The following is a 113,225-nucleotide window of genomic DNA, read 5'->3' as shown; positions in this document are numbered from 1 at the left end:
CTGGTGGCCGGTTCGCTGCTGCTCGCCCTGGCGGCTCGGTCGCGGCCCGGCCCGCCGCGGGGCCGGCTCTCCGGGGCGGATGGCCGGCACCGGCGGCGGTACCCAGTTGATCACGGCCGAGGCCCCGGACAAGGGCTCCACCAACGGCAGGGCAGCTCCGGCCCGCTCAGCGCTCGTTCTGGGCCAGCCGCAGGAGATGGTCGGCGAGTGCCTGACCGCCCGCCGGGTCGCGGCTGATCAGCATCAGCGTGTCGTCGCCCGCGATCGTGCCGAGGATGTCGTGCAGTTCGGCCTGGTCGATGGCCGAGGCGAGGAACTGGGCCGCGCCGGGAGGCGTACGCAGCACCACGAGGTTGGCCGAGGCCTCCGCCGAGATGAGCAGTTCGGCGGAGAGGCGCCGCATCCGCTCCTCCTTCGCGGACTCGCCCAGCGGTGCCTGCGGGGTACGGAAACCGCCCTCGCTCGGCACCGCGTAGATCAGCTCGCCGCCGGTGTTGCGGATCTTCACCGCGCCCAGCTCGTCCAGATCGCGGGAGAGCGTCGCCTGGGTGACGCTCAGCCCGTCGTCGGCGAGGAGCTTGGCCAGCTGGCTCTGCGAGCGCACCGGCTGCCGGTTCAGGATGTCCACGATCCGGCGGTGGCGTGCGGTGCGGGTCTGCGGCACGGACGGCCCGCCGTGCTCGGTTTCCTGCGCCTCGGTCATCGTCGTCGCCTCATTCTCCGGATCGTCCGTCCCCTTTTGCCGCGTCGAGAGCGCCGGGCAGCGCCTGGAGGAACGCGTCGACCTCCGCGTCCCCGATGATCAGCGGTGGCATGAGCCGCAGAACATCGGGGGCGGGTACGTTCACCAGGATTCCGGCTCCCTGAGCCGCCTGTTGCACCTGCTGTGCGCGGGGCTCGGTGAGCACGATACCCAGGAGCAGCCCGGAGCCGCGGACATGGGAGACCAGAGGGTGCCCCAGCCCCTCCACGCCGTCCCGGATCTTCTCACCGAGCCGCTTCACCTGGTCCAGGGCACCATCGGCCGCCAGGGTGTCCAGGACGGCGAGACCGGCGGCGCAGGCGATCGGGTTGCCGCCGAACGTCGTGCCGTGCTGGCCCGGCTTCAGCAGATCGGCCGCCGGGCCGAACGCGACGGTCGCACCGATCGGCAGTCCGCCGCCGAGGCCCTTGGCGAGGGTGACGATGTCGGGCTCGACGCCCTGGTGGGCCTGGTGCTCGAACCAGTGGCCGCAGCGGCCGATACCGGTCTGTACCTCGTCCAGGACGAGCAGGGTGCCGGTGGCCCGGGTGATCTCCCGGGCGGCCTCCAGGTAGCCCTTGGGCGGCACGACCACACCGTTCTCGCCCTGGATGGGCTCGATGATCACCAGTGCGGTGTCGGTGGTCACGGCGGCCCGCAGCGCCTCGGCGTCGCCGTACGGGACATGTGTGACATCGCCGGGCAGCGGCTCGAAGGGCTCGCGTTTCCCGGGCTGGCCGGTCAGCGCGAGTGCGCCCATGGTCCGGCCGTGGAAGCCGCCGTCGGTGGCGACCATGTGGGTCCGCCCGGTCAGCCGGCCGATCTTGAAGGCGGCCTCGTTGGCCTCGGCGCCCGAGTTGGCGAAGTAGACCCTGCCGCCCTGGCCGAAGAGCTGCAGCAGCCGTTCGGCGAGGGCGACGGGCGGCGGGGCGATGAAGAGATTGGAGACGTGGCCGAGGCAGGCGATCTGAGTGGAGACCGCCTCGACGACGGCGGGATGGGCATGGCCCAGTGCGTTCACGGCGATACCGCCGACGAAGTCGAGGTACTCGGTGCCGTCGGCGTCCCACACATGGGCGCCCTGGCCGCGGACGAGGGACAGCTGGGGGGTGCCGTAGTTGTCCATCAGCGCGTGCTGCCAGCGCTGCGAGAGTTCCTGATTGGTCATGACTCCCCCTGCGCGCCGGGCTGTGCGTCGGGCACGACCATCGTGCCTATTCCTTCGTCGGTGAAGATCTCCAGCAGGATCGAGTGCTGGACCCGGCCGTCGATGACACGGGCGGTCTCGACGCCGTTGCGTACGGCGTGCAGGCAGCCCTGCATTTTCGGCACCATGCCGCTGGACAGCTCGGGAAGCAGCCTTTCCAGCTCGGTGGCGGTGAGGCGGCTGATCACGTCGTCACTGTTGGGCCAGTCCTCGTAAAGGCCCTCGACATCGGTGAGGACCATCAGCGTCTCGGCGTTCAGCGCGGCGGCGAGTGCGGCAGCCGCGGTGTCGGCGTTGACGTTGTAGACGTGGTTGTCGTCGGCGGAGCGTGCGATGGAGGAGACGACGGGGATCCGGCCGTCGTCCAGCAGTGCCTGGATCGCCCCGGTGTCGATGGCGGTGATCTCGCCGACCCGGCCGATGTCGACGGGTTCGCCGTCGATGACGGGCCTGTGCTGGCTGGCGGTGATCGTGTGGGCGTCCTCGCCGGTCAGGCCGACGGCGAGCGGGCCGTGCTGGTTGAGCAGGCCGACGAGCTCGCGCTGGACCTGTCCGGCCAGCACCATCCGTACGACCTCCATCGCCTCGGGCGTGGTGACGCGCAGACCGGCCTTGAACTCGCTGACCAGGCCCTGCTTGTCGAGCTGGGCGCTGATCTGCGGGCCGCCGCCGTGCACGACGACGGGCTTGAGGCCGGCCTGGCGCAGAAACACGACATCCTGGGCGAAGGCCGCCTTCAGTGCCTCGTCGATCATGGCGTTGCCGCCGAACTTGATGACGACGGTCTTGCCGTTGTGCTGGGTCAGCCAGGGCAGCGCCTCGATGAGGATCTGCGCCTTCGGGAGTGCGGTGTGCTTCCGCGCCGTGGTCATGAGCTGTACGCGCTGTTCTCGTGGACGTAGTCGGCGGTGAGGTCGTTGGCCCAGATGACGGCCGACTCGGGGCCGGTGGCCAGGTCGGCGGTGATCTTCACTTCCCGGTAGCGCATGTCGACCAGGTCGCGGTCCTCGCCGACGCCGCCGTTCCGACAGACCCAGACGCCGTTGATGGCGACATTCAGCTGGTCCGGATCGAAGGCGGCCTTCGTCGTGCCGATGGCGGAGAGGACCCGGCCCCAGTTGGGGTCCTCACCGTGGATGGCGCACTTGAGGAGGTTGTTACGGGCGATGGACCGGCCCACCTCGACGGCGTCGTCCTCGGTCGCGGCGTTGATGACCTCGATCCGGATGTCCTTGGAGGCGCCCTCGGCGTCACCGATGAGCTGCCGGGCGAGGTCGGCGCAGACGGTCCGCACGGCCTCGGCGAACTCGTCCTGCTCCGGGGTGATCCCGCTCGCTCCGGAGGCCAGCAGCAGCACGGTGTCGTTGGTCGACATGCAGCCGTCGGAGTCGACCCGGTCGAAGGTGGTGCGGGTGGCGGCGCGCAGCGCGGTGTCGAGCGCCGGGGCCTCCACATCGGCGTCGGTGGTGAGGACGACCAGCATGGTGGCGAGCCCTGGGGCGAGCATGCCCGCGCCCTTGGCCATACCGCCGACTGTCCACCCCTCGCCGCCCGCGACGGCGGTCTTGTGGACGGTGTCGGTGGTCTTGATCGCGATGGCGGCCTTCTCGCCGCCGTGCTCGCTGAGGGCGGCGGCTGCCTTCTCGATGCCGGGCAGCAGCTTGTCCATCGGGAGCAGCATGCCGATCAGCCCGGTCGACGCCACCGCGATCTCACCTGCGCTGTGACCGGTGAGAACCTCGGCGGCCTTCTCGGCGGTGGCGTGGGTGTCCTGGAACCCCTTCGGGCCCGTACAGGCGTTGGCACCACCGGAGTTGAGAACGACGGCACTGACCTCGCCGCCCTTGAGTACCTGCTCCGACCAGAGGACGGGAGCGGCCTTGACGCGGTTGGAGGTGAAGACGCCCGCGGCGGCGCGACGCGGACCGTGGTTGACCACGAGGGCCAGGTCGGGGTTACCGCTCTCCTTGATTCCCGCGGCGATGCCCGCCGCCGAGAAACCCTGTGCTGCCGTGACACTCACGGTGCGACTCCGATCGTGGAAAGACCAGTGTCCTCGGGAAGTCCGAGGGCGATGTTCATGCTCTGCAGGGCGCCGCCGGCGGTGCCCTTGGCAAGGTTGTCGATGGCGCTGATGGCGACGATCCGGCCCGCCGCCTCGTCGTACGCGACCTGGATCTGTACGGCGTTGGAACCGTGGACAGAGGCCGTGGCGGGCCACTGCCCCTCGGGGAGCAGGTCGACGAACGGCTCGTCGGCGAACGCCTTCTCGTACACGTCACGGACGGACTCGGCACTCACGCCCGGCTTCGCCTTCGCGCTGCAGGTGGCGAGGATGCCGCGGGGCATCGGCGCCAGGGTCGGCGTGAAGGACACCGTGACCGGCTCACCGGCCGCGGCGCTGAGGTTCTGGATCATCTCGGGGGTGTGCCGGTGGACCCCGCCGACGCCGTACGGGGACATGTTGCCCATTACCTCGGAACCGAGCAGATGCGACTTGGCCGCCTTGCCCGCCCCGGAGGTACCGGACGCGGCGACGACCACGGCCTCGGACTCGGCCAGGTGGGCGGCGTACGCCGGGAAGAGCGCGAGGGAGACGGCGGTCGGGTAGCAGCCGGGCACCGCGATGCGCTTGGCCCCTGCCAACGCCGGGCGCCCGCCGGGCAGTTCGGGCAGACCGTAGGGCCAGGTCCCGGCGTGCGGCGAGCCGTAGAACTTCTCCCAGTCCGCTGCGTCCCTGAGCCGGAAGTCGGCGCCCATGTCGACGACGAGTACCTCGTCACCGAGCCGCTCGGCGACGGCGGCGGACTGCCCGTGCGGAAGGGCGAGGAAGACGACATCGTGTCCGGCGAGAACCTCGGGCACCGTCGGCTGAAGCACACGGTCGGCAAGCGGCCGCAGATGCGGCTGCAGCACACCGAGCTTCTGCCCCGCGTTGGAGTTGGCGGTGAGGGCCCCGATCTCGACCTCGGGGTGGACCAGCAGGAGACGGAGCAGTTCCCCGCCGGCATATCCGCTCGCCCCTGCCACTGCTGCACGTACCACCATCGAAATCCTCCTCGTCGATGGCATGACTATACGCAGCAATGCACTTTTATGCAAAGCTAGCCGAGTGCGCGGTCGAGATCGAAGGCCGCGCTGATCAGCGCCAGGTGTGTGAATGCCTGAGGGAAATTCCCGCTCTGCTCCCCGGTGTGGCCTATCTCCTCGGCGTACAGACCGAGGTGGTTGGCATACGTGAGCATCTTCTCGAACGCGAGCCGGGCCTCGTCCAGGCGGCCGGCGCGGGCCAGCGCCTCGACGTACCAGAACGAGCAGATCGAGAACGTACCCTCATCGCCGCGCAATCCGTCCGGGCTGGCCTGCGGGTCGTAGCGGTAGACCAGCGAGTCGGACACCAGGTCCTCCCCCAGCGCGTCCAGCGTGGCGAGCCATTTCGGGTCGGTGGGGGAGACGAACTTCGCCAGCGGCATCATCAGCAGGGACGCGTCGAGGACGTGGCCGTCCTCGTACTGGACGAAGGCGTGCCGCTCGTCGGACCAGCCATGGCGCATGATCCGGCGGTAGATCGCATCCCGGGCCCGCCCCCACCGAACGATGTCGACGGGCAGGCCGCGATGCTGGGCCAGCCGCATGGCGCGCTCGATGGCCACCCAGCACATCAACCGCGAGTAGAGGAAGTTCTTGCGCCCGCTGCGGGTCTCCCAGATCCCCTGGTCGGGCTGGTCCCAGTGGTCGCACAACCAGTCCACCAGCTCGCTGATGCTGTCCCAGTGCGCGCTGGAGATGGGCTGCCCCCACTTGTCGTAGAGGTAGAGGCCGTCGATGAGCGCCCCGTAGATGTCCAGTTGCAACTGGTTGACGGCGCCGTTGCCTACGCGCACGGGCGCCGAGCCCCGGTAGCCCTCGAGATGGGTCAGCTCGCGTTCAGGCAGCTCACGGCGCCCGTCGATGCCGTACATGATCTGCAGCGGGCCGATGGAGCCCGTCCCCCCGGCTGCTTCGAGAGGGACACGTTCGGAAAGGAAGCGCATGAAGGCCTCGGCCTCCTCGGTGAAACCGAGCCTCAGCAGCGCATACACACAGAACGCCGCGTCACGGATCCATACATAGCGGTAGTCCCAGTTGCGCTCGCCGCCGATGCGTTCGGGCAGACTGGTGGTCGGCGCGGCGATGATGGCACCGGTCGGGGCGTAGGTGAGCAGCTTCAGAGTGAGGGCGGAGCGGTGCACCATCTCCCGCCAGCGACCGCGGTACCTCGACCGGGACAGCCACCGCCGCCAGTACTTGACGGTGGCGTTGAACTGCTGCTCCGCCTCGGACAGCGGGCAGAAGCGGGGCGCCACGTCGCCGCCGACCCGGTCGAGGGCGAAGACGGCGGACTCGCCCTCGTGCAGCTTGAACAACGACCAGACGTCCTGGCCGGCGACCTCGATCGGCACACTCGACGTCAGCGCGAGAGTGAGTGACGGCGATTCGAAGACCGCCTGGCGGTGCTGAGCGTGCACGGTGTGCGGCTGCGTCCCGTACTCGAAACGAGGGGCCACCCGGGCGCGGAACGGCAGCGATCCGCGCACGCACACCACGCGGCGGATCAGCCGGTGCCGGTCGGCCTCGCGCGAGTCGTCGAGTATCGGCATGAAGTCCTGGACCTCGCCGACGCCGTCGTCCGCGAAGAAGCGGGTGATCAGCACGTTGGTGTCGGGGAAGTAGAACTGCTTGGTGCGCGTCGGGGCATCCGCGGCGAGTTCGAAGGACCCGCCCCGGTCCGCGTCGAGGATCGAGGCGAAGACGCTGGGCGCGTCGAAGCGCGGGCAGCAGTACCAGTCGATGGTGCCGTTGGTGTCCACCAGCGCCGCGCTGCGCAGATCGCCGATCAGGCCGTGCTCGGCAATGGGCGGATAGCGGGTCGAGCCGACGCCCGGGGATGTGTCGAAAGCACTGAACGCCCCGGCGCCCGCATTGGCCTCAGTCACATCGGACCTCCTTGACCTCCGCACCCCCTCTACAGGCTAAGGCCGACCGGCACATCGGGCCCGTGCAGTGTCAACCTATGAGGAGGCGTGAGCGACGCCGCCTGTCCGGGACATGCGCGGCGGGAGCCGGTGCCGGTCATCCGGTGCCGGCCTTCGCGTGCCGACCCGGTCACAGTGCCTCGTACACCGCCTCGACGAGCCCGAGAGCCTGCCGGGTGACCTCTGATCGCGGCCACCCGGCGGACGGGGCGCGCCCGGCGTTCGGGGTGAGGGCCCACAACCGTTCGCCGGGCGAAGTCATCTTTCGGTCATAGACTTGTCGACATGGACCGCCACCCGTGAGGAGGTCACGCCCAATGGAGGCACACGCGGGCGACCGGCTGCTGATGCACGGCAGGACCGTGGGACAGCACGACCGTGTCGCAGAGATCGTCGAAGTGCTCGGGGCCGGGGGCACTCCCCCGTTCCGCGTCCGCTTCGAGGACGGACACGAACACCTGATTTCGCCCGGTCCCGACAGCGTCGTACAGCACACCGCCGACCGGAAGCAGGCACCGGAGCACCCGTAGCGGCCTCCGGTGGACGGCACGGCTCTTCGCCCCCGGGCCCTGGGCGGGCCGACGGGTTCCCGGCGGCCCGCCCACAACTCCCGGTGCGCCGGCTCCGCTTCTTCTGTCAGCGGGGCGGGCGCACCCTGTTGCGGTAGTGGTCTGCCACCACCCGGGCCATGGCTCCGGTCCGGTCCGTGACCACATCCTTGCCGGAGAAGTAGACGTGGCCGCGCACCTGGTCGTAGGCGGCGGCGAAGTCGAGGTGGCGGGAGAGTTCGGCGGGGTCCTGCCAGGCGGCGGGCTGCGCCGGGTCACCGGCCTTGTAGAGCGCCTCGCCCACGAACAGATCGACGCCCGTGCCCCGTACGACCGCGTTCCACCAGGGCAGCAGCTTGGCGTAGTCGGCGGCGGCGAAGCCGATGTTCCAGTAGATCTGCGGGCAGATGTAGTCGATCCAGCCCTTCTGGACCCAGCCGCGGGTGTCGGCGTACAGATCGTCGTAGGTCTGCACACCCGCCTTCGTGTCCGAGCCGAGCGGATCGGTCGCGGCATTGCGCCACACACCGAACGGGCTGATCCCGAACTGGACGTTCTTCTTGATCTTCTTGATCCGCTGGGCCGTCTCGCGCACCAGCTTGTCGGTGTTGGCGCGCCGCCAGGCGGCCTTGTCCGGGAAGCCCGCGCCGTACTTCGCGTACGTGGCGTCGTCGTCGAACACCTGCCCGGCCACCGGGTACGGGTAGAAGTAGTCGTCCCAGTGCACGGCGTCGATGTCGTAGCGGCGGACCGCGTCCAGCATCGCGTCCTGGACAAAGCGGCGGACCTCGGGGATTCCGGGGTTGTAGTAGAGCTTCCCGCCGTACGGCAGGATCCATTCGGGGTGCAGCCTGGCGGGGTGGGTGGCGACCAGCCGGGACGGATCGGTGTGGTTGGCGACCCGGTACGGGTTGAACCAGGCGTGCAGTTCCAGGCCGCGGCGGTGCGCCTCCTGGACTGCGGTGCCCAGCGGATCCCAGCCGGGGTCCTTGCCCTGGACCCCGGTGAGGTACTGGGCCCACGGTTCGTAGGGCGAGGGCCACAGCGCGTCGGCCGTCGGCCGGACCTGGAGGATCACGGCGTTCAGCCGCCGGTCGACGGCCTTGTCGAGGTACGCGATCAGCTCGGCCTTCTGCGCCGCGGCTGTCAGACCGGGCGCCGAGGGCCAGTCGATGTTGGCGACGGTGGCGACCCACATGCCGCGCAGCGCGCGCCGCGCCACATGGTGACCACCCTTGTGCGACGCCCCGCCCGTCCGGCCTGAGCCGGCCTGCCGGGACGGGACCGCGACGGCATCACCGGCCGTGGTGATGGTGCTCACCACCCCTGCGACCACCCCGGCCGCACCCGCCACAAAGCCTCTTCTGGCCATTTGCCGCATTTCGTTGCACCTGCCGTCTCTCTGTCCTCGTCCGTCGCCCCCGACATCCGGGCGTAACGCAGAGCATGCCCGCCCCGGCCCGCAATGACCCTCAGGTCGCGGAGTAACGTCGGGGGGTCGAGGCGGGCACCGGAATCAGACGGGATCCTGCGACACGGAGAACAGCGAAAGGCACGAGGTGACGGACTCTATGGCCGACATTGCACGCGTCGGAGTGGTGGGCTGTGGCCAGATGGGCGCGGGTATCGCGGAGGTGTGCGCCCGCAGCGGTCTTGAGGTCAAGGTGGCCGAGACCACCGGCGAGGCGCTGGAGATCGGCCGCACCCGGCTGCACAACTCCCTCTCGAAAGCCGCCGACCGCGGCAAGATCACTCCGGAGGAGCGCGACGAGACACTGGCTCGTCTGAGCTTCACCACCGACCTCGGAGAGTTCGCCGACCGCGATCTCGTCATCGAGGCCGTCGTGGAGAACGAACAGGTCAAAACCGAGATCTTCCAGGTGCTCGACCAGGTGGTGACCCGGCAGGACGCGATCCTCGCCTCGAACACCTCCTCCATTCCGCTGGTGAAGCTGGCCGTGGCGACCTCTCGCCCGGACCAGGTCATCGGCATCCACTTCTTCAACCCGGCCCCGGTGCAGAAGCTCGTCGAGCTGATCCCCGCGCTGACGACGTCCGACGAAACGGTGAAGCGCTCCGAGGCCCTCGTGCAGGACGTCCTCGGCAAGCACCCGATCCGCGCCCAGGACCGCTCCGGCTTCGTCGTCAACGCGCTGTTGATTCCGTATCTGCTCTCCGCGATCCGGATGTTCGAGTCGGGGATCGCCAGCCGCGAGGACATCGACAATGGCATGGAGCTCGGCTGCGCCCACCCGATGGGCCCGCTCAAGCTCTCCGACCTGATCGGGCTCGACACCGTGGCCTCGGTCGCCGACTCGATGTACGCGGAGTTCAAGGAGCCGCTGTACGCCGCTCCCCCGCTGCTCCAGCGGATGGTGGACGCGGGCCGCCTCGGCCGCAAGACGGGCTCGGGCTTCTACCCGTACTCCTGATCCGTCGCTCGTGTCCCCACGGGGCCGTCCGGGAATCCCCCGGTCGGCCAGTCGTGGGCGAGGTCGTTGTCCCAGCGCGCGCACAGGAGGGGCGTATCCGGTCAGCGGATACGCCCCTCCTTCATGGCGTGCGGCGCGTGAGGCGTTACGCGCCCCGCAGCACCGCGCCCGTACGCTCGGCGGCCAGGGCCACCGCCGCGTCACGGGCGGCCGTGGCCTCGTCGACGGTCAGCGTGCGGTCCGCTGCGCGGAAGCGCAGCGCGTAGGCAAGGGACTTGCGGCCCGCGCCGATCTGGTCGCCGGTGAAGACGTCGAACAGCCGCAGCGATTCGAGGAGTTCACCCGCGCCCGTTCGCAGTGCCTGCTCCACCTCGGCGGCGGGGACGCTCTCGGCGACGATCAGCGCGACATCCTGGGTCGCCACCGGGAAGGTGGAGATCCGAGGCGCCTGGAGCACGCCGTCGACGGCCTGCTCCAGAACGTCGAGCTCGACCTCCATGGCGCAGGTGCGCTCCGGCAGGTGGAGCTCCTTGATGACGCGCGGGTGCAGCTCACCGGCGTGCCCGAAGAGGGTCTCCTCGCCGTCCACCGTGACGTACAGCGCGGCGCAGCGGCCGGGGTGCCACGGCGCGTGCTGGTCGTTCCGGACGGTCACCTCGACACCCGCCTCACGGGCGATCGTACGAGCGGCCTCGATGGAGTCCGCCCAGTCGGCCGGGCGGCCCTTGCCCCACCAGCCGGCCTGCTCGCGGGCGCCCGCGAGGACGACGGCGGCGTGGCGCGGCTGACGCGGCAGCGTGGCGTTGAGCCCGGCGATCTCCTCGCCGGTGGGACGGCGGTCGACGGGCAGCCGTACGGCCTTGGTCTCGCTGCCGGTCGGCGTGAAGACCAGGCCGGTCTCGAAGAGCGCGAGGTCGTGGCTGCCGCGGCCGTCGTTGCGCCGCAGTGCGCCGAGCAGGCCCGGCAGCAGCGTGGTGCGCAGAGCCGGCTCCTCGTCGGAGAGCGGGTTGACGAGCTCGACCGTGCGGCGGCGGGCGTCGTCGGCGTCGAGCCCGAGCTGGTCGAGCACGGCGCCGCCGATGAACGGGTAGTTCAGCGCCTCGACGTAGCCGGCTCCGGCGAGCGCCCTGCCGACCCTGCGGTGCAGCCGCTGGCGGTCGGTGAGCCCGCGGCCGGACGGCGGCGTCGGGAGGGTGGACGGAAGGTTCTCGTAACCCTCCAGCCGGATGACCTCCTCGGCGAGGTCGTTCGGCTCGCTCAGGTCGGGCCGCCAGGACGGCACGGTGACGATGAGCTCGTCCTGCCCGTAGACGTCGCAGCCGACCTGCTGGAGGCGGCGTACGACGGTTTCGCGGCCGTAGGCGACACCGGCCACCTGGTCGGGGTGATCCGCGGGCATCGCGATGGTGCGGGGCGCGGACGGGGCGCTGACCTCGGTGACCCCGGCCTCGGCGGTGCCGCCGGCGAGCAGTACCAGCAGGTCGACGGTGCGCTGCGCGGCGGCGGCCGCGGCCTGCGGGTCGGCGCCGCGCTCGAAGCGCTTGGACGCCTCGGACGACAGCTTGTGGCGGCGCGCGGTCCGGGCGATCGAGATCGCGTCGAAGTGCGCGGCCTCGATGACGACCTCGGTGGTGCTGTGCGCACCTTCCTGGACGTCAGCGATCTCGGTGTTGGCTCCGCCCATGACGCCCGCGAGGCCGATCGGCCCGCGGTTGTCGGTGATGACCAGGTCCTCGGCGTCCAGGACGCGGACCGTGCCGTCGAGGGTGGTGAGCTTCTCGCCCTGCTCGGCCCGGCGCACCCCGATCGGCCCGTCGATGCGGGTGCGGTCATAGGCGTGCAGCGGCTGGCCGAGCTCCAGCATCACGTAGTTGGTGATGTCCACGGCGAGCGAGATCGGGCGCATCCCGGCCTTCTGCAGCCTGCGCTGCAGCCAGATCGGGGAGCGTGCCTCGGGCTGCAGGCCGACGACGGTGCGCGCGGTGAACCTGTCGCAGCCGATCGGGTCGGCGATCTTGACCGGGTAGCCGAACGCGTTCGGCGCGGGCACGTCGAGGAGGGCAGGGTCGCGCAGCGGCAGCCCGTACGCGATGGCGGTCTCGCGGGCGACGCCGCGCATGGACAGGCAGTAGCCGCGGTCCGGCGTGACGGCGATGTCGAGGACCTCGTCGACGAGCTGGAGCAGCTCGATCGCATCGGTGCCGGCCTCGTGCTCCGGCGGCAGCACGATGATGCCGTGCGTGCCGTCGTCGCCCATGCCGAGCTCGTCGGTGGAGCAGATCATGCCGTGCGAGGTCTTGCCGTACGTCTTTCGTGCGGCGATCGCGAAGTCGCCGGGCAGGACGGCGCCCGGGAGGACCACGACGACCTTGTCGCCGACGGAGAAGTTGCGGGCTCCGCAGACGATCTCCTGCGGCTCGCCGGTGCCGTTGGCGTTGCCGACGTCGACCGTGCAGAAGCGGATGGGCTTCTTGAAGCCCTCCAGTTCCTCGATGGTCAGTACCTGTCCGACAACCAGCGGGCCCTTGAGGCCGGCGCCGATCTGCTCGACGGTCTCGACCTCCAGACCCACGGCGACGAGCTTGGCCTGTACGTCTCGGCCGGTCTCCGTCGCCGGCAGGTCGACGTACTCCCGCAGCCAGGAAAGCGGGACGCGCATCAGATCTCCATCCCGAACGGCCGGGTGAACCGGACGTCACCCTCGACCATGTCTCGCATGTCTTCGACGTTGTGGCGGAACATCAGCATTCGTTCGATGCCGAACCCGAAGGCGAATCCGCTGTACTTCTTGGGGTCGACACCGCAGGCGATGAGCACCTTGGGGTTGACCATGCCGCAGCCGCCGAGCTCGATCCAGCCCTCGCTGCCGCAGGTGCGGCAGGGGCGGTCCGGGTTGCCGACGGAGACGCCGCGGCAGACGTAGCAGACCATGTCCATCTCGGCGGACGGCTCGGTGAACGGGAAGAAGTTCGGCCGCAGCCGGGTCTTCATGTCCGGGCCGAAGAGCGCCTGGACCATGTGGTCGAGGGTGCCCTTGAGGTCGGCCATGGTGAGGCCCTCGTCGACGGCGAGCAGCTCGATCTGGTGGAAGACCGGGGTGTGCGTCGCGTCGAGCTCGTCGGTGCGGTAGACGCGGCCGGGGCAGACGACGTAGACGGGGGGCTCGCGGTCGAGCAGGGTGCGGGCCTGGACCGGCGAGGTGTGCGTACGCAGCACGACACCGGACTCGTCGTTCTTGGCACCGTCGGCGCCCTGGACGAAGAAGGTGTCCTGCATCTGCCGGGCCGGGTGGTCGGGCACGAAGTTCAGGGCGTCGAAGTTGAACCACTCCGCCTCGACCTCGGGGCCCTCCGCGACCTCGTAGCCCATGGCCACGAAGACGTCCGCGACACGCTCCATGATGGTCGTCAGGGGGTGGCGGGCGCCGGCCGGGGTGCGGTCGTAGGGCAGCGTGACGTCCACCGCCTCCTCGACCAGTACGCGGGCGTCCCGCTCGGCCTCCAGCTCCGCCTGACGGGCGGCGAGGGCCTTGCTCACGGCGCCGCGGGCCTGGCCCACGCGCTTGCCCGCCTCGGCCTTGGCCTGCGGCGGCAGGGCGCCGATCTCCCGGTTGGCGAGCGACAGGGGCGAGGTACCGCCGGTGTGCGCGGTCTTCGCCTGGGCGAGCGCGTCGAGGTCCCCGGCGGCGGCGAAGGCGGCGAACGCCTCGTCCCGCATGCGCTCGATCTCTTCCGGTTTCAGTGCCTCGACCTCGACTGGGTCGTACGACTTGTTCGGTGCCGACATCTCTTCCCGTGCTTCCGATTGGCTGGTACTGCGCTTACCGGGGAATACCCCCGGACCCCCATGGCCCCGCTCGACGATGGAGGACGCAAAGGTGCCAAAGGTCGAGTCTAAGGGTCACAGGATGTTTGGGAGGCCCATGGGCTGCTCAGACCAGGTAGGCCGGCGTGCTCACGGGCAGAATAAATCGGAATTCCGCGCCGCCTCCGGGGCCGCGGCCGACCGTGATCGTGCCGCCGTGAGCCTCGACGATGCCTTTGACGATGTAGAGACCCAGGCCTGTACCGCCGCGCTTGCTTCCCCGCCAGAAGCGGGTGAAGACACGGCCCATCGACTCCTCGGGAATGCCGGGGCCTTCGTCGCTCACGGTGACGGCCGTTCCCTTCTCGTCGCTCTTCGCGGGTGCGGGTGCGACTTCAATGGTGACGGTTCCCTCGCCGTGGCGCACCGCGTTTTCCAGCAGGTTGCCGAGCACCTGGTCGACCTTGTCCGGGTCGGCCCAGACCGCGGGCAGCGGCTGGCAGGTGCGGACGAGGAAGCGGTCGGGGGCCTGGCCGTTCGCGGTGAGGGCCTGGATGTGGCGTTCGACGGCGGCGGAGAGGTCCACGGGCTGCCGTCGCAGCTCCAGCCGTCCCGAGTCGATCCGGGAGATGTCGAGCAGTTCGGCGATGAGCCGGGTGACGCGGCCCGCGTCGGCGTCGACGGTCTCCAGCATCAGGCGCTTCTGGTCGTCGGTGAACCGTTCCCACTTGGCGAGGAGGGTCGCGGTGAAGCCCTTGACGGAGGTCAGTGGGGAGCGCAGCTCGTGGGCGACGATCGCGATCAGTTCGGCGTGGCTGCGTTCGGTGCGGCGGCGGGCCTCGGTGCCGCGCAGCGAGATCACCAGACGGCGTACGGGACCGGTCGGGTGCTCTCGTACGTACCGTGCGGAGACCAGGACCTCACGGCCGCCGGGCAGCAGCAGATTGCGCTCGGGCTGGCCGACCCGGGTGGCGAGGCCGCCGTACGGATCGGTCAGCGCCCACCAGCGGCGGCCCTTGAGGTCCTCCAGCGGCAGCGCGTGCTCCAGCGGGCGGCCGAGAGCGGCGGCCCGGGGCACGGCGGTGATCCTTGTGGCCGCGGAGTTGAAGCAGATGACCCGGCCGGTCTCGTCGGCGATGACCAGGCCGTCGGGGAGGTCGTCGGGTTCGACGGTGGCATCGATGGGTGCGGGGTCCCGGCCGTCGGCCGGTTCGCCCGCCGTGCCGGGGTCCTCGCAGGCGCGCACGACGGCCGCGTGTGTCCCGCGCGGCCTGCTCATGCCGACAGCCATATCCCGTACCCCACCTCTCGAACCGGTGCAGTGGGCCCCCGAGTTCGTCACCCTACTAGTCGTCGGTGACGGAGCGACACCCTGCGGCGGCGCACTGCTGCGGTACGCCGTTCGGGGGTACGGGGCATGGCCTCGGTCGGACGGCGACCTCGACGCGGTCCCCGGCCGGCCGGGCCGCCCGCGCACGCCGCGTGAGCGATCCGGAGGCGGTGATCCTGCGGGCCAGGACCGCGGCCCGCGGATCAGTGACGAGTGCGCTGGGCGCGTGCGGAGGCGTACAGGCAGACGGCCGCCGCCGTCGCCAGATTGAGGCTCTCCGCCTTGCCGTGGATCGGCACCCTCACGACGGCGTCGGCCAGCGCCCGGGTCTCCTCCGGCAGGCCCCAGGCCTCGTTGCCGAAGACCCAGGCGGTCGGCCCGCCCATGGTCCCCGCGTCGAGCTCGTCGTCGAGGTCGTCGTCGCCCGCTCCGTCGGCGGCGAGAATCCGTACGCCCGCGTCCCTCAGCCCCTGCACGGCCTGCTCCACCGGAACACCGACGGCGACCGGCAGATGGAAGAGCGAGCCGACCGAGGCCCTGACGGACTTGGGGTTGTAGAGGTCCACCGAGGCATCGGTGAGCACGACGGCGTCGGCGCCCGCGGCGTCGGCGCAGCGCAGCACCGTACCGGCGTTCCCCGGGTCGCGTACGTGGGCGAGGACGGCGACCAGCTTCGGCTTCGCGGCGAGGATGGCGTCGAACGGCGAGTCGAGGAAGCGGCAGACACCGATCAGGCCCTGGGGGGTGATGGTCTGCGACACATCGGCGAGCACATCGCCGTCCGCGAGGTGCACCCGGGCGCCGGCCGCGTGGGCGGCGTCGACGATGTCGGCGTACCGCTCGGCCGCCTCGACGGTGGCGAACAGCTCGATCAGCGTCGCCTCGCCGTCGCTGCCGCGGTGCTCGGCGGCCTCACGCACGGCCTGCGGCCCCTCGGCGATGAACCTGCGCTCCTTGCCGCGGAAGTTGCGCTTGGCCAGCCGCCGGGCGGCGGTGACGCGCGGCGATCGCGAGGAGATCAGTTCGGGGGTGCCCATGGTCGGCGGCGAGCCTCTCTGCATACGGAGGTGACGGACGTACGGAACATGTCGTGCAACGCACCGGACCCGCAGACGACGGGCGCCTGCGGGTCCGGCTCACAAACCAAGAAGTGCGACCTGGATCAGGCGGCCTTCGGGGCGTTGACGTCGCTCGGGAGGGCCTTCTGGGCAACCTCGACGAGGGCGGCGAACGCGTTGGCGTCGTTGACCGCGAGCTCGGCCAGCATCTTGCGGTCCACCTCGATGTTGGCGGCCTTCAGACCCTGGATGAGGCGGTTGTACGTCATGCCGTTCTGGCGGGCAGCGGCGTTGATGCGCTGGATCCACAGCTGACGGAAGTCGCCCTTGCGCTTCTTGCGGTCGTTGTAGTTGTAGACGAGGGAGTGGGTGACCTGCTCCTTCGCCTTGCGGTACAGGCGGGAACGCTGGCCCCGGTAACCGCTGGCCTGCTCGAGGATCGCCCGGCGCTTCTTGTGAGCGTTTACTGCCCGCTTGACGCGTGCCACTTTTTAACTCCTTGTAGCGGGGCCGTGGTTGGACTCACACGGCCCGGAAACGAATTGGTCCCGGTCTGAGTCGAGGTCGCCGCCCACGGGTTCACCGAGGGCCGCGGACTTACTTGCCGAGAAGCTTCTTGACCTTCTTGGCGTCGCCGGGGGCCAGCTCGGCCGTGCCGGTCAGCGAGCGGGTCTTCTTGGACGACTTGTGCTCAAGAAGGTGGCGCTTGCCGGCGCGCTCACGGAGCACCTTGCCGGAGCCGGTGATCTTGAAGCGCTTGCTGGCACCGCTGTGCGTCTTGTTCTTCGGCATCGCGCCGTTCTCTCCTCGTCAGTGGCGCCCCTCTCGGTGCGGGCACCGGACAGCAGGGGCGTCAGATCTTGGTGGGAATTCCGGGGGGCCCGGGGTCGCCTGGATGGCGGCCCCTGAGGTCACGCCTCGGAAGGTGTCTCGGCCGGAGCCTCGGGCTGCGCTGCAGCCTCACCCGCGGCTTCGGCGTCGGGGGTGGAGCCCTGACGCCCCGCCTTGCGGGCGGCCTGGGCCTCGCGGGCCTCGGCCATGGCTTCGGTCTTCTTCTTGTGCGGGCCCAGAACCATGATCATGTTCCGGCCGTCCTGCTTCGGGTTGGACTCGATGAAGCCGAGTTCCTCCACGTCCGAAGCGAGACGCTGGAGCAGTCGGAAACCCAGCTCGGGGCGGGACTGCTCACGACCACGGAACATGATCGTGATCTTTACCTTGTCGCCCTGCTTGAGGAACCGGACGACGTGACCCTTCTTGGTGTCATAGTCGTGCGGGTCGATCTTCGGCCGGAGCTTCATCTCCTTGATGACCGTGTGCGCCTGGTTCTTGCGCGCCTCACGGGCCTTCATGGCCGACTCGTACTTGAACTTCCCGTAGTCCATGAGCTTGCACACGGGCGGACGGGCGGTCGCCGCCACCTCGACCAGGTCGAGGTCGTACTCCTGTGCGAGTTCCAGGGCCTTGGCAAGCGGCACAATCCCGACCTGCTCGCCGCTGGGACCGACAAGTCGCACCTCGGGAACGCGAATCCGGTCGTTGATGCGGGGCTCGGCGCTGATGGATCCTCCTCGGTAGCACCACGCGGCCGCCTGGCGGACAGCCACGTAACGTCTGTTTCGTGAGACCAACCGCGCCAGGGCCAAGAAAAACGCCCCGGACGGGACACAGGCGGGGCTCCTGGAACAACCGGAACACCGCCGCGGTCAACCGCGGGGCGCATCGGGCGGCTCCATCGTCCGTACGGAACGATGGGCGCCACCTGACCGGTGACCCGCTGCCCGAAGGGACAGCCAGGTGGGAGATCGGAGCCTCCACTTGTGGGCCGGGCACATAGCTGCCCAGCCGGTCGTTACACAAGGCTAGCAGCTCCCTGGGGCCCGCGCTAACCAGCTGTCGCCCGCCGCTCCCGCAGACAGAGCGACGCAGGAGTGGGCCTATCGTATGGCGCATGAGTGACGCGACCCCCACCAACGATTCCCCCGGCTTCGACGACATGGCCCGCGACATCGCGGAGGTGCCCGCGGTCGAGGTGATCGTGACGGTCGCGGTCAATCTGATGAGCGCCGCCGCCGTGAAGCTCGGGCTGACCGAGGACGGCGACGAGCACAAGGACCTCGACGAGGCCCGCAAGCTGGTGCATGCGCTGGCCGGCCTGCTGGACGCCGGCACCACCGAGATCAGCTCCTTCCACGCGGCTCCGCTGCGTGACGGCCTGAAGTCCCTGCAGCTGGCGTTCCGCGAGGCGTCGCTCGTACCGGACGAGCCCGGCCAGGGCCCGGGCGAGAAGTACACCGGTCCCGTCTTCGGCTGAGCCCGCCCTCCGTTTCTTACGATTTCTTACGATTCTTTACGGCCGTGAGCCCCCTGCCTGTCCGGGCAGGGGGCTCACGGCCGTAAGGCCGGAAGTCAGGCGGTGCCGAGCCGGGTCCGTTCCTGGGCCGGATGGGTGCCCGACGCACGATTGCGTGCGGTGGAACGGTGGGGTACTCAGCGTGTGAACAGGGGCTCACCAGGCGTGGTCGCATCGGCCGGGAGCAGCGCCAGGTCCAGGCCACGCACCAGGCGGGCGCGCAGGACCTCGTCGGCCGCCAGCAGCTGCGCAACCCGGCGGGCCGCGTCGGCGGGGTCCGCATCGGGTGCCAGGACGAGGGCCAGGGTGCCGTCGGCCCGGCCGGGGCCGAGGTGGGCACGGAGCACCGCGGGCTCAGCCGCGACCGCGTCCCGTACCGCCGAGGTGACCGCGGGGTCGTCCAGCGGATCGGCGCTGGTGCGGCCCTCGGCGAGGGCGAGCAGTGCGGAGCCGGTCAGCTCGAATGCGACCGGGCCGGCGAGATCGAGGACGACCGTGTCCGCCTTCTCGTGCGCGGCGGCCTGCAGCGCCTGGTGCAGGGGTACGGCGACGGGCCGGGCCTGCGGATCCCAGCGGGCCAGCGAGTCGGTCGAGGTGAAGGCGGGCAGGGCGCGACGGTCCCCCGCCTGAAGGGTGGGGACGGCCATGTCGCTGGTCTTCTCGCGACGCAGCCCGTTCTCGTCCTCCTCCACTTCCCCGAGCACGGCGACGACAGGGACCAGTAGCCGAGCGCCCTTGAGGGCTTCGAGCACCGGGCCGATGGAGTTGCGGTCCTCGGCCCAGGCGGCGAGTGCCGCGGTCAGGGCCGGGTCGGCCGTGCCGTCGTCGTCGGAGTAACCGGGATCCGGAATGTTCTTCAGCGCCACAGGGCGAGCGTAGTGCCTGGGGATTCTCACCCTGACAACAGGTCGGACCCAGCCGGTGCCGGACACCGTCCGGATGAGCAGTACTCGGGCCGCGTTCAGCGCCGTACGGCTGCCGGCCTGTCGCCCCTGCCGCGCCACAGCACCACGGCCACTGCCAGCAGGACCGCTCCGAGGGCACCCGCGGCGGGGGCGAGCCAGCCTGCGGGGCCGCTGTCCTGGTGCTCGGGGGCGGGACCGGGGCCGAAGTACCGCTTTCGGTAACCGGCTTCGGCGGAGTCGGCACGCAGCCCGGCGGGACGGAGCGTGGCTCCGGCCTTGATCGCCGCGGCGGGATCGACCATGCCGTACCCCCGTGCGTCGTCACGGCCGGACGGAGGGGCACTGCGGGCCGTGTCCGTGAGCAGTTGCTTGATCTGGGCGGGCGTCAGTCCCGGATGTGCGGCGCGCACCAGCGCGACCGCGCCCGAGACGAACGCGGCGGCGGCGGAGGTGCCCCACTCCACGTAGTACTGACGGTCGGGGGCGGCGACGACGATGTCGACTCCGGGTGCGCTGACGGTTGCGTACCAGCGGCGCGTGGAGAACGCGGCATGGGTGCCGTACCGGTCGACGGCGGCGGCCGCGATCACACCGGGGTAGGCGGCGGGGTACGAGATGTGGTCGCCCTTCTCGCCTCCATTGCCCGCCGAGGCGACGACGACGGCCCCCTTCTTCAGCGCGTACTGGATGGCGGCGTCCTCGCCCGATTCGGGGTGCGCCGACTCGCTGTCGTCGCCGAGCGAGAGGTTGATGACGTCGGCGCCGTGGTCGGCGGCCCAGCGGATGCCGTCGGCGAGAGCCGTGCCGTGGGACTCGCGGGCCTTGGCGCGGGCCGGGTCGGAGGCTTCGAGGATCACCCGGACCGGAAGGATCTTCGCCTCGGGCGCGATGCCCATCACTCCGTCGCCGCCTCCTGCACCGTGGCCGTGACCTGCGATGATCCCGGCCATCGCGGTGCCGTGCCGGGCCCAGGACCGGTCGCCGCGGCCTGCGCCGAAACCGATCATGTCCTTGCCGGGCAGTACCTGGCCCGCCAGGTCGGGGAGGCTGCCGTCGACCCCGGTGTCGACGATGGCGACGGTGATCCCCTTGCCCTTGGTGGTCCGCCATGCCTGCTCGGTGTGGAGCGCCTGAAGGCCCCACTGCTGGGCCCGGATGGCATCGGCTCCGGCCGGCGCCGCGGGCAGGAGCGCGAACGCGGTGGCGGCGCAGACCGCGCCCAGGGCGCGCCGGGCGCGACGGCTCATTCCGGCTTCTCCGTGAGGTCGGTGATGGTCCGGCGCAGGCCGCGCTCGATCCGGTCGGCGATTCCCTTGGCCTCGTGGCCGAGTCCGGCCTGGGCGGCGGCCGTGGTGGCGTTCGCGTCCATCGCCTTGTCGACGGGTTGCGGATCGGTGACCGTACGCGCGTCGGCGAACCCGGAGACGGCGAACACGACGACGGGCACCTCGGTCAGTACATGGACGGTCCAGCTGGCGCGCTGCCGGTCGCCGAACCCTGCGGCAACCGTGCCCTTGACGGGGTACGTACGGGGCATCAGGTCGGTGCGCCGGTCGAGGTGCTGGTCGGTGAAGCGGGTGCTCAGCGCTCTCATGGCTCCGGTGTCGCCCTCGGTGAAGATCACCCCGACCGTGGTGACGCTGCTGCTGGTGGAGTCGGTGTAGGTGGCGCGGAGCATCCGCTCGCAGCCGACCGGGCCGAGTGTCCTGGCCAGCAGTGGGTCCAGGGCCGCCTTGCAGCCGCTGTCCGGGGCGGCTGCGACCCTGGTCCAGAGCCGGTCGGCGCCGCCGGGCCCCGCTCCATCGCCGTTCAGCGTGCGCGGGAAGAAGGTGTCCACGGGGACGTCGTGCCAGGCGGAGCGGCCCACGGCATAGGCACTGCGGGCAGCGGGGCCGGCCGAGGAGTCGCTGGTGAGCCAAGTGCCGGTGGCCGCGCCGCCGATCAGTCCGAGCCCCAGCACGGCACAGGCCGCGGCGGTCGCGGTCCTGACGGGGTGGCGGGTGCGGATGGGGCGCAGTCGGGTGGTGGTCTCCACGGGTGTCTCGGGGTGCGGATGGCCGTACGGGTACGGCTGCTGCGGCGGCTGCTGGTACGCGTGCGGGGTGTGCGCCGGTCCGGGCGGGGGCGGGGGCACTCCCTGGCGCGGAGTGCGGTCCACGGCGCCGACGGGCCGCCGCCGGGGCGTGGCGGGCGGCTGCTCGGGGCGGGGCGGGGTGGTGGCAGGCGTGGGCGCGGCATGGGCGGGAGCCGGGGGCCTGGGCCGGAGCCGAGCTGTGGTCTCCACGGGCGGGACTTCGGGCGCGGGCGCCGGTGGTGGGGTCGTGGGGCGGGGCGGGACAGGAGCACGCTGCGCCTCGGTACTCATCCGCCCCCCTGATCCTGTTCCGTACCGCGCGCGGATCGACTTCACAGGCAGGCCCGTTGGTTGCCGCGTGCCCGTCACTCTACGGGGTGGAACGGCCCCGGTGGGAGTGGGACGCTGCCCCTGGACGATCTGAGCAGATCGTCCCCCTACCCAGCGGTACGGCCGTCTGGCAAGCTGCGGCCATGACTGCCCTCGCCGCTGACCGGACCCGTTACAACCGGGCCACCGCCCACCTGGACGCCCCGATCGCCATCGTCGATCTTGATGCGTTCGATGCCAATGCCGACGACCTCGTGCGCCGGGCCGCGGGGAAGCCGATCCGGGTGGCGAGCAAGTCGGTGCGCTGCCGGGCCCTGCTGGAGCGGGTGCTCGCGCGGCCCGGGTTCGCGGGGATCATGTCGTTCACACTGGCCGAGTCACTGTGGCTGGCGCGGGCGGGATTCGATGACGTACTGCTGGCCTATCCGTCGGCCGACCGGGCCGCCTTCGCGGAGCTGGCCGCCGATCCGAAACTGGCCGCCGCCGTGACGGTGATGGTGGACGATCACGCACAGCTGGAGCTGATCGACGCGGCACGGGCCGGTGGCCGCGAGGAGATCCAGGTCTGTCTGGAGCTGGATACCTCACTGCGACTGCTCGGCGGCCGGGTCAGGATCGGTGCCCTGCGTTCACCACAGCGCTCCCCCGCCCAACTGGCCGAACTGGCACGCTCGGTGGCGCGCAGGCCCGGCTTCCGGCTGGTGGGTCTGATGGCGTACGAGGGTCATATCGCCGGGGTCGGGGATTCGGTCGCGGGGCGGCCGCTGCGCTCCCGGGCGATCCGGCTGATGCAGGCCGCGGGCCGAAAGGAGCTGGCCGCGCGGCGGGCCGAGGTCGTGCGGGCGGTACGGGCGGTGGCGCCGGACCTGGAGTTCGTGAACGGCGGCGGCACCGGCAGTGTGCAGCACACGGCGGCGGAGCGCGCGGTGACCGAGATCGCGGCCGGGTCGGGGCTCTACGTACCGCGGCTGTTCGACAACTACACGTCGTTCACGGCGCGGCCGGCGGCGCTGTTCGCCCTGCCTGTGGTGCGCCGGCCGGGTGTGGGTGTGGTGACGGTCCTCGGTGGCGGCTATCCGGCGTCCGGGCCCGCGGGCGCGGACCGGCTTCCCGTCCCGTATCTGCCGGAGGGCCTGCGCTACGACCCGCAGGAGGGGCCGGGCGAGGTGCAGACCCCGCTGCTCGGTTCCCCGGCCGACGATCTGCTGATCGGCGACAAGGTGTGGTTCCGGCACGCGAAGGCCGGTGAACTGTGCGAACGCTTCGACGAGTTGCAGCTGATCGAGGGCGACCGGGTGACGGCGACCGTGCCGACGTACCGGGGCGAGGGCCGTACGTTCCTCTGAGCCGGACGGTCCGGCTGGTGTCAGGGAGCCACGGAGCTGTCCACGCCGCCGTCGCCCCTGCCCAGCGGAATGGCTCCGGTGATGACCCTGCCGAACTCTAGAGCGGTGTGACGTATGCGCCGGAGATGCCCCCGTCGACGAGGAAGTCGGTGGCGTTGACGAACGAGGAGTCGTCGCTCGCGAGGAAGGCGACGGCTGCCGCGATCTCCGTGGCTTCGGCGAACCGCCCGACCGGGATGTGCACGAGCCTGCGGGCCGCGCGTTGCGGATCCTTGGCGAACAGCTCCTGGAGCAGCGGGGTGTTGACCGGGCCGGGGCAGAGCGCATTGACCCGGATGCCTTCGCGGGCGAACTGCACACCGAGCTCGCGGGACATGGCGAGGACCCCGCCCTTGGACGCGGTGTACGAGATCTGACTGGTGGCCGCTCCCATGATCGCGACGAAGGACGCGGTGTTGATGATCGAGCCGCGGCCCTGGCGCCGCATGTAGGGCAGGGCGGCCTTGCAGCAGAGGTAGACAGAGGTGAGGTTGACGTCCTGGACGCGCTTCCATGCCTCCAGGTCCGTGGTGAGGATGGAGTCGTCGTCGGGCGGGGAGATGCCCGCGTTGTTGAAGGCGATGTCGACGGAACCGTAGGTGTCGAAAGCGGTCTTGAAGAGCGCCTCGACCTGTTCGGGGTCGGTGACGTCGACGCGTACGAACGTGCCGCCGACCTCCTCGGCCGCTGCCTTGCCCGCGTTCTCGTCGATGTCGCCGCAGACGACGTCGGCGCCCTCCGACGCCAGGCGGCGTGCGGTGGCCAGACCGATGCCACTGGCGGCTCCGGTGATGACGGCGGTGCGGCCGACCAGGCGGCGGCAGATGTTCTGGCTGTCGATGGTGGTCATACCGGTTCAGACCTCCGTGCTGATGAAGACGTTCTTGGTTTCGGTGAATGCGGCAAGCGCGTCGGGGCCCAGTTCGCGGCCGAGCCCGGACTGTCTGTAGCCGCCGAACGGGGTCCAGTAGCGGACGCTGGAGTGGGAGTTGACGGAGAGGTTCCCGGCCTGGACCGACTGCGAGACGCGCAGTGCGCGGCCCACGTCACGCGTCCAGATCGAGCCGGCGAGGCCGTACTCGGTGGCGTTCGCGAGCCGTACGGCGTCCGCCTCGTCCTCGAACGGCAGGACGACGGCGACCGGCCCGAACACCTCTTCGGTGGCGACGGGTGAGTCCGGGTGGGCGCCGGTGAGGACGGTCGGCGGGAACCAGAAACCGGGCCCTTCGGGTGCTTTGCCGCTGAGGACGGTCGAGCCCTCGGGGACGTAACTCCGCACCCGTTCCAGCTGCGCCCGGGAAATCAGCGGCCCCATCTGGGTGTTCTCGTCGGACGGGTCGCCCACGACGACCGATTCGATTGCGGGGGCGAGGAGTTCCAGGAAGCGGTCGTACGCGGATCGCTGGACCAGGATGCGGGTGCGGGCGCAGCAGTCCTGGCCCGCGTTGTCCAGGAACGCCATGGGTGCGGCGGCTGCGGCGGCCTCGATGTCGGCGTCCGCGAAGACGATGTTGGGACTCTTGCCGCCCAGTTCGAGGGTGAGCCGCTTCACGCGGTCGGCGCACTTGGCCATGATCTGCTTGCCGACCCGGGTGGAGCCGGTGAAGGCGATCTTGGCGACACCGGGGTGCTCGACCAGGGCGTTGCCGGTCACATCGCCCGCGCCCGGCAGCACCTGGAGGAGGTGCTCGGGAAGCCCTGCGTTCAGGGCGAGCCGGGCCAGCCGCAGGGCGGTGAGCGGGGTGGTCTCGGCGGGCTTGAGGATGACGGCGTTGCCGGCGGCGAGGGCGGGGGCGAGGCCCCAGGCGGCGATCGGCATGGGGAAGTTCCACGGTGCGATCACGCCGATGACACCGAGGGGTTCGAGGAGGGTGATGTCGAGTCCGCCGGGGACCGGGATCTGCCGGCCGGCGAGTCGTTCCACTCCCCCGGCGGCGTACTCGAGCAGATCGCGGACGTTGGCCGCTTCCCAGCGGGCGTTGCCGAGGGTGTGGCCGGCCTCCTGGACCTCCAGGTGGGCCAGCTGTTCGGCTTCGCCGTCGACGGCAGCGGCGAAGCGGCGCAGCAGCCGGGCGCGGTCGGCGGGGGCGAGGGCGGACCAGGTGCGCTGGGCGGCGGCGGCCCGGACAACTGCCGTGTCGACCTCGGCGGCGGTGGTGGACGCGATGGTGGCGAGGAGTTCTTCCGTCGCCGGATTGAGTACGTGGTGTTCCACCGGGTGGTCGGGCGTGGTCACAAAGTGCCTCACAGGCGTTCGAAGGAGCGGCGAAGCTCCCAGTCGGTCACTGCGGCATCGAAGGCTTCGAGTTCGACGCGGGCCATGTTGCGGTAGTGCGCGACGACGGCGTCGCCGAAGGCCGCCCTGGCGATGTCGCTCCTCCCCCAGAGTTCGGCGGCCTCGCGCAGCGTGGTGGGGACGTGGTCGTACTCGGCGGTGTAGGCGTTGTTCCCGCAGGGCTCGGGGAGTTCGAGGCGCTTCTCGATGCCGTGGATGCCCGCTGCGATCATTCCGGCGACGGCGAGGTACGGGTTGACGTCACCGCCCGGCAGCCGGTTCTCGAAGCGCATCGAGTGGCCGTGGCCGACGACACGGAGCGAGCAGGTGCGGTTGTCGTGGCCCCAGGCGACGGCGGTCGGGGCGAAGGAGCCCGGCTGGAAGCGTTTGTAGGAGTTGATGTTCGGTGCGTAGAGGAGGGAGAACTCCCGCAGGGCGGCCAGCTGTCCGGCGAGGAAGTGGCGCATCACCGGGGACATGCCGTCGTCCTCGCCCGCCATGACGCTGCGCCCGGTCTCGTCGGTGGACCGGAGCGAGAGGTGGATGTGGCAGGAGTTGCCCTCGCGCTCGTTGAACTTGGCCATGAAGGTGAGCGCGACGCCCTCCTCGGCGGCGATCTCCTTGGCGCCGGTCTTGTAGACGGCGTGCTGGTCACAGGTGACCAGGGCCTCGTCGTACCGGAACACGATCTCGTGCTGGCCGGGGTTGCACTCTCCCTTGGCGGACTCGACGGTCAGGCCCGCGGCCGCCATCTCGTTGCGGATGCGGCGCAGCAGGGGCTCGATGCGGCCGGTGCCGAGGACCGAGTAGTCGACGTTGTACCGGTTGGCGGGGGTCAGATCACGGTAGTTGCGGTCCCATGCCTGTTCGTAGGTGTCCTGGAAGACGATGAATTCGAGCTCGGTGCCCGCATGGGCGGTGAGGCCGTGCTCGGCGAGGCGCTGCAGCTGGCGGCGGAGGATCTGGCGGGGTGCGGCGACGACGGGCGAGCCGTCCCCCCACGCGAGGTCGGCGATGACCATGGCCGTGCCCTCGTTCCAGGGCACCAGGCGCAGGGTGGAGAGGTCGGCGTGCATGGCGAAGTCGCCGTACCCGCGCTCCCAGGAGGACATCTCGAATCCGTCGACGGTGTTCATGTCGGTGTCGACGGCGAGCAGATAGTTGCATGCCTCGGTGCCGTGCTGCACGACCTCGTCGAGGAAGAAGCGGGCAGCGAACCGTTTGCCCTGCAGCCGTCCCTGCATATCGGGGAAGGCGAGGACAACGGTGTCGATCTCACCGCTTCTCACAAGGACGCGCAGCTCCTCGATCGACAGCGGTGGTGTTCGGTCTGCCACGGGGCACTCCTCCTTTGGTCAGCCGGAAGGCTTAAGGTATGCGAGAGAACCATTAATTGTGAAGGGGGAAACGGGACGTGGCCGAGGAAAGCGAGTTCACCGACCGACTGATGCCCGTACTGCGGCCCGTCCGGGCGGGAAACGGCTTCGAGGAGGCACTGGAGCAGATCCTCCAGGTGGTCAGGCTCGGTCTTGTGCCCGACGGCGGGCGGCTGCCGGCCGAGCGCGAGCTGGCCGAACTGCTGGGGATCAGCCGGGTCACGCTGCGCGAGGCGCTGAAGGTCCTGCACGATCAGGGCCTGGTGGAGAGCAGGCGCGGGCGGTACGGCGGCACGTTCGTACTGCCCCGCACCGGGAGCCCCGGCGAGGACGAGCTGCGCCGGAAGGTGGAGTCCGTCGACATCGAGGACGTGCTGCGCTTCCGCGAGGTGCTGGAGGCCGGGGCCGCCGGGCTGTGCGCCTCGCAGGGGCTGACGGACGAGGGTGCGGACCGGCTGCGCGCGGCTCTGGCGGCGACTCACGAAGCACCTCTGCCCCACTACCGCAGGCGCGACACCCTGTTCCATCTGACGCTGGCGGAGCTCTCCGGCTCCGCATCCCTGACCGCGCAGTACGCGTCCGTCCGGGCCACTGTGAACGACCTGCTGGACTGCATACCCCTGCTCGTGCGGAACCTGGAGCACTCGCAGCACCAGCACGCGAGCCTCGTCGAGGCGATTCTCGACGGGGACGCGGAGGCCGCGCGTGCGGTGATGCGCGAGCACTGTGCGGGTACTGCCGCGTTGTTGCGCGGATTTTTGACCTGAGGGCGGTTGCCACCGATTCCGCTTCGTGACAGTCCCCGGAACCCTGGGCCGGCCGGCCTTGAATACCTTAAAGGTCTTCTCTGCAACCATTGAATCCATGGAACCGAGCCGCCTGCGCAGGCGGCCGACCGGAGGGACCGCCCCCGTGTCCGAACCTCTCATCGGCGTCTCCACATATCTGGAGCCCGTGGCCCGCTGGGGAGTCTGGGAGCTGCCCGCCGCCCTCCTCCCGGCCGCCTATCCGCGGATGGTCCAGTCGTCCGGCGGCCTGGCCGCACTGCTCCCGCCGGACAACCCCGCGCGCGCCGCTGCCGCCGTTTCCCGGCTGGACGGCCTTGTCATCGCGGGCGGCCCCGATGTGGAACCCGGGCTGTACGGCGCGGAGCGCGACTTCAGGACCGGTCCTCCCGCGCAGGAGCGCGATGCCTGGGAGCTCGCCCTGATCAGGGCCGCGCTGGAGTCCGGTACGCCGCTGCTCGGCATCTGCCGCGGTATGCAGCTGCTCAATGTGGCGCTCGGCGGCACCCTGACCCAGCACCTCGACGGGCACGCCGGCCCGCCGGTCGCGACCGGAGTCCTCGGCACGCACCCGGTGAAACCCGTACCGGGGACGCTCTGCGCATCGATCGTGCCCGAGGAATCAGCCGTCCCCACCTACCACCACCAGTGCGTGCAACGGCTCGCACCGGGATTTGTCGCCTCGGCGTACGCGGCGGACGGCACGGTCGAGGCGATCGAGCTGCCCGGGCCGCAGTGGGTGCTCGGGGTGCAGTGGCATCCGGAGATGGGCGACGATCCACGGCTGATGCAGGCACTGGTGGCGGCCTCGACGGCCCGGCCGGTCCCGGCCCGTACCTCGTCCGAGGATCTTGCGCCGCCGCGGACCGCGGGGGCCTGCGAGCGCTTGCGGCCCTGACGACCTGGTCCACTCCCCCTGCTACGCGCCCCGCGCCGTCAGCGACAGCAGATCGCGCGCCGGACCCGTCGGGCGGTGACCCGAGGGCCAGACCGCCCTGAGCTGGCGCCTCAGCCGCACCCCGGCAATCGGGATCGTGACCAGGCGCCTGGACGACAGCTCCTCGCCCAGCGCCAGTTCGCTCAGCACGCACGCTCCCGCCCCGCTCTCCGCCGCTCCCTTCACCGCGGTCGTGGAGGAGAGTTCGAGCAGCGGCTGGGCCAGGCCGCCGTGCACGGCGAGAGCCGCGTCCAGGACCTGGCGGGTGCCGGAGCCGCGCTCGCGCAGGATCAGCGGGGTCGCGGCCAGTTCCTGCGAGGTCACGGGCGTACGGCGGCGGGCCCACGCATGGGACGGGGCGACCACGACGACCAGGCGGTCATGGGCGATGACCGTGCCGTCGAGCCCCTCCGGCACGGACAGGCCCTCCACGAATCCGAGGTCGGCCTCGCCGACGAGCAGCCGCCCCGCGACCGCTGCCGAGTTTCCGGCAAGCAGCGAGACCGCGGTGTCCGGCCGTTCGGCACGCAGTGCTATCAGCCAGCCCGGCAGCAGGTATTCGGCGATGGTCATGGAAGCCGCCACCCGCAACCGGGAGTCCCGCCGGTCGCGCAGCGCCTGCGCGCCCGCGTCGAATGCCTCGGCCGCCTCGACGATCCTGCGCGCCCAGTCGGTGACCAGTGCGCCCGCGTCGGTGAGCCGGGAGCCGCGCGGCGAACGGTCCAGCAGGGCCAGGCCGAGCTGCCGTTCCATCGACCGGATGCGGCTGCTGGCCGCGGGCTGAGTGACGCCGACATCCCGTGCCGCACGCCCCAGGCTGCCGTGCCGGGCGACTGCGAGCAGCAGCTCCAGCGCACCGAGGTCGGGCACCCGGTGGGAGAGGGGAACATGTTCTTCGGCGGCCATAAAACCACCTTATGACCTCATAGACGCAGAGTCCCTGGTGGGGCGCTGCCCCGCACCACAAAAATCGTGGCATGGCCACATATCCGCAGTTGCAACAGTCCCCAGCCCCGTATCCAGCCGCACAGCGGCTCCCTCAGCTGCGGTACGTCGGCCCCAACTGGTACGCGAGCGTCATGGGCACCGCGATCGTCGCGAGCGCGGGTGCCACGCTGCCCGTGCACGTCCCCGGACTGCGGGGTGCCTGCACGGTGGTGTGGGCGCTCGCGACCGTCATGCTCGCCACGATCCTCACGGTCCGTATCGGGCACTGGACCGCCCATCGCGACCAGGCCCGCACCCATCTGCTCGACCCCACCGTGGCCCCGTTCTACGGCTGTCTCTCGATGGCGCTGCTGGCGGTCGGCGGCTCGACGATGGTGGTCGGCCAGGACGTCATCGGGCATCAGGCGGCCCTGGCGCTGGATGTGGTGCTGTACACGGCGGGCACGGTGATCGGTCTTGCCGCCGCGGTCGCGATTCCGTATCTGATGGTCGTACGTCACCGGGTGGAGCCCGGCACGGCGTCGCCGGTGTGGCTGCTGCCGGTGGTGGCCCCGATGGTCTCCGCGGCGCTCGGTCCGCTGCTGGTGCCGGAGCTGCCCGCCGGTCAGTGGCGGGAGGCGATGCTGCTGGCCTGTTACGCGATGTTCGGTCTGAGTCTGCTGGCCACACTGGTGATGCTGCCGTTGATCTTCGCCCGTCTCGTCCACCAGGGCCCGCTGCCGCTCGCGCTGACGCCCACGCTGTTCCTGGTCCTCGGCCCGCTGGGCCAGTCGACGACCGCGGTCAATCAGCTCGCCGACGTGGCGCCCGGCGCGATCGGGGCGCCCTACGCATCGGGGTTCGAGGCGTTCGCCGTGCTCTACGGGGTGCCCGTGATGGGTTTCGCGCTGATGTGGCTGGCGCTGGCCGCCGCGCTGGTGGTGCGGGCCGTACGAAACGGCATGACCTTCAGCATGACGTGGTGGGGCTTCACCTTCCCGGTCGGTACGTGCGTAACGGGCGCTGCGGGTCTGGCCCGGCACACCGGTCTCACTGCGTACACCTGGCTGGCCGTCGCGCTGTACGTGCTGCTGGTGACGGCATGGGCGGTGGCCGGGTTCCGGACGCTGCGCGGGGTGCTCAGCGGAGCGCTGCTCGCAGCGCCGCAGGCGCCTGCACCAGTGACGGCCCGTACCACGTGAGGAACCGCCCGTCGACGAGTACGGCGGGCAGTGCGGGGAACGCTTCCGGCCCGTCGTCCGCGGTGAAGCGGTACGGCTCGTCGGGCAGGACGACCAGATCGGCGCCCGCCGTGTTGAGTGCGTCGAGCGGGATACGGGGATACCGCTCGACGTGGTCCGCGTAGACGTTCTCGACGCCCAGCCTGGCCAGCAGATCTCCGGCGAAGGTGTCGCGGCCCAGCACCATCCAGGGCCTGCGCCAGACGGGCACGACCGCACGGCGCGGAGCTCGGGGTGGCGGGAGCGCGGCCCAGGCGGCCTCGGCCTCGTCCAGCCAGCGCGGCCTGGCCTGACCGCAGGCGGTGACCAGGACCCGGTCCAGCTCCTCGAAGGCCTGGTCGAGCGTGTGGATCTCGGTGAGAAGCACCTCGATCCCGGCGGCCCCGATCGCCGCGAGGTCGGGTTCGCGGTTCTCTTCCTCGTTGGCGACGACGAGATCGGGCCGGAGCGCGACGACCGCCGCCACGTCGGGATTCTTGGTGCCGCCGATACGGGCGGCGGTCAGGCCGGCCGGGTGGGGGCACCAGTCGGTGACGCCGACCAGCAGGCCGGGGGCGGTGACCGCGACGGCCTCGGTGAGCGAGGGGACCAGGGAGACGACTCGCACGGCGGAAAACCCCTCTCAGCGACGCGGGTCGAAGGTGGCGTCGACGTGCTCGGCGACCGCGACGACCAGCAGCCGCGTACCGGGCATCGTGGCCCGCCATCGGTGCCGCACCCCGCCGGACAGGAACAGGGTGTCGCCCTGCTCCAGCCGGTACGCCTGCCCCTCGGCCTCCACCTCCGCGGCGCCCTGCACCACGTACATCAGTTCGTCGTTGCGATGCTGGAACTCGCGCCCGAGGTCGAGTTCACCGGTGAACTCCAGGGCGCTGAGCTGATGGCGTCCGCGCACCACCCTGCGTACCCCCTCGCCCTCGCCCACCCGTACGACATCGACGGCGCGCGCCGAGTCCGCGGCGGCGCGCAGCCGTGCCGTGGTGGTCTCCAGGGCTTCGGCGACCCGGTCCAGGGACCGGGCGCTGGGGCGGGCCCGCTCGTTCTCGATCTGGCTGAGGAACGGCACGGACAGACCACTGCGGGTCGCGACCGCAGCCAGTGTGAGCCCCAGGGACCTGCGCCGTCGGCGGACCGCGGCGCCCACGCGGAGTGCTTCCTTGTCGTCCATGTCCGGCTCCCTCCCGTCTCGCCATCCTTCCGGCTGCCGGCACATTACGCACACGGTTACGCAAGGTCGGCCGATTGATGAACGCCTTCCGGACACCGGAAGGGGCGGGCCCGCCGACGGCGGCGCCCACCCCTTCCCATGCACAGGCCCTGCGGAGAGCCCTACTGCGGAGCCATCTTGTCCACGATGCCCGGGTTCGTCTCCATCCGGGCCCTCACGGCCTCTTCCTCATGGCCCGTACCGATGGCCCGTACGGATGGCCCGTACCGCGCTTCTGGATCTGGTTCTCCAGGCCGGCGAGCTGGTCTGCTCGAGGTTGATCCTCCAGCCGCACTCCTCCAGGACCGCCTCACAGATACGCGGCGGCGGTGTCCTCCTTCCAGGGGAACCAGGCCATCCCGACAGCGCGGTCGTGCTCGTCCTTGCCTCCCGCACCCTTGGCCGTATCGGCCTCGGCGACGGGCGCCCACTCGTCGACGGCGCCCGGGTTGGCCTTCAGCCAGGTGCGGACGCCCTCCTGCTCATTGCCGGAACCGGCCTTCTGGATCTCCGCCTCGAGGCTGGTGAGCTGATCCTCGCTCATCTTGAAGTTCTTGAGCCAGGTGGCGACCTCGGGGTTGTCGGCAGAGAAGCCCTCGCGGGCCAGGGTGTGGATGCCGTCGCCCTCTCCCCAGAGGTTCTTGGGGTCCTCGAGCTTGGTCAGTTCGAACTGGTCGTACGCCCAGTGCGGTGACCAGAGCGGGACGACGATCGGTTCCTTCTTGGCGTACGCGCGCTGCAGCTCGGCCAGCATCGACGGCGTGGAGCCGTCGACGACCTTGTACTCCTTGTCCAGGCCGTAGCCCGGCAGGACCTTGTCCTTGAGCAGGGCCATCTCACCGGCGCTCGGCTCGATGCCGACGATCCGGCCCTTGAACTGATCGGACTTGCCCTTGAGATCTTCCATCGACCGGACGTCCTTCACGTACGAGGGGACGGCCAGCTCCAGCGAGGTGGGACCGTACCAGGAGCCCATGTCCTCCAGGCTGTCCTGGTACTTCTCCCAGTAGGTGGCATGGGTGACCGGGAGCCAGGAGTCGGTCTCGAAGTCGATCTGGCCGTTGGCCATACCGGTGTAGAGTGCACCGGCCTCGTACTGCTCGACGTCGACCTCGAAGCCGCGCTGCTCCAGCATCTCCTTCCACAGGTAGGTGGAGGCGATGCCCTCGTCCCACGGGATGTAGCCCATGCTGATCTTCTTGCCCGCACCGATATTCGAGCCGCCCGCGGTGGCGGACTTGTCCGAGTCGGACGCGCCGAAGAGGCCCATGCCGCCCGCGACGAGTGCGAGGACGACGATGCCGACGATCGCGACGACGGGCTGCGGGCGGTGGTTCCAGACCTTCAGTCCGCCGGCCATCGACTGCGCCCTGGCGAGGCCGCGGCGGGCGAGCGGGGAGACCTCGCGGCCGAGCGCGCTGGTCATCCGGTCCAGGTACATCGCCACGATGACGATGGAGATGCCCGCCTCGAAGCCGAGGCCGACATCGACGTTGCCGATGGCGCGGTAGACGGCGCCACCGAGGCCGCCGCCGCCGACCATGCCGGCGATGACCACCATGGACAGGCCCAGCATGATGACCTGGTTGATGCCTGCCATGATCGTGGGCAGCGCGAGCGGCAACTGCACCCGCAGCAGAGTGTTGCGCCGGGTGGTGCCGAACGCCTCGGCCGCCTCGACGAGTTCGGCGTCGACCTGGCGGATGCCGAGCTCGGTCATCCGGACACCCGGAGGCAGCGAGAAGATAATGGTGGCGATGATGCCGGGGACCACGCCGACGCCGAAGAAGATGACGCCGGGGATCAGATAGACCATGGCAGGCATGGTCTGCATGAAGTCCAGGACCGGCCGGAGCACCGCGCTGACGGTCTTGGAGCGGGACGCCCAGATGCCCAGCGGTACGGCCAGCACCAGCGCGATGATGGTGGCGACGAGCACCAGGGTGAGGGTGTCCATCGCTTCGTCCCACAGCTCGACGGAGTCGATGACGGCGAAGCCGACGAAGGCGAGCACACCCGCGAGCAGACCGCGCAGCCACCAGGCGATGACGGCGACGATGCCCGCGAAGAGCAGCGGTGCGGGGGCGGAGAGCACGGCGGCTATGCCGTCGAACATGCCGCTGACGACCGAGCTGATCGCGTCGAACAGCCAGGAGAATTGGGTCTGCAGCCATCCGACCGCGGAGTCGACCCAGTCACCGAGAGGGAGCCTAAACATTGGCCACCTTCTTCGTGCCGGCCGCCTGGGCCCGGACATCCTGCGGGACCTCGGTGGGGCTCATCGGCTCACCGAGGACGGCGAGCAGCCGGGCGCGCGGTACGACACCGACGAGCTCGCCCTTGGCGTCGGTCACGGCGACCGCGACTCCACTCCGAGAGCAGGGGGTGAAGAGCTCGATGATCGGCGTGGACTCGCTGACGGTGGCCGGGGCGGCCTCGATGACGTCGGCTGCGGTACGCAGTTCCTTGCCGTCGTCCGTGCTGGTGCCCATGACGGTGTGCGGCTCGGCCATGATGGCGCCCGCGGTCAGCACCCGGGTCCGGTCGACGTCCTGGGTGAAGGAGGCGACGTAGTCGTTGGCCGGGGTGACGAGGATGTCCTCGGCGGTACCGAGCTGGACGATCTTCCCGTCGCGCATCACGGCGATATGGTCGCCGAGGCGCATGGCCTCGTTGAGGTCGTGGGTGATGAAGACAATGGTCTTCTTCAGGCGCTTTTGCAGTTCGAGCAGCTGGTCCTGCATGTCGCGGCGGATCAGCGGGTCGAGCGCACTGAAGGACTCGTCCATCAGCAGCAGGTCGGCGTCGGTGGCCAGGGCGCGGGCGAGGCCGACACGCTGCTGCATACCGCCGGACAGCTCATCGGGCCAGGAGTTCTCCCAGCCGGCCAGCCCGGTCAGCTCCAGCGCCTCGGCGGCGCGCTTCTCGCGCTCGGCGCGCGGCACACCCTGCACCTCGAGACCGTAACCGGCGTTCTCCAGCACGCTCCGGTGGGGGAAGAGCGCGAAGTGCTGGAATACCATGCTGATCTTGGTGGACCGGACATGGCGCAGTTCTGCGGGGCTCAGGGCGGTCAGGTCCTGGCCGTCGAACAGCACGCGTCCGGCTGTGGGCTCCAGAAGTCCGTTGAGCATGCGCAGCAACGTGGACTTTCCGGACCCGGACAGACCCATCACGACGAAGATCTGTCCCGGTTCGACGGCGAACGAGGCGTCGATCACCGCTGCGGTCGTTCCGTCGGTGCGCAGCTCGTCGCGGTCGGCGCCGCCTTCGAGTCTCTGCACGGCTTGATCGGGTCGTCTGCCGAACACTTTGTACAAGTGCTCAGCTTGCAGCCTTGACACATACACCTCGCGGGTTGAACCGAAAAACGGTCTGCCACCCCCTCCGGCAGACCGTGGAGCAGCGCGGATTCGGTCCGCATGGCACGTGCACTGGTTGAAACTGCTACGTGTTCCGCTCCGGCTGCGCGCCTGCCCCGGCTCGAACAAGCCAAACACAAGAGTGAGTCAGGTCACGCATAACGGGCCTCCGTCGGGTCTCGCCCCCAGGCCCCGGCCGCCGCGGCGGCCGGTGTCAGTGGGGTGCGGCATCATCGGGGTGTGACGCGACGCCTGATGCTCCTCGACACCGCTTCCCTCTACTACCGCGCTTACTTCGGGGTTCCCGATTCGGTGCGCGCCCCGGACGGGACACCGGTCAATGCCGTGCGCGGGCTGCTCGACTTCATCGGGCGCCTGGTGCAGGACCACCGGCCGGACGATCTGGTCGCCTGCATGGACGCGGACTGGCGGCCGCACTGGCGAGTGGCCCTGATCCCTTCGTACAAGGCGCACCGCGTCGCGGTGGAGACCGCCGAGGGACTGCCCGACGAGGAGGAGACCCCCGACACTCTGGCCCCGCAGGTGCCGATCATCGAGGACGTCCTCGATGCGCTCGGCATCGCCCGGGTCGGCGTCGCGGACTACGAGGCGGACGATGTGATCGGCACGCTCACCGCTCTGACCACCGGCCCCGTGGACATCGTCACCGGCGACCGGGATCTCTATCAGCTGGTCGACGACGTCCGCGGGGTGCGGGTGCTCTACCCGCTGAAGGGGGTCGGCTCGCTCCAGCTGACGGATGAGGCGTGGCTGCGGGAGAAGTACGGGGTGGACGGCTCCGGGTACGCCGATCTTGCCCTGCTGCGCGGCGACCCGAGCGACGGGCTGCCGGGCGTTCCCGGCATCGGTGAGAAGACGGCGGCGAAACTGCTGGACGCCTTCGGCGATCTGGCCGGAATCATGGCCGCGGTGGACGATCCGGCCGCCAAGCTGACGCCCTCGCAGCGCAGGCGCCTCGACGAGGCCCGGGACTATGTGGCCGTCGCGCCGAAGGTGGTCCGCGTCGCCGGTGACGTACCCCTGCCGGAGTTCGACCCCGCGCTGCCCGCCGAGCCGCGCGATCCCGCCGCCCTCGAAGCCCTCGCGAAGCAGTGGGGGCTGGGCGGTGCCCTGCAACGCCTGCTCTCCGCGCTGCGCGAATGAGGTGCTAGCTTAGGTAAGCCTAAGCAATCGGAACAGGGAGAACCTCGTGGCAGAACGACCGGCGCGGCAGGCACCCGAGGCGCAGGGTGCCCACGTTCTGCGCACCGAGCGGATCACCCCGCACATGGTGCGTGTGGTGCTCGGCGGTGACGGCCTCGCCGGCTTCGGGCTCCGCGGGTTCACCGACCACTACGTCAAGCTCTGTTTCGCCCCCGAGGGCGCGGACTACACGCACCCGTTCGACATGGCCCGTATCCGTGAGGAGCAGCCGCGGGAGCTGTGGCCCACCACCCGCACCTACACGGTGCGCTCCTGGGATCCGGTCGCCCGGGAGCTGGCGATCGATTTCGTGGTCCATGGCGACGAGGGCCTCGCCGGCCCCTGGGCGATGCGGGCGGCCCCGGGGGACCCGGTGACCTTCCTAGGCCCCGGCGGGGGCTACGGCCCGGACGCCTCGGCGGACTGGCACCTCCTGGCGGGCGACGAGAGCGCCCTGCCTGCCGTCGCCGCCGCCCTGGAGCAGATGCCGGCGGGCGCAATGGTGCACGCATTCGTCGAGGTGGCGGACGCCTCGGAGGAGCAGAAGATCGTGACGCCCGACGGGGTCGAGGTGACCTGGCTGCACCGCGGGGAACGCCCGGTCGGCGAGGCGCTGACAGCCGCGGTGAAGGAGCTGGAGTTCCCGGCGGGCGAGGTCCAGGCGTTCGTCCACGGCGAGGCGGGCTTCGTGAAGGAGATACGGCGCCATCTGCGTCTGGACCGCAAGATCCCGCTCCCCCAGCTGTCCATCTCGGGCTACTGGCGGCTCGGCCAGAACGACGACGCCTGGCGCTCGGTCAAGCGCGAGTGGAACGCACAGGTGGAGCGCGAGCAGGAGAGCGCGGCGTAACACCGGCTCACTCACGTACGCCCCGGTCCCCGACCGGGGCGTACGTGTTCCCGGGTTACCGGCTCATTCACCGGCGGCACGCCCCGCAGCCCCGTCACCGCCGCGCGAACCGCCCTCGCCGTCGCCGTCGTACACACGCGAGGACGCGTCCGCTTGCGCGAGCCGTCGCAGCGCGCTGAACATCGCCTCCCCCAGCACCGTGCCGACGACCACGCTCTCCACCAGGTCCTCGCGCGCCACCCGACCCCCCACGTATTCGAGGTCGGCCCGTGCGACCGGTTCGGCGGCGGCCGCGTAGTCGTCGAGCAGCTCGACGAACCCGCCGTGCCCGGCCCGCCGCAGCGCGACGATCACCCCGGCCAGACACTCACCGGCCGGACCGCGCGCCTCGGCCCGCCAGCCGCGCCGCTCGACCAGCTCCGCCACCTCTTCGCGGGCATCGTCCAGCTCGGGCCCCGGCTCGTCCCCCTGCAACGGGGTGAGGCGCTTCGCCGCGACACCCAACACCTTGTGCACCGGCTGCTCCGGGTCCTCGATCGCCCGGAGCACATCACCGATGGCCGCGAGCGAGAGCCCGCCGATGTCCAGCAGGGCGCGGATCAGCCGCAGCCTGCGCTCATGGCCGGAGTCGTAACTCGCCTGGTTCGGGCTGGTCAACTGCCCGGCGGGCAGCAGCCCTTCACGTACATAGAACTTGATCGTCGGTACCGGAACCCCGGACCTGCGGCTCAACTCGCCGATGCGCACCGCGTGTTCTTCCTTCCGCGCTTGCCAACCCCGGACCCATCATAGATAGTTCCACTATCGGATAGCGGGAAGTGCCACTATCCATAATCAGGGGGGTTTCATGTCTTCATGGCGTTCATGGCACCGGCCATTGGTCCTCTTCGCGGCCGCGATGGCCGTCATGGCGCTCGGCTCGGCCGTGGGACTGATAGTCGACGACCGGGTCCTGGCGGGCTCGGCGATATGGTTCAAGCCGTTCAAGTTCGCGGTCTCGTTCGTCGTCTACGCACTCGCGCTCGCCTGGATGCTGACGCTGCTGACCCGCGGCCGGCGCGTCGGCTGGTGGGCCGGAACCGTGGTCGTCCTGTCCGGCCTGGGCGAGATGGCGATCATCACCGGCCAGGTCGTCCGCGGGAAGCGCAGTCATTTCAACCACGCAACCCCGTTCGACGAGGCGCTGTTCAACACGATGGCCGTCACCGTCGTCGTGCTCTGGACCGGCACACTGGTCATAGCCGTCCTGTTGCTGCGCGCCCGTATCGCCGACCGTGCCACCGCCTGGGCGATCCGCTCGGGTGTACTGCTCGCGCTGGCGGGCGCCGGGTTCGGCTTCCAGATGACGCAGCCCACGTCCGGGCAGCGGGCAGCCGGGAACCTGGACACCGCCGATGTGATCGGCGCACATTCCGTCGGGGTACCGGACGGCGGCCCGTCGATGCCGCTCACCGGCTGGTCGACAGCCGGCGGCGATCTGCGCATACCGCACTTCGTCGGCATGCACGCGCTCCAACTGCTGCCGCTCTTCCTGCTCGCGCTGGTCGCCCTGTCCTCGCGCTTCCCCCGGCTGCGCGACCCGCGGGTCCGGCTGCGGTTGGTGCTGGTCGCCTCCGGTGCGTACGCGGCGGTCGTCGCGCTGGTCACCTGGCAGGCGCTGCGCGGTCAGCCGCTGATCCACCCGGACGGTGCGACGCTCGGCGCCGCGGCTCTGATCGTGATGGTGACAGCCGCCTGCGGCTATGGGGTGCTGAAGTCAACTCCCGCACTGCAGAAGACCGATTCGGATTCCACCTCCGATTACGCCGACAAGGAGCTCGCGGCATGACGGGTGCACTCTTCGAGATCTCGTTCTTCCTGACAGCCCCGTTCTGGCTGCTCATGATCCTCGCGCCGAACTGGCGCCCCACGGCGCGTATCGCCGCATCGCCGCTCACCGTCCTGCCGGTGCTTGTGCTCTATCTGGTCATGGCCGTGCCGGTCCTCCCCGAGCTCTGGGCCGCGGTGCGCAGCCCCGACATCGACACCTTCCGCGATCTGACGGTCCTGGCGAACGGGGCGGGGGTGATCTGGGCGCAGCTCATCGCCTGGGATCTGCTGCTGGGCCAGTGGATGTTCCTGGAAGGGCGCCGGCTGGGGGTCTCCGGGCTGGTGATGGGGCCGCTGCTGGTGCTGACGATTCTGCTGTCGCCGTTCGGGCTGCTGGTCTTTCTCGTGCTGCGGGCGGTGCTGCGGAACAAGACCCGGTCCGGGAACGGATTCCCGGACCGGGTCGGCCATGCGACACGGCCCAGTTGACCGGGTTGAAGTCGGCGATGTGCCGCATCCAGGGCGGCATCTGGCCCGGGGCCATGGTTGAGCGTGCCGCGTTCGATCTGCACCATGAGCTGACGTCGCGTCCTATACCGCGTCTGGGCAAAGACTTGGCTGCTCATCGGGCGCCTCCTGCGGGGTAAGGGCAGGGGAGCCTGCGGCTTCGGCCTCGGAGAAACGGCGTCCGGCATAGCGCAGACAGACGTCGTCGAGGGAGGGCCGGGCCACGGTGGCGGCGGCGACCGCCGCACCGGCCCGCTCCAGGGCGGCGAGCAGAACGGGGACGGCCGCGGCGCCGTCCTCGGCGCGGACGCTCACCCGGCGGCCGTCGACCAGCACCTCGTGCACCCCGGGCCGTCCGGTGAGCGCGGCGGTGATCGCCCTTGTGTCACCCTCCGCACGCAGTTCCATGTGGACGGCGTCGCCCCGGAGTTCGCCCTCTCTTCGTTCGGTCCTGCGTTACGCCTTCCGCTCCGGGTCCAGGACGGTCTCCTGCTCGTCCAGGTCCTGCCGGCCCTGCGGGACTTCGCCGGTCTCGTGGAAGGACTTCCACTCCTCGATGCCGCTGATCGTGGCGTCGGTGAGTTCCTTGTGGAAGTTCCTGATCCACTCCAGCTGTGCGTCGATCGCGAAATCCAGCAGGAGTGGAAGGATTGCGCGAACTTACCGTTCCGTGCCGCCGCCGGCTCCGAATCAGCGTGAAGAGCCGATGAGCGATCAGGGAGGAAACCCGCGTGAAAGAAGCCGTGTACATCAGCGGAGCGCCCTCGGCGGGGCCGGATCTCCAGGAGCTGCTGGGGATGGTCGCCCAGGGTGACCAGGATGCCTTCATCCAGGTCTACGACACGGTCAGCGGACCTGTCCTCGGGCTCGTACGGAGCGTGCTGCGCGATCCCGCGCAGTCGGAGGAAGTCGCGCAGGAGGTGCTGGTCGAGGTGTGGCGGACGGCCCCGCGTTTCCGCGTCTCCCGCGGCAGCGCGATGAACTGGGTGCTGACGCTGGCCCATCGCCGGGCCGTCGACCGGGTGCGCTCGGCCGAGGCGGCGGCGGCCCGCGAGCACAGGGCGGCCCTGCTGGACCGCACTCCCGCCTTCGACGAGGTCACCGAGCAGGTCGAGAGCCGGCTGGAGCGCGAACAGGTCCGCCGCTGCATGCGGACGCTCTCCGAACTGCAACGGCAGTCGGTCACCCTCGCCTACTACCGGGGCCTGACCTGTCGCGAGGTCTCGGAACTGCTCTCCGTGCCGCTCGGGACGATCAAGACACGACTGCGAGACGGGCTGATCCGGCTGCGCGACTGCCTCGGCGTGAACGCATGAGCGACACCGATCTGCACACACTGACAGGGGCCCACGCCCTGCACGCCCCGCACGCCCTGCCGGTCACCGTGCTGGACGAGGTCGCCCTCGAACACCCGCCCGTAGAGGGCTCCGGTGAGGCATGCCTGCGGGCAATCAAACGGCATCCGTGCGAACTGCCGCCCGGCGCGGCCCTGTTTCCGGTTCAGTGCGGGGAACGCGTGCACTGACAGGCTTCGCTGCTTCAAGGACAATCCGGTACAGGGGCCGATCGGATGAAAGGCCAATCCTCGGGAGCTCCGGCGACGAATCCCCCCATGTGACAGAAGATCGGAACGACTCGCACCGGCTCGAGGCCTCCCGTGCACGGCGGTCCCGCTGGGGCCGCGCCGCTCTCGCCGCGCTCAGCGGTCTGATCGCCGGGTTCTGCGCCCTGGCCGTGGCCGAACTGGTCTCGGCTGTCGTACGTCCCGAGGCGGGGCCGGTCACGGCCGTGGGAGGAGCGGTCATCGACCGTGCTCCCCCGGCCCTGAAGGACTTCGCCGTACGGAAGTTCGGCACCGAAGACAAACTGGTTCTGCAGCTGGGCATCGTGACGCTGCTGACGGTCTTCGCCATGGCGATCGGGATGCTTGCGCTGCGCAACCGGCGGACCGGCTCCGCGGCCGTACTGGTCTTCGGTGTGGTCGGGGCAGTGGCGGCGGTGGGGCGGCCGGAAGGCAGCCCCGCGGACGCACTGCCCTCGGTGGTGGGTGCCGTGGTGGCCGCAGGAGTGCTGCATCTCCTGGCCGGACGGCTCGCGCTGCCTCCCCGCCCCTCTCCCGCGGCCGGGGAGACGGGCGAGGAGGCGTACGGCAGCTTCGACCGGCGCGGTTTTGTGATCGCGGCGACAGCGGCGGCGACGGCCTCCGCCTCCGCGGGACTCCTGGGGCGGCGGCTCACGTCCTCCGTCCAGGCCGGGGCCACCGCCTCACGTCATGACCTGGTCCTCCCGGTACCCGATTCCGCCGCACCGGCGGTCCCGGCCGGAGCCGATCTGAGGATCCGGGGGCTGAGCTCCTTCGTCACCCCGAACAAGGACTTCTACCGGGTGGACACGGCCCTGGTCGTGCCCCGTATCGACGCCGGCGAGTGGCGGCTGAGGATCCATGGCAAGGGTGTGGCGCGGCCCGTCACGGTCGGCTTCGACGACCTGCTGCGCCGCGAGATCATCGAGCGCCACATCACGCTGGTCTGTGTGTCCAACGAGGTCGGCGGCCCGTATATCGGCAACGCCAGGTGGATCGGCGTGCGGCTTGCCGATCTGCTGCGCGAGGCCGGGGTGAGGCCACCGTCGAAGGGCGGGCCGGCCGACCAGATCGTGGCGCGTTCCGTCGACGGAATGACGATCGGAACACCGGTCGAGACGGTCATGGACGGGCGCGACGCGATGCTGGCCCTCGGGATGAACGGCGAACCGCTGCCCTTCGCCCACGGCTTTCCGGTCCGGATGGTCGTACCCGGCCTGTACGGATATGTGTCGGCCTGCAAGTGGCTCACGGACATCGAACTGACGACGTTCGACGCGTACGACGCCTACTGGGTCGAACAAGGCTGGGCCCAGCAGGCACCGGTCAAGACCGAATCCCGGATCGACACCCCCCGCCCGTTCGCCTCGCCGAAGCCCGGCACCGTGCCAGTGGCCGGGGTCGCCTGGGCCCAGCACCGCGGTATCTCGCGGGTTGAGGTCCGGGTGGACGGCGGGCCCTGGCATCTGGCCCGGCTGGCGGCCGAGGACAGCCTCGACACCTGGCGCCAGTGGGTGTGGGAGTGGCCGGCCTCATCGGGCCGTCACACCCTCGAAGTCCGTGCGACGGACGGCACCGGCGCCACTCAGACCGGCCGACGGGCCGACACGGTGCCAAGCGGTGCGACCGGCTGGCACTCGGTGGTGGTCGACGTCTCCTGAGTCCCGCCCCAGGCACCTCCGGCCCATCTCGATCTGGTGGCCCTGGCCCGGCGGCTGGACGGTGACCCACGCGGTGCGATTCCCACGGACATCCACGCGCCTTGAATCTACATGTAAGGGTGAGATAAGCGCAGAATGGCAATAACAGGCCGTTCAGCGCACAAAAGCGGTGTTCGGGTCCGCAGGAGCGAAGGAGACGAACATGTCAAACGTCTCGCACACCGGCCGTGACATTGCCAGTCACCCCGATGTCTCTGAAATGCGCGAGCGCTACGCCCGAATGCTCGGTGGCCGTGATGTGGCCCTTGTGGACGCACCGGTGTTCCTCATCGGTCTCTACTGCGCCATCTCGCCCTGGGTGCTCAACTTCACGGCGAGCCAGCCCAGACTGGTGACGCACAACCTGATCATGGGTATCGCGATCGCCGCGCTGGGCCTCGGGTTCACCGTCATGCCGGAGCGGATGTACGGCCTGAGCTGGGCCATCTGCGCCATAGGCGCCTGGATGATCATCTCTACGTGGGTCGTCGGCAGCGGCCCGGGCCTCGGCGTCACCCTCAACAACGTCATCATCGGCGGACTGACCGTGCTGCTGGGATTGGTCTGTGTGGGTGTGTCGATGAAGAGCGGCAAGAAGACAGTCTGAGACAAGGAACCTCGGCCGGTCCGCGTGAAGCGGGCCGGCCGTCGGCGGGCAGCCGAAACCTCACCCCACGGAGCTGTAAGCCACAACCCCCCGCAACACCGCCTCCACCGCCTTACGCGCACTCCGCGCCACAGAACTGCCGTCCCGCGGAGCCGCAGCCGCAATCTGCCCCAGCACGTCGATCACCTGCTTGCACCACCGCACGAAGTCCCCTGCCGGCATCTCCGCCTCGCTCAGTACCTCGTCCAGCGTCCGCCCCGACGCCCACATGTAGACCGCCCAGGCGAACCCCAGGTCGGGTTCGCGCTGCCCGACCCCCTCCGCCTGGTTGATCTTGAAGTCTTCCTCCAGGGCATCGAGCCGACCCCAGATCCGGACCATCTCACCCATCGCGGTCTTCGCGGGCCCCGACGGCAGCTTCGGCGCCACCGCGTCATCGGCCTGCCGGGCCTCGTACACCAACGCCGAGACGCACGCCGCGAGTTCGGCTGGGTTCAGGCCCTCCCACACCCCGGCCCGCAGGCATTCACTTGCCAGCAGATCCAGCTCGCCGTAGAGCCGCGCGAGCCGCCGCCCGTGCTCGGTGACCTCGTTGCCCCGCAGATAGTCGAGCTCGGTGAGCAGCGCGACGATGCGGTCGAAGGTGCGGGCGATGGTGTTCGTCCGCCCCTCGATCCGCCGCTCCAGCTGCCTGGTGTCGCGCTGCAACCGGTGATATCGCTCGGCCCATCGCGCATGGTCCTCACGCTCGTCGCACCCGTGGCAGGGGTGCGCGCGCAACTCCGCCCGGTAGCGGGCGATCTCCCGGTCGTCGGCCGCCGCGGACCGCCCCCTGCGGTGCCGCTCGGGCACTATGTGCCCCGCCTTGGTCCGCAGCGCGGAGGCCAGATCGCGGCGCGACTGCGGTGAGCGCGGGTTGAACGACTTCGGCACCCTCATCCGCTCCAGCGCCTCCACCGGAACCGGGAAGTCGATCGAGGCGAGCCTCTTGACCTGCCGCTCGGCGGTCAGCACCAACGGACGCGGCCCGTCGTGGTATTCGAGCCCGCGGTGCCCGTGTCCATTGGTCCGTCCGGCGGGCAGCCCCGGATCGAGAACCAGTGCAAGTCCGGCGAACTTACCGGTGGGGACATGGATGACATCGCCGGGCTTGAGCTTCTCCAGGGACGCCGTGGCCGCAACACGCCGCTGGGACGCGCCCTGCTTGGCGAGCTCCGTCTCCCGGTCCTTGAGTTCGCGGCGCAGTCGCGCGTACTCCTCGAAGTCACCGAGGTGGCAGGTCATGCCCTCCCGGTAGCCCTCCAGTCCCTCTTCGTTCCGCTGGACCTGCCGGGAGATCCCGACCACCGACCGGTCGGCCTGGAACTGTGCGAAGGAGGTCTCCAGCAGCTCGCGCGAGCGATGCCGCCCGAACTGCTGCACAAGGTTCACAGCCATGTTGTACGAGGGCCGGAAACTGGATCGCAGAGGATATGTACGCGTCCCCGCGAGACCGGCCAGCGCCCCCGGGTCCGTGCCGCGCTGCCACAGCACCACCGCATGGCCTTCGACATCGATGCCACGCCGTCCGGCCCGCCCGGTCAGCTGGGTGTACTCGCCCGGGGTGATGTCGGCGTGCTGTTCGCCGTTCCATTTGACGAGCTTCTCCAACACGACCGAACGTGCGGGCATGTTGATGCCGAGGGCGAGGGTCTCCGTCGCGAAGACGGCCTTGACGAGCCCTCGTACGAACAGTTCCTCGACAACTTCCTTGAACGTGGGCAGCATGCCGGCGTGGTGCGCGGCGATGCCCCGCTCCAGCCCTTCGAGCCACTCGTAGTAGCCCAGGACATGGAGGTCCTCGCCGGGGATGGATGCGGTCCGCTCCTCGACGATCTCGCGGACCAGGCGGCGATTGCCCTCGTCGTTGAGCCGCAGCCCGGCGTGCAGACACTGCTGTACGGCGGCCTCGCAGCCGGCCCGGCTGAAGATGAACGTGATGGCGGGGAGCAGCCCTTCGGCGTCCAGCCGGTCGATGACCTCGGGCCTGGCCGGCGTCCAGATCCGGCTGCGCTGGCGCCGCTCTCGCTCACGGTCCGCCTCTCGCACCATCTTGCCGCGGCGGCGTTCACGCGGGTTGTACGCCCGCTGGTTCTCCATCCGGACGAGCCGGACGAGGTCGGGGTTGACCTCGCGGCGCCCGGCGCCGCGGCCGCCGTGATCGGTCTCCTCCTCGAAGAGGTCGTACATCCGACGGCCCGCCAGCACGTGCTGCCAGAGCGGCACGGGGCGGTGCTCGGAGACGATGACCTGGGTGTCTCCGCGGACGGTGTCCAGCCAGTCACCGAACTCCTCGGCGTTGGACACGGTCGCCGACAGTGACACGAGGGTCACGGAGTCCGGGAGGTGAATGATCACTTCCTCCCAGACGGCCCCACGGAAGCGGTCGGAGAGGTAATGCACCTCGTCCATCACCACATAGCCGAGGCCGCGCAGCGCCTGCGAGCCCGCGTAGAGCATGTTCCGCAGCACTTCGGTGGTCATGACGATCACCGGGGCGTCGCCGTTGACGCTGTTGTCACCGGTCAGGAGGCCGACCTTGTCCGGTCCGTAGCGCTTGACCAGATCGGCGAACTTCTGGTTGGACAGGGCCTTGATGGGGGTGGTGTAGAAGCACTTGCGGCCCTGTTCGAGCGCGAGGTGCACGGCGAATTCGCCGACGATGGTCTTGCCCGAGCCGGTCGGGGCGGCGACGAGCACCCCCTTGCCGGCCTCCAGTGCCTCGCAGGCTTCGATCTGGTAGGGGTCCAGATCGAACTCGTACATCTCGCGGAAGGGCGCGAGTGCGGTGGCCAGCTCGGCGGCACGGATCCGAGAAGCCTGGTATCGCTCAGCTGGTGAGAGGTCCTCTGTCATCTTGCTTACGAGCCTACCCGCCGCCTCCGACAGTGACGCGATCTTTAATTTCCGGTGGGAGAGCCCGGCGTGAGCACTCTCACCGCGCCCGGTACACAGGTCGCGGTGAGCGGCAGCGCCCCGAGCTGTTCACCGTCCGCGTACGCGGTGACGCCGGCTGCGGCCAGCTCGATCGAGGAGACCCGGTGCACGGTGACCTCGGGGTGGCTGAGGTGCGTTCCCTTGTAGACGCGAGGGAAGACTTTCAACAGGGTGGTGCGGCTGCAGTCCCCGACGACGGTCACGTCGAAGAGCCCGTCGTCCATGACGGCGTCCGCGCAGATCCGCATGCCTCCGCCGTACGTCGATCCGTTGCCGACAGCGATGAGCGTCGCCTCGATCTCCCTGACCGGTCCGCCGTCCAGCCTGATGCGGTACGGGATGGGCTTGAACGCGGCGAGTTCGGCGAGGATCGCGAGGTCGTACTTGAACCGTCCGCCGACCCAGCGCATCCGGTTGCCGCGGTCGTTGACCCGGGAGTCGAAGCCGGAGGCGAGCACCGACCCGAACCACCGCTCACCGACCCGTCCGAGGTCGATCTCGCGGACGCTGCCGCCCTTGAGCGCCTCGGCGGCCAGCCGTCCGGCGGCAGCCGGGTCCCTTATCGGCATCCCGAGCGCGCGGGCGAAGTCGTTCCCGGTGCCCACGGCGACGACCCCGAGCGGCGTCATCGTTCCGGCAACGGCCTGCAGGGCAAGGGACATCATGCCGTCCCCGCCCACTGCTATCAGCGCGCCGGTCCCGCCCGCGACGGCCTCCCGGGCCCGCCGCAGAGCGTCGCCGGCGTCCACGCCGAGAACCGTACGCACGGAGAATCCGGCGTCCCGCAACGCGGAAGCGGCCGGCTGCGCGGCGTGCGCGCCCCGGCCGCGTCCTGCGGTGGGATTGACGAAAAGGGTGATCTCGCTGGTCACCCGGGGACCCTACAAGGTCAGGTGATGTCGTCGTAACCGTTCACGTGATCCCGGTCCGGACTCGCCTGCGTGGGCAACGCCCTGCCCGAGGAGAGCGATTCGACCTCTCCGATGTCCTCAGGGGTGAGATCCAGCTTCGACGCCTCGTCGTCGTCGAGCTCGGCGTCGGGGTTGGCACGCCTCTTGCGCTTGTCGTTGAGCAGGGAGACACCGACCGCGATGAAGTACAGCACGGCCAGCGGACCGGCCAGCAGCAGCATCGAGATGGGCTCGCCACCGGGTGTCGCGATGGCCGCGAACGCGGTGAGGCCGATGATCATCGCCCGCCACCAGCGCAGCATGCGGGCCCCGGACAGGACGCCGGTCATGTTGAGCAGGATGAGCAGCAGCGGCAGCTCGAAGGCCAGCCCGAAGACGATCACCATGCGGGTGATCAGGTCCAGGAAATCGTCCAGCGGCAGCAGATTCTTCACGTTGTCGGGTGTGAAGCCGAGCATGATCTGGGCGGTCTGCGGCAGGATCTCGTACGCGAGGGAGGCGCCGGCGAAGAAGAGCGGGACCCCGGCGGCGACGAAGGCCATCGAGTAGCGCTTCTCGTGCTTGTGCAGGCCAGGGGCGACGAAGCCCCACAGCTGGTACAGCCACACTGGAGTGGCCACCAGCACGCCCGTCATCAGGGACACCTTCAGTGCGATGGTGAACGGCGACAGCAGGCCGTTGGTGGTCATCTCCGCGCACGGCCGACCGTTGATCATGGTCACGGCGCCGTTCCTGCAGCCGACCGAATCCAGGATCGGCTTCATCAGGAACTCGAAGATTTCCTTCTGGAAGAACGCCGCCACGATCACGGCGACGACGATCGCCAGAACCGACTTCAGTAGCCGGTTGCGCAGCTCACGCAGGTGATCGAGGAGGGGCATGCGCCCCTCGTCGTCCTTCTCCTGCTTGCGGGCAGACTTGAGCAACCCACTTCCCTCGTCTCGTGCGGCAGCTGCCGGTGATGCGGATCAGCTGTCAGCTCTGGGTGGTGGGCTTGGCCTCACTGACCGGACGGGAGCTGGCGACGTCTCCCGGAGCGGCCTGGATCGTGCGCGCGGTGGCCGCAGGCGGAGTGGTGTCCGCGACGGTCTCCGCGGTGGGCGCCGCATCGTCCTTCTTCATGGCCTTGGCCTCGCTCTTGAGGATGCGAGCCGACTTGCCGAGCGAACGCGCCATATCAGGAAGCTTCTTGGCACCGAAGAGCAGCAGGATGACAGCGATGATCAGAACGATCTCGAGGGGCTTCAGATTGCCGATCATGTGCGACTTCCTTCTCACTGAGGCGACTGGAGGGCGGGCTCGCTACCCATTCGGCCGGACACACGTCCAACCTGCGCGCTGACAGCGATCGTAACCCGCAGGGGTAAACGCAAGGCAATGCCCGTGCATACTCCCGCCTGCGGCCCGCGCCTCCCCCTGGGCCGACGTCAGCAGCGTACCTCCGTACTGGTGAATCAAAAGTCCGCTCCCCTGCTAGCGCAGCGCCTCGCCGGTCGTGGCAAGGTCCGTCGCCGCCCTTTCGAGGTCCTCCGCAGCCCGGTTGATGCGCTGGGTGGTTCGCGTCACCTGACGCCCCAGACGCTGGGCCTCGATGAAGACCTTGACGGCCAGCACGCCGAGGACGGCGATCCCGAGAAACCCCAGTGCGATGGCGAGCATGGGCCAGAACATGCGCAGAGCCTCAATGTGTCTAGGTGTCCGAAGTGCTAAAGGCTGCTGTGGAGGCGCAGCGTGCGCACTCCGCCACCGGTGAGGAGCTCGACTATCCGCTCCCCGGCCGGCTTGCGGACGGCCGCACCGCACTCCGGGCAGGTGAAGGAGTAGAACGTCGTCCGGCGGCTGGCGCCCACGGCGAGGCGGATGGCGCCCGCGGCCAGCTCGAACCTCTCGCGGCAATCCGGGCAGGCGGCCTTGAACCGTACGGGCTCGGGCACCACCACGGTCGAAACACCTGACACTACAGACATATTGCTCATATCTCCCTCAGGTATCCGCTCAGGTGAGGTCGTCATAGGCAGCGAGCGCCGCATGGGCCGCCTGCTGTGCGCTCTGTGCCAGTTCCGGCGGGGAGACGATCCGGCCCTCCCCGCCCAGTCGCAGCGCAAGCCTGCGCAGCGAGGCCGGATCGGGGGTGCGCAGAGTGATCCGCAGCCCACCGTCGGGCAGCTCCTGGGCGCTGTCGTGCGGGTAGTACTCGGCGACCCACCGGCCGCCGGGTCCCACCTCGACCACGACCTCCGGGTCCTCGGCAGCCGGCTGGACGAGCCCCTCGGACAGATCCCGCAGTTCGAGCTCGGGCGGCGCGGCCGGCTCGTCCAGCAGCCGGATCTCGGCGACCCGGTCGAGCCGGAACGTACGCCGGTCCTCGGAGGACCTGCACCAGGCCTCCATGTACGTATGCCCCACGGCGAACAGCCTGATCGGGTCCACCTCGCGCTCGGTGAGTTCATCGCGCGCGGGCGAGTAGTAGCGCAGCCATAGACGACGCCGCTCGGAGATCGCCCGGTCGACATCGGCGAAGACACCGCCCTCGGACTCGAAGGTGACCGAAAGCCGCGAACTCGCCGCCCCCACCTCACCGGCCGCGGTCTCCAGTTTCGCGGTGGCCCGCAGCAGCGCCTGCCGGTCGCTCTCGCGCAGCCCGGGCAGCGTGGCCACGGCGCGGGCAGCGACCAGGAGCGCCGTCGCCTCGTCGGCCGCCAGCCGCAGCGGCTCCGCGACATCGTCCGGGTTGTGCCACCAGATCCGGTCGCCGTCGGTGTCGATGTCCAGCAGATCCCCGCCGCGGAAGCTCGTACCGCACATGGGCAGCACATCGAGGTCCGAGATCAGCTCGTCCTCGGTGATCCCGAAGGCGCGGGCGACGTCCTGGACATGGGCTCCGGGGCGCTCACGCAGATACGTCACCAGGGAGAGCATCCGGCGGGTCTGGTCGATCGCGTTCGTGGCCATGAATACGGTCCCCTCAGTCCTTGGCCACGGCGCGCAGCCGGTCCACCACATCGGCCCGCAGATCGGCGGGTTCCTGTACGACGACGTCCGGACCGAACTCGACGAGCCATGCATCCAGACCATGTCCGTACGGGATCTCCAACTCGTCCCAGCCGTCCCCGAGTTCCCGGACCGATATGGCGCGCGAGCGCAACGGGTACCCGGCACCGGCCCGCAGCCTGATCCGCGCGGTCCGGGTTGCCGTCTCCCCCGCCCAGCTCTCGACGGTCTCTCGGACAGTCACGACATCGGGAACCTCGACGGTGAAGACCCCGGCCCGGGAGCGGACCCGGCCGGTGATCCGGGAGAGCCGGAACACCCGCTCGGCGCCGCGGTCCCGGTCCCAGCCGGCCAGATACCAGTGGCCGCGCCAGCACTCCAGCGTCCACGGCTCGACCTGGCGCTGCTCTGGCCGCGCGGCGTTTGCCTTGCGGTAGTCGAAGGTCACCGGGCGGCGGTCCCGGCAGGCCAGCATCAACGGCTCGAACGCCGCCTCATGAACGGGGATACGGGGTTCGAGGGCACTGTGCACCTCGTACACGTCCTCGGCCTCCGGCATGCCCGCGGCCCGCAGCTTCTGCAGCGCACCGCTGGCGGCACCGGCCAGCCGCGCCTGCTGCCAGACCTTGGCGGCCAGTCCGAGCGCGGCGGCCTCCTCGGCGTCCAGCGTGATCGGGGGCAGCCGGTTGCTGTCGCGGCGGGCGAGATATCCCGTGTCTCCGTCCAGGTTCTCCACGGTCTCGATGACCAGACCGAGCTCGCGCAGATCATCCTTGTCGCGCTCGAACATCCGGTTGAAGGCGTCGTCGGAACCGGCTTCCAGATAGGCCTCGATGGAGCCCCGCAGCTCGCGCTTGCTCAGCGGGCGCCGGGTCCCCAGCAGACACAGAGCCAGGTTCATCAGCCGCTCGGCCTTGGCGATCGCCATCGACGCCCTTTCTGTTTTGCTCTACGACCGTCGACGGTACCGCTACGCGGTGTCCGGACAAAAGCTAGGGCCCGCGCCTTGCGGCGCGGGCCCTCGTATCTCACAGGCGCGGATCAGGCGGCGACCAGGTCGCAGACGAAGATCAGCGTCTCGCCGGGGGCGATGCGGCCGCCACCGGCGCCGCGGTCGCCGTACGCGAGGTGCGCGGGAATGGTCAGCTGGCGACGGCCGCCGACCTTCATGCCCTGCACGCCCTTGTCCCAGCCGGAGATGACCTGACCGGCACCGAGCTGGAACTGCAGCGGGGTGCCGCGGTTCCAGGAGGCGTCGAACTCCTCGCCGGTGGAGAAGGCCACGCCCACGTAGTGGACGGAGACGGTGGCGCCCGCCTTGGCGACCGCACCGTCGCCTTCCCAGATGTCCTTGATCTCCAGGTCGGCCGGCGGCTCGCCACCCGGGAAGTCGATCTCGGGCTTCTCGATGCTCACTGACTTGCTCCTCTTAATGATGAACTGGGCAACCGGGACAGTCTTACATCTTCGCCAGGATGTCCACAGCGAACACCAGCGTGGACTTCGCGGGGATGGTCTGCTGCGCCGTGTCACCGAACCCCTGGTCCGGCGGAATGACAAGAAGCACACGGCTGCCGATCTTCTTGCCGACCAGACCGTTCTTGAGCCCCTTCAAGGTGACCTGGGACAGCGGGAAGGTCTGCGTCTTGCCCGCCGCATAAGTGCTGTCGAACGTCTTGCCGTCCTTCCACAGCAGACCGACGTAATTCACGATGACGCTGTCGGTGTCCTTCACGACGTCGCCCTTGGACTCCAGAATGTAATTGGAGACGAGCTTCGCCGGCGGGTCGGTCTTGGTGGGGATGGTGACCTTGGGGGCCTTGCCATCGGTGTTGGTGCCGACCTTGGGCAGATCGGTGTTGTCCTGGGCGACCGCGGTGCCCTTGGCGGACGTCGGGATCTGCGTCGCCTTCAGAATGTCGACGACGAAGACGAGCGTGGCGTTCGGCTTGATTTCGCCCTGGCCCTGCGCTCCGTAACCGAGATCCGGCGGAATGACCAGCTGGACCCGGCTGCCGACCTTCTGGCCGACGAGACCCTTGTCCCAGCCCTGGATGACCATGCCGGCGCCGAGCGTCAGATCGAACGGCTTACGGTCGAAGCTGTTGTCGAACGGCTTGTCGGAGTCCCAGGCCTGCCCGAAGTAGTTGACCTGGATCGCATCGCCGTTCTTGAGTGTGGCGCCGTCACCCGGGCTGACAACCCTGGTTTTCAGCTCCTTGGGCGGGTTCCCCGTGCCCTTGGACAGGGTGGGCTTCTCTCCGAACTTCGCGCCCGCGGTGATCGCGGGGAACCCGTCCTTGGACGCGGCGGAAGCGGAATCGGAAGCGGAGCCCTTTTCGTGACCGCAGGCCGCTGTCAGCAGCAACAGGGGGACGACGAGAAGGCCGGCAAGTCGGCGCACTTGTTCCTCAGATCTCAGACGGCACAGTTGGTTGAGTCCTCGACACTCTAGGGCGTACGCAGGGCCCCGTACGAGGAAGGTACGGGGCCCGCGTCGCTCCGGAAGCCGGGGTTGTCCTGTTACCGGCTCACATACCCGCGATCAGCTTCTCCACTCGGTCGTCCACCGAACGGAACGGGTCCTTGCACAACACCGTGCGCTGCGCCTGGTCGTTGAGCTTGAGATGGACCCAGTCGACGGTGAAGTCCCGCCGCTGCTCCTGGGCCCTGCGGATGAAGTCACCGCGCAGCCGTGCCCTGGTCGTCTGCGGGGGCACGGACTTGCCCTCGAAGATCTTCAGGTCGTTGCAGACACGGGCGGCCTGTCCCTTGCGTTCCAGCAGGTAGTACAGGCCTCGACGGCGGTGGATGTCGTGGTATGCGAGGTCTATCTGGGCGACCCGCGGATGCGACATGGTCATGTTGTGCTTGGCCCGGTACCGCTCGATGAGCTTGTACTTCATCACCCAGTCGATCTCGGTCTCGATCCGGTCGAGGTCCTCCGCCTCGACCGCGTCGAGGGTACGGCCCCACAGCTCCAGGACCCGGGCGACGGTTCCGGTGCGGATGCCACGGCGGTCGACGAAGTCGACGGCCTTCTCGTAGTACTCGCGCTGCACCTCGATGGCGGACGCCTCACGGCCACTGGCCAGGCGCACCTTGCGCTGACCCGTGCTGTCGTGACTGACCTCGCGGATCGCCCGGATCGGGTTCTCCAGCGTCAGATCCCGCATCACGGTGCCCGCCTCGATCATGCGGAGCACCAGATCGGTCGCGCCGACCTTGAGCAGCATGGTCGTCTCGGACATGTTGGAGTCGCCGACGATGACGTGGAGGCGGCGGTACCGCTCCGCGTCCGCATGCGGTTCGTCACGTGTGTTGATGATCGGACGGGAGCGCGTCGTGGCGGAGCTGACGCCCTCCCAGATGTGCTCGGCACGCTGGCTGACGCAGTAGACGGCGCCCCGCGGTGTCTGCAGCACCTTGCCCGCGCCGCAGATCAGTTGCCTCGTGACGAGGAAGGGAATGAGGATGTCCGCGAGCCGGGAGAATTCTCCGTGCCGCGCCACGAGATAGTTCTCATGACACCCGTAGGAGTTTCCCGCCGAGTCGGTGTTGTTCTTGAAGAGATAGACGTCGCCCGCGATTCCCTCCTCGTGCAAGCGGCGTTCGGCGTCGACGAGCAGACCTTCGAGAATGCGCTCGCCGGCCTTGTCGTGGGTGACCAGCTCGGTCAGGTTGTCGCATTCGGGGGTTGCATATTCCGGATGCGATCCCACGTCGAGGTAGAGGCGGGCGCCGTTCCGCAGAAAGACATTGCTGCTGCGGCCCCATGACACAACACGGCGGAAGAGGTAGCGCGCCACTTCATCAGGGGACAGTCGGCGCTGTCCCCTGAACGTGCACGTGACGCCGTACTCGTTCTCCAGCCCGAAAATGCGGCGGTCCATGACTGAACATTACGCCTGATGGCCTGAGCTGAAACCGGGTTCGACAGCACCGTTTCGATCATTTTCCGATCCCCGTACAGCAACAGCCGTATGTCCGGGAACTGCGAGGACGCGTCCCGTAGCCAGCAGGACCAGCAGCGCCGCCACCCCACCGGCCCCCGCGACGGCGAAACCCCACGTCGTGCCGCCCAGCTCGACGGCCGGGCCCGCCACGGCCGTTCCCGCCGCCGCGCCCACTCCGAACGTCGTCACCAGCCAGGAGAACGCCTCGGTCACCGTGCCCCGCGGAGCATGCCGGTCGACCACGATGAACGAGCACGCGATGGCGGGCGCCAGAAAGACTCCGGCCACCGCTGCCAGAGCGGTCATGGCGACCACTCCCGGGGTCAGCATCAGCGGCAGATAGCCCAGTGCCAGCAGCGCGACGATGACACGCAGCCGACGCTCCGGAGCCCCGGCCCACTGCCGCGCGCCGTACACCGCACCGCCGACCAGTGCACCCAGCCCGAGCGCGGCCATCAACCAGCCGTACACCGACTCCCGGCCGTGGTCGTCGGCGTACGCCACCCCGGCCACCGTGATCGAACCGAGCGCGAGTCCGACGAAAAAGAACGAGCCGAGCAGCGCCAGCAGTCCCGGCGAGCGCAGCGCACCCAGCCAGTGCGCCTCACGGGGCGCGGAGCGCCAGGCACGGGAGGGCTCGGAGAGGACGACGGAGAGCGCACCCAGGACGCCGATCGCGTTGATCACGAGCAGGGCGGCGGCGGGCGACCACAGGGAGACGAGCAGCGTCACCAGCAGCGGGCCCACGGTGAACATGACCTCCTGGGCGATGGCATCCATCGCATACGCCCGGTGCACCCGGTCCTCGCCGCCCAGGACGCTCGGCCACAGGGCCCGCAGACCGCCTTCCAGCGGCGGGGTGAAGACGCCTGCCACCATCACCGCCCCGTAGGCCAGCGGCAGCGACCCCAGCCCCACCAGGGCCAGCAGGGCCATGCCCAGCGCCGATACCACGGAGGCCGGGAGCTGGACGCGCGGCTGGCCGTACAGGTCCACGGCGCGGCCCAGCAGCGGCTGTCCGACCGCGGTGGACAGTCCGTACACGGCCGCGAGCGCACCGGCGAGGGTGTAGCTGCCGCCCTCGGCCCGGGTGAACAGCACGATCGCGATATGGGCGGTGCCGCTCGGCAGCCGTCCCACGAGGGTCCCTGCCAGCAACCGGGCGGCATGCCGCGCCCGGAGGATGTCCAGATATCCCGCGGCCATGTCCCGCCCCTCTCCTTCGGGCGCTCTCCGGCACCCCGAGGTTTTACGTATAACGTCGAGGTTTATACGTACCATGTGCCCAGTCCGCAGGTCCACCTCTCGGTGCCTGCCCCGACCGGCCCGGAGGCCCGAGTGACCAGCGCACCACAGTCACAGCCCGCCCCGACGCGGCCCACCAGCCGCGACGTCGCGCGGGCCGCAGGCGTCTCGCAGGCCACCGTCTCCCTCGTGCTCGGCGACAAATGGCGTGGCAGGGTCTCCGAGGCCACCGCCGAGCGCGTACGGCATGCCGCGCACGAACTCTGCTACCAGCCCAATCTCGCCGCCCGCAACCTCCGCCTCGGCCGCACCAGGACCGCCCTGCTGGTCGTCCCTGCGCTCACCAACGAATTCTTCGCGCGTGTCTACACCGGCGCCGCCGCGGTGGCCGCCGAACACGGCTTCGGGGTCGTCCTCTACCCCTCCCCCGAAGGCACTGGGCCGGCCAGGGATCCCTTCGCCTCGGCGCGGGCCTCCCTCGACGGGGTGATCGCCTCCTCCATGGCCGCCGGCGCACTCGACGCGCTGCGCGGCGCCGGCCTGCCGCTGGTCATGCTCGACAGCGACCCGGCGGACACCGGCGTCGCGGCGCGGGTCAACCTCGATATCGCCGACGGCATGCGGCAGGTGGCGGAGCATCTGCTCGCGCTCGGCCACCGCCGCTTCGTCCACCTCGCGTCGGCGGTCGGCACCTGGACCTTCGCGGTCCGTGCCCTGGCGCTCCAAGACGCCTTGGGGGCGGTGGCCGGCGCCTCCATACGGACCGTCACGGCGAAGCTCGACGTACAGGCAGGCCGCGAGGCCGCGGAGCACGCACTCGCCGCCTCCGGCCTTCGGCCCACCGCCATCGTCTGCGACGACGACATCCTCGCCGCGGGCGCCTGCAAGGCCGCCCGCAGGCTGGGACTCCGCGTCCCCGACGACCTCTCCGTCACCGGTTTCGACGACCTGGCCCTGGCCACGGCCGTCGAACCGGAGCTCACCACTGTGCAGCTGCCGGCCGAGCAGGTCGGCGAACGCGGCATGGCCGCCCTGCTGGCAGTGCTGGAAGGCCGCCCGGCCGAGGCCGGCAGCCTGCCCGTGCACCTGCTGACACGCGGCTCCTCGGCGCCCCCGCCCGCGGACGATCAGCGCTCATGACGGTGCCCCGGCCCGCCGGGATGGGCGGACCGGGGCACCGGCACGGCGGTGGACTACTCCTCGGAGGACTCCACGTCTCCACCGGAATCGGTGGACTTGGTGACATCCGTCGTGCTCGTGGGGGACTCGGTTCCCTCGCCGTCCTCGTTGTCGGAGGGGGCATCCGTCGGCGCGGAGCCGCCGTCCGCCTCCAGCAAACGCGCCAGCTGTCGACCGACGATCCGCTTGAACTTGCGCTGCTGCGGCCTCGTACGGTCCAGGACCGCGACTTCCAGCCGCTCCGCGGGGATCTCCCGCTCGCTGCCGTTGGGATCACGGGACAGCGCCTGCACCGCCAGCTTGAGCGCCTCGGAGAGCGTCATGCCGTCGCGGTGCCGTTGGTCCAGGAAGGTGCTGATCTGCTCGGCGTTCCCGCCGACCGCGACCGAGCCGTGCTCGTCGACGATCGAGCCGTCGTGCGGAAGCCGGTAGATCTGGTCGCCCTCCGGCTCGGCGCCGACCTCGGCGACCACCAGCTCCACCTCGTACGGCTTCTCGGCCGCACTGGAGAAGATGGTGCCCAGCGTCTGCGCATAGACGTTGGCCAGCCCACGGGCCGTCACATCGTCACGGTCGTAGGTGTATCCACGCAGATCGGCGTAGCGCACGCCGCCGATGCGGAGATTCTCGTACTCGTTGTACTTACCGGCGGCGGCGAAACCGATCCGGTCATAGATCTCGCTGAACTTGTGCAGCGCACGGGACGGGTTCTCGCCGACGAACACAATGCCGTCGGCGTACTGCAGCACAACAAGGCTGCGACCACGGGCGATGCCCTTCCGGGCGTATTCCGCCCGGTCGGCCATGGCCTGCTGAGGTGAGACATAGAACGGCGTCGACACCGGTTATCCGTCCCTTTCTGTCAGTGACAAGAGCATCGAAGAGGCAGCAGAACGGGGTCAGAGCAGCGCGGCGCGCGGGCCGTCGGGCTGTTCCATCCGGCGTTCCAGAATCGAGCGGGCGATCTCGGAGGATTCCGCCTCGGCCAGCTTCCGGAAGCCCTCGTCGGTGATGACGGTGACGATCGGGTAGATCCGCCGGGCCATATCGGGACCGCCGGTCGCCGAGTCGTCGTCCGCGGCGTCGTACAGCGCCTGCACAACCAGGGTGAGGGCCTGCTGCTCCGTCAGATCCTCGCGGTAGAGCTTCTTCATCGAGCCACGGGCGAAGATCGACCCGGAGCCCGTGGCCGCGTAGCCGAGTTCCTCGGAACGGCCGCCGGTGACGTCGTACGAGAAGATCCGGCCCTTCTCGCGGTCGACGTCGAAGCCGGCGAAGAGCGGCACGACGGCGAGGCCCTGCATGGCCATGGCCAGATTGCTGCGGATCATCGTGGAGAGCCGGTTCGCCTTGCCCTCCAGGGAGAGCTGGGCGCCCTCGACCTTCTCGAAGTGCTCCAGCTCCAGCTGGAAGAGCTTGACCATCTCCACGGCCAGTCCGGCCGTGCCGGCGATGCCCACCGCCGAATACTCGTCGGCCGGGAAGACCTTCTCGATGTCGCGCTGCGCGATCACGTTGCCCATGGTCGCCCGCCGGTCGCCGGCCAGGACCACGCCGCCGGGGAACGTCGCAGCGACGATGGTCGTCCCGTGCGGCGCCTCGATGGCCCCCTGCAGGGGCGGCAGGTTCCGGTTGCCCGGGAGCATCTCGGGAGAATGGTCGGACAGGAAATCCATGAACGAAGAGGATCCCGGCGTCAGGAAGGCAGCTGGTAGACGCCCGGTGCTACGAGTGTTGGCTTCCACGCGTTTCCCTCCAGGTATGCGACGGCCCTGCGCAAGGCGTCAGGATCGTCTCCCAACGTACCGATGGCCGAATTGCTGTTGATGCGTTACGCCACGGACCCTACCCGTCCCGCGGCAGCGATCCACATGCACTCCGGGGCCGCTGTACGGCCTGCGGTGCCACTTGTGCCCGCGCGGTGCGGGCCGACCCGGCCCGCACCGCGCGTAACTCTCCACTGCCCGCATTCATATTCGTGAACTACTGTCCACCCTTTTGAACGAAAGAACGCACAAAGTCCTCTGCGTTCTCCTCGAGTACGTCATCGATCTCGTCCAGAACCGAGTCGACATCGTCGCTCAGCTTCTCCTGGCGCTCCTTGAGGTCCTCGGACGCCTGCGCGTCCTGCGCCTGCTCCTCGACCTCCTCGGTGGAACGCGTCGCCTTCTGCTGTCCGCCGCCGGTGTCCTTGGTCGCCATATAGCTCACCCCGCTCGGTTCGAAGCACTTGATCAGACCCTACCTACGGGGTCCGACATTGGCCCGGTAGTTGTCTCAACGTCCGGGGGTCATCCCGATGTTTCCCCGATCGCGGCACTTTCAGCCGCCCGACAGCACCTGGACCAGCTCTTCCGCCGTGCGGCAGCGGTCCAGGAGCTCCTTGACGTGATCACGGGTACCGCGGAGCGGTTCCAGGGTGGGTACCCGTTGCAGTGAGTCATGACCCGGTACATCAAAGATGACCGAGTCCCAGGAGGCCGCGGCCACGTCGTCCGCGTACTGCTCCAGGCAGCGGCCGCGGAAATAGGCCCTGGTGTCCTCCGGAGGCTTCGTACGGGCTTTCTCGACCGCGTCGTCATCCAGCAGGCGCTTCATCTTCCCGCGGGCCGCCAGACGGTTGTAGAGGCCTTTCTCGGCCCTCACATCGGCGTACTGGAGATCCACCAGGTGCAGGCGCGCCGCGTCCCAGTCCAGACTGTCCCGACGGCGGTAGCCCTCCATGAGCTCCCGCTTCGCGATCCAGTCGAGCTCGCCGGCCAGGCTCATCGGATCGTTCTCCAGCCGGTTGAGGGTGTCCTCCCAGCGAATCAGGACGTCCTTGGTCTGCTCGTCGGCGTCCACCCCGTACCGTTCCTCGACGTACTTGCGGCCCAGCTCGAAGTACTCCATCTGGAGCTGCACCGCGGTGAGCGTACGGCCGCTACGCAGCGTGATCAGATGCTTCAGTGCCGGGTCGTGGGAGACGTGGTGCAGAGTGCGCACCGGCTGGTCGACCGCGAGGTCGACGTTGATGAAGCCGTCCTCGATCATGGAGAGGACCAGGGCGGTGGTACCGAGCTTGAGATAGGTGGAGATCTCCGAGAGGTTGGCGTCGCCGATGATCACATGGAGCCGGCGGTACTTCTCGGCATCGGAGTGGGGCTCGTCGCGGGTGTTGATGATGGGACGCTTGAGGGTGGTCTCCAGCCCGACCTCGACCTCGAAGTAGTCGGCGCGCTGACTGATCTGGAAGCCGTGCTCGTGGCCGTCCTGGCCGATTCCTACGCGTCCCGCTCCGGTGACCACCTGGCGGGAGACGAAGAACGGGGTCAGATGGCGCACGATGTCGGAGAAGGGGGTTTCCCGCTTCATGAGGTAGTTCTCGTGCGTGCCGTACGAGGCACCCTTGTTGTCGGTGTTGTTCTTGTAGAGGTGAATCGGCTGGGCGCCCGGAAGCTGCGCCGCGCGTTCGGCCGCCTCGGCCATGATGCGTTCGCCGGCCTTGTCCCAGAGGACCGCATCCCGCGGATTGGATACTTCCGGAGAGCTGTATTCGGGGTGCGCGTGGTCGACGTAGAGGCGGGCCCCGTTGGTGAGGATGACATTGGCGAGGCCGATGTCCTCGTCGGTGAGCTGGCTGGAGTCCGCGGTCTCGCGGGCGAGGTCGAAACCTCGCGCGTCCCGCAGCGGGTTCTCCTCCTCGAAGTCCCAGCGGGCGCGGCGCGCCCGGTGCATCGCGGCTGCGTAGGCGTTGACGATCTGGGATGAGGTGAGCATGGCATTGGCGTTGGGGTGGCCGGGGACGGAGATCCCGTACTCCGTCTCGATGCCCATTACTCGCCGTACGGTCATGCGACCCTCCTTGCCCGGCGGCGCTCCCTTGAGGGGCGGCGCTCAAGTACCGCTGCTTGTCCGGTGCGTGTGCGGCGCCCGTCCCCGCACTGCGCGACCGGGCGGTACGCAAGAGCCTAGAGCGACTCTGTGCTGGTGGGGAGATCAATTACGTCATTGCTGCGGTGTCGCGTGAGCTGTCCGGAAAGCAGTCGGCTGCGGATGCCCGACCGGGCATCCGCAGCCGGTCTGCGTTCTACAGGTACTGCCCGGTATTCGCCACCGTGTCGATGGATCGACCGGTGTCTGCGCCCTGCTTTCCGGTGACAAGCGTACGGATGAAGACGATCCGCTCGCCCTTCTTTCCGGAGATCCTGGCCCAGTCGTCCGGGTTCGTGGTGTTCGGCAGGTCCTCGTTCTCCTTGAACTCGTCCACGCAGGCCTGGAGGAGATGGGAGACGCGCAGGCCCTTCTGCCCCTGGTCGAGGAAGGCCTTGATGGCCATCTTCTTGGCCCGGTCGACGATGTTCTGGATCATCGCGCCGGAGTTGAAGTCCTTGAAGTAAAGGACTTCCTTGTCGCCGTTGGCGTACGTGACCTCGAGGAAGCGGTTCTCCTCGGACTCGGTGTACATCCGCTCGACGACCGACTGGATCATGGCGTGCGCGGCGGATTCCTTGGAGCCGGCGTGCTCCGTGAGGTCGTCCGCGTGCAGGGGCAGCGAAGGCGTGAGGTACTTCGCGAAGATGTCCTTCGCGGCCTCTGCGTCCGGGCGCTCGATCTTGATCTTCACATCGAGGCGGCCGGGGCGCAGGATCGCGGGGTCGATCATGTCCTCGCGGTTGGAGGCGCCGATGACGATGACGTTCTCCAGGCCCTCGACACCGTCGATCTCGGCGAGCAGCTGGGGGACGATGGTGTTCTCCACGTCCGAGCTGACACCGGATCCCCGGGTGCGGAAGAGGGATTCCATCTCGTCGAAGAAGACGATGACGGGGGTTCCCTCGCTCGCCTTCTCACGGGCACGCTGGAAGACCAGGCGGATGTGCCGCTCGGTCTCACCGACGTACTTGTTGAGGAGTTCCGGGCCCTTGATGTTGAGGAAGTAGCTCTTGCCCGCGGGCTGGCCGGTGACTTCGGCGACCTTCTTGGCAAGGGAGTTGGCCACTGCCTTGGCAATGAGTGTCTTGCCGCAGCCGGGCGGCCCGTAGAGCAGGATGCCCTTGGGCGGCCGCAGTTCGTGTTCCTTGAAGAGGTCGGGGTGGAGGTAAGGGAGCTCGACCGCGTCCCGGATCAGCTCGATCTGCTCGCCCAAGCCGCCGATCTTGTCGTAGTCGATGTCCGGCACTTCTTCGAGGACGAGCTCTTCGACCTCGCTCTTGGGGACGACTTCGTAGACATAGCCGGACCTGGGTTCGAGCAGCAGGGCGTCGCCGGGACGGATGGTGATGTCCAGCAGCGGCTCGGCGAGCCGTACCACCCGTTCCTCGTCGGTGTGGCCGATGACCAGAGCCCGCTCGCCGTCCTCAAGGATTTCCTTCAGGGTGACGATGTCCCCGGCCCGCTCGAATTCCATGGCGTCGACCACGTTGAGCGCTTCATTGAGCATGACTTCCTGGCCGCGCCGGAGGTCGTCGAGCTCGACACTGGGGCTGACATTCACCCGGAGCTTTCGGCCGCCGGTGAAGATGTCGCAGGTGCCGTCCTCATTGCCCTGCAAAAACACACCGAAACCGGCCGGCGGCTGTGCGAGCCGGTCGACTTCTTCCTTGAGGGCCACGATCTGATCGCGGGCCTCGCGGAGTGTGTTGGCAAGCCGCTCATTCTGCGCGGACACGCCTGCCAGGTTGGTCTGCAGCTCGACGATCCGCTCTTCGAGAATCCTCGTATGGCGCGGAGAGTCGGCGAGCTTACGTCGCAGGACGGCGATTTCCTGCTCGAGATAGGCGACCTGGCCGGCTGGGTCTTCGGACCCCCGCCCGGGCCGGATGCCGCGGTTGATTTCGTCGTCGTGGGCTGCCACGGTCCTCACCTCCTCCAAGGGGAGCTGGACGCTTCCTGACCCTACCTGGGTGGGTGATGATTGAAACCCCTAGATCACAAAGACTGCGGGGCGTGTCCGATCTTCACCCTTGCGTTCCCCCTCGTGTCAGGGGCATACCCACCCTTCAACATCGGAAAGCGGCCGGTTGTATCGTCGAACCGTTCAACACCCGTCAGGGCTGGCTACTTTTGGTCCGGATACGCAGGAAACGGCAGGAGAAATGACCGTGCAGCAGGACGCTCCCACCGGCAGCGGGACTCAGGACCTGGAGGTCTGGATCGACCAGGACCTCTGCACGGGAGACGGTATCTGCGTGCAGTACGCACCCGAGGTGTTCGAGCTGGACATCGACGGTCTGGCGTATGTGAAGAGCAGCGACGACGAACTGCTGCAGGACAAGGGCGCGACGACGCCCGTACCGCTGCCGCTTCTTCAGGATGTGGTCGATTCGGCCAAGGAGTGCCCGGGTGACTGCATCCATGTACGTCGCGTTTCGGACAGGGTCGAGGTGTACGGGCCCGAGGCCGACTGATCCGGCGGTCCGGGCGGACGATCACGCGTAGTGACGACTCAGGCGCTGCTCGGGGCGGCCTGGTCGGCGCGGACGAATGCGCCGCCCTGCCACTGCCAGGTGACCTTTTCCTGCTGGTCGGGGCAGCAGCGCGGTACTGCGGCCGAGGAGTAGCCGAGCAGGGTGGCGGAGATGATTCCGTCGCGCACCGCGAAATCGCCGACGCTCAACTTCTGGGCGGGGTCCACCAGGGTCGCCACGACCCGGGGTGCGGCCCCGCTTCCTTGTGTGAGTACGTAGACACCACTGGGCGGGGTGCCGGACCCGGCCGCGCAGTGGACCACGGCGACGGTCTCGGGGCGGCTGTCGCCGTCGAGGTCGCCGGGCGCCTGTTTGGCCACGGTGTTCTCCAGCCCGCCGCATTCCAGAGGGAAGGTCGCCCGCTCCGGATCGGGTGCTGCGACGGGCGCGGTGCCGTGCTGCGCGGCGGTGCGGTGGGGGGGCGAGGCGGATGCCTTGGCGTCCGGCTGGAGCATGCCGGAGGCTGCGACGACAGCGGCCATGGCTGTCGCGACGGCTAGCCAGTGCAGCGGCTTGGTGTGGGTGTGCGCGAGGTCCGGGAGCTCGGAGGTCTGCACGCGGGATGTCTCCTGTGGTTCCTGTGGTTCGAGTATGCCTGGGTGGGCGGTGCCGCCGGTGGGGCGTCCGCGGTGGCGTGGGGGTGGCCAGCATCGTGCCACACCTCACAGAGCAGGGGAACGGTGGGGTCGCCGCGGATGCGCTTGCGTAGCGGCAACGAAGAGGCGCCGCCGCCGAGTTCCCGGGTCGGTCCGGGAACTCGGCGGCGGCGCCGGTACGTTGTGCGGCTCAAACGGCGCGAGCCCGCTCCCTATCGCCCCCCAGGTCGTAAGCCTGTCGGGTGACTTTCGATCGGAGAGCGGACGCGGCGTGGTGCGCGCGATTCCAGGCGCCGGGATGCCTCGGACGGGGCCTCCCCCGCTCCTTGAGAGCCTGCGGCACCAGGTCATTTCGGCAATGCCGGGAGCATGCGTGCCACGCCGTGGCCGCCCGGTCAGGGTGTTACCCAACAGGCTCTCAGCCGCGGGAGGAGCCGCTCTGGCTACCGGGACCGTCGTAGTCCTCGCCGTAGGCGCCCTTGGCGGGGCGGCGGCGGCGCAGCGGGGCCTCCACACCGTCGGCCAGGCGGCGGGCGGTGACGAGGAAGCCGGTGTGACCGATCATGCGGTGGTCCGGGCGGACGGCCAGGCCCTCGACGTGCCAGTTGCGGATCATCGATTCCCAGGGCTGCGGTTCGGCGAAGCAGCCGATCTCCCGGATGGACTCGACGGTCCGCGCGAGCTGGGTGGTGGTCGCGACGTATGCGCAGAGGATGCCGCCGGGCACGAGCGCCTTGGAGACGGCGTCCAAGCACTCCCAGGGGGCGAGCATGTCGAGGATGACCCGGTCGACGTCGGTGTCGGAGAGGTTGTCCTGGAGGTCGCCGACGGTGAGCTGCCAGGCGGGGTGTGGTTCGCCGAAGTAGCGTTCCACGTTCTGCTGGGCGATCTCGGCGAAGTCCTCGCGGCGCTCGTAGGAATGCAGCATGCCCTGGTCGCCGATGGCGCGCAGCAGGAAGGTGGAGAGCGAGCCGGAGCCGACGCCGGCTTCCACGACGCGGGCGCCGGGGAAGATGTCGGCGAAGGCCAGGATCTGCCCCGCGTCCTTGGGGTAGACCACGGCGGCGCCGCGGGGCATGGACAGGACGTAGTCGGGGAGCAGGGGGCGCAGCGCGAGGTAGGCGACGTTTCCCGTGGTTCGGACAACACTGCCCTCGGGAGCACCGATCAGCTCGTCGTGCGGGAAAGAACCCTTGTGGGTGTGGAAATTCTTTCCGGCTTCGAGCGTGAAGGTGTAGTGGCGTCCCTTGGGATCGGTGAGCTGGACCTGGTCCCCGACCTTGAAGGGCCCGCGTCGGCGGGCGGCACCGGTCGGTTCAGACATGTGACCAGCGTACCGGTGATTCCCCGCGCTCCGACCGCGAGCCCGGTGGATGCCGGAGGGTCAGGCGGCGGGCCTGGCCAGAGCGGCGACGAATGCCCGTTCGACATCGGCGGTGGACAGCACACCGTAGATCTCGCCGGTCTCCTCGAGGACGAGGTATTCGGTGGCCGGGTTGGCCTTGAGCCTGTCCAGGAGTGCTTCGCCGGCCAGCTCGGCGGAGATCTTCATGCCCTCGGTGAGGTCTTGGGCGAGGCCGCTGACGGCGACCCAGGGGCGACGGTGTTCGGGGACGGAGACAATAGCCGTCTCGCGGACGACGGCCTGGGGTTCGCCGTGCCCGTCGACGACGACGAGGGCGCGGGCGCCCGCCTCGTTGGCCCGGCGCAGGGCCTCGGAGAGCGGGGTGGCCGCCTCCACCGGGACAGCGCGCCTGGTGAGGGTGCGGGCACGCAGTTCGGGGAGGTGTTCGCGCAGGCGGGCCATGCGCAGGCTGTTGCCCGCTCCGGTCCAGATGATGGCGGCGAGGATGGCGGCGAGCAGGGCGTCGCTGACGGTGTCCACGCCGCTGAGGTCTCGGGGGTTGTTCCCGAAGGAGCCGGTGTGGGTGAGTACCGGGAGGCCGACGAGGGTGACGACGGCGAGCGCGCGCCCGACCCAGGCGGCGGCGACGGTGCCGCTCATCGGCCGCCCGGTGATCTTCCAGACGACGGCGCGAAGCATACGTCCGCCGTCGAGCGGGAGGCCGGGGAGGAGGTTGAAGGCGGCCACCAGGAGGTTGGAGATCATCAGTCCGGCGAGAAGGACGCCGGGCACGGTGCCGGGCGCGACGAACGTCATCCCTGCGTAGAAGAGCCCTGCGAGCACCAGGGAGAGCAGAGGGCCGACGAAGGCGAGAACGAATTCGCGGCCGGGGGTCTCGGACTCCTTCTCGATCTCGGAGACGCCGCCGAAGAACTGGAGCTGGATGCGGCGCACCGGGAGCTTGTAGCGCAGCGCGACGACCGTGTGGGCGAGTTCGTGGACGAGTACGGAGGCGTAGAAAGCGACCGCGAAGAAGAGGGAGACCAGATAGCGAGCCGCGCCTAGCTCGGGCAGCACCCGTTCCAGCTGACCGCCGAAGACCCAGGTGATCAGTGCGGCCACGAGGAACCAGCTGGGCGCGACGTACACGGGCACGCCGAAGGGGCGGCCCATGAGCAGGCCACCGCCGGGCTCTTCGGGGCGCCGCGGTTCGCCCTTCTCGGGGCCGGCGCCGGGGGCCGGTCCCCCCACGCCGGGCTGCGGCCGCCCGTTGTTGCCGCTCTCGTCCACGAGGTCCCTTCGGTCGGTGCCGTACGGCACGATCATGCAGTGCTCGAGGCTGTGTGGTCGATGGTATGCCGCCGGCTGTCAGTGGCGGGCCGTAGGGTCTTCGACATGACCTCCCTGCCGCGGCCTCCTCAGCCGCCTTCGTCCCTGTCGCCGTCGCGGGCGAGCGATTTCATGCAGTGCCCTCTGCTGTACCGCTTCCGGGTCATCGACAAGCTGCCGGAGAAGCCCAGCGAAGCAGCGACCCGGGGCACGCTGGTGCATGCGGTACTTGAGCGGCTCTTCGACAACCCGGCGGTGGAACGCACGGCCGGCCGGGCCACGGCGCTGATCCCCGCCCAGTGGGGCCGGCTGCTGGAGTCGAAGCCGGAGCTGTCGGAGCTGTTCGCGGAGGATGCGGGGGGCGAGCGGCTGGCGCGTTGGCTCTCGGAGGCTGAGAGCCTGGTGGAGCGGTGGTTCTCGTTGGAGGATCCGACGCGCCTGGAGCCCGCCGAGCGGGAGCTGTTCGTCGAGACGGAGCTGGAGTCGGGGCTGCGGCTGCGCGGGGTGATCGACCGCATCGATGTGGCGCCGACGGGCGAGGTCCGGATCGTCGACTACAAGACGGGGAAAGCGCCGCGCCCCGAGTACGCGGAGGGCGCGCTCTTCCAGATGAAGTTCTATGCCCTGGTGATCTGGCGGCTGAAGGGTGTGGTACCGCGCCGGCTCCAGCTCGTCTATCTCGGCAGCGGCGACATCATGACGTACGACCCGGTGGTGGCGGATCTGGAGCGCGTTGAGCGGAAGCTGCTGGCGCTCTGGGACGCGATCCGGCTGGCGACGGAGACGGGCGAGTGGCGGCCCCGGCCGACGAAGCTCTGCGGCTGGTGCGACCACCAGTCGGTCTGCCCCGAATTCGGTGGAACTCCCCCTGTCTATCCGTTGTCGGTACGCCCGGCGGAGCCGGAGCAGGATGCCCAGGGCAGAATGGATCCGGTCCGTGCTGAGGCCGGCCGGCCTGTGGCCCTCGAAGGACCTTAAGGAGACCCTGTGGCTATCCGCGTCCTACTGGTCGATGACCAACCGCTGCTACGCACCGGCTTCCGGATGATTCTGGAGGCGGAGGGGGATCTCGCGGTGGTGGGCGAGGCCGGTGACGGCCTCCAGGCTCTCGACCAGGTGCGGGCGCTGCAGCCCGATGTGGTGCTGATGGACATCCGCATGCCGCGGATGGACGGCGTCGAGGCGACGCGTCAGATCACCGGTCCCGGCCGGGACGGTCCGGCGAAGGTACTGGTGCTGACCACGTTCGATCTCGACGAGTACGTGGTGGAGGCGCTGCGCGCCGGTGCCAGCGGCTTTTTGTTGAAGGACGCTCCGGCCAACGAGCTGGTGCAGGCCATCCGCGTGGTCGCTGCGGGCGAGGCGATGCTCGCTCCGAGCATCACCCGCAGGCTGCTCGACAAGTACGCGGACCATCTGCCGTCCGGCGAGGAGCCGGTGCCCGACACCCTTCACACGCTGACGGACCGTGAGGTCGAGGTGCTGAAGCTGGTGGCGCGCGGTCTGTCGAATGCGGAGATCGCCGCGGATCTGTTCGTCAGTGAGACGACGGTCAAGACGCATGTCGGCCATGTGCTGACCAAGCTCGGTCTGCGTGACCGGGTGCAGGCGGCTGTGTACGCGTACGAGAGCGGCCTGGTGCGCCCCGGCGCCCAGTGAGCGGGTCAGCGGGCGGACCGGGAAACGGCCCTGGAATCAGCTCCGCCCCGGCCGGGTTCGGCCGGGGCGTCTTCCGTGCTCAGACGGTGCCGTCGCCCAGCTCCCAGAGCTGAAGATCGGCGGAGGAGTTGACCGCCCACTCGACGCCGGTGAGGTCCTCACGGGAGGCGGCATACTGCTTGCCCTGCCAGATCGGCAGTACGGGGACGTCGTTGGCAACGAGGTCCTGGAGCTGCTGGAAGGTCTTGGTCGAGGCGCTGCGGTCGGTCTCGCGGCGGGACTGCGGGATGAGCGTCTTCTGAGCCAGTTCCGACTTGTAGGGCGTGTTGAGGAAGTTGTTCTTGTCCAGGAACGGGGCCATGTAGTTGTCGGGGTCCGGGAAGTCGGGGGACCAGCTCATGCCGTAGACCGCGTAGTCGCCGCGCACCTGCGCGGGGCGGTACTTCTCCCACGCGGTGCCCTTGACGGTGACGTCGAACAGCCCGGTGTCGTTGAACTGCCTCTTCAGGGTCTCGAACTCGGTCGCGGTGGCGGCGCCGTAGTAGTCGGCCGTGTAGTGCAGGGTGAGCTTCACCGGGGTGTCGATGCCCGCGTCGCGCAGGATCGCCGCGGCCTTCGTGGTGCTGGGCTCGCCGTACTTGTTGTAGAACGAGTTGGTGTGCGTGGTGATACCGGACGGGATCAGCGAGTACAGCGGCTCGGCCGTGGTGCCGTACACCTTGCTCACGATCTCGCCACGGTCGATGACCTGGGCCATGGCCTGGCGGACGGCCCTGTTCTTCACGGCCGGGTCGTCGGTGTCGAAGCCGAGACAGCTGATGGCGAGGCCGGGCAGTTCGGTGAGCTTGATTCCGTCCGTGGGGTTTTCGAGTAGCTGCTGGGACTGCTTGGGCGACATGGTGCGCGTCATCATGTCGATCTTCTTGTCGTCGAGGGCCTTCCCCATCGCCTGCGCGTCGGGGAAGAGTTCCAGCGCGACCTTGTCGTTCCGCATCTTCAGATCGCCCTTGTAGCGAGGGTTCCTGGTGAAGATCACCTTGACGACCCGATTGTGCTCGACTTCCGGCTTCATGACGTACGGACCGGAGCCGTCCACCTGGAATCCGGCCCGCGCGGACTTCGCTGCGTATTTGCTCCGCGGCACGATCCCGGCGGCCGGGGTGGCGAGCTTGTACGGGAACGTGGCGTCCGGCGTGCGGAGATGGAAGATGACCTCCCGCTCGCCCCGTGTCTCGACCGTGTCGATGTTGGCAAGCAGGGCGGCGGGCCCGTTGGCAGCGTTGATGCGGATGACGCGGTCGATGGAGTACTTCACGTCGTCGGCGGTGACAGCCTTGCCGTCGGCGAACTTCAGACCACTGCGCAGTTTGCAGCGGTAGCTCTCGTTCTGCGTGTCCGTGAAGGTGCAGCTCTCCGCGGCTTCGGGTACCGGCTCGCCCCCGCCGCGCGGCACATGCACCAGGGTCTGCACGGTCTGCCGGAGCACATTCCATACGCCCGCTTCGTAGCCGATGGCGGGGTCGAACGGTGCGGGGTTGTCCTTGGAGGCGACGAACTGGTCCGTGGTGCCGACAACGATGGCGTCCTTGCCATCGCCCCCGCCGCCCGACGCGCCGCAGGCGGCGAGTGCGGGTGCGAGCAGGCCGACGACGGCCGGCAGCACCAGAGTCTTGCGGTTCATCGTGGACGCTCTCCCTCATCCGTGCATTGAGGAAGCGACATTAGTAGGCGTCGTCGGCAATTCCGGACCAGAGATGTCCCCATCTTCAATCAGACGGTGATGGCAAATGGCGACGAGGTGTTCTCCCCAGTCAGGAAGGTTTCGTACAGAACATCACCAATCGGGACACTTCGACACCCCGGAACGGACACCTCGGTGGATCTTGAGGAGCCTTTGAGGTCATCCGGGTGACATAGTTCACGCCCGGAGCATTTCCTGCCCTTTGCCGTGCGCCCGGCCTGCACACCCTTGCGTACGACAGAAAATGCACCATCCGGCACCCAGAGCTTTTCGATTCATTCACAGAAACACTCTCGGTGCGCGGATCACTGCATTCCTGTGACCAGGCCCCGGAGAAATGTGAGGTCGACTTCTTCGAGCGAACGTACGACCGCCCGCCCGGACGCGGGGGCGATCGGTGCGACGGACGGTACGGCGACCACCCGGCAGCCCGCGGCCTCCGCAGCCGCGACGCCGGTCGCGGTGTCCTCGATGACCGCACAGAGCTCGGGGACGGCCCCGAAGCCGGACGCGGCGGTGAGATAGGGCTCCGGGTGCGGCTTGGTGCGGGAGACTTCGTCGCCCGCGACGGTGAGGGCGAAGTGGTGCCGGCCCACCGATTCCAGCACCCGGTCGATGATCCGCCGGTGCGAGGCGGAGACCAGGGCGGTGGGAATCTCGTGCCTGGCCAGTTCGGCCAGCAGCCGTGCCGCGCCCGGCATCAGCGGCACCCCGCGACCGATACGCCTCTCGAAGCGGTCGTTGAGCAGCACGGTGAGTTCGGCGAGGGTGATGTCCGCGCCGGTGACATCCATGAGGTACCCGGCGCTGCGGGTCATCGGCCCGCCGACCACCACGTCCCGCCAGGCCTCGTCGAGCTGGTGCCCGAGCTCGGCGAAGACCTCCACCTCGGCGTCCCACCAGAAGCCCTCGGTGTCGACGAGCGTGCCGTCCATGTCGAGCAGGACGGCCTGCAGCACGGCGCCTTCGGCCGTGCGGGTCATGGACGCGGGAACCGTGCTGGTCATCCGGCACACCTTCCGTAAGGGACGAGAAGGCCGACCGCCATTTCCCGTGGGAAGGGCGACCGGCCTTCACTGGACCGACCAGTGTACGACTTGTCCTGCTACCGCGCGCTGAACGGCGTCCTACCGCGCGTTGAAGTACTTCGCCTCCGGGTGGTGGATGACGATCGCGTCGGTGGACTGCTCCGGGTGCAGCTGGAATTCCTCCGAGAGATGCACACCGATCCGCTCGGGCTGGAGCAGCTCGGCGATCTTCGACCGGTCCTCGAGGTCGGGGCAGGCCCCGTAGCCGAGCGAGAAGCGCGCGCCGCGGTACTTCAGCGCGAACATGTCCTCGACATCGGCGGGGTCCTCGCCGCCGAAGCCGAGCTCGGAGCGGACCCGGGCGTGCCAGTACTCGGCGAGGGCCTCGGCCAGCTGTACGGACAGGCCGTGCAGCTCCAGGTAGTCGCGGTAGGAGTTGGCCTCGAAGAGCTTGGCGGTCTCGCCGCCGATCTTCGAACCGACGGTGACGACCTGGAGACCGATCACGTCCGTCTCGCCGGACTCCTCCGGGCGGAAGAAGTCCGCGAGGCAGAGGCGGCGGCCCCGGCGCTGGCGCGGGAAGGTGAAGCGGGTGCGCTCGGAGCCGTCCTCGTGGAGCAGGATCAGGTCGTCGCCCTTGGAGACGCAGGGGAAGTAGCCGTAGACGACGGCGGCTTCCAGCAGGTTCTCGGTGTGGAGCTTGTCGAGCCAGCCGCGCAGATGCGGGCGGCCCTCGGTCTCGACGAGCTCCTCGTACGTCGGCCCGTCACCGGCGCGGGCCTGCTTGAGGCCCCATTGGCCCTTGAAGAGCGCACCCTCGTCCAGCCAGGACGCGTACTCCTTGAGCTGGATGCCCTTGACGACGCGGGTGCCCCAGAACGGCGGGGTGGGGACGGGGTTGTCGACGGCGACGTCGGAGCGGACGCCCTCCTCGGGCTCGTCGACCTCCAGGACCGCCGTGTCTCGCCTGGGGACGCGGCGCTGCTTGAGTTCGGGGAGGGCGGCACCGGGGACGCCGCGCTTGACCGAGACGAGGGCGTCCATCAGGCGCAGCCCCTCGAACGCGTCGCGGGCGTAGCGGACCTCGCCGTCGTAGATCTCGTGGAGGTCCTGCTCGACGTAGGCCCGGGTGAGTGCCGCGCCGCCGAGGATGACGGGGAAGTCGGCGGCCAGCTTGCGCTGGTTCAGCTCCTCCAGGTTCTCCTTCATGATCACGGTGGACTTCACCAGGAGGCCGGACATGCCGATGACGTCGGCGCGGTGCTCCTCGGCGGCTTCCAGGATCGCGGAGACGGGCTGCTTGATGCCGAGGTTGACGACGTTGTAGCCGTTGTTGGACAGGATGATGTCGACGAGGTTCTTGCCGATGTCGTGGACGTCGCCGCGGACGGTGGCCAGGACGATGGTGCCCTTGCCCTCGGTTTCGGACTTCTCCATGTGCGGCTCCAGGTAGGCGACCGCGGTCTTCATCACCTCGGCGGACTGGAGCACGAACGGCAGCTGCATCTGGCCGGAGCCGAAGAGCTCGCCGACGACCTTCATGCCCTCCAGGAGGGTGTCGTTGACGATGTCGAGTGCAGGGCGGGTCTGCAGGGCCTCGTCGAGGTCGCTCTGCAGACCGTTCTTCTCGCCGTCGATGATGCGGCGCTGGAGGCGCTCGTCGAGCGGCAGGGCGGCCAGTTCCTCGGCCTTGCCCGCCTTCATGGACTTCGTGCTGACGCCCTCGAAGAGCTCCATGAGCTTCTGGAGGGGGTCGTAGCCTTCGGCGCGGCGGTCGTAGACGAGGTCGAGCGCGACCTTGACCTGTTCCTCGTCGAGGCGTGCGATCGGCAGGATCTTGGAGGCGTGCACGATCGCGGAGTCGAGACCGGCCTTGACGCACTCGTCGAGGAAGACGGAGTTCAGCACGACGCGGGCGGCCGGGTTGAGCCCGAAGGAGATGTTGGACAGTCCGAGCGTGGTCTGCACGTCGGGGTGGCGCTTCTTCAGTTCGCGGATGGCACCGATGGTGGCGATGCCGTCGCCCCGGGACTCCTCCTGACCGGTGCAGATGGTGAAGGTCAGGGTGTCGACGAGGATGTCCGACTCCTTGATGCCCCAGTTGCCGGTCAGGTCCTCGATGAGCCGCTCGGCGACGGCGACCTTGTGCTCGACGGTGCGGGCCTGGCCCTCCTCGTCGATGGTCAGGGCGATCAGCGCTGCGCCGTGCTCGGCGGCCAGTGCGGTGACCTTGGCGAAGCGCGACTCGGGTCCGTCACCGTCCTCGTAGTTGACGGAGTTGAGAACGGCACGGCCGCCGAGCTTCTCCAGACCGGCCCGCAGGACGGGCAGTTCGGTGGAGTCGAGCACGATCGGGAGGGTGGAGGCGGTGGCGAAGCGGCCGGCCAGCTCCTCCATGTCCGCCACACCGTCGCGGCCCACGTAGTCGACGCAGAGATCGAGCATATGGGCGCCCTCGCGGATCTGCTCGCGGGCCATCTCCACGCAGTCGTCCCAGCGAGCCTCCAGCATGGCCTCGCGGAACTTCTTCGACCCGTTGGCGTTCGTACGCTCACCGATCGCCAGGTACGAGGTGTCCTGGCGGAACGGAACGGTCTGGTACAGCGACGCGGCTCCCGGCTCGGGGTGCGGGGTGCGGGGGGCGATGGCGACGCCGCGGACCCGCTCGACGACCTGGCGCAGGTGCTCCGGGGTCGTACCGCAGCAGCCGCCGACCAGCGAGAGGCCGTACTCCTGGACGAACGTCTCCTGGGCGTCGGCGAGCCCCTCGGGGCCGAGGGGGAAGTGTGCCCCGTCCTTGGTGAGCACCGGCAGTCCGGCATTCGGCATGCAGAGCAGCGGGATACGGGAGTGGCGTGTGAGGTAGCGCAGGTGCTCGCTCATCTCGGCGGGGCCGGTCGAGCAGTTCAGACCGATCATGTCGACGCCGAGCGGTTCCAGCGCGGTCAGCGCGGCCCCGATCTCGGAGCCGAGGAGCATGGTTCCGGTGGTCTCGAACGCCAGCGAACACAGCACCAGGAGGTCGCTGCCCATCGCCTCCAGGGCGCGCCGCGCGCCCAGTACGGCGGCCTTGGTCTGCAGCAGGTCCTGCGTCGTCTCGATGATGAGCGCGTCCGCGCCGCCGGCGATCAGGCCCTCGGCGTTCTGCTGGAAGCCGTCCCGCAGCACCGTGTAGGGAGCGTGCCCCAGCGTCGGCAGCTTCGTGCCCGGGCCCATGGAGCCGAGCACCCAGCGCTGCTGTCCGGTGGAGGCGGTGAACTCGTCGGCGACCTCGCGGGCGATGCGCGCGCCGGACTCGGAGAGCTCGTGGATCCGCTCGGCGACGTCGTACTCGCCCAGGGCGGAGGCGTTGGCCCCGAAGGTGTTCGTCTCGACGCAGTCCACGCCGACGGCGAAGTACTCCTCGTGCACGGAGCGCACGATGTCGGGGCGCGTGACGTTCAGGACCTCGTTGCAGCCTTCGAGGTTCTGGAAGTCCTCGAGGGTGGGGTCCTGCGCCTGGAGCATGGTGCCCATGGCACCGTCGGCCACCACCACCCGGGTGGCAAGTGCCTCGCGGAGGGCTTCGGCTCGGTTCCGGCTGTCGGCGGAAGGGGTCGGCGACGAGGCCATGGATGTACTCCCTGGGATGCGACGGCTGTCGGCTTTGCGTCTTCGGCGGAAGGCGCACCAGGCCAGCGTAGCCGGGCGACGCCCAGGGCTGTCACTCCGTACCCCGGAACGGACGGCATGCTGTGCGGAGGGATGCCCTGATCACAGTGGTACCGCAGTTTTTCTGTGTGATCGAGCACAGGTCGACATCGACCGATAGTGTTCAGCATTGTCGAATCGAGGTGGAGGAGTACGGCGCGATGGCCAAGAACATCCAGTCGCTGGAGCGGGCGGCGGCGATGCTGCGCCTGCTGGCAGGCGGCGAGCGTCGGCTGGGGCTGTCCGATATCGCCTCTTCGCTGGGCCTGGCCAAGGGCACCGCACACGGCATCCTGCGCACGCTCCAGCACGAGGGCTTCGTCGAGCAGGACACGGCGTCCGGCCGCTATCAGCTGGGCGCCGAACTGCTGCGCCTGGGCAACAGCTATCTGGACGTCCACGAGCTGCGGGCCCGCGCGCTCGTCTGGACGGACGACCTGGCCCGCTCCAGCGGCGAGAGCACCCATCTGGGGGTCCTGCACCAGCAGGGCGTCCTCATCGTCCACCACGTCTTCCGGCCCGACGACAGCCGGCAGGTCCTGGAGGTCGGGGCCATGCAGCCGCTGCACTCCACGGCCCTGGGCAAGGTGCTCTCGGCGTACGACCCGGTGGCGCACACCGAGGCCCTGGAGGCCGAGCGGCAGTCCTTCACGCCGCACACCGTCACCGATCCGGAGGAGTTCGAGGCGATGCTCGACCTCATCCGGGCCCGCGGCTGGGCGGCCGATGTGGAGGAGACCTGGGAGGGAGTGGCCGCGGTGGCCGCCCCGATCCACGACCGGCGGCGGATGCCGGTCGGCGCGGTGGCCGTGACCGGAGCGGTGGAGCGGGTCTGCGCGGACGGGACGCTGCGCCCCGAGCTGATCGCCGCGGTGCGGGACTGCGCGCGTGCGGTCTCCAGGGATCTGGGCGCCCGGCGCTTCTGACCGGCACGGCGGGTGATCGTTGCCGATGAGCTGTCGGTAACGATCGAGTTATAGGCCACACAACCCTTGACGTCTGATTCACCTGGAAGAAACACTGCCGTTCACCGGTCGGCATTGTCGAACAGGTAACGGAAATAAGCGTTATGGTGTGACAGCGCCAAGGGCCGGAAAACGCCCTCACATGAGGGCGCGGACCACCGGAGGGACCCGGGGTTCGGCTTCCCTGGACTAACGACAAAGGAGTCGCGGGTGTCCAGCTCCGACATCTTCATCGGCGAGACCATAGGTACCGCCGTACTCATCCTGCTGGGCGGCGGTGTCTGTGCGGCAGTCACGCTCAAGCGCTCCAAGGCGCAGAACGCCGGCTGGCTCGCCATCACCTTCGGGTGGGGTTTCGCCGTGCTGACCGGCGCGTATCTGGCCGGTGGCGTTTCCGGCGCGCATCTCAATCCTGCGGTCACGATCGGTCTCGCGATCAAGGGCGGCACCGAGTGGGGCGACGTACCGCTGTACCTCGGCTCCCAGATGCTCGGCGCGATGATCGGCGCGGCGCTGGTCTGGCTGACGTACTACGGGCAGTTCCGGGCGCATCTCACCGATCCGGAGATCCTGGGCGCCCAACCGGGTGAAGAGGCCGTGGTCGACCAGGCCTCCGCCCCGAAGGCGGGCCCGGTGCTGGGCATCTTCTCCACCGGCCCCGAGATCCGGCACGCGGTGCAGAACCTCGTCACCGAAATCATCGCCACCGTCGTGCTCGTCCTGGCAATCCTCACCCAGGGCCTCAACGACGAGGGCAACGGCCTGGGTACGCTCGGCGCACTCGTCACCGCTCTGGCCGTCGTCGGTATCGGTCTCTCGCTCGGCGGGCCGACGGGTTACGCAATCAACCCGGCTCGCGACCTCGGTCCGCGTATCGTGCACGCGCTGCTGCCACTGCCGAACAAGGGCGGTTCCGACTGGGGCTACGCATGGGTCCCGGTCGTCGGACCGCTCATCGGCGGCGCGATCGCGGGCGGGCTCTACAACGTCGCCTTCGCCTGAGCCGTCGGCTACAGAGCCGTAACCCTCCAGACCACACAGACTTCCGGGAGCACACCGTGACCGACGCACACACCACCGGCCCGTTCATCGCGGCCATCGACCAGGGCACCACCTCCAGCCGCTGCATCGTCTTCGACAAGGACGGCCGGATCGTCTCCGTCGACCAGAAGGAGCACGAGCAGATCTTCCCGAAGCCGGGCTGGGTCGAGCACAACGCGACCGAGATCTGGGAGAACGTCCAGGAGGTCGTGGCCGGCGCGATCGTCAAGGCGGGCATCACCGCCGCCGATGTGAAGGCGATCGGCATCACCAACCAGCGCGAGACCACGCTGCTCTGGGACAAGAACACCGGCGAGCCCGTCCACAACGCCCTGGTCTGGCAGGACACCCGCACCGACGCGCTCTGCAAGGAGCTCGGCCGCAACGTGGGCCAGGACCGCTTCCGCCGCGAGACCGGTCTGCCGCTCGCCTCGTACTTCGCGGGCCCCAAGGTCCGCTGGCTGCTCGACAACGTCGAGGGACTGCGCGAGCGCGCGGAGCGCGGCGACATCCTCTTCGGCACCATGGACTCCTGGGTCATCTGGAACCTGACCGGCGGCACCGACGGCGGCGTCCATGTCACCGACGTCACCAACGCCTCACGCACCCTCCTGATGAACCTGCACACCCTCGCGTGGGACGACAAGATCCTTTCGTCGATGGAGATCCCGGCGGCCGTGCTGCCCGAGATCCGCTCCTCCGCCGAGGTGTACGGCACCGCCAAGGGCGGCGTCCTGGACGGTGTCCCGGTCGCCTCCGCGCTCGGCGACCAGCAGGCGGCCCTCTTCGGCCAGACCTGCTTCTCCAAGGGCGAGGCCAAGTCCACGTACGGCACCGGCACCTTCATGCTGATGAATACCGGTGAGACACCCGTCAACTCGTACAACGGACTGCTGACGACGGTCGGTTACCGGATCGGTGACCAGAAGCCGGTGTACGCCCTGGAGGGCTCCATCGCCGTCACGGGTTCGCTGGTGCAGTGGATGCGCGACCAGATGGGTCTGATCAAGTCCGCGGCCGAGATCGAGACCCTGGCCTCGTCGGTCGAGGACAACGGCGGCGCCTACTTCGTGCCCGCCTTCTCGGGTCTGTTCGCCCCGTACTGGCGCTCCGACGCCCGCGGTGTCATCGCCGGTCTGACCAGGTACGTCACCAAGGCGCACATCGCCCGTGCGGTCCTGGAGGCCACCGCCTGGCAGACCCGCGAGATCACCGACGCCATGACGAAGGACTCCGGTGTCGAGCTCGCCGCCCTGAAGGTCGACGGCGGCATGACCTCCAACAACTTGCTGATGCAGACACTCGCCGACTTCCTGGACGCACCCGTGGTGCGGCCGATGGTCGCCGAGACGACCTGCCTCGGCGCCGCCTACGCCGCCGGTCTCGCCGTCGGCTTCTGGCCGGACACCGACGCGCTGCGCGCCAACTGGCGCCGGGCCGCCGAGTGGACACCCCGCATGGCCGCGGACACCCGCGACCGCGAGTACAAGAGCTGGCTCAAGGCCGTGGAACGGACCATGGGCTGGCTCGAAGACAGCTCAGTCGAGGAGTAATCACAATGACCACCCTGCAGAGCGTCCCGTCACTCGGGACGCACCCGGCCTCCGGCTCCCTTCCGAGCCGCGCCGAAACTCGGGAGCAGCTCTCCAAGGCGACGTACGACCTCCTGGTGATCGGTGGTGGCATCCTGGGCATCTCCACGGCCTGGCACGCCGCGCAGTCCGGGCTGCGGGTGGCCCTGGTGGACGCCGGCGACTTCGCCGGCGCCACCTCCTCCGCCTCCTCCAAGCTCCTCCACGGCGGTCTGCGCTACCTGCAGACCGGCGCGGTGAAGCTGGTCGCGGAGAACCACTTCGAGCGGCGCGCGGTGTCCCGTCAGGTCGCCCCGCACCTGGCGAATCCGCTCACCTTCTACCTGCCCGTCTACAAGGGCGGCCCGCACGGCGCGGCGAAGCTCGGTGCCGGTGTGTTCGCGTACTCGGCGCTCTCCGCGTTCGGTGACGGGGTCGGGCATGTGATCAGCCCGGCGAAGGCTCGGCGCGATGTGCCGGAGTTGCGTACGGACAATCTGAAGGCCGTCGCGGTCTACGGCGACGACCAGATGAACGATGCCCGGATGGCGCTGATGACGGTCCGAGCGGCCGTCGACGCGGGGGCGGTCGTCCTGAACCACGCGGCGGTGACCGGGCTGCGGTTCACCAAGGGCCGGGTGACGGGCGCCGACCTGGAGGACCGCACGGACGGCACGGAGTTCGGCGTCGACGCCCGCCTCGTGCTGAACGCCACCGGCCCGTGGGTCGATCACCTGCGCAAGATGGAGGACCCGAACGCTGCGCCTTCGATACGTCTGTCCAAGGGCGCGCACCTGGTGCTGAAGCGCACCCGTCCCTGGAAGGCCGCGCTGGCCACACCGATCGACAAGTACCGCATCACGTTCGCCCTGCCGTGGGAGGACATGCTGCTTCTCGGTACGACGGACGAGGAGTACGAGGGCGATCCGGCGGACGTCGCGGTCAACGAGAAGGACACCGCGCAGATCCTCGACGAGGCGGCGTTCTCCATCAAGGACCAGCAGTTGTCGCGCGATCTGATCACTTACTCCTTCGCGGGCCTGCGGGTGCTGCCGGGCGGCCCGGGCGACACGTCCAAGGCCAAGCGGGAGACGGTCGTGACGGAGGGCCGCGGCGGGATGCTGTCGGTCGCGGGCGGCAAGTGGACGACATTCCGCCACATCGGCCGTACGGTGATGAACAAGCTGGCCTCGCTCCCCGGGCACCCCCTCGCACAGGACATGCAGCCGATCTCGCACCTCCCGAAGAAGCTCCCGCTGCCCGGCATCGCCAACCCGAACGCGGTGGCGCACCGGCTGCTGGTCGACGGCGGCACACCCGGTCCGCGCATGGCTGCCGACACGGCCCGTCACCTCGCCACGCACTACGGCTCACTCTCCTTCGACATCGCACGGCTGGCGAACGAGAAGCCGGCGCTGGCCGAGCGCATCCACCCGGACGCGCCGGAGATCTGGGCGCAGGTCGCCTACGCACGTGATCACGAGTGGGCCGAGACGGCGGACGATGTGCTGCGCCGCCGCACGACGCTGACGATCCGGGGTCTGGCGACGGACGAGATCCGGGCCGGCGTCGAGTCCATGCTCGGCGACCGGAGCTGACGGGGTCGCACGCATACGGGCCGGGGCGGCTCCCACGTGGGAGCCGCCCCGGCCCGTATGCGTCGGGAGGACCGCGGTCCGGTGAACGCGCCGCGGGTCGGGCTCACCCGGCTGTGCGCAGGGGCTGCGGCAAGAGTGGCCGGAAGCCGTAAGGTTGGTGCGTACGCAAGGGAACTTCGGAAGGAGGCCTGGGTGATCGAGCTCGAGGGGGTTCCCGAGCTGATCGACCCGGTCATGGTGGCCGCGTTCGAGGGATGGAACGACGCAGGTGACGCCGCTTCGACGGCGGTCGCGCATCTGGACCGGCAGTGGAAGGGCGAGGTGTTCGCGGCGCTGGACGCCGAGGACTACTACGACTTCCAGGTCAACCGGCCGACAGTCTGGCTGGACGGCGGGGTACGCAAGATCACCTGGCCGACCACCCGGCTCTCCGTGGTCCGCATCGGCGGGGACAAGCCCCGCGATCTCGTCCTGGTACGCGGTATCGAGCCGTCCATGCGCTGGCGCTCGTTCTGCAACGAGATCCTGGGCTTCGCCCATGAGTTGGGCGTGGAGATGGTGGTGGTCCTGGGCGCACTGCTCGGCGACACCCCGCACACCCGCCCGGTACCGGTCAGCGGAGTCACCTCCGACCCGGATCTGGCGCGGGCCATGGACCTGGAGGAGACCAGGTACGAAGGTCCGACGGGCATCGTCGGCATCCTCCAGGAGGCGTGCACGCACGCGGGCGTGCCCGCGGTGAGCCTGTGGGCGGCGGTGCCGCACTATGTGTCGCAGCCGCCCAACCCGAAGGCGACCCTCGCGCTGCTGAACCGCCTGGAGGACCTCCTCGGTCTGCGCATCCCGCTGGGCGAGCTGCCCGAGGACGCGCGCGCCTGGCAGCTCGGTGTCGACCAACTGGCCGCCGAGGACAGCGAAGTGGCGGAGTACGTGCAGACGCTGGAGGAGGCCCGGGACACCGCGGAGCTTCCCGAGGCGAGCGGCGAGGCCATCGCCCGGGAGTTCGAGCGCTATCTGCGCCGCCGGGACGTCGGTCCGGGTCAGGCGCCCAACGCACATGCGACGGAGAGCGGCGACGCCTCGTATCTGCGCGACACCTCCAGCGGGCGCACCCGTCCGCCGAAGCCGGCCCGGCCGGACACCGGGGGCGAGCCGGGCGCCGGGCGGCAGTCATCGGCCGACAAGGCGAACGCGGACAGCGATGACGACGGCCCACAGGATTCGTCGGAGGAATCCTCGGAGGACTGATGAGACCTGCGGAGCGCCGGGCGGGTGCATCCTCGCCCGGCGCTCCTGTGCTGTCCGGCACCGGGCCCCGTGATGACGGCGTCAGCCCCAGCAAGGCTGCAACTGCCGCCGCTCTGATGCGCGTTGATGATTGCATGGAGCGCTTCGAGCGCTTGACCACGGACAGAACGGAACCGGCCCTGAACTTCGTCGAGAAGTCCAAGGCCGGCTCATGGGGCGGCGTTCAGCAAGTTGTCACCGCGCGCGACATTTACGGGCGACGCTAGTGCCTCGACAGGGCAAACCTTGCCGGTCGCGGCACTAGAGTGCGACGCCCAGCAGCGCGTCGACGGTGCGCGAGACGAGGCCGGGTGCGCCCTCGTCCGTGCCGCCCTCGGCGTTCTGACGCTCGGCCCAGCGGTCCACGGCGGCCAGCGCGGCCGGTGCGTCCAGGTCGTCGGCGAGGGCCTCGCGGACCTCCTCGACCAGGGCCTCGGCGGGCAGTCCGTCGGGCCGGGAGACGGCGGATCGCCACCGTCCGAGCCGCTCGACGGCATCGGCGAGCACCTGATCGGTCCACTCCCAGTCGGACCGGTAGTGGTGCGACAGCAGGGCGAGGCGGATCGCCGCCGGGTCCACGCCGTCATGACGCAGCTTGGAGACGAAGACCAGGTTGCCCTTGGACTTGGACATCTTCTCGCCGTCCAGAGCGACCATTCCGGCGTGCACATACGCCTGGGCGAACGGGTGCTCGCCGGTCAGCACCTGAGCGTGCGAGGCGCCCATCTCGTGGTGCGGGAAGGCGAGGTCGGACCCGCCTCCCTGGACATCGAAGCCCATGCCGAGGTGGTCCAGAGCGATGGCGACGCACTCGATGTGCCAGCCCGGCCGGCCGGGGCCGAGCGAGGCGCCGTCCCAGCTCGGCTCGCCCTCACGGGCGGCCATCCAGAGCATCGGGTCGAGCGGGTTCTTCTTGCCCGGGCGCTCCGGGTCGCCGCCGCGCTCGGCGGAGAGCAGCCGCATCGCCTCGGCGTCGAGATTCGAGACCTCGCCGAAGTGCGGGTCGGTCTCGACGGAGAAGTACACGTCCCCGTCCAGTTCGTAGGCGGCTCCGGCGTCCCGGAGCCGCTCGACGAGCGGGACGATGCCCGGTATCGCCTCGACGGCACCGATGTAGTGCTTCGGGGGGAGCATGCGCAGGGCAGTCATGTCCTCGCGGAACAGGGCCGTCTCGCGCTCGGCGAGCTCGGTCCAGTCCTGACCGTCGCGCACGGCCCGCTCCAGCAGCGGGTCGTCCACGTCGGTCACGTTCTGGACATAGTGAACCTGCCGCTTGGTGTCGAGCCACACGCGCTGAACGAGATCGAACGCGTTGTAGGTCGCCGCATGACCCATGTGGGTCGCGTCGTACGGCGTGATGCCGCAGACATAGATACGGGCGACGGGACCGGGGTCAAGAGTGATCCGTCCGCCGGTCGCGGTGTCGTGGATCCGAAGGTCGCGGCCCTTGCCGGGCAGGGCGGGGACCTCAGAAGCGGGCCAGGCATGCATGCCACGAGCGTAACCGGATGCATGTTCCGGATACGAACCGGATGCCGGATCCTGACCGGATAGACGGTCTTGCGCGGCGTGGGTTCATCTGCCCGGGTCGGGCCCCCGTCCGCGCCCCCGCTCCTCAATCACCAAAGTGGCTTGATTTGTTCACACCGGCGGCCAGGGGATCGACGGCCACTCACCGCTCGGCTCCGGGTGCCTCCCCGATGTCCTCAGCCCCTCCACGCGTCCCCGCAGCGCCTCGATCTCGGCCTCGGTGATCAGCTCGGCCAGCCGGGTGACGAGCGAGCTCCCGGGCGCGAGCTCCGCACCGAGCCGGTCCACAACCTCGACGGCCTCGGCCGTCAACGGTTCCCCAGCCCACCCCCAGAGCAGGGTGCGCAGCTTGTCGTCCGCGTTGAAGGTCACTCCGTGGTCGATGCCGTAGAGCCGACCGTCGGGTGCGGGCAGCAGATGACCGCCCTTGCGGTCACCGTTGTTGATCACGGCGTCGAGGACCGCCAGCCGCCGCAGCCGCGGATCGTCCGCGTGCACCAGCAGGGCCGTCTTCCCCTCCCCGACCTCGGCGTGGGCGACAGCCCTCCAGCCCTCCCCCGGCTCCTCGTCCTCGACGAGCGCCAGGAGCGGGGACTGACCGTCCACGGAGGGCTCGTCGCTCTCCGGCGCCGCTTCGATCCACAGCTGGCACATGCCCTCGCCGTACGGCCCGTCCCGCAGCACGGTGGGCGGGACGAGCCCCCATCCGGTCGCCTCGGAGATCTCGTACGCGGCCACTTCCCGCTGGGCGAGCGTGCCGTCCGGGAAGTCCCACAGGGGCTGTTCCCCGGCCACGGGCTTGTAGACGCACGTCACCTCGTCGCCCTCGTGGGCGACCGTGCAGTAGAGCACCGCGTTGGACGCCCCACGGATCTGGCCGCGGACGGTGAGCCGGCCCTCGGTGAGGAGGGTGACCAGCTCGGTGTCGGTCAGGCTCCGCGACGGTATCCGTTCTGGCGCGGGCATACGTGTCCTTCCGGGTCGAGCGGCAGGCTGCACAGCGGGCACGGCGGGCGCCCGGCGTTCACGACATCCAGGGCGCGCTTGGCGAAGGCGCGGGCCTGCGCGCCGCTGAGGCGGACCCGGAGCATCGGCGGACCGTTCTCCTCGTCCTGGAGCAACCGCTCCTCGGCCTCCGCGAGATCCTCGTCGGAGTCCACGTCCAGCTCGACCAGCGCCTGCGCCTCGACGATCATGCGCTGTTCCTCGCCGTCCCAGGCGAGCGCCATCGTGCCGACCCGGAACTCCTCCTCGACGGGAACGTCGAGCGGCGCCGTGTCGGTGACATCCATCGGCGCCACGGCGGGCACCGGCGAGTTCCCGCCGGTCCGCCGCACCACTTCGTCGAGCAGTTCGTCGATGCGCTCGGCGAGCGCGGCGACCTGAGTCTTCTCCAGGGCCACGCTGGTGACGCGTCCGCCTGAGGAGGCCTGCAGGAAGAACGTACGACGTCCAGGCAACCCGACCGTACCGGCCACGAAGCGGTCCGGGGGGTCGTAGAGGAACACCTGACGGGACACGTCCTGTCTCCCTTGAAAATTGACGGCAGATGAGGGGCGGCCGGGGTCCGGGGGATTCCCCCGGCAAGGGCGCCTACGGCGCGTCCACCCTACTGCGCAAAGCGATCACGGCGCCCCAGCGCCGCCCCCGACCGCCGCGTCCGCATCGGCGTCCGCCGCCACGCGCCGACCGTGGTCCGTTCCGGCTGTGTGCTCACGCGGCGCCAGCGGGGCGAGGTCTCCCGTGTCGCCCAGTCGCAGCAGGAAGGGCCGCAGCCTGGTGTAGCGGATCGCGGTGACCGAGCAGGGGTCGGCGTGGATCCGCTGGAAGAGGTCGAGATGCATGCCGAGCGCGTCGGCGACGAGGGCCTTGATGATGTCGCCGTGCGAACACATCACATAGGCGGCGTCATCACCGTACTCGGCCTCGATCCGCGCGTTCCAGTCCCGTACGGCGTCGACGGCGCGTGCCTGCATGGCGCGCATGGACTCGCCGCCGGGGAACACCGCGGCCGACGGATGCTGTTGCACGACGCTCATCAGCGGTTCGTCGCCGAGTTCCGCCAGCTTGCGCCCCGACCAGTCGCCGTAGTCGCACTCGCTGATCCGCTCCTCGGTGTGCAGCACCAGTTCCGGCCGGGCGTCGAGCAGCGGCTGCAGGGTCTGCCGGCAGCGCTGCAAGGGGCTGCTCACGGCGGCGGCGAGAGGCAGTACGGCCAGCCGTCCGGGCAGCGCCGCGGCCTGGGCGGCACCGCGCTCGTCGAGTGCGACACCCGGGGCGCGGCCCGCGAGCACCCCGGCCGTGTTGGCGGTGGAACGTCCATGGCGTACGAGGATCAGGGTGGGCATACGGGCCAGCGTAGGCCGCTGCCGCCGATGAGGTGCGCCTAACGGCCTGGGGGCAGGGAAGAATGCGCGCCATGATTGTGGACTGTGCGATCTACCGGGGCGGGCGTCGCACCGAGGGCCCCGCCGACTTCTCCGATGCCCTTGCAGAGGCACGGGCCACCGGGGACGCGTTTCTCTGGATCGGGCTGCACGAGCCGACGGAGCTGGAGACCGACCGCGTCAGCAGCGAGTTCGGACTCCATCCGCTGGCCGTCGAGGACGCCTTGAGCGCGCACCAACGGCCCAAGCTGGAGGTGTACGACGACTCGCTCTTCGCGGTCATCAAGCCGGTGGTGTACGAGCAGCTGAGCGACACGATCACCACCGGCGAACTGATGGCCTTCATCGGCGATTCGTTCGTCGTGACGGTACGGCACGGGGAGGGCGCCCCACTCGCCGCGGTACGCCGCCGCCTGGAGGCGGAGCCTGAGGTTCTCAAGCACGGGCCGACCGCTGTCCTGTACGCGATCAGCGACGCCGTCGTCGACCACTACATAGAGGTGGCGGCCGAGCTCCAGGTCGACCTGGAGGAGCTGGAGACCGAGGTGTTCGCGCCGACCGGCACCGTGGACACCAAGAACACCGCGTCCCGCATCTACGCGCTCAAGCGGCAGCTCCTGGAGTTCCGCCGGGCCACAGGACCGCTGAGCGCGCCCATGGCTCGTCTGGCGAGCGCGGACGTGCCGTTCGTCCACGAGCACTCGCAGCCGTTCTTCCGTGACGTGGGCGACCATCTCACGCGCGCCAACGAGTACGTGGAGGGACTGGACCGGCTGCTCTCCGACATTCTGTCCGCCCATCTGGCGCAGATGGGTGTGCGGCAGAACGACGACATGCGCAAGATCTCGGCCTGGGCGGCGATGGCCGCCGTGCCGACGATGGTGGCGGGCATCTACGGCATGAACTTCGAGTACATGCCGGAACTGCGCCGGGTGTGGGCCTATCCGGCGGTGATCGTACTGATGGGCTCCATGGTCTTCGGCCTGTACCGGCTGTTCAAGAGACGCGGCTGGCTCTGACCGGCTGCCTGGCGCACCGCCCGGATCAGGCGAACTCGGGCGCCTGCGTCGCGGGACCGCCCAGTGCGTCGCGCCGCTCGGGCGGCGCCAGGCTCACCATGCGCCGCCATCCGACGAGCCGTTCGTACGCGTAGACCCCGTGGATCCCGGCGGCCAGCACCGCCGCCTTGGCCCGGGGCCAGTGCAGGATGCGGCCCATGTGGTCCATCACGGCGAGGCTGACGTCGCGGTACACCCGGATCTCGGTGAGCGCGCACTCGCGCAGGATGCGCTGGATCGTACGGCCGTGTCCGAAGCGGGCGAAACGGAGCAACTCCTCGTGGCAGTAAGCCAAGTGGTTGTCCTCGTCGTTCGAGATCATCTTCACGGCGTGGCCGAGGTCGGGGTCATCGGCGAAGTACTTGCGCAGCAGCGCCATCTGCTCGGAGGCGCGCTGTTCGGTGACCCGGCTGTGGGCGAGATAGGCGATGATGTCGCACTCGGAGAGCGGTTCCTGGCGCCCCAACTGCTCATGGGCGAGGCCGATGCCCCGCTTCTCCAGCAGCATCGTGTAGTCGGTCTCCTGCGGAACCTCGACCGGCTGCAGCCCGCGCTTGCGCAGCAGCGCGTTGAAGATCCGGCCGTGCTTGTCCTCGTCGGCCCCGTGCCGCGCGATCTTGGGCGCCAGGGCCCGCTGGCTCTCGGGCACAAGAGCCGCGATACGCCCGTTCTCCCAGCCGCCCTGGGACTCCCCGCTGGCCGCGATGGAACAGAACAGCCGGAACGACTCGTCTTCGTCGAGAATCTCCTGGAACAGGTTCCTTGCCGAGAGCATCACTGCCACCTCCGTACCGGCATCCGACCATCGCCAGTCAAATGCGACACGCCCACCCGAGCAACAGGAACGCCCCCCGGCTACGCCGGACGGGGCTGCGGCCGGCTACTGGCCCTCTCCGCCCTCCCGGCGGCATCCCGGCCCGTCCGGCGAGGAGGGAACCGTCACCCCGTTCCGGCCCGCTGCGAACCACACGCCCACAGGCGTAACCGCGCGGCCCCGAACGCGTTGTTACGCGTAACGGCCGTGGCGGGGAGGACCCCGAGCCCCCACCACGGCCGAAGCGCCGTCCCGGAGCCCCGGAGAAGCCCGGGGCCCTAGGCGAGCCCGGACCGCTCCAGCGCGTCCGTACCGGCCCGCAGCGCCGTGATCCGCTCATCGAGCGTGAACCCTGCCGGAGCCAGAGTCAGCGTCGTGACACCCGCCGCGGCGTACGCCTGCATCCGCTCGGCGATCCGCTCGATGGAACCGAGCAGCGTGGTCTGGTCGATCAGCTGGTGCGGCACAGCGGCGGCGGCGCCGTTCTTGTCGCCGGACAGGTACTTGTCCTGGATCTCGGCGGCTTCCTTCTCGTACCCCATACGCTGCGCAAGCTGGTTGTAGAAGTTCTGCTTGCGGCTGCCCATACCGCCCACGTACAGCGCGGTGTACGGACGGAACATGTCCGCGAGCCCGTTGATGTCGTCACCGACGGCGAGCGGCAGGGTAGGGCAGACGTCGAAGCCCTCCATGGTCTTGCCGGCCTTCTCGCGGCCCGCCCGCAGGTGCTTCACCGCTGTGTCCTCAAGGTGTTCCGCGGACGGGAAGATCAGCAGCGCGCCGTCGGCGATCTCGCCGGTCTGCTCCAGGTTCTTCGGGCCGATCGCGGCGATGTAGAGCGGGATGTGCTCACGCTGCGGGTGGACGGTGAGCTTGATCGGCTTGCCAGGACCGCCCGGCAGCGGAAGCGTCCAGTGCTGCCCCTCGTACGACAGCCGTTCACGGGACATCGCTGCGCGGACGATCTCGACATACTCGCGGGTGCGGGCCAGGGGCTTGTCGAACTTGACGCCGTACCAGCCCTCGGAGACCTGCGGTCCCGACACGCCCAGGCCGAGCCGGAAACGGCCACCGGAGAGCGAGTCGAGGGTGGCGGCGGTCATCGCCGTCATCGTGGGCTGGCGGGCCGGGATCTGCATGATCGCGGAACCGACGTCGATCGATTCGGTCTGGGCGGCGACCCAGGAGAGCACGGTCGGCGCGTCGGAGCCGTACGCCTCGGCCGCCCAGCAGACGTCGTAACCGAGCCGGTCGGCCTCCTGGGCGACGGCGAGGTTGTCGCCGTCCATTCCCGCGCCCCAGTAACCGAGATTGATGCCGAGCCGCATAGCCGCTCCCCTTACTGATCAGTAACGTCTCTGAGCTTCGGACTCTAGCGCGCGGCAACGGGTTCCGGCAGGGGCGACTTGATGCCGGGTTGTCCACAGGCTTCCGCCGAGTGGGGCTCTGGCCAGTAATCTCAGCGCACATGGAGCAGAGGTATCTCGGCCACACCGGCCTTCGAGTGTCCCGGATCGGGCTCGGCACCCTGACCTGGGGCCGGGACACCGACGAGCACGACGCTGCCGAGCAGCTGAAAGTCTTCTGGGAGGCGGGCGGCACGCTGGTCGACACGGCTGATGTGTACGGCGGCGGGGAGGCCGAATATCTGCTCGGGCGGCTCACCGACAGCCTGGTGCCACGGTGCGATCTGGTCATCGCGACGAAGGCGGGCAGCGTGGCCGACCCGTACCGCCGGTTCAACGGATCCCGCGGTCATCTGCTGGCCGCGCTGGACGCCTCCTTGGCACGGCTCGGCACGGATTATGTGGATCTGTGGCAGATCCACGCGTTCGACCCCGTGACTCCGCTGGAGGAGACCCTTCAGGCGGTGGACCTGGCGGTGTCCACCGGCCGCGCCCGGTACGCGGGGGTGTCGAACTTCTGCGGCTGGCAGCTGGCCAAGGCGGCGACCTGGCAGCTCGCCTCGCCCGGGGTACGCACCCGGCTGGCGAGCACGCAGATGGAGTACTCCCTGTTGCAGCGGGGGGTGGAACGCGAGGTGCTGCCGGCCGCGCTCGATCTGGGCGTGGGGCTGCTCCCGTCCTCCCCGCTGGGCCGGGGGGTCCTGACCGGCAAGTACCGGACGGGCACTCCGGCGCACTCACGCGGCGCCTCGGAGCTGCTGGCTCCGTTCGTCGAGCCGTATCTCGACGACCCGGCGAGCCGCATCGTGGACGCGGTGGCGACAGCGGCCGACGGCCTGGCCACGACGGCGCTCCAGGTAGCTCTCGCCTGGGTGCGGGACCGGCCGGGAGTCGTGGCCCCGATCGTCGGTGCGCGCAACGCGCAGCAGCTCACGGAGGCATTGTCAGTGGAGGCACTTAGTCTTCCTGACGAGATCTGCCAGGCGCTCGACGATGTGTCGGCGCCCGTGCACCGCTATCCCGACCAGGACTGGAGCACGCTGTGACCGCGCTTCCCCGGGGGGAAACCCCCGGCTCCCCGGCCGCCGACGACGACAGCGTTGTCGCGGACCCTTCCGCCGCCGTGCCCACTCCGTCCTCAGGGGACGAGCGTCACGACGGGGGCGAAGGACCGACGACGGCCGATGACGCCGCCGACGCCGCGGAGACGGGCGGCGAAAACTCCGGGACCTCCGGGACCGACGAGGCGGCCGCGGCAGACGACGACGTGGACGGCGCGGCCGCCGCCGCACCGCTCTCCGAGGCCGAGGCCGAGCTCGCAGCCCAGCGTGAGCTGAGGGAGCGGATCGAGAAGCGCAAGGCCGAGAAGGAGGGCCCCATCGCCGCCGGTGCGAAGCTGAGCGGCCAGGCGGCCGATCTGCTGGCGGCGGTGCGTGCTGTGGAGAGAGGTGAGCAGCCTGCCGCCGCGTTCTTCGACTCGCCCGCACCCGCCACCCCTCGCCGGGCCGCTCCCACGCCCGCTCCGGTACGCCCCCGCGCGCCCGAGCAGGTCCCGGCTCCGCAGGGCGCCTCACCGGAGGCCGTCGCCGCGGCTGCCGCCGTACTGGCCGAGGGCGGGGCACCCGGAGCACTGGCGCGCCCCGCGGTCGAGGCCCTCGGTGCGCAGGCCGCCGATGCCCTGCGCGAGGACCCGTGGCAGTTGCTGGCCGTGGCGGGAGTCAGGCCCGAGCAGGCCGACGGTTTCGCACGGGCCTTGCTGGGCACCGAGTGCGGTCCGGACGACGAGCGGCGCACCGCGGCCCTGGTCGGCTGGCTGCTGGAGCGGGCCGCGCTCCAGGGCCATACGGCACTGGACACGACGGCGGTGCGTGACGCACTCGCCGAGCGCTCGGTGGCCGACCCCGAAGCAGCCGTACGGCACGCCGTCGCCGAGGGCGTCGTCCTGGTCTTCCAGGACGAGCAGGACGACCAGAAGTCCGAAGCACCCGCAGAACCCGGCGAGGACGCCGAAGGAGGCGCAGGGGCCCTGGCCCGGCAGGAACCGGTGCAGGTGCTGCTCGGTCTCGACCGGTACGCACTCGCCGAGGAGAGCCTCGCCGACGGTCTGACCCGCCTGATCAACGCCTGTGAGAAGGACGCCGACTGGACGGAGCCGGCCTCGGCGGCGGGCTCTCCGTCGGCGGCCGAGCTGATCCGTGCGGTCGCGGCCCATGGCCTCGTGGCGCACACCGGCGGCGAGGCTGCCAGGGCCGAACCCGCCGCGCTGATCACCGCGGCCCGCAGCCTCGGACTGCGCGCCCTGGGTGCCGTGCACAGCGTCGACGGCAGGCGCCGGCTGGCCGAGGCGACCGGCGATCCGTCGGCGGCCGTCACACTCGCCGGGCTGCTCTCCGGCGCTGAAGGCCCGGGGCGGGACGAGGAGGGGGCGATCGCCGTCGACCTGCTCGTCGTGCTGGACGCCCCGCAGCTGGACGTCGAGACCGCCGCGATCCTCGTGGAGTCCCTGGCCGACGGCACCCGGCTGGTGCTCAGCGGCGACCCGGGCGTGCTGGGCTCGGCAGGTGCGGGGCGGGTGTTCGCCGATGTGCTGGCGGCCCGTGCCTGCCCGCAGATCGTGTCCCGTACGCCGGATCCGGGACCGATCGGCGAACTGGTCTCCGGCATCGGCATCGGTGAGCTGAACCAGGTCTCGGCGCCCGGCAAGGAGGTGGTGATCGTCCCCGTGCGCGACGCCGGCGAGGCGGTGCACCGCACCGTGCAGCTGGTCGCCGACTCGGTGCCGCGCGCCATCGGCGTACCGCCGGCCGACACCCAGGTGATCACCGTTGGCCACGGCGGCTCGGCGGGCACCCGGGTGTTGAACGCGGCACTGAAGCAGCGACTCAACCCCGGTCCGGGGCGGTTCGGCGGCTTCGACCCGGGCGACCGTGTCGTCCATGTCCCGACGCCCGGCAAGGCCGTGCCCGGGGTGGTCGTCTCGGCCGACGCCGAGGGCCTGCATCTGGACTGTGCGGGCACGAAGGTCGTCGTATCGCAGGAGCGGGTGGAGTCGTCCGTGCGCCACGGCTGGGCCCTCAGCGCCCACCAGGCGGCTGGGATGCGGTGGCCCGCAGTCGTCGTCGTACTGCCGGGTGACGCCGCCCAGGGGCTGAGCCGTCCCTGGGTGTACACCGCCTTCAGCCGCGGGGAGCGGCATCTGTCCGTCGTGCACGGGGTGGATCAGGCACTCCAGCGCGCGGTCGCCCACTCTCCGGCCCAGGACCGCACGACGCGACTGCGCACCCTGCTCGAGGCTCCGGCCGGATGACCGGGGCGGGCCCTGTCTCTCCGCCTGACGGGCTCGGTTCCGAGCCCGTCAGGCGGAGGGATCAGGAGCTGTCCGCCACCAGGCCGGCCGGCTCCACATCCGGTTCGTCCTCGTCGAAGACGGCGCTGACGTCGAAGCGACAGACCACCAGCTGCGGGTCCGCTTCGTCGAACGGTGCGCCGAGCCACTCCCCCGCCTCGGGCAGCTCCTCCGCAGCCGTGACCCAGAGCGTGGAGTCGCCCTCCTCCAGACCGAACTCCGTATGCCGGGAAGCGATCTCGTCCGGTTCGTACTCACCGAAGAGCACTCCGAGCGCGGCATGGACGCTGGAGCCGACCACCGCGGCGCACCCGCCGGCGCGGTCGTCCGGATCGAGGTCGGCGATCCGCTGGGCCTGAGCGAGCAGCCGCGGCGGCTCCACCACCGCGTAGTCACGCCGGATCAGCACACTCAGCGCGCTCGGCTCCTCCGGGCCGGTGTACGGCGGCAGGGGGCCCTCCACACCCGGGATCTCGAAAGGGGTGACCTCGTCGTAGCGGTCGTAGAGCAGTTCGTCGTACAACTCGGCGGCGGCGGCCAGTGCGTTGAACGCGTCATAGACAGCGGGATCGTCGTCCCCTGTCCGGCGTTCGACCGCCTCGAGGTGACGGTCGAGCGCGGCTTTGATCGCTTCGGCGGCGGCGCGTACCTCGGCAGCGGTGGGCTGCGCAGCATCAGACATAGTGCAGACGCTATCCGTACACGGGCTCTGCCCGCACAATAGATGCGATGCCGGAATACGAATTTGTCGATGTGTACGTACCGCGCGGGGTGTCCCGGAAGGAGACGGCCCGTCTGCTGACCGACCATGCCGAGTACGGGCACTGGGAGTTGGAACGACTGACGCTGCGCCGTGACGGCAGTCGCAGAGTCCGGCTGCGCCGGCGCATCATCCGCCAGCTCCGGGCCACCTGGTGAGATGGAGCGGGCCCCGCAGTCGCGGGGCCCGCTCCTTTCGCCGTACTTGCTTCGCCGCCTGGTGCCTTGCCTGTCGCGGCGCCAGGTCCGCTATGCGGACATCCGGGCGCGGCGGTACAGCACCGTGCCCGCACCCGCCAGCAGCAGACCCGCGCTCGCCGGAACCAGCAGGTCGAGCCCGCCCGCTCCGGTGTGTGCGAGCTGCGCGACGTTCTGTGTCTCATGCGCGTTCGACACGTCTCGCGGTCCGGGTGCCGGGGGCTGGTGCCCGGTGGCCGGGGTGACCGGAGTGGCCGGAGTGACCGGAGTGCCGACCGGCGGCGTGACAGCGTCCGGAACATTTCCGCACTCGTTGCCGGATGCAGAATTGAGCAGTCCGCCGATGGTGACGCTGTTCCCGCAGGCGTTCACGGGGATGTCGATGGGCACCGCGACCTTGTTGCCCGAGAGCAGACCGGGCGAGCCGCTCGTGACCGCGTCGGCCGTCGCCCCGCTCTTCGTGTCGCTCGTGACGGCCCGGTGCTTGCCGGTCCCCGCCCGGGGTGCCAGGGTCCGATCGCCGGAGACCTGGCTGCCCGAGGCGTGGCGGTCCGAAGCAGCGCTCTGCGAACCGTTTCGACAGGTGTTTCCTGCCGCCGGGTTGAGCAGTCCCACAACGCTCACGGAGTTACCGCATACGTTGACCGGTACATGGACCGGGACCTGGACCGAATTCCCTGAAAGCACCCCCGGGGAATTCGATGCGCCGCCGGCCGCTCCCGCGTCGGCGTGCGCATAACCGCCACTCAGCGCGAGCACGCCGCCCGCAGCCGCCATGGTGATCAGGCCTTTACGCGTGACCTGTCGCATAGGTTGATTCCTGCCTTCTACCTTGCGGAATACCCCCGGACTTGACCGTGCGGGGGCGGATTACCCAGCAGCCCCAGAGTGCATGGCGTGCACTCCGGGGCCGACCGGATTCAAACCCTTACGGGTTGACGCACAACGTCAGCTGCTGGCGCAGCCGTTGCCGAAGGCGGGGTTCAGCAGCCCGATCACGGAGATCGTGTTGCTACACGCGTTCACCGGCACGTGCACGGGCGCCTGGATGACGTTGCCCGAGACCACACCGGGGCTGTCGACAGCGGCGCCCTGGGCACCGGAGTCCGCTACGGCCATGCCCGCGCCCGCGAGCACCAGACCACCGGTAACAGCCGCAGCAGCGACGACCTTCTTGATCATTATTCCTCCTAGTTGGCAATGCGGTCCCAGCCGCGGACCGCATCACCTGTAACGAGGAAGGGGTAATTGGGCTACGAGCTTATGGTTCCTTTCACTCGTTCCGGTCAAATACGCACACGCTGGCGATTGTTGATGCGGAGAATCGACGGAAAAGCGGCAGAGACTCAGGAGTTGTCGATAAAACGGTCGAGCACCCGCACGCCGAACTGCAGACCGTCCACCGGTACACGCTCGTCCACACCGTGGAACATGCCGGCGAAGTCGAGCTCCGGGGGCAGCTTCAGCGGGGCGAAACCGAAGCAGCGGATGCCGAGATCGTCGAAGGACTTGGCGTCCGTACCGGCAGAAAGCATGTAAGGAACGGCACGCGCGATCGGGTCCTCCGCCTTGAGGGCGACCTGCATCGCATCCACGAGCGAGCCGTCGAAACTGGTCTCCAGCGCTTTGTCCCCGTGCACGTCCTCGCGCTTCACCCGCGGGCCGAGGATCCGGTCCAGATCGGCCAGGAACTCGTCCTCGAATCCGGGCAGGAAGCGGCCGTCGACATGGGCGGTGGCCTGGCCGGGGATCACGTTCACCTTGTAGCCGGCACCGAGCATGGTGGGAGCGGCCGAGTTACGGAGCGTGGCGCCGACCATCTTGGCGATGCCACCCAGCTTGGCCAGCGTGGCCTCCATGTCCTCCGGGTCGAGCGGGGTGCCGAGGGCGTCGGACAGCTCGTCGAGGAAGGACCGCACGGTCTTGGTCACCCGGACCGGCCACTCGTGCCGTCCCAGCCGTCCGACCGCCTCGCAGAGCTCGGTGATCGCGTTGTCGTTGTTGGTCATCGAGCCGTGGCCGGCGGCGCCGTCCACGGTGAGCCGCATCCAGTGCATGCCCTTCTGGGCAGTCTCGACGAGGTAGAGCCGCAGCTTCTCGTTCACCGTGAAGGAGAAGCCGCCGACCTCGCCGATCGCCTCGGTGACGCCCTCGAAGAGGCCGGGGTGCTTGTCCACGAGATACCGCGCACCGTACGTGCCGCCCGCCTCCTCGTCCGCGAGGAAGGCCAGCACGATGTCCCGCGGGGGTTTGCGGCCGCTGCGCATCCGGTCGCGGACGACCGCGAGGGTCATCGCGTCCATGTCCTTCATGTCGACCGCACCGCGGCCCCACACGCAGCCGTCCGCGACCTCGCCCGAGAACGGGTGGTGCGTCCAGTCGTGAGCATTGGCCGGAACCACATCGGTGTGGCCGTGGATCAGCAGCGCGGGCCTGGACGGGTCCTCGCCCTCGATCCGCGCCACGGTCGAGGCCCGGCCCTTGTGGGACTCGAAGATCTGCGGCTCCAGCCCGACCTCGGCGAGCTTCTCCGCGACGTACTCGGCGGCGGCCCGCTCCCCCGGACCCGAGTGGTCCCCGTAGTTACTGGTGTCGATCCGGATCAGCTCACGACAGAGGTCCACGACCTCGTCCTCGCCCGAGACGGTCCGGGCCGCGTTGGTCTCGCTCACACTGCTTCCTTCCGCTGTCGCCGTGGTGCTCCCCCCTCATCCTCCCGTGCCCGGCCCGCACACCCAAGGCCCCCACTCCTCGTCATGCGCCCTTCACGCTCCCCCTGGCGTGATCGAGCACCCCCGAATGTTTGCTATTGTTTTCCACGTCGGAACGGGCCGGGCCCGCGAGACAGACACCTTGTCCGGGTGGCGGAATGGCAGACGCGCTAGCTTGAGGTGCTAGTGCCCTTTATCGGGCGTGGGGGTTCAAGTCCCCCCTCGGACACAGAGAGAATGCCGATCAGGAGCGATCCTGGTCGGCATTCTGTGTTGCGCCCGCACGGTCGCGCATGGGCCCGACAGGGGGCAACCCTTCGGTTCGCCGCGCGGCGGTGGACGAGCGAGCAGATGGATGCGGCGGAGCACGCATCGCAGCTGCGGGCCGGGCCGCCCAGGTGGCCGGGGCGGCCTTGCCGCCGCTGTGGAAGGATGCGTTCGGGGAGCCACGGGGCGGCTGTGGCCGGCCCCGGAGAGCATGCGAGGAGCACGGCACCATGAGCACCGCCGTACCGGTCGGCGCGCCCCGATGAGGGGGCGTGCGAAGCCTCCGTCGGCGCCGCTGCCGCAGCGGGACGGCATCGATCCGGTCCGGCTGCGGCTCCCCGAGGATCCGGACGGCCGGTGGGCGACGGTACGCGATCATCTGCTGGCGCGGTTCGCCGGTGCGATCGGGGCGGCGCGGGTGGATGCCATGTTCGCCGAGGGCCGGTTCGTCTCCGTACAGGGCCCGGTGTCCGCCGACGAGCCGTACACCGCCGGCCGGTACATCTGGTTCCACCGGGACTTCGCGCCGGAGGAGCCGGTACCTTTCCCGGTCGGCGTCGTCCACCGCGACGAGCATCTCGTCATCGCCGACAAGCCGCACTTCCTGGCGACGACACCGCGCGGCCGGCACATCACCGAGACCGCGGTGGCCAGGCTGCGCCGCGAGCTGGCCCTGCCCGGGCTGCAGCCCGCCCACCGGCTGGACCGGCTGACCGCGGGCCTCGTCCTCTTCGTCGTACGGCCCGAGGAGCGGGGTGCGTATCAGACGCTGTTCCGGGACCGTCTGGTGCGCAAGGAGTACGAGGCGGTGGCACCGTACGACCCCGAACTCGCCTTTCCGCGGACGGTACGCAGCCGCATCGTCAAGGAGCGCGGGGTGATCGCCGCCCGCGAGGAGCCGGGCGAGCCGAACAGCGAGAGCCGGATCGAGCTGCTGGAGCACCGGGAGGGTCTCGGCCGCTACCGGCTGCTGCCCGCCACCGGGCGCACCCATCAGCTGCGGGTCCATATGAACAGCCTGGGGCTGCCGCTCGTCCACGACCCGGTCTACCCGGTGGTCCGGGCGGAGGGTGCGACCGACGACTGGTCGCACCCTCTCCAACTCCTCGCCCGGGTGCTGGAGTTCACCGATCCGGTCACGGGCGGGCCGCGCCGCTTCGAGAGCGGGCTGCGGCTCTCCGCGTGGCCCGGCCCCGTGAGCCGCGGGCCTCAGTGACCGCGGGCGATCCACTCGTCCAGATGCGGGGCCTCCGCGCCGATGGTCGTGGAATCGCCGTGCCCGGTACGGACGGTGGTCTCCGGCGGCAGGGCGAGCAGCCGGTCCCTGATCGACGCGACGATCGTCGGGAAGTGCGAGAAGGAGCGTCCGGTGGCGCCGGGCCCGCCCTGGAAGAGCGTGTCACCCGTGAAGACGGTGGACAGTTCGGGGGTGTACAGGCAGACGGCGCCCGGGGCATGACCAGGGGTATGCAGTACGTGAAGCGTCGTTCCGGCGATCTCCAGCTCCTGGCCGTCGGCCAGTTCGCCGTCCGGGGCGCGGTCCGGGTGGGTCTGCTTCCACAGCGGCAGGTCGTCGGGGTGCAGCAGGACCGGTGCACCGGTGGCGTCGGCGAGGGCCGGGGCCGCGTCGATGTGGTCATTGTGCGCGTGCGTGCAGACGATGGCGCGCAGCGTACGGCCGTTCAGCGCGGCCTCGATGGCGGCGGCGTCATGGGCTGCGTCGATGACGATCGCCTCGGTGTCGTCGCCGACGATCCAGAGGTTGTTGTCGACGTCCCACTTCCCGCCGTCGAGGGCGAAGGTGCCGGAGGTGACGAGGTGGTCGATGCGGACGGCCATCAGAAGACCACCACCGAACGCAGCACGTCACCCTCGTGCATCCGGGCGAAGGCTTGCTCGATGTCGCCGAGTCCGATGGTCTCGGTGACGAACGCGCCGAGGTCGATCCGGCCCTGCTGGTGCAGATCGATGAGCATCGGGAAGTCGCGCGAGGGCAGGCAGTCGCCGTACCAGGAGGACTTGAGCGAGCCGCCGCGGCCGAAGACGTCGATGAGCGGCAGTTCCAGCTGCATCTCCGGGGTCGGGACGCCGACCAGGACGACGGTGCCTGCGAGGTCTCGGGCGTAGAAGGCCTGCTTGTAGGTCTCCGGGCGGCCGACTGCCTCGATGACGACGTCCGCGCCGTTGCCGTCGGTCAGGGAGCGGATCGCCTCGACCGGGTCGGTGGAGCGGGAGTTGACGGTGTGCGTGGCCCCCATCGTCTTCGCCGTCTCCAGCTTGCGGTCGTCGATGTCCACAGCGATGATCTTCGCCGCGCCGGCCAGCCGCGCGCCCGCGATCGCCGCGTCACCGACACCGCCGCAGCCGATCACGGCGACCGAGTCGCCTCGGCCGACCTGTCCGGTGTTGATGGCGGCGCCGATGCCTGCCATCACGCCGCAGCCGAGCAGCCCGGCGACGGCCGGGGAGACCTCCGGGTCGACCTTGGTGCACTGGCCGGCGGCGACGAGGGTCTTCTCGGCGAACGCGCCGATACCGAGCGCCGGCGACAGCTCCGTGCCGTCGAGCAGCGTCATCTTCTGCTTGGCGTTGTGGGTGTTGAAGCAGTACCAGGGGCGGCCGCGCAGGCACGCACGACACTGCCCGCACACGGCACGCCAGTTGAGGATGACGAAGTCGCCGGGTGCGACGTCCGTGACGCCTTCGCCGACGGACTCCACCACGCCCGATGCCTCGTGGCCGAGCAGGAACGGGAAGTCGTCGTTGATCGCGCCCTGCTTGTAGTGCAGATCGGTGTGGCAGACGCCGCACGCCTGGATCTTCACCACGGCCTCGCCGGGGCCCGGGTCCGGGATCACGATCGTCTCGACCCGTACCGGCTCGTTCTTCCCCGGTGCGATGACTCCTTGCACCTGCTGCGACATACCGTGGTCTCCCTGTTTCCGTCATTCTGTGAAGATCGAACGCGAACAACCGTACGCCCCGTGAGGGTGTCACGGCGGCGCGCCGCGTTGGCGGGAAGCGACTGCCTCCCACCCCCGCGGGATCGATCGCTCCGCGGGGGCCGCGGCACGTGCCGTGCGACGGCGCCGCGGTGCGACCTCAGGGCGCGAGCACGTCCAGCTCGTGCAGCGCGCCCACCGCGATCTCCTTCGTCAGCCGTTCCGCCGCCGCCGCGTCGCCCTCGCGCACCGCTTCGGCGAGCCGGACGTGGAGGGTGACCGCGGCCGGGTCGGGGTCCTCGAACATCACCTGGTGGTGGGTGCGTCCCGCCAGGACCTCGGCGACGACATCGCCGAGCCGCGCGAACATCTCGTTGCCGGAGGCGTTGAGCACGATCCGGTGGAACGCGATGTCGTGCTCCAGATACCCCTCCAGCTGCTGGCCGCGCGAGGTGGCGACCATGCCGAGCGCGCACTCGGTGAGGGCCGCGCACTGCTCCGGGGTGGCGTTACGGGCGGCGAGGCCGGCCGCGACGGGTTCGATCGCCGAGCGGAGCACGGTCAGGGAGCGCAGCTGGCGCGGGCGGTCGGCGCCGGCCAGCCGCCACCGGATGACCTGCGGATCGTAGACATTCCACGCCTCGGTCGGCTGTACGGTCACGCCGACCCGGCGCCGGGACGCGACCAGGTGCATGGATTCGAGGACGCGGACGACTTCGCGTACGACCGTGCGCGAGACGTCGAAGCGCTGGGCCAGCTCGTCGGTACGCAGTACCTGTCCCGGCCGGTGCTCCCCCGCGGCGATCTCCAGACCCAGGGTGTCCAGCACATGCGTATGCAGCCCAGGGCCCTGTGTGGTCATGGACACAGCCTACGGGGCGCCCTTCGAGAACAAAAAGTACGACGTTTATCTCACAACATCTTGAATAAGTCGTACGTATAGGTTTCAGTAGCGCGACGGACCGATGTCGAGGAAGACGTCGAAGCAGACAGCGAGGCACCACCAATGAGCACCCCCCACGTCGTCGTGGTGATGGGCGTTGCAGGGACCGGCAAAACCACGATCGGCCCCCTGCTCGCCGCCGAACTCGGCGTTCCGTACGCCGAGGGCGATGACTTCCATCCCGCGGCGAACATCGCCAAGATGTCGGCCGGTACCCCGCTGGACGACTCCGACCGGTGGCCCTGGCTCGATGCGATCGGTCAGTGGGCGCACGGCCGGGCGGAGCTCGGCGGGGTGGTGAGCAGCTCGGCACTCAAGCGGGTCTACCGGGACCGGCTGCGGGCCGAGGCCCCCGGTGCCGTCTTCCTCCATCTGACCGGCGACCGCGCCCTGATCGAGGAGCGCATGGCGCAGCGCAAGGGCCACTTCATGCCCACCGCACTGCTCGACTCGCAGTTCGCCACCCTGCAACCGCTGCAGGACGACGAGGCCGGCGTCGCCGTCGATGTGTCCGGCACCCCCGAAGAAATCACCCAGCGAGCCGTCGCCGCGTTGCGCCGGCTCGATAGCTAAGGATCACCACCGTGACCAGTCTCAGCGTCGAGATGCTGGCAGCGGATGCCGTCGAACCGATCACCTCGGCCGGCAACGCACAGTTGGGCATCGCAGTCCTGGCGGGCATCGCCGTCATCGTTCTGCTCATCACCAAGTTCAAGATGCACGCGTTTCTCGCGCTGACCATCGGCTCGCTGGCGCTCGGCTCGTTCGCCGGCGCCGCACCGGCCAAGACCATCGCCAGCTTCACCGCCGGCCTCGGCTCGACCGTCGCGGGTGTCGGTGTCCTCATCGCGCTCGGCGCCATTTTGGGCAAGCTGCTCGCCGACTCCGGCGGCGCGGACCAGATCGTCGACACGATCCTCGCGAAGGCGAGCGGGCGGGCCATGCCGTGGGCGATGGTGCTGATCGCCTCGATCATCGGTCTGCCGCTGTTCTTCGAGGTCGGGATCGTGCTGTTGATCCCGGTGGTGCTGCTCGTCGCGAAGCGCGGCAACTACTCGCTGATGCGGATCGGTATCCCGGCGCTGGCCGGCCTCTCCGTGATGCACGGGCTGATTCCGCCGCACCCCGGCCCGCTGGTGGCGATCGACGCCCTCGGCGCCAACCTCGGTCTCACGCTCGCGCTGGGTGTGCTGGTCGCGATCCCGACCGTGATCATCGCGGGGCCGGTCTTCTCCCGTTACGCCGCGCGCTGGGTGGACATCAAGGCTCCGGAGAAGATGATTCCGCAGCGTCCTTCGGAGGAGCTGGACCGTCGGCCCAGCTTCGGCGCCACGCTGGCGACGATTCTGCTGCCCGTTGTACTGATGCTGGTCAAGGCCCTGGTCGACATCGTCGTGGACGACCCGGAGCACGGTCTCCAGCGGGTCACCGATGTGATCGGCTCGCCGCTGATCGCGCTCCTCGCGGCCGTCATAGTCGGCATGTTCACGCTGGGCCGGGCGGCCGGTTTCACCAAGGGCCGGCTCTCCACCACCGTCGAGAAGTCCTTCGCCCCGATCGCGGGTGTGCTGCTGATCGTGGGTGCGGGCGGCGGTTTCAAGCAGACCCTCATCGACGCCGGTGTGGGCCAGATGATCCTGGACCTCTCCAAGGACTGGTCGATCCCGGCACTGCTGCTGGCCTGGCTGATCGCCGTCGCGATCCGGCTCGCGACCGGTTCGGCGACCGTGGCCACCATCTCGGCGGCCGGTCTGGTCGCCCCGCTGGCCGCCGACATGTCGGCGGCCCAAGCCTCCCTGCTGGTGCTCGCCATCGGCGCGGGCTCGCTCTTCTTCAGCCATGTCAATGACGCCGGGTTCTGGCTGGTGAAGGAGTACTTCGGAATGGACATCGGCCAGACGGTGAAGACCTGGTCGGTGATGGAGACCATCATCTCCGTGGTCTCGCTGGTCTTCATCCTGCTGCTGTCGCTGGTTCTCTAGCGAGTTCGGCCGCCCGCACGGTCCTCCCCCACAGCGCATGCCGGGACCGTGCCCAATGGCGCTCGACCGACCCGGTGCGCATGCCACGGCGTGTCTCCGGGTCGGCGAGCGCCCTTGTCGTGTGCCCCGCCGGCACGATCCCGACGGACGCACTGGACATCGCGGACCCTGCGGGTCTGCGGCCGCAGGTCATCAGGGGCCGCGTGCGGTCGCCCGCACCTGATACCAACTCTGCTCGCTCCCCGCGCAGTTGACGAACCCCGATCGGGGTGCGCGTCCCGGCGCCGCACCCGGCCGGACATGTCAGACTTGGCGCCATGTCGAACCGTGAACCTCTCAAGCCCTTTCTGCTGGCCTTCCCCGGACCCCTGCGCGATCGGCTGGTGGGAGCGGTGCTCGCCGGTGTGAAGGTGTCGACGACCGGGCTGCTCGCGGAGTACCAGGCGGAGAAGGAGGAACTGCCTCCGGTGGGCGAGCGGTCCGCTCTGATCGACTCGGACGGCCGGGAGATCGCAGTGCTGGAGGTGACGGAAGTACGGGTGCTGCGCCTCGGCGACATCGACCTTCAGCACGCGATCGACGAGGGCGAGGGCGACACCTCGGTGGCCGAGTGGCGTGCGGGTCACGAGAAGTTCTGGCACAGCCAGGAGATGCGGGAGGCGCTCGGCGACCCGGGGTTCACGGTCGACGACGACACCATGGTCGTCGCCGAACGGTTCCGGGTCGTCGAGCTGCTGGATCCCGTCGTGGGCGCGGCGCAGCGGTAGTCGGGTCCGCCGGTTCTCCACAGCCGCAGCCGAGTTCTCCACGGCCGCAGCCGGTCCTCTGCCGCGGCCGAAGGCTCTCAGAAAGGCAGCGGGCTGTCTTCGTAGCCTTCGGGACGGTTGATGGGGTGATCGAGGAGAACCTCGTCCACGACGGCGAATCCGTTCGTGAGGGTCACGGCATGGGGTGCGAGGTCTGCGACGACGCTCTCGGCCGCGTCGGGGAGTTGCCTCACCTGAGCACTGGTCAGGTATCCCTCCGCGAGCAGGTCTCCGCTGTGGGCCGCGACGCGACGCAGGCTGAACAGGCGGTGCAGCATTCGCAGTTGGTGCTGCGCTTCAGGGTGATCAGCCTGGACTGCGGCATCCAGAAGAGCTTGAGCAGCCTGGCGGTGTGCGTAGGCGTCGACCAGTTCCAGAGCCGGTGTGACGGTGGCGTTCCATCGATTGAGAGGGTTGCCGGCCTTTCCGCTGCGCAGGCGTGTACGTGCGCGCTGATGCCAGATGCGTTCGATGTCCGCCAAGAGGTCTTGAAGAAAGACCGGATCGACGAGGTCGCGATCCTCGGGAGGCGCGTCGGGGGACGGCTTCGGAGTGAAGTGTCCAAGAAGCATTTCGCCGGCCGCCTTGACCCAGATGACGAGGTTGTCGCCTTCCGCCGTGATGGTTCCCTCGTTGGCTGCCAGCTGTCCCGCGATTCCGTTGGCCAGGAAGAGCCCCTGCGCACCACAGCGTTCGCGGCACTCGGTCATGACGGCGCGGGCCCGCCAGGTGATCCAGCCCTTGGCTATGGCTGCGAACCGCTCACCGTTCTCCCGCTCCGACTCCGTCGCCTGTGCCCACTGCCGTACCACGGCGCGGTGCAGGAGAGTCGCGGCGTAGGTGGTGGCGATGGCGTCGATGAGTGGAGTGTGGTGGCTGCGGTGAGCGAACAGCGGAACGCTGCCGCGGGCCGACACGCCGGAAGTCTGCCTCGTGTGGGCGTGGCGTACGGCTACGGCGAGCGCGTGGCGCGTGACTCCGAGGCTGTAGCCGCTCATGCAGAGCTTGCCGGTGGTGACGCGGCCGATGGAGCGCAGGAAGCGCTTACGGTGGCTGCCGATCGAACTGATGAAGACGCCTTCCGGGGTGAGGCTTCCGTGGTCGGACTGCAGAAGCGCTTCCCGTGGCAGCCGGACGTGGTCAAAGGATGTGACGCAGTGGTCGACGGGTGCGGTGGCTGTCTGTGGCAGCCTGCGTATCTCGACTCCTGGCATCGGTAACCCGGCATCGTCGCTGAGTGGGGTAAGAAACAGGAAGACGCCCCGGTCCTTGCCGTCCGTGATGAGGCGGGCGGCGACGACCGCGGTTTTGGGACCGCCGGTGGAGCTGGTGTTCGGCATGAACTTGCGGGCGGCCGCATGGGGAGTGTGCAGCACGAACTCGCCCGCGGCCGGTTCGTACGTGGCGGTGGTCTCCAGTTGCGCGGCGCTGTTGCCGTGCCCGGCCTCCGTACACAGGAACGTTCCCGTACGCCGCAGCTCGGCGAACTCCCGCAGATCACGGTTCGGGCCCGATGTGTGGTCGAGGAGGCTGCCGAGGAAGAGGTTGTAGTGGATACTCGCCACTGTTCCCAGCCCCGCGTCCACCGGGCCGACCCATTCGTGGAGTGCCGCGAGTCGTTCCACGTCGACCACGAAGTCCTCGGGACTGTCGAGTGCCTCGTTGATCAGGCGTAAACGCTCGTAGGACAGCTCGGCACGTTCATCGGGTGACAGCCCTTCCCTGAAGCGGAACGGCTCAGTACTGAACAGCTTGCGCCAGGGCTCGTGGAGTTGCTCCAGTTGTTCGCCGAAGAGCGCCCGTGTCAGCGCTGTAGCGGTTGAAGCTGCCTGGTCAGAGGTGAGTGAGGTGTTGATCACGCTTCGGAACGCTAGCTCATACGTTCGGTCATCACTGCGTGATGATCAACACGATTGAGATCATCCGGATGACGGTATCTGCTCACTCCGAGATACGGGCAACCGTGCCTGGTCGGTGTGCGGAGACGCAGCAGCAGCCGCACCGTCAGCACCGGGGGAGTTTGTCGCCCTCCGGGCCCTGCGGGGCCGCCCGGGGCGGGTGGGACCGGATCTCCGGGAGTGTGTGCCCTACCCCACCGCCTGCGCCGCTGCCCGGCCCGCCGCCCGTCCGGAGAAGATGCAGCCGCCGAGGAAGGTCCCTTCCAGCGAGCGGTAACCGTGCACCCCGCCACCGCCGAAACCGGCCGCCTCCCCCGCCGCGTACACACCGGACAGAGGTGTGCCGTCCTCGGTGAGCACCCGGGAGGACAGGTCCGTCTCCAGTCCGCCGAGCGACTTGCGGGTCAGAATGTTGAGCCGTACGGCGATCAGCGGGCCGGCCTTGGGGTCGAGTATGCGGTGCGGTCGAGCCGTACGGATCAGCTTGTCGCCGAGATAGGCGCGAGCCCCGCGGATCGCGGTGATCTGGAGGTCCTTGGTGAAGGGGTTGGCGATCTCACGGTCGCGTGCGGTGATCTCGCGGCGCAGTCCGGCCTCGTCGATCAGCGGCTCCTCGGTGAGCGCGTTCATCCCGCGGACCAGTGCTGCGAGGTCCTTCTCGACGACGAAGTCCACCCCGCTGTCCATGAATGCCTTCACCGGGGCCGGTACGTCCGCGCGGGCCCGGCCGATCACGTCGCGGATCGACTTTCCGGTCAGATCGGGGTTCTGCTCGCAGCCGGAGAGCGCGAACTCCTTGCCGATGATCTTCTGGTCGAGGACGAACCAGGTGTACTCGTAGCCGGACTTCATGATGTGTTCGAGGGTGCCGAGGGTGTCGAAGCCCGGGAAGAGCGGGACCGGCAGCCGCTTGCCGCGGGCGTCCAGCCAGAGGGAGGACGGTCCGGGAAGGATGCGGATGCCGTGCTTGGCCCAGATCGGGTTCCAGTTCTCGATGCCCTCGGTGTAGTGCCACATCCGGTCGCGGTTGATGTGGTGGGCGCCCGCCTCCTCCGTGATGCCGAGCATGAGTCCGTCGACATGGGCGGGGACGCCGGAGAGCATCTTCGCGGGCGGGGTGCCGAGCCGCTGGGGCCACTGCTTGCGTACGAGGTCGTGGTTGCCGCCGATGCCGCCGGAGGTGACGATCACCGCCTGGGCCTTCAGCTCGAAGGTTCCGGTCGTCACCCGGCTGCTCGCGGTGCCGCGGGCGGACGCGCTCGGCTCCAGGATCTCGCCGGTCACCGTGTCGACGGTGCCCGCGGTGCGGCCGAGGCCGGTGACCCGGTGGCGGAACTTCAGCCGGACGAGGCCCTTGGCGACGCCCGCGCGGACCCGGCGCTCGAAGGGGGCGACGATGCCGGGGCCGGTGCCCCAGGTGATGTGGAAGCGGGGTACGGAGTTGCCGTGGCCGTTCGCGTCGTAGCCGCCGCGCTCCGCCCAGCCGACGACGGGGAAGAGCCGCAGCCCCTGGGCGTGCAGCCAGGAGCGCTTCTCACCGGCCGCGAAGTCGACGTACGCCTCGGCCCACTTCCGTGGCCAGTGGTCCTCCTTGCGGTCGAAGCCCGCCGTGCCGAGCCAGTCCTGGAGGGCCAGCTCATGGCTGTCCTTGATGCGCATCCGGCGCTGCTCGGGCGAGTCGATGAGGAAGAGACCGCCGAAGGACCAGTGCGCCTGGCCGCCGATCGACTGTTCGGGCTCCTGGTCGAGCAGGATCACCGAGCGCCCCGCGTCGACCAGCTCGGCGGTGGCCACCAGACCGGCGAGCCCCGCCCCGATAACGATCACATCAGCGTCGTACGCCATGGGTTCCATCCTTGTCGGGGCGATCCGGGCACGGCCGCGGTGGCGGTCCGGCGCGGACGCGTCGGAGGTTACTCGTGCGTCAGATCTTCTGCACCGGCCGCCGTCGCGTCAACAGCCCGGTCGGCGGCACTCCGGCCGCACCCGCGGGGCACAGGCGCTATCGTCGAAAAAAATCACCCACTTCTGGCCTGACTTGAGGTGGAAGCGTGTCAGTGCTGGTCCTCGTGCTCGCCGTGAGTGCCGCCTGCTGTCTTGGGTTCGGATTCGTCCTCCAGCAGGCCGCCGCCTCGCACGCCCCGAGGAGCGACTATCTCTCCCCCCGGCTGCTGCTGGACCTGATGCGGGTGCCGAGCTGGCTGGCCGGGATCGGGCTGATGGTCTGCGGCATGGTGCTGGGCGCCCTGGCCCTGGGCAAGGGCGAGGTGTCCGTCGTCGAACCCCTGCTCGCGACCAATCTGCTGTTCGCGATGACCCTGTCACGCCATCGCACCGGACAGCGGCTCGGCCGGCAGGGCTGGTCCGGGCTCTGGCTGCTCGCCGGCGGGGTCGCCGCCTTTCTGCTGGCGGGCCAGCCGCGGGGCGGCGAGGTGGTGACCAGTCCGCTGCGGCACTGGCTGGTGATCGGCGTGGTCGTGGGCACCTCCCTGCTGCTCACCACCTTCGCCAAGCGCATGCAGTCCGGGGTCGCGCCGGCGCTGCTCGCGGTGGCGGCCGGGCTCCTGTACGGACTTCAGGACGCCCTGACCCGGGTCAGCGGGCAACGGCTGTCCGACGGGGGCTGGGCGGTACTGGTGACGTCGTGGCAGCCGTACGCGGTGGTGGTGCTGGGAGTGACGGGACTGGTCCTGGTGCAGAGCGCGTTCGAAACGGGCCCGCTGCGGGTCTCGCTGCCCCCGCTGACCGCGTCCCAGCCGCTGGCCGGGATCGCCTGCGGGGTCGGCTTCCTCGGCGACCAACTGCGCACCGACACCGGCGCACTGGCCTGGCAGGCGGCCGGGCTCGTGGCGATCGTCGTCGGGATCGTGCTGCTCGGACTGCATCCCGCGATGCCGGAGGGGCCCGTGAGCGGGCGCCGGGAGAAGAGCCTCCAGCCGAACTGAGCGGCGGCTGTCCGGCCACGGGGGCCGTCCGCCTCGCGGCGGCGGGCGGCACCATGTGCTGATCGAGTACGTCATGGGCCAGTGATCACTTTCAGTGGTCTGATGTTGAATGAAGGACGTGACTCCTTCTGACGAGATCCTGGACATCGTCGACGAGAACGACGTGGTCGTGGGGCAGGCCCCGCGCGGCGAGGCGACCGCGCGGGGCCTGCGCCATCGCTGCGTCTTCATCGAGGCCAGGGATGCCGGGAGCCGGCTCTTCGTGCACCGCAGGACCCCCACCAAACTGCTCTTTCCGTCCCACTACGACATGTTCGTCGGCGGGGTGGTCGGGGCCGGAGAGTCGTACGACGAGGCGGCGCTGCGGGAAGCCGAGGAGGAGCTGGGAGTCTCCGGACTCCCCCGCCCCGAGCCGCTGTTCAAGTTCCTCTACAAGAGTGCGGAGCACTCCTGGTGGAGCCACGTCTACCAGGTACGGTGCGAGCTGCCGGTGAACCCGCAGGTGGAGGAGGTCGCCTGGCACACCTTCCTCACCGATGCGGAGCTGGAGCGGCGGCTCGGCGACTGGGAGTGGGTGCCGGACGGCCTGGAGACGTACCACCGGCTGCGCGCCTTCCGGGCGGGCCGGGCAAGCTCCTGAGTCAGGACTCCGGCGGCAGACACGCGCCCGCTCCCGGGGCCGGGCCCGTGCCGGGTGGATTGCGGCCGTGGTCGGTGGTGGCACGTTCCACCAGGTTCTCGCATGCCGGCAGCATGGGCCGGGCCCATGCTGCCGACCGCGGTCGGCGTGTTCACCGACGCCGCTGACAATCATGGGCGAGGTCGTAAGGTTCACGCGTGAACGAATTCGTACAGAGCCTGCGGCTGTGGTTCGCGCCGCAGCGAATCCGCGAAGAGGGCGAAACCCCCGACTACCGGTTCTCGCTCGCCAATGAGCGCACCTTCCTCGCCTGGATCCGCACGGCTCTCGCACTGATCGGCGGCGGTTTCGCGGTCGACCAGTTCCTCCCGGAGCTGGCGTGGGGCATCCGCACGGGACTGGCGCTCGCGCTGCTCGGGGCCGGTGTGCTGTGTGCGCTGCGGGCGATCAATCACTGGGTGCTGTGCGAGCGGGCGATGCGGCGGGGGAAGGACCTGCCGGTCTCCCGGTTCCCGACGCTGCTCGGTCTCGCGGTCGCCGTCGTCGCCGTGGTGATGGTGGTGGTGGTCCTCTTCGGCTGGGAGGGCCGGTGACGGCCGAGGGGCGCGACCCCGGGCTGCAGCCCGAGCGGACCAGGCTGGCCTGGCGACGTACGACCCTGTCCTGCACGGTCGTGGCACTGCTGGCGGTCAAGCAGGCGTTGCACGACGGGGCGAGCCCGGCCGGGGTCGTCGCCATGGCGCTGAGCGCACTGACCTGGCTCGGTTTCCTGCTCGTGGCGCACCGGCGGGTCCTCGAAATGGGGACCGCGCGTCCGCAGCCGCTTTCGGCGCGCGGGGCGCTGACCGCTGCGGCGTGCACGATCGCGCTCGCGGTGTTCGCCGTGGCCATGCTCTTCTGAGATCCTGCCGGGCTCTGAGTCCACGAACCGGATTCCGGGAGCTCGCTGGACGACATACCGACTGGTCGGCATGATGAACGCCGACCGTCTTTCACCACGGAGGTGCGCATGATGAGCCCAGCCCACCCGCCAGGTCTCGACCTCTACCGGCTGCGCGGACATCTCGACCGCGAGCGGCCGGGACTGGTGAACGGACCGCTCGAAGCCCGGCTCATCGAGGGCGGCCGCTCAAATCTGACGTACATCGTCACGAACGGCACCGGCCGCTGGGTCGTACGCAGGCCCCCGCTGGGTCATGTGCTGGCCACCGCACACGACATGAAGCGCGAGCACCGGGTGATCAGCGCCCTGTTCCCGACGGCCGTTCCGGTGCCCGAACCGGTGCTGCTCTGCGAGGACGACTCGGTGACCGGGTCGCCCTTCTACGTCATGGAGTACGTCGAGGGCACCCCGTACCGCACGGCCGAGCAGCTCGCCCCACTGGGCGCCGAGCGCACCCGGGCGGCCGTCCTCGGTCTCGTCGACACCCTCGTCGAACTGCACGCCGTGGACCCGGAGTCCGTCGGGCTCGGCGACTTCGGGCGCCCCGAGGGCTTCCTCGACCGACAGCTGCGCCGCTGGGGCAAGCAGCTGGACGCCTCCCGCAACCGTGAGCTGCCCGGCATCGACGAACTGCACGCCGCGCTCGGCCGTGAGCTGCCCGTCTCCCCCGCGCCGACCGTCGTACACGGCGACTACCGCCTGGACAACGTCCTGATCGGCTCCGACGACCGGATCAAGGCCGTTCTCGACTGGGAGATGTCGACGCTCGGCGACCCGCTGACCGACCTCGGACTGCTGGTGATGTACAGCTGCGACCTCGATCTGCCGAATTCCCCGGTCTCCACCACCAGCGGCGCGGCCGGCCACCCCACCCCCGCCGAACTCATCGAGCGCTACGCCGCGCGCTCCGGCCGGGACACCTCCGCCATCTCCTGGTACACGGCGTTCGCCTGGTTCAAGCTCGCCGTGATCCTGGAGGGCATCCACTACCGCTACACCCTGGGCCAGACCATCGGCGCCGGCTTCGACGGCATCGGCGATCTCGTCCCCGTCTTCATCGAGCACGGCCTCACCACCCTCCAGGAAGGCTGATCACCCCCATGGACTTCGCATTCGACGCCCGTACCGAAGAGCTGCGCAGCAAGCTGTTCACCTTCTTGGACGAGCATGTCCACCCGGCCGAGAAGATCGCGGACGAACAGCGCGCGCTTCTGGCCTCCCCGTGGGACACCCCGCAGATCGTCGAGGACCTGAAGGCCGAGGCGCGGCGGCAGGGGCTGTGGAACCTCTTCCTTCCCGATGCCGAGCACGGTGCCGGACTGACCAACCTCCAGTACGCACCACTCGCCGAAATCACCGGCCGTTCCCCGCAGTTGGCGCCGACCGCGTTGAACTGCGCGGCGCCGGACACCGGGAACATGGAGGTGCTCCTCCAGTTCGGCACGGACGAGCAGAAGAAGCGGTGGCTGGAGCCGCTGCTCGCCGGCGAGATCCGCTCGGCGTTCGCGATGACCGAGCCCGAGGTGGCCTCGTCGGACGCGACGAACATCGAGACGCGCATGGTGCGGGAGGGTGACGACTACGTCATCAACGGCCGCAAGTGGTACATCTCCGGGGCGATGAACCCGGACTGTCAGATCTTCATCGTGATGGGCAGGACGGCGACTGCCGATGGCCCTGACGGCGCGGACATCCGCCGTCGGCAGTCGATGATCCTGGTCCCCCGCGACACCGCCGGTCTCGAAGTGCGGCGCGCCATGCAGGTGTACGGCTACGAGGACCATTACCACGGCGGTCACGCCGAGGTCGTCTTCACGGACGTACGGGTGCCCGCCGCGAATCTGATCGGCGAGGAGGGCGGCGGCTTCGCCATCGCCCAGGCACGTCTGGGGCCGGGCCGCATCCACCACTGCATGCGACTGATCGGCATGGCCGAGCGGGCGATCGAGCTGATGTGCAAGCGGGCGGTGTCCCGTACGGCCTTCGGCAAGCCGCTCGCCCAGCAGGGCGTGGTACAGAACTGGATCGCGGACGCGCGGGTCACGGTGGAGCAGCTGCGGCTGCTGGTGCTGAAGACGGCGTGGCTGATGGACACGGTGGGCAACCGGGGTGCACACACGGAGATCCAGTCCATCAAGATCGCCACGCCTCGGGCGGTGGTCGACATCCTCGACCAGGCGGTGCAGCTGCACGGTGCGGGTGGCGTCAGCCAGGACTTCCCGCTGGCCGAACTGTGGGCGGCGGCACGGACATTGCGGCTGGCGGACGGGCCGGACGAGGTGCATCAGCGGTCGTTGGCCCGGCGGGAGATCAAGCGGTACATGTAGGCGGTGGCCCGGGCAACGGACAGCGTCAGCTCGCGCTGACCGCACGCGGGGCATTTCCGCCCGCGCGACCGGGCCGGGCGACGTCCCCCGGCTCGTCGCTCGGCCCGGCAGGGCTTGCGTCACTCGTTATGCAGTACCTCGGCGATCGGCAGCTGTGCCGCCGTGCGGGACGGGAGCAGCGCGCCGAGGACGGCGATGAAGACGCCCGCCAGGGCAACGGCGACCAGCACTGGGGCGTGCCAGACATTGATCATCGACTCCGAGAACACCAGGATCTCGATGTGCTCGATGATCAGCCGATGGGCGACCATCCCGACCGGGACGCCGATGATTCCGCTGACCACGCCCAGCCCAAAGACCGAGGTCACCGTCATCGCGACGACCTGGCGCGGCGTCATGCCGATCGACTTCAGCATGCCGAGGTCTCTGCGGCGCTCCCGTATGTTCAGCAGCACGGTGTTGAAGACGCCGAGCGAGGCGACCACGCACAGCAGGACGGTGAAGATCGTCGAGAAGCTGATGACCGACGCGATGGGGCCGGGCGCCTGGTGCGTCACCACGTTTGGGTAGAGCCCTGGGTCGGCCTCCTTGATCGCCTTGATGTAGGCGTCTGCGTCCGCGCCGGGAGCGAGCCGCACGGAGTACTCGACCACGTGCAGCTTCATGCCGAGCCTGGCCAGAGTCGCCGCGTTGGACTGCACCGACCGCGCGTTGCCCTGGAGGGGTTCGCCGACGATGGTCAGGGGCAGCAGTCGGCCACCGAGGTCCAGGGTGATCCGGTCGCCGAGCTTGAGTCCGTGCTGGTCCAGGAACGCGGGCCCGGCGATCGCCTCGCCCGGCCCGGTCGCCGGGCGCCCCTTGACCACGTGCAGTGGCCGCTCGACGGCGTCACCACCGTAGAAGTCGACGAACACGGGTTGGGTGTAACCGACCACAGCGGCCTGTTCGAACGCTCGCGAGGTCACCTGGTCGGCTCTGGGGTCGGAACGCAGCTCAGCCTCGATCTGGGCGTCGGTCAGCTTCGGCACCCTCTGGTGGGCATCGGCCGAGCCCACCTGCACGTGGACGAAGGTGCGGCCGTTGTCCGCCTCCGGCGGCTCAAGCGAGGCGAGCAGCGTGCCGCTCAGACCGGTGGCGAAGGTCACCGTGACCACGCCCAGGACGATGGACGACATGGTGAGCGCCGTCCGGGCCGGGCGGGCGAAGGGCTGGCCCAGGCCGAGGCTGACCGCGCGCGGCAGCCGGGTGCCGCTCAGCCAGCGTTGGATCCGCAGGCCGCGCCCGGTCCGCGGCGCGCTGCCGGCGGTGATCGCCTCGGCGGCGGAGATCCGGTGGGCGCGCGAGGCCGGGAGGAAGGCGGCGACGGCGACCAGCAGCGGCACGCCGACCAGGCAGGCGAACGGCAGCCAGAGCGGGGGGTCGAGCGCGGCGGTGCCGGTTTCGACCCCGGAGAAGGCGGTGTCGATGATCGGCCGGGCCAGCACCCAGCCGACCGCAGTACCGAGGACGCTGCCGACGACCGCGGGCACCGAGACCATCGTGACGTAGACGGTGACGACCTGGCGTGGGGTGAAGCCGAGCGCCTTGAGAACGCCGATGTGCCGGTAGCCGGACACCACCGCGCCGCTCACCACGTTCCCGACGATCAGGACGGCCACCACCAGCCCGAGCCCGCCGAAGACCGACATGAACGGAAGGTAGGAGTCGGCCGAGGCGGAGAACGCCTGCTTGAGGGTCAGGTAGGACTGCGCGCTGGTCAGCGCGTCCCCGGGCAGGCCCTTGGTGGCCCTGGCAAGGTCCGCCTTCACCCTGTCCTCGTTCGAGGCGTCGGTGAAGCGGTAGAGCATCTGCGCCGAGACGGGATGCAGGGCGGCCACCTGCTCGGGAGTGACCCAGCCGCCCGCCGACTTGCTCAGGCTGGTGGCGACGCCGACCACGGTGAGCGGCGGGGCGCCGGCGGGCGCGATCGTCCGACCCAGCAGAACATCCCAGCCGGTGCCCCGGAAGCCCATCTGGACGACGACCTCGCCCGGCTGGGTGGCCCAGCGGCCCGCGAGCAGCTTGACGCGGTCCACCGGGCCCGCCGGGTCGGCCCGGCCCACCAGGGTGATCGGCCCGGGCGCGTTGCCCAGCCAGTCGGTCGGGATGTCCAGGGTCACCTGGGCGAAGGGCCCGGCGGCGGCCTCGATGCCCGGCCCCTTGGCGGTGGCGGCCA

At 69.6% G+C, this 113,225-nt stretch carries 104 protein-coding genes, 1 tRNA gene and 3 pseudogenes (1 of these 108 only partly in view); 40 read left to right on the top strand and 68 right to left on the bottom strand.

Annotated features, from left to right (window positions below; genetic code table 11):
- Positions 1-166: 166 nt before the first annotated feature.
- The 7 genes from ACH4EW_RS17040 to ACH4EW_RS17010 form a co-directional block, all read right to left on the bottom strand.
- Entirely contained in the window at positions 167-703 is a 537-nt protein-coding gene (locus tag ACH4EW_RS17040) for an arginine repressor (RefSeq protein ID WP_398257381.1), read from the bottom strand.
- A gap of 10 nt (positions 704-713) precedes the next feature.
- Positions 714-1,910, bottom strand: a complete 1,197-nt coding sequence (locus ACH4EW_RS17035) for an acetylornithine transaminase (RefSeq protein WP_398257379.1) — start codon at positions 1,908-1,910, stop codon at positions 714-716.
- Positions 1,907-2,821 (bottom strand): acetylglutamate kinase, encoded by a 915-nt coding sequence (gene argB / locus ACH4EW_RS17030; RefSeq protein WP_398257376.1) that lies wholly within the window; start codon positions 2,819-2,821, stop codon positions 1,907-1,909. Before argB ends, ACH4EW_RS17035 begins: the two co-directional genes overlap by 4 nt.
- Positions 2,818-3,972, bottom strand: a complete 1,155-nt coding sequence (argJ, locus tag ACH4EW_RS17025) for a bifunctional glutamate N-acetyltransferase/amino-acid acetyltransferase ArgJ (RefSeq protein WP_398257373.1) — start codon at positions 3,970-3,972, stop codon at positions 2,818-2,820. The genes argB and argJ overlap by 4 nt, the downstream gene beginning before the upstream one ends.
- A complete protein-coding gene (gene argC / locus ACH4EW_RS17020; RefSeq protein ID WP_398257370.1) occupies positions 3,969-4,997 on the bottom strand; it encodes an N-acetyl-gamma-glutamyl-phosphate reductase in 1,029 nt (342 codons plus the stop codon). Before argC ends, argJ begins: the two co-directional genes overlap by 4 nt.
- A gap of 56 nt (positions 4,998-5,053) precedes the next feature.
- Positions 5,054-6,925 (bottom strand): glycoside hydrolase family 15 protein, encoded by a 1,872-nt coding sequence (locus ACH4EW_RS17015; protein WP_398257367.1) that lies wholly within the window; start codon positions 6,923-6,925, stop codon positions 5,054-5,056.
- Positions 6,926-7,094: 169 nt separating this feature from the next.
- Positions 7,095-7,226 (bottom strand): hypothetical protein, encoded by a 132-nt coding sequence (locus ACH4EW_RS17010; protein ID WP_398257365.1) that lies wholly within the window; start codon positions 7,224-7,226, stop codon positions 7,095-7,097.
- Positions 7,227-7,281: 55 nt separating this feature from the next.
- On the opposite strand from ACH4EW_RS17010, the gene ACH4EW_RS17005 reads away from it, so the two are divergent.
- Positions 7,282-7,494 carry a DUF1918 domain-containing protein gene (locus tag ACH4EW_RS17005; protein ID WP_398257362.1) on the top strand — a complete coding sequence of 71 codons (213 nt, stop codon included), beginning with the start codon at positions 7,282-7,284 and terminating at the stop codon, positions 7,492-7,494.
- A gap of 106 nt (positions 7,495-7,600) precedes the next feature.
- Here ACH4EW_RS17005 and ACH4EW_RS17000 read toward each other — a convergent pair whose 3' ends face one another.
- Positions 7,601-8,893: a glycoside hydrolase family 10 protein gene (locus ACH4EW_RS17000; protein ID WP_398257359.1), complete on the bottom strand. Its 1,293-nt coding sequence runs from the start codon at positions 8,891-8,893 to the stop codon at positions 7,601-7,603.
- Between the two features lie 190 nt (positions 8,894-9,083).
- Here ACH4EW_RS17000 and ACH4EW_RS16995 point away from each other — a divergent pair, with 190 nt between their 5' ends.
- Entirely contained in the window at positions 9,084-9,944 is an 861-nt protein-coding gene (locus tag ACH4EW_RS16995) for a 3-hydroxybutyryl-CoA dehydrogenase (RefSeq protein WP_398257356.1), read from the top strand.
- A 145-nt stretch (positions 9,945-10,089) separates the two neighbouring features.
- Here ACH4EW_RS16995 and pheT read toward each other — a convergent pair whose 3' ends face one another.
- The 7 genes from pheT to infC all read right to left on the bottom strand — a co-directional run bounded on the left by pheT (position 10,090) and on the right by infC (position 17,743).
- Entirely contained in the window at positions 10,090-12,603 is a 2,514-nt protein-coding gene (gene pheT / locus ACH4EW_RS16990; RefSeq protein WP_398257353.1) for a phenylalanine--tRNA ligase subunit beta, read from the bottom strand.
- The gene (gene pheS, locus ACH4EW_RS16985) at positions 12,603-13,730 is read right to left on the bottom strand and encodes a phenylalanine--tRNA ligase subunit alpha (protein ID WP_398257350.1); all 1,128 of its coding nucleotides are present in this window, start codon (positions 13,728-13,730) and stop codon (positions 12,603-12,605) included. Before pheS ends, pheT begins: the two co-directional genes overlap by 1 nt.
- 145 nt (positions 13,731-13,875) lie before the next feature.
- Complete coding sequence (locus tag ACH4EW_RS16980) at positions 13,876-15,039, bottom strand: ATP-binding protein (RefSeq protein ID WP_398257348.1); 1,164 nt, start codon at positions 15,037-15,039, stop codon at positions 13,876-13,878.
- 242 nt (positions 15,040-15,281) lie between these two features.
- Entirely contained in the window at positions 15,282-16,115 is an 834-nt protein-coding gene (locus ACH4EW_RS16975) for a TrmH family RNA methyltransferase (protein ID WP_398257345.1), read from the bottom strand.
- Positions 16,116-16,240: 125 nt separating this feature from the next.
- On the bottom strand, positions 16,241-16,624 hold the full coding sequence (rplT, locus tag ACH4EW_RS16970; protein ID WP_030879305.1) for a 50S ribosomal protein L20: 384 nt from the start codon (positions 16,622-16,624) through the stop codon (positions 16,241-16,243).
- A 109-nt stretch (positions 16,625-16,733) separates the two neighbouring features.
- Complete coding sequence (gene rpmI, locus ACH4EW_RS16965) at positions 16,734-16,928, bottom strand: 50S ribosomal protein L35 (protein ID WP_398257342.1); 195 nt, start codon at positions 16,926-16,928, stop codon at positions 16,734-16,736.
- 119 nt (positions 16,929-17,047) lie between these two features.
- Entirely contained in the window at positions 17,048-17,743 is a 696-nt protein-coding gene (gene infC / locus ACH4EW_RS16960) for a translation initiation factor IF-3 (RefSeq protein ID WP_398257339.1), read from the bottom strand.
- 344 nt (positions 17,744-18,087) lie between these two features.
- On the opposite strand from infC, the gene ACH4EW_RS16955 reads away from it, so the two are divergent.
- On the top strand, positions 18,088-18,450 hold the full coding sequence (locus tag ACH4EW_RS16955; RefSeq protein ID WP_398257337.1) for a DUF1844 domain-containing protein: 363 nt from the start codon (positions 18,088-18,090) through the stop codon (positions 18,448-18,450).
- A gap of 176 nt (positions 18,451-18,626) precedes the next feature.
- Here the strand turns inward: ACH4EW_RS16955 and ACH4EW_RS16950 are convergent, their stop codons facing one another.
- From ACH4EW_RS16950 to ACH4EW_RS16940, 3 genes are all read right to left on the bottom strand, one after another.
- Complete coding sequence (locus tag ACH4EW_RS16950) at positions 18,627-19,355, bottom strand: SseB family protein (protein WP_398257334.1); 729 nt, start codon at positions 19,353-19,355, stop codon at positions 18,627-18,629.
- Positions 19,356-19,450: 95 nt separating this feature from the next.
- On the bottom strand, positions 19,451-20,641 hold the full coding sequence (gene mycP, locus ACH4EW_RS16945) for a type VII secretion-associated serine protease mycosin (protein WP_398257331.1): 1,191 nt from the start codon (positions 20,639-20,641) through the stop codon (positions 19,451-19,453).
- On the bottom strand, positions 20,638-21,552 hold the full coding sequence (locus tag ACH4EW_RS16940; protein WP_398257667.1) for a hypothetical protein: 915 nt from the start codon (positions 21,550-21,552) through the stop codon (positions 20,638-20,640). The genes mycP and ACH4EW_RS16940 overlap by 4 nt, the downstream gene beginning before the upstream one ends.
- A gap of 389 nt (positions 21,553-21,941) precedes the next feature.
- On the opposite strand from ACH4EW_RS16940, the gene ACH4EW_RS16935 reads away from it, so the two are divergent.
- Positions 21,942-23,144 (top strand): amino acid deaminase/aldolase, encoded by a 1,203-nt coding sequence (locus ACH4EW_RS16935; RefSeq protein ID WP_398257328.1) that lies wholly within the window; start codon positions 21,942-21,944, stop codon positions 23,142-23,144.
- Positions 23,145-23,241: 97 nt separating this feature from the next.
- Here the strand turns inward: ACH4EW_RS16935 and ACH4EW_RS16930 are convergent, their stop codons facing one another.
- Genes ACH4EW_RS16930 through ACH4EW_RS16920 form a run of 3 tightly spaced genes read right to left on the bottom strand, consistent with a single transcriptional unit; the run spans position 23,242 to position 26,795 of the window.
- Positions 23,242-24,033, bottom strand: coding sequence for a 3-oxoacyl-ACP reductase (locus ACH4EW_RS16930; protein WP_398257326.1), 792 nt, complete (start codon positions 24,031-24,033; stop codon positions 23,242-23,244).
- A gap of 6 nt (positions 24,034-24,039) precedes the next feature.
- Positions 24,040-25,419, bottom strand: a complete 1,380-nt coding sequence (locus ACH4EW_RS16925; RefSeq protein WP_398257323.1) for an aldehyde dehydrogenase family protein — start codon at positions 25,417-25,419, stop codon at positions 24,040-24,042.
- A gap of 8 nt (positions 25,420-25,427) precedes the next feature.
- The gene (locus ACH4EW_RS16920; protein WP_398257321.1) at positions 25,428-26,795 is read right to left on the bottom strand and encodes a glutamine synthetase family protein; all 1,368 of its coding nucleotides are present in this window, start codon (positions 26,793-26,795) and stop codon (positions 25,428-25,430) included.
- Positions 26,796-26,905: 110 nt separating this feature from the next.
- Between ACH4EW_RS16920 and ACH4EW_RS16915 the strand changes: the two genes are divergently transcribed.
- A complete protein-coding gene (locus ACH4EW_RS16915; RefSeq protein WP_398257664.1) occupies positions 26,906-27,601 on the top strand; it encodes a FadR/GntR family transcriptional regulator in 696 nt (231 codons plus the stop codon).
- Positions 27,602-27,746: 145 nt separating this feature from the next.
- Positions 27,747-28,517: a gamma-glutamyl-gamma-aminobutyrate hydrolase family protein gene (locus ACH4EW_RS16910; RefSeq protein ID WP_398257318.1), complete on the top strand. Its 771-nt coding sequence runs from the start codon at positions 27,747-27,749 to the stop codon at positions 28,515-28,517.
- Positions 28,518-28,538: 21 nt separating this feature from the next.
- Here ACH4EW_RS16910 and ACH4EW_RS16905 read toward each other — a convergent pair whose 3' ends face one another.
- Entirely contained in the window at positions 28,539-29,462 is a 924-nt protein-coding gene (locus tag ACH4EW_RS16905; protein WP_398257315.1) for a LysR family transcriptional regulator, read from the bottom strand.
- Between the two features lie 71 nt (positions 29,463-29,533).
- On the opposite strand from ACH4EW_RS16905, the gene ACH4EW_RS16900 reads away from it, so the two are divergent.
- Positions 29,534-30,685 carry a TDT family transporter gene (locus tag ACH4EW_RS16900; protein WP_398257312.1) on the top strand — a complete coding sequence of 384 codons (1,152 nt, stop codon included), beginning with the start codon at positions 29,534-29,536 and terminating at the stop codon, positions 30,683-30,685.
- Here ACH4EW_RS16900 and ACH4EW_RS16895 read toward each other — a convergent pair.
- From ACH4EW_RS16895 to ACH4EW_RS16880, 4 genes and pseudogenes are all read right to left on the bottom strand, one after another.
- The gene (locus ACH4EW_RS16895; RefSeq protein WP_398257309.1) at positions 30,624-31,331 is read right to left on the bottom strand and encodes a helical backbone metal receptor; all 708 of its coding nucleotides are present in this window, start codon (positions 31,329-31,331) and stop codon (positions 30,624-30,626) included. The genes ACH4EW_RS16900 and ACH4EW_RS16895 overlap by 62 nt on opposite strands.
- A gap of 15 nt (positions 31,332-31,346) precedes the next feature.
- Positions 31,347-31,892, bottom strand: a complete 546-nt coding sequence (locus tag ACH4EW_RS16890; RefSeq protein WP_398257306.1) for a helix-turn-helix domain-containing protein — start codon at positions 31,890-31,892, stop codon at positions 31,347-31,349.
- 228 nt (positions 31,893-32,120) lie between these two features.
- Positions 32,121-34,149: pseudogene (locus tag ACH4EW_RS16885) on the bottom strand (ABC transporter permease/substrate binding protein).
- On the bottom strand, positions 34,142-35,215 hold the full coding sequence (locus tag ACH4EW_RS16880; protein ID WP_398257303.1) for a glycine betaine/L-proline ABC transporter ATP-binding protein: 1,074 nt from the start codon (positions 35,213-35,215) through the stop codon (positions 34,142-34,144). The pseudogene ACH4EW_RS16885 and the gene ACH4EW_RS16880 overlap by 8 nt, the downstream one beginning before the upstream one ends.
- A gap of 333 nt (positions 35,216-35,548) precedes the next feature.
- Between ACH4EW_RS16880 and ACH4EW_RS16875 the strand changes: the two genes are divergently transcribed.
- Together ACH4EW_RS16875 and ACH4EW_RS16870 are read left to right on the top strand one after the other, a co-directional pair.
- On the top strand, positions 35,549-36,457 hold the full coding sequence (locus ACH4EW_RS16875; RefSeq protein WP_398257661.1) for a 5'-3' exonuclease H3TH domain-containing protein: 909 nt from the start codon (positions 35,549-35,551) through the stop codon (positions 36,455-36,457).
- Between the two features lie 46 nt (positions 36,458-36,503).
- Positions 36,504-37,346, top strand: coding sequence for a siderophore-interacting protein (locus ACH4EW_RS16870; protein WP_398257301.1), 843 nt, complete (start codon positions 36,504-36,506; stop codon positions 37,344-37,346).
- Between the two features lie 63 nt (positions 37,347-37,409).
- On the opposite strand, the gene ACH4EW_RS16865 is transcribed toward ACH4EW_RS16870, so the two are convergent.
- Complete coding sequence (locus ACH4EW_RS16865) at positions 37,410-38,093, bottom strand: MerR family transcriptional regulator (protein ID WP_398257298.1); 684 nt, start codon at positions 38,091-38,093, stop codon at positions 37,410-37,412.
- Positions 38,094-38,244: 151 nt separating this feature from the next.
- Here ACH4EW_RS16865 and ACH4EW_RS16860 point away from each other — a divergent pair, with 151 nt between their 5' ends.
- Complete coding sequence (locus ACH4EW_RS16860; RefSeq protein WP_398257658.1) at positions 38,245-39,174, top strand: hypothetical protein; 930 nt, start codon at positions 38,245-38,247, stop codon at positions 39,172-39,174.
- On the top strand, positions 39,171-39,644 hold the full coding sequence (locus ACH4EW_RS16855) for an ABA4-like family protein (protein ID WP_398257295.1): 474 nt from the start codon (positions 39,171-39,173) through the stop codon (positions 39,642-39,644). Before ACH4EW_RS16860 ends, ACH4EW_RS16855 begins: the two co-directional genes overlap by 4 nt.
- Before the next feature lie 133 nt (positions 39,645-39,777).
- On the opposite strand, the pseudogene ACH4EW_RS16850 reads toward ACH4EW_RS16855, so the two are convergent.
- A pseudogene (locus tag ACH4EW_RS16850) lies at positions 39,778-40,100 on the bottom strand (ABC transporter); the annotation flags it as partial.
- Between ACH4EW_RS16850 and ACH4EW_RS16845 the strand changes: the two are divergent.
- The 5 genes from ACH4EW_RS16845 to ACH4EW_RS16825 all read left to right on the top strand — a co-directional run bounded on the left by ACH4EW_RS16845 (position 40,071) and on the right by ACH4EW_RS16825 (position 43,551).
- Entirely contained in the window at positions 40,071-40,361 is a 291-nt protein-coding gene (locus tag ACH4EW_RS16845; protein ID WP_398257292.1) for a hypothetical protein, read from the top strand. The pseudogene ACH4EW_RS16850 and the gene ACH4EW_RS16845 overlap by 30 nt on opposite strands.
- 32 nt (positions 40,362-40,393) lie before the next feature.
- Complete coding sequence (locus ACH4EW_RS16840; RefSeq protein ID WP_398257289.1) at positions 40,394-40,978, top strand: sigma-70 family RNA polymerase sigma factor; 585 nt, start codon at positions 40,394-40,396, stop codon at positions 40,976-40,978.
- On the top strand, positions 40,975-41,187 hold the full coding sequence (locus tag ACH4EW_RS16835; protein ID WP_398257286.1) for a hypothetical protein: 213 nt from the start codon (positions 40,975-40,977) through the stop codon (positions 41,185-41,187). The genes ACH4EW_RS16840 and ACH4EW_RS16835 overlap by 4 nt, the downstream gene beginning before the upstream one ends.
- Before the next feature lie 89 nt (positions 41,188-41,276).
- Positions 41,277-42,905, top strand: coding sequence for a molybdopterin-dependent oxidoreductase (locus ACH4EW_RS16830; RefSeq protein WP_398257284.1), 1,629 nt, complete (start codon positions 41,277-41,279; stop codon positions 42,903-42,905).
- Between the two features lie 202 nt (positions 42,906-43,107).
- Positions 43,108-43,551, top strand: coding sequence for an SPW repeat protein (locus tag ACH4EW_RS16825; protein WP_398257282.1), 444 nt, complete (start codon positions 43,108-43,110; stop codon positions 43,549-43,551).
- 60 nt (positions 43,552-43,611) lie between these two features.
- On the opposite strand, the gene ACH4EW_RS16820 is transcribed toward ACH4EW_RS16825, so the two are convergent.
- The 12 genes from ACH4EW_RS16820 to ACH4EW_RS16765 all read right to left on the bottom strand — a co-directional run bounded on the left by ACH4EW_RS16820 (position 43,612) and on the right by ACH4EW_RS16765 (position 55,591).
- Entirely contained in the window at positions 43,612-46,446 is a 2,835-nt protein-coding gene (locus ACH4EW_RS16820; RefSeq protein ID WP_398257279.1) for a DEAD/DEAH box helicase, read from the bottom strand.
- Between the two features lie 44 nt (positions 46,447-46,490).
- Positions 46,491-47,399: a diacylglycerol kinase gene (locus tag ACH4EW_RS16815; RefSeq protein WP_398257276.1), complete on the bottom strand. Its 909-nt coding sequence runs from the start codon at positions 47,397-47,399 to the stop codon at positions 46,491-46,493.
- Positions 47,400-47,416: 17 nt separating this feature from the next.
- Positions 47,417-48,364, bottom strand: a complete 948-nt coding sequence (tatC, locus tag ACH4EW_RS16810) for a twin-arginine translocase subunit TatC (protein ID WP_398257274.1) — start codon at positions 48,362-48,364, stop codon at positions 47,417-47,419.
- A gap of 49 nt (positions 48,365-48,413) precedes the next feature.
- Positions 48,414-48,698, bottom strand: a complete 285-nt coding sequence (gene tatA / locus ACH4EW_RS16805) for a Sec-independent protein translocase subunit TatA (RefSeq protein ID WP_398257271.1) — start codon at positions 48,696-48,698, stop codon at positions 48,414-48,416.
- A gap of 213 nt (positions 48,699-48,911) precedes the next feature.
- The gene (locus ACH4EW_RS16800) at positions 48,912-49,109 is read right to left on the bottom strand and encodes a hypothetical protein (protein WP_398257268.1); all 198 of its coding nucleotides are present in this window, start codon (positions 49,107-49,109) and stop codon (positions 48,912-48,914) included.
- A 35-nt stretch (positions 49,110-49,144) separates the two neighbouring features.
- Positions 49,145-49,414, bottom strand: a complete 270-nt coding sequence (locus ACH4EW_RS16795) for a hypothetical protein (protein ID WP_398257266.1) — start codon at positions 49,412-49,414, stop codon at positions 49,145-49,147.
- A gap of 19 nt (positions 49,415-49,433) precedes the next feature.
- The gene (locus tag ACH4EW_RS16790; protein WP_398257263.1) at positions 49,434-50,390 is read right to left on the bottom strand and encodes a helix-turn-helix transcriptional regulator; all 957 of its coding nucleotides are present in this window, start codon (positions 50,388-50,390) and stop codon (positions 49,434-49,436) included.
- A gap of 13 nt (positions 50,391-50,403) precedes the next feature.
- A complete protein-coding gene (locus ACH4EW_RS16785) occupies positions 50,404-51,357 on the bottom strand; it encodes a helix-turn-helix transcriptional regulator (RefSeq protein WP_398257260.1) in 954 nt (317 codons plus the stop codon).
- 113 nt (positions 51,358-51,470) lie between these two features.
- Complete coding sequence (locus ACH4EW_RS16780) at positions 51,471-51,845, bottom strand: FKBP-type peptidyl-prolyl cis-trans isomerase (protein WP_114243622.1); 375 nt, start codon at positions 51,843-51,845, stop codon at positions 51,471-51,473.
- A 43-nt stretch (positions 51,846-51,888) separates the two neighbouring features.
- On the bottom strand, positions 51,889-52,833 hold the full coding sequence (locus ACH4EW_RS16775) for an FKBP-type peptidyl-prolyl cis-trans isomerase (protein WP_398257257.1): 945 nt from the start codon (positions 52,831-52,833) through the stop codon (positions 51,889-51,891).
- 127 nt (positions 52,834-52,960) lie between these two features.
- Positions 52,961-54,322: a Pup--protein ligase gene (pafA, locus tag ACH4EW_RS16770; RefSeq protein WP_398257254.1), complete on the bottom strand. Its 1,362-nt coding sequence runs from the start codon at positions 54,320-54,322 to the stop codon at positions 52,961-52,963.
- Positions 54,323-54,331: 9 nt separating this feature from the next.
- Entirely contained in the window at positions 54,332-55,591 is a 1,260-nt protein-coding gene (locus ACH4EW_RS16765; protein WP_398257251.1) for an MFS transporter, read from the bottom strand.
- Positions 55,592-55,723: 132 nt separating this feature from the next.
- On the opposite strand from ACH4EW_RS16765, the gene ACH4EW_RS16760 reads away from it, so the two are divergent.
- The gene (locus tag ACH4EW_RS16760; protein ID WP_398257248.1) at positions 55,724-56,770 is read left to right on the top strand and encodes a LacI family DNA-binding transcriptional regulator; all 1,047 of its coding nucleotides are present in this window, start codon (positions 55,724-55,726) and stop codon (positions 56,768-56,770) included.
- A 53-nt stretch (positions 56,771-56,823) separates the two neighbouring features.
- Here the strand turns inward: ACH4EW_RS16760 and prcA are convergent, their stop codons facing one another.
- From prcA to arc, 6 genes and pseudogenes are all read right to left on the bottom strand, one after another.
- Positions 56,824-57,651, bottom strand: a complete 828-nt coding sequence (prcA, locus tag ACH4EW_RS16755) for a proteasome subunit alpha (protein WP_398257245.1) — start codon at positions 57,649-57,651, stop codon at positions 56,824-56,826.
- A gap of 57 nt (positions 57,652-57,708) precedes the next feature.
- Positions 57,709-58,554: a proteasome subunit beta gene (gene prcB, locus ACH4EW_RS16750; RefSeq protein WP_398257242.1), complete on the bottom strand. Its 846-nt coding sequence runs from the start codon at positions 58,552-58,554 to the stop codon at positions 57,709-57,711.
- Positions 58,506-58,692, bottom strand: a pseudogene (locus tag ACH4EW_RS16745) (endonuclease domain-containing protein); the annotation flags it as partial. The pseudogene ACH4EW_RS16745 and the gene prcB, both read right to left, overlap by 49 nt.
- Before the next feature lie 100 nt (positions 58,693-58,792).
- A complete protein-coding gene (locus tag ACH4EW_RS16740; protein WP_016325855.1) occupies positions 58,793-59,011 on the bottom strand; it encodes a ubiquitin-like protein Pup in 219 nt (72 codons plus the stop codon).
- A gap of 120 nt (positions 59,012-59,131) precedes the next feature.
- Positions 59,132-60,643, bottom strand: a complete 1,512-nt coding sequence (dop, locus tag ACH4EW_RS16735; RefSeq protein ID WP_398257238.1) for a depupylase/deamidase Dop — start codon at positions 60,641-60,643, stop codon at positions 59,132-59,134.
- A 235-nt stretch (positions 60,644-60,878) separates the two neighbouring features.
- On the bottom strand, positions 60,879-62,645 hold the full coding sequence (arc, locus tag ACH4EW_RS16730; protein WP_398257235.1) for a proteasome ATPase: 1,767 nt from the start codon (positions 62,643-62,645) through the stop codon (positions 60,879-60,881).
- A 241-nt stretch (positions 62,646-62,886) separates the two neighbouring features.
- Between arc and ACH4EW_RS16725 the strand changes: the two genes are divergently transcribed.
- Positions 62,887-63,198, top strand: a complete 312-nt coding sequence (locus ACH4EW_RS16725) for a ferredoxin (RefSeq protein WP_398257232.1) — start codon at positions 62,887-62,889, stop codon at positions 63,196-63,198.
- Between the two features lie 38 nt (positions 63,199-63,236).
- Here the strand turns inward: ACH4EW_RS16725 and ACH4EW_RS16720 are convergent, their stop codons facing one another.
- The 3 genes from ACH4EW_RS16720 to ACH4EW_RS16710 all read right to left on the bottom strand — a co-directional run bounded on the left by ACH4EW_RS16720 (position 63,237) and on the right by ACH4EW_RS16710 (position 66,489).
- Positions 63,237-63,815, bottom strand: coding sequence for a hypothetical protein (locus ACH4EW_RS16720; protein WP_398257229.1), 579 nt, complete (start codon positions 63,813-63,815; stop codon positions 63,237-63,239).
- 457 nt (positions 63,816-64,272) lie between these two features.
- The gene (locus tag ACH4EW_RS16715; protein ID WP_351203080.1) at positions 64,273-65,178 is read right to left on the bottom strand and encodes a tRNA (adenine-N1)-methyltransferase; all 906 of its coding nucleotides are present in this window, start codon (positions 65,176-65,178) and stop codon (positions 64,273-64,275) included.
- Between the two features lie 60 nt (positions 65,179-65,238).
- Positions 65,239-66,489 carry a site-2 protease family protein gene (locus ACH4EW_RS16710; protein ID WP_398257655.1) on the bottom strand — a complete coding sequence of 417 codons (1,251 nt, stop codon included), beginning with the start codon at positions 66,487-66,489 and terminating at the stop codon, positions 65,239-65,241.
- A gap of 171 nt (positions 66,490-66,660) precedes the next feature.
- On the opposite strand from ACH4EW_RS16710, the gene ACH4EW_RS16705 reads away from it, so the two are divergent.
- Both ACH4EW_RS16705 and ACH4EW_RS16700 read left to right on the top strand, forming a co-directional pair.
- Positions 66,661-67,506, top strand: a complete 846-nt coding sequence (locus tag ACH4EW_RS16705; protein WP_398257653.1) for a RecB family exonuclease — start codon at positions 66,661-66,663, stop codon at positions 67,504-67,506.
- A gap of 9 nt (positions 67,507-67,515) precedes the next feature.
- The gene (locus ACH4EW_RS16700) at positions 67,516-68,187 is read left to right on the top strand and encodes a response regulator transcription factor (RefSeq protein WP_093541287.1); all 672 of its coding nucleotides are present in this window, start codon (positions 67,516-67,518) and stop codon (positions 68,185-68,187) included.
- A gap of 79 nt (positions 68,188-68,266) precedes the next feature.
- Here the strand turns inward: ACH4EW_RS16700 and ACH4EW_RS16695 are convergent, their stop codons facing one another.
- The 3 genes from ACH4EW_RS16695 to metH all read right to left on the bottom strand — a co-directional run bounded on the left by ACH4EW_RS16695 (position 68,267) and on the right by metH (position 74,568).
- Positions 68,267-69,868: an ABC transporter substrate-binding protein gene (locus tag ACH4EW_RS16695; RefSeq protein ID WP_398257225.1), complete on the bottom strand. Its 1,602-nt coding sequence runs from the start codon at positions 69,866-69,868 to the stop codon at positions 68,267-68,269.
- Between the two features lie 365 nt (positions 69,869-70,233).
- Entirely contained in the window at positions 70,234-70,935 is a 702-nt protein-coding gene (locus ACH4EW_RS16690; protein WP_398257222.1) for an HAD family hydrolase, read from the bottom strand.
- Positions 70,936-71,055: 120 nt separating this feature from the next.
- On the bottom strand, positions 71,056-74,568 hold the full coding sequence (metH, locus tag ACH4EW_RS16685) for a methionine synthase (RefSeq protein ID WP_398257219.1): 3,513 nt from the start codon (positions 74,566-74,568) through the stop codon (positions 71,056-71,058).
- A gap of 239 nt (positions 74,569-74,807) precedes the next feature.
- Between metH and ACH4EW_RS16680 the strand changes: the two genes are divergently transcribed.
- From ACH4EW_RS16680 to ACH4EW_RS16660, 5 genes are all read left to right on the top strand, one after another.
- Positions 74,808-75,572, top strand: coding sequence for an IclR family transcriptional regulator (locus ACH4EW_RS16680; protein ID WP_398257216.1), 765 nt, complete (start codon positions 74,808-74,810; stop codon positions 75,570-75,572).
- 249 nt (positions 75,573-75,821) lie between these two features.
- Positions 75,822-76,613: an MIP/aquaporin family protein gene (locus ACH4EW_RS16675; RefSeq protein ID WP_398257213.1), complete on the top strand. Its 792-nt coding sequence runs from the start codon at positions 75,822-75,824 to the stop codon at positions 76,611-76,613.
- A 56-nt stretch (positions 76,614-76,669) separates the two neighbouring features.
- Positions 76,670-78,205: a glycerol kinase GlpK gene (glpK, locus tag ACH4EW_RS16670; RefSeq protein WP_398257210.1), complete on the top strand. Its 1,536-nt coding sequence runs from the start codon at positions 76,670-76,672 to the stop codon at positions 78,203-78,205.
- Positions 78,206-78,210: 5 nt separating this feature from the next.
- Positions 78,211-79,821, top strand: a complete 1,611-nt coding sequence (locus ACH4EW_RS16665) for an FAD-dependent oxidoreductase (protein ID WP_398257207.1) — start codon at positions 78,211-78,213, stop codon at positions 79,819-79,821.
- Between the two features lie 192 nt (positions 79,822-80,013).
- Positions 80,014-81,069, top strand: coding sequence for a PAC2 family protein (locus ACH4EW_RS16660; protein WP_398257204.1), 1,056 nt, complete (start codon positions 80,014-80,016; stop codon positions 81,067-81,069).
- Between the two features lie 300 nt (positions 81,070-81,369).
- On the opposite strand, the gene mshC is transcribed toward ACH4EW_RS16660, so the two are convergent.
- From mshC to ACH4EW_RS16640, 4 genes are all read right to left on the bottom strand, one after another.
- Positions 81,370-82,599, bottom strand: a complete 1,230-nt coding sequence (gene mshC / locus ACH4EW_RS16655; protein ID WP_398257201.1) for a cysteine--1-D-myo-inosityl 2-amino-2-deoxy-alpha-D-glucopyranoside ligase — start codon at positions 82,597-82,599, stop codon at positions 81,370-81,372.
- A gap of 150 nt (positions 82,600-82,749) precedes the next feature.
- Entirely contained in the window at positions 82,750-83,604 is an 855-nt protein-coding gene (locus tag ACH4EW_RS16650) for an SCO1664 family protein (protein ID WP_398257198.1), read from the bottom strand.
- Complete coding sequence (locus ACH4EW_RS16645; protein WP_072484378.1) at positions 83,568-84,158, bottom strand: DUF3090 domain-containing protein; 591 nt, start codon at positions 84,156-84,158, stop codon at positions 83,568-83,570. The genes ACH4EW_RS16650 and ACH4EW_RS16645 overlap by 37 nt, the downstream gene beginning before the upstream one ends.
- A 105-nt stretch (positions 84,159-84,263) precedes the next feature.
- Entirely contained in the window at positions 84,264-84,986 is a 723-nt protein-coding gene (locus tag ACH4EW_RS16640; protein ID WP_398257195.1) for a histidine phosphatase family protein, read from the bottom strand.
- Positions 84,987-85,048: 62 nt separating this feature from the next.
- On the opposite strand from ACH4EW_RS16640, the gene corA reads away from it, so the two are divergent.
- Positions 85,049-86,044, top strand: coding sequence for a magnesium/cobalt transporter CorA (corA, locus tag ACH4EW_RS16635; protein ID WP_398257192.1), 996 nt, complete (start codon positions 85,049-85,051; stop codon positions 86,042-86,044).
- A gap of 25 nt (positions 86,045-86,069) precedes the next feature.
- Here corA and ACH4EW_RS16630 read toward each other — a convergent pair whose 3' ends face one another.
- A complete protein-coding gene (locus tag ACH4EW_RS16630) occupies positions 86,070-86,858 on the bottom strand; it encodes a ferritin-like domain-containing protein (protein ID WP_398257189.1) in 789 nt (262 codons plus the stop codon).
- Between the two features lie 317 nt (positions 86,859-87,175).
- Positions 87,176-88,225, bottom strand: a complete 1,050-nt coding sequence (locus tag ACH4EW_RS16625; protein ID WP_398257186.1) for an LLM class F420-dependent oxidoreductase — start codon at positions 88,223-88,225, stop codon at positions 87,176-87,178.
- Positions 88,226-88,365: 140 nt separating this feature from the next.
- Between ACH4EW_RS16625 and ACH4EW_RS16620 the strand changes: the two genes are divergently transcribed.
- Positions 88,366-89,349, top strand: a complete 984-nt coding sequence (locus ACH4EW_RS16620; RefSeq protein ID WP_398257183.1) for an aldo/keto reductase — start codon at positions 88,366-88,368, stop codon at positions 89,347-89,349.
- The gene (locus tag ACH4EW_RS16615) at positions 89,346-91,610 is read left to right on the top strand and encodes a helix-hairpin-helix domain-containing protein (RefSeq protein WP_398257180.1); all 2,265 of its coding nucleotides are present in this window, start codon (positions 89,346-89,348) and stop codon (positions 91,608-91,610) included. Before ACH4EW_RS16620 ends, ACH4EW_RS16615 begins: the two co-directional genes overlap by 4 nt.
- 61 nt (positions 91,611-91,671) lie before the next feature.
- Here the strand turns inward: ACH4EW_RS16615 and ACH4EW_RS16610 are convergent, their stop codons facing one another.
- Positions 91,672-92,331 carry a hypothetical protein gene (locus ACH4EW_RS16610; protein ID WP_398257177.1) on the bottom strand — a complete coding sequence of 220 codons (660 nt, stop codon included), beginning with the start codon at positions 92,329-92,331 and terminating at the stop codon, positions 91,672-91,674.
- Between the two features lie 47 nt (positions 92,332-92,378).
- Here ACH4EW_RS16610 and ACH4EW_RS16605 point away from each other — a divergent pair, with 47 nt between their 5' ends.
- Positions 92,379-92,567: a DUF5703 family protein gene (locus ACH4EW_RS16605; protein ID WP_398257175.1), complete on the top strand. Its 189-nt coding sequence runs from the start codon at positions 92,379-92,381 to the stop codon at positions 92,565-92,567.
- Between the two features lie 90 nt (positions 92,568-92,657).
- On the opposite strand, the gene ACH4EW_RS16600 is transcribed toward ACH4EW_RS16605, so the two are convergent.
- From ACH4EW_RS16600 to ACH4EW_RS16590, 3 genes are all read right to left on the bottom strand, one after another.
- Entirely contained in the window at positions 92,658-93,416 is a 759-nt protein-coding gene (locus ACH4EW_RS16600; protein WP_398257172.1) for a chaplin, read from the bottom strand.
- Positions 93,417-93,554: 138 nt separating this feature from the next.
- Positions 93,555-93,788 carry a chaplin ChpH gene (gene chpH, locus ACH4EW_RS16595; protein ID WP_398257169.1) on the bottom strand — a complete coding sequence of 78 codons (234 nt, stop codon included), beginning with the start codon at positions 93,786-93,788 and terminating at the stop codon, positions 93,555-93,557.
- 164 nt (positions 93,789-93,952) lie between these two features.
- Positions 93,953-95,278, bottom strand: a complete 1,326-nt coding sequence (locus tag ACH4EW_RS16590; protein WP_398257166.1) for a M20/M25/M40 family metallo-hydrolase — start codon at positions 95,276-95,278, stop codon at positions 93,953-93,955.
- Positions 95,279-95,461: 183 nt separating this feature from the next.
- Here ACH4EW_RS16590 and ACH4EW_RS16585 point away from each other — a divergent pair.
- Positions 95,462-95,546 (top strand) — tRNA-Leu (locus tag ACH4EW_RS16585).
- A gap of 300 nt (positions 95,547-95,846) precedes the next feature.
- Positions 95,847-96,800, top strand: coding sequence for a pseudouridine synthase (locus ACH4EW_RS16580; protein ID WP_398257164.1), 954 nt, complete (start codon positions 95,847-95,849; stop codon positions 96,798-96,800).
- On the opposite strand, the gene ACH4EW_RS16575 is transcribed toward ACH4EW_RS16580, so the two are convergent.
- The 3 genes from ACH4EW_RS16575 to ACH4EW_RS16565 form a co-directional block, all read right to left on the bottom strand.
- Entirely contained in the window at positions 96,794-97,423 is a 630-nt protein-coding gene (locus ACH4EW_RS16575; protein WP_398257161.1) for an MBL fold metallo-hydrolase, read from the bottom strand. The two genes, ACH4EW_RS16580 and ACH4EW_RS16575, sit on opposite strands and share 7 nt — an antisense overlap.
- The gene (locus ACH4EW_RS16570) at positions 97,423-98,508 is read right to left on the bottom strand and encodes an S-(hydroxymethyl)mycothiol dehydrogenase (RefSeq protein WP_398257158.1); all 1,086 of its coding nucleotides are present in this window, start codon (positions 98,506-98,508) and stop codon (positions 97,423-97,425) included. Before ACH4EW_RS16570 ends, ACH4EW_RS16575 begins: the two co-directional genes overlap by 1 nt.
- 178 nt (positions 98,509-98,686) lie before the next feature.
- Entirely contained in the window at positions 98,687-99,388 is a 702-nt protein-coding gene (locus tag ACH4EW_RS16565; protein ID WP_398257156.1) for a FadR/GntR family transcriptional regulator, read from the bottom strand.
- 144 nt (positions 99,389-99,532) lie between these two features.
- Between ACH4EW_RS16565 and ACH4EW_RS16560 the strand changes: the two genes are divergently transcribed.
- The 3 genes from ACH4EW_RS16560 to ACH4EW_RS16550 all read left to right on the top strand — a co-directional run bounded on the left by ACH4EW_RS16560 (position 99,533) and on the right by ACH4EW_RS16550 (position 102,218).
- Positions 99,533-100,042: a gluconokinase gene (locus tag ACH4EW_RS16560; RefSeq protein WP_398257153.1), complete on the top strand. Its 510-nt coding sequence runs from the start codon at positions 99,533-99,535 to the stop codon at positions 100,040-100,042.
- 11 nt (positions 100,043-100,053) lie between these two features.
- Entirely contained in the window at positions 100,054-101,451 is a 1,398-nt protein-coding gene (locus ACH4EW_RS16555) for a gluconate:H+ symporter (RefSeq protein ID WP_398257150.1), read from the top strand.
- A gap of 317 nt (positions 101,452-101,768) precedes the next feature.
- Positions 101,769-102,218 (top strand): ASCH domain-containing protein, encoded by a 450-nt coding sequence (locus tag ACH4EW_RS16550; RefSeq protein ID WP_398257147.1) that lies wholly within the window; start codon positions 101,769-101,771, stop codon positions 102,216-102,218.
- 77 nt (positions 102,219-102,295) lie between these two features.
- Here ACH4EW_RS16550 and ACH4EW_RS16545 read toward each other — a convergent pair whose 3' ends face one another.
- Positions 102,296-104,116, bottom strand: a complete 1,821-nt coding sequence (locus ACH4EW_RS16545) for an acyl-CoA dehydrogenase (protein WP_398257144.1) — start codon at positions 104,114-104,116, stop codon at positions 102,296-102,298.
- A gap of 228 nt (positions 104,117-104,344) precedes the next feature.
- Positions 104,345-106,000, bottom strand: a complete 1,656-nt coding sequence (locus ACH4EW_RS16540; RefSeq protein ID WP_398257141.1) for an FAD-binding dehydrogenase — start codon at positions 105,998-106,000, stop codon at positions 104,345-104,347.
- Positions 106,001-106,206: 206 nt separating this feature from the next.
- On the opposite strand from ACH4EW_RS16540, the gene ACH4EW_RS16535 reads away from it, so the two are divergent.
- From ACH4EW_RS16535 to ACH4EW_RS16510, 6 genes are all read left to right on the top strand, one after another.
- Positions 106,207-107,100: a DMT family transporter gene (locus ACH4EW_RS16535; RefSeq protein WP_398257138.1), complete on the top strand. Its 894-nt coding sequence runs from the start codon at positions 106,207-106,209 to the stop codon at positions 107,098-107,100.
- Positions 107,101-107,218: 118 nt separating this feature from the next.
- Positions 107,219-107,740, top strand: a complete 522-nt coding sequence (locus ACH4EW_RS16530) for an NUDIX domain-containing protein (protein ID WP_398257135.1) — start codon at positions 107,219-107,221, stop codon at positions 107,738-107,740.
- Positions 107,741-107,937: 197 nt separating this feature from the next.
- Entirely contained in the window at positions 107,938-108,333 is a 396-nt protein-coding gene (locus ACH4EW_RS16525; protein ID WP_398257132.1) for a YidH family protein, read from the top strand.
- Positions 108,330-108,641 carry a DUF202 domain-containing protein gene (locus tag ACH4EW_RS16520; protein WP_398257129.1) on the top strand — a complete coding sequence of 104 codons (312 nt, stop codon included), beginning with the start codon at positions 108,330-108,332 and terminating at the stop codon, positions 108,639-108,641. Before ACH4EW_RS16525 ends, ACH4EW_RS16520 begins: the two co-directional genes overlap by 4 nt.
- 111 nt (positions 108,642-108,752) lie before the next feature.
- Positions 108,753-109,775 carry a phosphotransferase family protein gene (locus tag ACH4EW_RS16515; RefSeq protein ID WP_398257650.1) on the top strand — a complete coding sequence of 341 codons (1,023 nt, stop codon included), beginning with the start codon at positions 108,753-108,755 and terminating at the stop codon, positions 109,773-109,775.
- 8 nt (positions 109,776-109,783) lie between these two features.
- A complete protein-coding gene (locus ACH4EW_RS16510) occupies positions 109,784-111,010 on the top strand; it encodes an acyl-CoA dehydrogenase family protein (protein WP_398257126.1) in 1,227 nt (408 codons plus the stop codon).
- A gap of 119 nt (positions 111,011-111,129) precedes the next feature.
- Here ACH4EW_RS16510 and ACH4EW_RS16505 read toward each other — a convergent pair whose 3' ends face one another.
- A protein-coding gene (locus ACH4EW_RS16505) for an FtsX-like permease family protein (protein ID WP_398257123.1) crosses the window boundary here: on the bottom strand, positions 111,130-113,225 show its 3' portion. Its footprint extends 220 nt past the window's final position; 2,096 of the gene's 2,316 nt are visible here — the last part of the coding sequence; the start codon falls outside the window, past its right edge; the stop codon is at positions 111,130-111,132.

The sequence above is a fragment of the Streptomyces sp. NPDC018000 genome, assembly GCF_044328025.1.
Lineage (GTDB): Bacteria > Actinomycetota > Actinomycetes > Streptomycetales > Streptomycetaceae > Streptomyces.
This window is presented reverse-complemented; position numbering and strand designations above follow the sequence as displayed.

Coding starts and splice junctions, on each gene's coding strand:
- ACH4EW_RS17040 (WP_398257381.1), bottom strand. CDS start 703: ATGACCGAGGCGCAGGAAACCGAGCACGGCGGGCCGTCCGTGCCGCAG.
- ACH4EW_RS17035 (WP_398257379.1), bottom strand. CDS start 1,910: ATGACCAATCAGGAACTCTCGCAGCGCTGGCAGCACGCGCTGATGGAC.
- argB (WP_398257376.1), bottom strand. CDS start 2,821: ATGACCACGGCGCGGAAGCACACCGCACTCCCGAAGGCGCAGATCCTC.
- argC (WP_398257370.1), bottom strand. CDS start 4,997: ATGGTGGTACGTGCAGCAGTGGCAGGGGCGAGCGGATATGCCGGCGGG.
- ACH4EW_RS17010 (WP_398257365.1), bottom strand. CDS start 7,226: ATGACTTCGCCCGGCGAACGGTTGTGGGCCCTCACCCCGAACGCCGGG.
- ACH4EW_RS17005 (WP_398257362.1), top strand. CDS start 7,282: ATGGAGGCACACGCGGGCGACCGGCTGCTGATGCACGGCAGGACCGTG.
- ACH4EW_RS17000 (WP_398257359.1), bottom strand. CDS start 8,893: ATGCGGCAAATGGCCAGAAGAGGCTTTGTGGCGGGTGCGGCCGGGGTG.
- ACH4EW_RS16995 (WP_398257356.1), top strand. CDS start 9,084: ATGGCCGACATTGCACGCGTCGGAGTGGTGGGCTGTGGCCAGATGGGC.
- pheT (WP_398257353.1), bottom strand. CDS start 12,603: ATGCGCGTCCCGCTTTCCTGGCTGCGGGAGTACGTCGACCTGCCGGCG.
- pheS (WP_398257350.1), bottom strand. CDS start 13,730: ATGTCGGCACCGAACAAGTCGTACGACCCAGTCGAGGTCGAGGCACTG.
- ACH4EW_RS16980 (WP_398257348.1), bottom strand. CDS start 15,039: ATGGCTGTCGGCATGAGCAGGCCGCGCGGGACACACGCGGCCGTCGTG.
- ACH4EW_RS16975 (WP_398257345.1), bottom strand. CDS start 16,115: ATGGGCACCCCCGAACTGATCTCCTCGCGATCGCCGCGCGTCACCGCC.
- rpmI (WP_398257342.1), bottom strand. CDS start 16,928: ATGCCGAAGAACAAGACGCACAGCGGTGCCAGCAAGCGCTTCAAGATC.
- ACH4EW_RS16955 (WP_398257337.1), top strand. CDS start 18,088: ATGAGTGACGCGACCCCCACCAACGATTCCCCCGGCTTCGACGACATG.
- mycP (WP_398257331.1), bottom strand. CDS start 20,641: ATGAGCCGTCGCGCCCGGCGCGCCCTGGGCGCGGTCTGCGCCGCCACC.
- ACH4EW_RS16935 (WP_398257328.1), top strand. CDS start 21,942: ATGACTGCCCTCGCCGCTGACCGGACCCGTTACAACCGGGCCACCGCC.
- ACH4EW_RS16930 (WP_398257326.1), bottom strand. CDS start 24,033: ATGACCACCATCGACAGCCAGAACATCTGCCGCCGCCTGGTCGGCCGC.
- ACH4EW_RS16915 (WP_398257664.1), top strand. CDS start 26,906: ATGCCCGTACTGCGGCCCGTCCGGGCGGGAAACGGCTTCGAGGAGGCA.
- ACH4EW_RS16905 (WP_398257315.1), bottom strand. CDS start 29,462: ATGGCCGCCGAAGAACATGTTCCCCTCTCCCACCGGGTGCCCGACCTC.
- ACH4EW_RS16900 (WP_398257312.1), top strand. CDS start 29,534: ATGGCCACATATCCGCAGTTGCAACAGTCCCCAGCCCCGTATCCAGCC.
- ACH4EW_RS16890 (WP_398257306.1), bottom strand. CDS start 31,892: ATGGACGACAAGGAAGCACTCCGCGTGGGCGCCGCGGTCCGCCGACGG.
- ACH4EW_RS16875 (WP_398257661.1), top strand. CDS start 35,549: ATGCTCCTCGACACCGCTTCCCTCTACTACCGCGCTTACTTCGGGGTT.
- ACH4EW_RS16860 (WP_398257658.1), top strand. CDS start 38,245: ATGGCCGTCATGGCGCTCGGCTCGGCCGTGGGACTGATAGTCGACGAC.
- ACH4EW_RS16855 (WP_398257295.1), top strand. CDS start 39,171: ATGACGGGTGCACTCTTCGAGATCTCGTTCTTCCTGACAGCCCCGTTC.
- ACH4EW_RS16835 (WP_398257286.1), top strand. CDS start 40,975: ATGAGCGACACCGATCTGCACACACTGACAGGGGCCCACGCCCTGCAC.
- ACH4EW_RS16825 (WP_398257282.1), top strand. CDS start 43,108: ATGTCAAACGTCTCGCACACCGGCCGTGACATTGCCAGTCACCCCGAT.
- ACH4EW_RS16820 (WP_398257279.1), bottom strand. CDS start 46,446: ATGACAGAGGACCTCTCACCAGCTGAGCGATACCAGGCTTCTCGGATC.
- tatA (WP_398257271.1), bottom strand. CDS start 48,698: ATGATCGGCAATCTGAAGCCCCTCGAGATCGTTCTGATCATCGCTGTC.
- ACH4EW_RS16800 (WP_398257268.1), bottom strand. CDS start 49,109: ATGTTCTGGCCCATGCTCGCCATCGCACTGGGGTTTCTCGGGATCGCC.
- ACH4EW_RS16795 (WP_398257266.1), bottom strand. CDS start 49,414: ATGAGCAATATGTCTGTAGTGTCAGGTGTTTCGACCGTGGTGGTGCCC.
- ACH4EW_RS16790 (WP_398257263.1), bottom strand. CDS start 50,390: ATGGCCACGAACGCGATCGACCAGACCCGCCGGATGCTCTCCCTGGTG.
- ACH4EW_RS16785 (WP_398257260.1), bottom strand. CDS start 51,357: ATGGCGATCGCCAAGGCCGAGCGGCTGATGAACCTGGCTCTGTGTCTG.
- pafA (WP_398257254.1), bottom strand. CDS start 54,322: ATGGACCGCCGCATTTTCGGGCTGGAGAACGAGTACGGCGTCACGTGC.
- ACH4EW_RS16765 (WP_398257251.1), bottom strand. CDS start 55,591: ATGGCCGCGGGATATCTGGACATCCTCCGGGCGCGGCATGCCGCCCGG.
- ACH4EW_RS16740 (WP_016325855.1), bottom strand. CDS start 59,011: ATGGCGACCAAGGACACCGGCGGCGGACAGCAGAAGGCGACGCGTTCC.
- dop (WP_398257238.1), bottom strand. CDS start 60,643: ATGACCGTACGGCGAGTAATGGGCATCGAGACGGAGTACGGGATCTCC.
- ACH4EW_RS16725 (WP_398257232.1), top strand. CDS start 62,887: ATGACCGTGCAGCAGGACGCTCCCACCGGCAGCGGGACTCAGGACCTG.
- ACH4EW_RS16715 (WP_351203080.1), bottom strand. CDS start 65,178: ATGTCTGAACCGACCGGTGCCGCCCGCCGACGCGGGCCCTTCAAGGTC.
- ACH4EW_RS16705 (WP_398257653.1), top strand. CDS start 66,661: ATGCAGTGCCCTCTGCTGTACCGCTTCCGGGTCATCGACAAGCTGCCG.
- ACH4EW_RS16695 (WP_398257225.1), bottom strand. CDS start 69,868: ATGAACCGCAAGACTCTGGTGCTGCCGGCCGTCGTCGGCCTGCTCGCA.
- ACH4EW_RS16690 (WP_398257222.1), bottom strand. CDS start 70,935: ATGACCAGCACGGTTCCCGCGTCCATGACCCGCACGGCCGAAGGCGCC.
- metH (WP_398257219.1), bottom strand. CDS start 74,568: ATGGCCTCGTCGCCGACCCCTTCCGCCGACAGCCGGAACCGAGCCGAA.
- ACH4EW_RS16680 (WP_398257216.1), top strand. CDS start 74,808: ATGGCCAAGAACATCCAGTCGCTGGAGCGGGCGGCGGCGATGCTGCGC.
- ACH4EW_RS16665 (WP_398257207.1), top strand. CDS start 78,211: ATGACCACCCTGCAGAGCGTCCCGTCACTCGGGACGCACCCGGCCTCC.
- mshC (WP_398257201.1), bottom strand. CDS start 82,599: ATGCATGCCTGGCCCGCTTCTGAGGTCCCCGCCCTGCCCGGCAAGGGC.
- ACH4EW_RS16650 (WP_398257198.1), bottom strand. CDS start 83,604: ATGCCCGCGCCAGAACGGATACCGTCGCGGAGCCTGACCGACACCGAG.
- ACH4EW_RS16640 (WP_398257195.1), bottom strand. CDS start 84,986: ATGCCCACCCTGATCCTCGTACGCCATGGACGTTCCACCGCCAACACG.
- corA (WP_398257192.1), top strand. CDS start 85,049: ATGCGCGCCATGATTGTGGACTGTGCGATCTACCGGGGCGGGCGTCGC.
- ACH4EW_RS16630 (WP_398257189.1), bottom strand. CDS start 86,858: ATGCTCTCGGCAAGGAACCTGTTCCAGGAGATTCTCGACGAAGACGAG.
- ACH4EW_RS16625 (WP_398257186.1), bottom strand. CDS start 88,225: ATGCGGCTCGGCATCAATCTCGGTTACTGGGGCGCGGGAATGGACGGC.
- ACH4EW_RS16620 (WP_398257183.1), top strand. CDS start 88,366: ATGGAGCAGAGGTATCTCGGCCACACCGGCCTTCGAGTGTCCCGGATC.
- ACH4EW_RS16610 (WP_398257177.1), bottom strand. CDS start 92,331: ATGTCTGATGCTGCGCAGCCCACCGCTGCCGAGGTACGCGCCGCCGCC.
- ACH4EW_RS16605 (WP_398257175.1), top strand. CDS start 92,379: ATGCCGGAATACGAATTTGTCGATGTGTACGTACCGCGCGGGGTGTCC.
- ACH4EW_RS16600 (WP_398257172.1), bottom strand. CDS start 93,416: ATGCGACAGGTCACGCGTAAAGGCCTGATCACCATGGCGGCTGCGGGC.
- chpH (WP_398257169.1), bottom strand. CDS start 93,788: ATGATCAAGAAGGTCGTCGCTGCTGCGGCTGTTACCGGTGGTCTGGTG.
- ACH4EW_RS16580 (WP_398257164.1), top strand. CDS start 95,847: ATGAGGGGGCGTGCGAAGCCTCCGTCGGCGCCGCTGCCGCAGCGGGAC.
- ACH4EW_RS16575 (WP_398257161.1), bottom strand. CDS start 97,423: ATGGCCGTCCGCATCGACCACCTCGTCACCTCCGGCACCTTCGCCCTC.
- ACH4EW_RS16570 (WP_398257158.1), bottom strand. CDS start 98,508: ATGTCGCAGCAGGTGCAAGGAGTCATCGCACCGGGGAAGAACGAGCCG.
- ACH4EW_RS16565 (WP_398257156.1), bottom strand. CDS start 99,388: ATGACCACACAGGGCCCTGGGCTGCATACGCATGTGCTGGACACCCTG.
- ACH4EW_RS16560 (WP_398257153.1), top strand. CDS start 99,533: ATGAGCACCCCCCACGTCGTCGTGGTGATGGGCGTTGCAGGGACCGGC.
- ACH4EW_RS16550 (WP_398257147.1), top strand. CDS start 101,769: ATGTCGAACCGTGAACCTCTCAAGCCCTTTCTGCTGGCCTTCCCCGGA.
- ACH4EW_RS16540 (WP_398257141.1), bottom strand. CDS start 106,000: ATGGCGTACGACGCTGATGTGATCGTTATCGGGGCGGGGCTCGCCGGT.
- ACH4EW_RS16515 (WP_398257650.1), top strand. CDS start 108,753: ATGAGCCCAGCCCACCCGCCAGGTCTCGACCTCTACCGGCTGCGCGGA.
- ACH4EW_RS16510 (WP_398257126.1), top strand. CDS start 109,784: ATGGACTTCGCATTCGACGCCCGTACCGAAGAGCTGCGCAGCAAGCTG.